The sequence below is a fragment of the Niveispirillum sp. FG156 genome (assembly GCF_057809555.1).
Genome location: NZ_JBMDKE010000016.1, coordinates 1 through 112358 on the forward strand (window position 1 = coordinate 1; position 112358 = coordinate 112358).

General features: G+C 65.1%; 107 protein-coding genes and 1 tRNA gene. 45 read left to right on the forward strand and 63 right to left on the reverse strand.

Going from position 1 to position 112358, the window contains the following annotated elements:
* Nucleotides 1-74 precede the first annotated feature (74 nt).
* Nucleotides 75-1139 carry a Glu/Leu/Phe/Val family dehydrogenase gene (locus ACODSP_RS11650; RefSeq protein ID WP_488965764.1) on the reverse strand — a complete coding sequence of 355 codons (1065 nt, stop codon included), beginning with the start codon at nucleotides 1137-1139 and terminating at the stop codon, nucleotides 75-77.
* A gap of 297 nt (nucleotides 1140-1436) precedes the next feature.
* Here ACODSP_RS11650 and ACODSP_RS11655 point away from each other — a divergent pair, with 297 nt between their 5' ends.
* Complete coding sequence (locus ACODSP_RS11655) at nucleotides 1437-1775, forward strand: hypothetical protein (RefSeq protein WP_488965765.1); 339 nt, start codon at nucleotides 1437-1439, stop codon at nucleotides 1773-1775.
* Nucleotides 1776-1902: 127 nt separating this feature from the next.
* On the opposite strand, the gene ACODSP_RS11660 is transcribed toward ACODSP_RS11655, so the two are convergent.
* From ACODSP_RS11660 to ACODSP_RS11675, 4 genes are all read right to left on the reverse strand, one after another.
* Nucleotides 1903-2259 (reverse strand): helix-turn-helix domain-containing protein, encoded by a 357-nt coding sequence (locus tag ACODSP_RS11660; protein ID WP_054168839.1) that lies wholly within the window; start codon nucleotides 2257-2259, stop codon nucleotides 1903-1905.
* Between the two features lie 15 nt (nucleotides 2260-2274).
* Nucleotides 2275-2520: a hypothetical protein gene (locus ACODSP_RS11665; RefSeq protein WP_488965766.1), complete on the reverse strand. Its 246-nt coding sequence runs from the start codon at nucleotides 2518-2520 to the stop codon at nucleotides 2275-2277.
* A gap of 411 nt (nucleotides 2521-2931) precedes the next feature.
* Nucleotides 2932-5130, reverse strand: coding sequence for a winged helix-turn-helix domain-containing protein (locus ACODSP_RS11670; protein ID WP_488965767.1), 2199 nt, complete (start codon nucleotides 5128-5130; stop codon nucleotides 2932-2934).
* Nucleotides 5131-5369: 239 nt separating this feature from the next.
* On the reverse strand, nucleotides 5370-8378 hold the full coding sequence (locus ACODSP_RS11675) for a TonB-dependent receptor domain-containing protein (protein WP_488965768.1): 3009 nt from the start codon (nucleotides 8376-8378) through the stop codon (nucleotides 5370-5372).
* A 372-nt stretch (nucleotides 8379-8750) separates the two neighbouring features.
* On the opposite strand from ACODSP_RS11675, the gene ACODSP_RS11680 reads away from it, so the two are divergent.
* Nucleotides 8751-10877 (forward strand): TonB-dependent receptor, encoded by a 2127-nt coding sequence (locus tag ACODSP_RS11680; RefSeq protein ID WP_488965769.1) that lies wholly within the window; start codon nucleotides 8751-8753, stop codon nucleotides 10875-10877.
* Nucleotides 10877-11944: a PepSY-associated TM helix domain-containing protein gene (locus ACODSP_RS11685; protein WP_488965770.1), complete on the forward strand. Its 1068-nt coding sequence runs from the start codon at nucleotides 10877-10879 to the stop codon at nucleotides 11942-11944. Before ACODSP_RS11680 ends, ACODSP_RS11685 begins: the two co-directional genes overlap by 1 nt.
* Nucleotides 11945-11951: 7 nt before the next feature.
* Here ACODSP_RS11685 and ACODSP_RS11690 read toward each other — a convergent pair whose 3' ends face one another.
* The 8 genes from ACODSP_RS11690 to ACODSP_RS11725 form a co-directional block, all read right to left on the reverse strand.
* On the reverse strand, nucleotides 11952-12662 hold the full coding sequence (locus ACODSP_RS11690; protein WP_488965771.1) for a heavy metal-binding domain-containing protein: 711 nt from the start codon (nucleotides 12660-12662) through the stop codon (nucleotides 11952-11954).
* Nucleotides 12659-12991: a YbjQ family protein gene (locus ACODSP_RS11695; protein WP_488965772.1), complete on the reverse strand. Its 333-nt coding sequence runs from the start codon at nucleotides 12989-12991 to the stop codon at nucleotides 12659-12661. Before ACODSP_RS11695 ends, ACODSP_RS11690 begins: the two co-directional genes overlap by 4 nt.
* 129 nt (nucleotides 12992-13120) lie before the next feature.
* Complete coding sequence (locus tag ACODSP_RS11700) at nucleotides 13121-14092, reverse strand: cache domain-containing protein (RefSeq protein WP_488965773.1); 972 nt, start codon at nucleotides 14090-14092, stop codon at nucleotides 13121-13123.
* A gap of 18 nt (nucleotides 14093-14110) precedes the next feature.
* The gene (locus ACODSP_RS11705; protein ID WP_488965774.1) at nucleotides 14111-14908 is read right to left on the reverse strand and encodes a hypothetical protein; all 798 of its coding nucleotides are present in this window, start codon (nucleotides 14906-14908) and stop codon (nucleotides 14111-14113) included.
* A 3-nt stretch (nucleotides 14909-14911) separates the two neighbouring features.
* Nucleotides 14912-15865 (reverse strand): response regulator, encoded by a 954-nt coding sequence (locus ACODSP_RS11710; protein WP_488965775.1) that lies wholly within the window; start codon nucleotides 15863-15865, stop codon nucleotides 14912-14914.
* Nucleotide 15866: 1 nt separating this feature from the next.
* The gene (locus ACODSP_RS11715) at nucleotides 15867-17426 is read right to left on the reverse strand and encodes a hypothetical protein (protein ID WP_488965776.1); all 1560 of its coding nucleotides are present in this window, start codon (nucleotides 17424-17426) and stop codon (nucleotides 15867-15869) included.
* On the reverse strand, nucleotides 17423-19336 hold the full coding sequence (locus ACODSP_RS11720; RefSeq protein WP_488965777.1) for a glycosyltransferase family 2 protein: 1914 nt from the start codon (nucleotides 19334-19336) through the stop codon (nucleotides 17423-17425). The genes ACODSP_RS11715 and ACODSP_RS11720 overlap by 4 nt, the downstream gene beginning before the upstream one ends.
* Before the next feature lie 6 nt (nucleotides 19337-19342).
* Nucleotides 19343-21340 (reverse strand): cellulose biosynthesis cyclic di-GMP-binding regulatory protein BcsB, encoded by a 1998-nt coding sequence (locus tag ACODSP_RS11725; RefSeq protein WP_488965778.1) that lies wholly within the window; start codon nucleotides 21338-21340, stop codon nucleotides 19343-19345.
* Between the two features lie 74 nt (nucleotides 21341-21414).
* Here ACODSP_RS11725 and ACODSP_RS11730 point away from each other — a divergent pair, with 74 nt between their 5' ends.
* Nucleotides 21415-22416, forward strand: coding sequence for a glycoside hydrolase family 113 (locus tag ACODSP_RS11730; RefSeq protein ID WP_488965779.1), 1002 nt, complete (start codon nucleotides 21415-21417; stop codon nucleotides 22414-22416).
* 172 nt (nucleotides 22417-22588) lie between these two features.
* Here the strand turns inward: ACODSP_RS11730 and ACODSP_RS11735 are convergent, their stop codons facing one another.
* The 8 genes from ACODSP_RS11735 to ACODSP_RS11770 form a co-directional block, all read right to left on the reverse strand.
* On the reverse strand, nucleotides 22589-24007 hold the full coding sequence (locus tag ACODSP_RS11735) for a mannose-1-phosphate guanylyltransferase/mannose-6-phosphate isomerase (protein WP_488965780.1): 1419 nt from the start codon (nucleotides 24005-24007) through the stop codon (nucleotides 22589-22591).
* A 340-nt stretch (nucleotides 24008-24347) separates the two neighbouring features.
* A complete protein-coding gene (locus tag ACODSP_RS11740) occupies nucleotides 24348-25922 on the reverse strand; it encodes a hypothetical protein (RefSeq protein WP_488965781.1) in 1575 nt (524 codons plus the stop codon).
* Entirely contained in the window at nucleotides 25919-26641 is a 723-nt protein-coding gene (locus ACODSP_RS11745) for a response regulator (RefSeq protein WP_102113090.1), read from the reverse strand. The genes ACODSP_RS11740 and ACODSP_RS11745 overlap by 4 nt, the downstream gene beginning before the upstream one ends.
* A gap of 169 nt (nucleotides 26642-26810) precedes the next feature.
* Complete coding sequence (locus tag ACODSP_RS11750) at nucleotides 26811-27707, reverse strand: SDR family oxidoreductase (RefSeq protein ID WP_488965782.1); 897 nt, start codon at nucleotides 27705-27707, stop codon at nucleotides 26811-26813.
* The gene (locus tag ACODSP_RS11755) at nucleotides 27704-29074 is read right to left on the reverse strand and encodes a spinster family MFS transporter (protein ID WP_488965783.1); all 1371 of its coding nucleotides are present in this window, start codon (nucleotides 29072-29074) and stop codon (nucleotides 27704-27706) included. The genes ACODSP_RS11750 and ACODSP_RS11755 overlap by 4 nt, the downstream gene beginning before the upstream one ends.
* Entirely contained in the window at nucleotides 29074-29643 is a 570-nt protein-coding gene (locus tag ACODSP_RS11760) for a nuclear transport factor 2 family protein (RefSeq protein WP_488965784.1), read from the reverse strand. Before ACODSP_RS11760 ends, ACODSP_RS11755 begins: the two co-directional genes overlap by 1 nt.
* A 182-nt stretch (nucleotides 29644-29825) precedes the next feature.
* Nucleotides 29826-32120 carry a TonB-dependent receptor gene (locus ACODSP_RS11765; protein WP_488965785.1) on the reverse strand — a complete coding sequence of 765 codons (2295 nt, stop codon included), beginning with the start codon at nucleotides 32118-32120 and terminating at the stop codon, nucleotides 29826-29828.
* A gap of 442 nt (nucleotides 32121-32562) precedes the next feature.
* Nucleotides 32563-32638: transfer RNA gene (locus ACODSP_RS11770), tRNA-Ile, on the reverse strand.
* Nucleotides 32639-32827: 189 nt separating this feature from the next.
* Here ACODSP_RS11770 and ACODSP_RS11775 point away from each other — a divergent pair.
* Nucleotides 32828-33463, forward strand: a complete 636-nt coding sequence (locus tag ACODSP_RS11775) for a 2-hydroxychromene-2-carboxylate isomerase (protein WP_488965786.1) — start codon at nucleotides 32828-32830, stop codon at nucleotides 33461-33463.
* 14 nt (nucleotides 33464-33477) lie between these two features.
* Here ACODSP_RS11775 and ACODSP_RS11780 read toward each other — a convergent pair whose 3' ends face one another.
* Together ACODSP_RS11780 and ACODSP_RS11785 are read right to left on the reverse strand one after the other, a co-directional pair.
* Complete coding sequence (locus tag ACODSP_RS11780) at nucleotides 33478-34011, reverse strand: hypothetical protein (protein ID WP_488965787.1); 534 nt, start codon at nucleotides 34009-34011, stop codon at nucleotides 33478-33480.
* Between the two features lie 8 nt (nucleotides 34012-34019).
* Nucleotides 34020-34583 (reverse strand): hypothetical protein, encoded by a 564-nt coding sequence (locus ACODSP_RS11785; RefSeq protein ID WP_488965788.1) that lies wholly within the window; start codon nucleotides 34581-34583, stop codon nucleotides 34020-34022.
* Between the two features lie 296 nt (nucleotides 34584-34879).
* Between ACODSP_RS11785 and thrC the strand changes: the two genes are divergently transcribed.
* Genes thrC through ACODSP_RS11800 form a run of 3 tightly spaced genes read left to right on the forward strand, consistent with a single transcriptional unit; the run spans nucleotide 34880 to nucleotide 38259 of the window.
* Nucleotides 34880-36289, forward strand: coding sequence for a threonine synthase (gene thrC / locus ACODSP_RS11790; RefSeq protein ID WP_488965789.1), 1410 nt, complete (start codon nucleotides 34880-34882; stop codon nucleotides 36287-36289).
* Between the two features lie 17 nt (nucleotides 36290-36306).
* Entirely contained in the window at nucleotides 36307-37590 is a 1284-nt protein-coding gene (locus tag ACODSP_RS11795) for a M16 family metallopeptidase (protein ID WP_488965790.1), read from the forward strand.
* A gap of 60 nt (nucleotides 37591-37650) precedes the next feature.
* Entirely contained in the window at nucleotides 37651-38259 is a 609-nt protein-coding gene (locus tag ACODSP_RS11800; protein WP_488965791.1) for a GNAT family N-acetyltransferase, read from the forward strand.
* Nucleotides 38260-38384: 125 nt separating this feature from the next.
* Here ACODSP_RS11800 and ACODSP_RS11805 read toward each other — a convergent pair whose 3' ends face one another.
* The 5 genes from ACODSP_RS11805 to ACODSP_RS11825 all read right to left on the reverse strand — a co-directional run bounded on the left by ACODSP_RS11805 (nucleotide 38385) and on the right by ACODSP_RS11825 (nucleotide 42733).
* A complete protein-coding gene (locus ACODSP_RS11805; protein WP_488965792.1) occupies nucleotides 38385-38657 on the reverse strand; it encodes a transposase in 273 nt (90 codons plus the stop codon).
* A 123-nt stretch (nucleotides 38658-38780) separates the two neighbouring features.
* Nucleotides 38781-39959, reverse strand: a complete 1179-nt coding sequence (gene nagA, locus ACODSP_RS11810) for an N-acetylglucosamine-6-phosphate deacetylase (protein WP_488965793.1) — start codon at nucleotides 39957-39959, stop codon at nucleotides 38781-38783.
* Nucleotides 39959-40999 carry an SIS domain-containing protein gene (locus ACODSP_RS11815; protein WP_488965794.1) on the reverse strand — a complete coding sequence of 347 codons (1041 nt, stop codon included), beginning with the start codon at nucleotides 40997-40999 and terminating at the stop codon, nucleotides 39959-39961. The genes nagA and ACODSP_RS11815 overlap by 1 nt, the downstream gene beginning before the upstream one ends.
* 94 nt (nucleotides 41000-41093) lie before the next feature.
* On the reverse strand, nucleotides 41094-41861 hold the full coding sequence (locus tag ACODSP_RS11820; RefSeq protein ID WP_488965795.1) for a GntR family transcriptional regulator: 768 nt from the start codon (nucleotides 41859-41861) through the stop codon (nucleotides 41094-41096).
* A complete protein-coding gene (locus tag ACODSP_RS11825) occupies nucleotides 41858-42733 on the reverse strand; it encodes a glucosamine kinase nucleotide-binding domain-containing protein (RefSeq protein WP_488965796.1) in 876 nt (291 codons plus the stop codon). Before ACODSP_RS11825 ends, ACODSP_RS11820 begins: the two co-directional genes overlap by 4 nt.
* 144 nt (nucleotides 42734-42877) lie before the next feature.
* Between ACODSP_RS11825 and ACODSP_RS11830 the strand changes: the two genes are divergently transcribed.
* Entirely contained in the window at nucleotides 42878-43756 is an 879-nt protein-coding gene (locus ACODSP_RS11830) for an N-acetylmuramic acid 6-phosphate etherase (RefSeq protein WP_488965797.1), read from the forward strand.
* Between the two features lie 143 nt (nucleotides 43757-43899).
* On the forward strand, nucleotides 43900-44382 hold the full coding sequence (locus tag ACODSP_RS11835) for a GNAT family N-acetyltransferase (protein WP_488965798.1): 483 nt from the start codon (nucleotides 43900-43902) through the stop codon (nucleotides 44380-44382).
* Between the two features lie 66 nt (nucleotides 44383-44448).
* Here the strand turns inward: ACODSP_RS11835 and ACODSP_RS11840 are convergent, their stop codons facing one another.
* Nucleotides 44449-45315: a uracil-DNA glycosylase gene (locus tag ACODSP_RS11840; protein ID WP_488965799.1), complete on the reverse strand. Its 867-nt coding sequence runs from the start codon at nucleotides 45313-45315 to the stop codon at nucleotides 44449-44451.
* A gap of 157 nt (nucleotides 45316-45472) precedes the next feature.
* On the opposite strand from ACODSP_RS11840, the gene ACODSP_RS11845 reads away from it, so the two are divergent.
* On the forward strand, nucleotides 45473-47134 hold the full coding sequence (locus ACODSP_RS11845) for an electron transfer flavoprotein-ubiquinone oxidoreductase (RefSeq protein WP_488965800.1): 1662 nt from the start codon (nucleotides 45473-45475) through the stop codon (nucleotides 47132-47134).
* 91 nt (nucleotides 47135-47225) lie between these two features.
* On the opposite strand, the gene ACODSP_RS11850 is transcribed toward ACODSP_RS11845, so the two are convergent.
* The 6 genes from ACODSP_RS11850 to lspA all read right to left on the reverse strand — a co-directional run bounded on the left by ACODSP_RS11850 (nucleotide 47226) and on the right by lspA (nucleotide 52730).
* The gene (locus ACODSP_RS11850) at nucleotides 47226-48419 is read right to left on the reverse strand and encodes a molybdopterin molybdotransferase MoeA (protein WP_488965801.1); all 1194 of its coding nucleotides are present in this window, start codon (nucleotides 48417-48419) and stop codon (nucleotides 47226-47228) included.
* Nucleotides 48420-48444: 25 nt separating this feature from the next.
* Complete coding sequence (gene mobB / locus ACODSP_RS11855) at nucleotides 48445-48966, reverse strand: molybdopterin-guanine dinucleotide biosynthesis protein B (RefSeq protein ID WP_488965802.1); 522 nt, start codon at nucleotides 48964-48966, stop codon at nucleotides 48445-48447.
* 109 nt (nucleotides 48967-49075) lie between these two features.
* Nucleotides 49076-50623 (reverse strand): 2-polyprenylphenol 6-hydroxylase, encoded by a 1548-nt coding sequence (gene ubiB, locus ACODSP_RS11860; protein WP_488965803.1) that lies wholly within the window; start codon nucleotides 50621-50623, stop codon nucleotides 49076-49078.
* Between the two features lie 2 nt (nucleotides 50624-50625).
* On the reverse strand, nucleotides 50626-51429 hold the full coding sequence (locus ACODSP_RS11865) for a class I SAM-dependent methyltransferase (protein WP_488965804.1): 804 nt from the start codon (nucleotides 51427-51429) through the stop codon (nucleotides 50626-50628).
* A gap of 145 nt (nucleotides 51430-51574) precedes the next feature.
* Nucleotides 51575-52078 (reverse strand): DUF3035 domain-containing protein, encoded by a 504-nt coding sequence (locus ACODSP_RS11870; protein WP_488965805.1) that lies wholly within the window; start codon nucleotides 52076-52078, stop codon nucleotides 51575-51577.
* A 73-nt stretch (nucleotides 52079-52151) separates the two neighbouring features.
* Complete coding sequence (gene lspA, locus ACODSP_RS11875; RefSeq protein ID WP_488965806.1) at nucleotides 52152-52730, reverse strand: signal peptidase II; 579 nt, start codon at nucleotides 52728-52730, stop codon at nucleotides 52152-52154.
* A 203-nt stretch (nucleotides 52731-52933) separates the two neighbouring features.
* On the opposite strand from lspA, the gene efp reads away from it, so the two are divergent.
* Together efp and ACODSP_RS11885 are read left to right on the forward strand one after the other, a co-directional pair.
* On the forward strand, nucleotides 52934-53500 hold the full coding sequence (gene efp / locus ACODSP_RS11880) for an elongation factor P (protein WP_488965807.1): 567 nt from the start codon (nucleotides 52934-52936) through the stop codon (nucleotides 53498-53500).
* A 202-nt stretch (nucleotides 53501-53702) separates the two neighbouring features.
* The gene (locus tag ACODSP_RS11885) at nucleotides 53703-54533 is read left to right on the forward strand and encodes an inositol monophosphatase family protein (RefSeq protein WP_488965808.1); all 831 of its coding nucleotides are present in this window, start codon (nucleotides 53703-53705) and stop codon (nucleotides 54531-54533) included.
* A 65-nt stretch (nucleotides 54534-54598) separates the two neighbouring features.
* Here ACODSP_RS11885 and glcF read toward each other — a convergent pair whose 3' ends face one another.
* The 4 genes from glcF to ACODSP_RS11905 form a co-directional block, all read right to left on the reverse strand.
* Nucleotides 54599-55900, reverse strand: a complete 1302-nt coding sequence (gene glcF, locus ACODSP_RS11890) for a glycolate oxidase subunit GlcF (protein ID WP_488965809.1) — start codon at nucleotides 55898-55900, stop codon at nucleotides 54599-54601.
* Nucleotides 55900-57078, reverse strand: coding sequence for an FAD-binding protein (locus ACODSP_RS11895; protein ID WP_488965810.1), 1179 nt, complete (start codon nucleotides 57076-57078; stop codon nucleotides 55900-55902). Before ACODSP_RS11895 ends, glcF begins: the two co-directional genes overlap by 1 nt.
* Before the next feature lie 67 nt (nucleotides 57079-57145).
* On the reverse strand, nucleotides 57146-61504 hold the full coding sequence (locus tag ACODSP_RS11900) for a translocation/assembly module TamB domain-containing protein (protein ID WP_488965811.1): 4359 nt from the start codon (nucleotides 61502-61504) through the stop codon (nucleotides 57146-57148).
* A gap of 10 nt (nucleotides 61505-61514) precedes the next feature.
* Complete coding sequence (locus tag ACODSP_RS11905) at nucleotides 61515-63293, reverse strand: autotransporter assembly complex protein TamA (protein ID WP_488965812.1); 1779 nt, start codon at nucleotides 63291-63293, stop codon at nucleotides 61515-61517.
* 389 nt (nucleotides 63294-63682) lie between these two features.
* On the opposite strand from ACODSP_RS11905, the gene typA reads away from it, so the two are divergent.
* The 4 genes from typA to ACODSP_RS11925 all read left to right on the forward strand — a co-directional run bounded on the left by typA (nucleotide 63683) and on the right by ACODSP_RS11925 (nucleotide 68018).
* Nucleotides 63683-65509 (forward strand): translational GTPase TypA, encoded by a 1827-nt coding sequence (gene typA / locus ACODSP_RS11910; RefSeq protein ID WP_488965813.1) that lies wholly within the window; start codon nucleotides 63683-63685, stop codon nucleotides 65507-65509.
* A gap of 137 nt (nucleotides 65510-65646) precedes the next feature.
* Nucleotides 65647-65814 (forward strand): hypothetical protein, encoded by a 168-nt coding sequence (locus ACODSP_RS11915; protein WP_488965814.1) that lies wholly within the window; start codon nucleotides 65647-65649, stop codon nucleotides 65812-65814.
* A 156-nt stretch (nucleotides 65815-65970) separates the two neighbouring features.
* Nucleotides 65971-67251, forward strand: a complete 1281-nt coding sequence (locus ACODSP_RS11920) for a hypothetical protein (protein WP_488965815.1) — start codon at nucleotides 65971-65973, stop codon at nucleotides 67249-67251.
* Complete coding sequence (locus ACODSP_RS11925; RefSeq protein ID WP_488965816.1) at nucleotides 67248-68018, forward strand: hypothetical protein; 771 nt, start codon at nucleotides 67248-67250, stop codon at nucleotides 68016-68018. The genes ACODSP_RS11920 and ACODSP_RS11925 overlap by 4 nt, the downstream gene beginning before the upstream one ends.
* 171 nt (nucleotides 68019-68189) lie before the next feature.
* Here ACODSP_RS11925 and ACODSP_RS11930 read toward each other — a convergent pair whose 3' ends face one another.
* From ACODSP_RS11930 to fdxA, 4 genes are all read right to left on the reverse strand, one after another.
* Nucleotides 68190-69077, reverse strand: a complete 888-nt coding sequence (locus ACODSP_RS11930) for an RNA polymerase factor sigma-32 (protein ID WP_488965817.1) — start codon at nucleotides 69075-69077, stop codon at nucleotides 68190-68192.
* 97 nt (nucleotides 69078-69174) lie between these two features.
* Nucleotides 69175-69993 (reverse strand): metallophosphoesterase family protein, encoded by an 819-nt coding sequence (locus tag ACODSP_RS11935; RefSeq protein WP_054168791.1) that lies wholly within the window; start codon nucleotides 69991-69993, stop codon nucleotides 69175-69177.
* A 147-nt stretch (nucleotides 69994-70140) separates the two neighbouring features.
* On the reverse strand, nucleotides 70141-70641 hold the full coding sequence (locus ACODSP_RS11940; RefSeq protein ID WP_054168790.1) for a CarD family transcriptional regulator: 501 nt from the start codon (nucleotides 70639-70641) through the stop codon (nucleotides 70141-70143).
* A gap of 388 nt (nucleotides 70642-71029) precedes the next feature.
* Nucleotides 71030-71362, reverse strand: a complete 333-nt coding sequence (gene fdxA / locus ACODSP_RS11945) for a ferredoxin FdxA (RefSeq protein WP_054168789.1) — start codon at nucleotides 71360-71362, stop codon at nucleotides 71030-71032.
* A gap of 156 nt (nucleotides 71363-71518) precedes the next feature.
* Here fdxA and ACODSP_RS11950 point away from each other — a divergent pair, with 156 nt between their 5' ends.
* From ACODSP_RS11950 to ACODSP_RS11965, 4 genes are all read left to right on the forward strand, one after another.
* Nucleotides 71519-72127: a DUF938 domain-containing protein gene (locus ACODSP_RS11950; RefSeq protein ID WP_488965818.1), complete on the forward strand. Its 609-nt coding sequence runs from the start codon at nucleotides 71519-71521 to the stop codon at nucleotides 72125-72127.
* Between the two features lie 330 nt (nucleotides 72128-72457).
* On the forward strand, nucleotides 72458-73225 hold the full coding sequence (modA, locus tag ACODSP_RS11955; RefSeq protein WP_488965819.1) for a molybdate ABC transporter substrate-binding protein: 768 nt from the start codon (nucleotides 72458-72460) through the stop codon (nucleotides 73223-73225).
* Nucleotides 73225-73923: a molybdate ABC transporter permease subunit gene (gene modB / locus ACODSP_RS11960; protein WP_488965820.1), complete on the forward strand. Its 699-nt coding sequence runs from the start codon at nucleotides 73225-73227 to the stop codon at nucleotides 73921-73923. Before modA ends, modB begins: the two co-directional genes overlap by 1 nt.
* A complete protein-coding gene (locus tag ACODSP_RS11965; RefSeq protein ID WP_488965821.1) occupies nucleotides 73916-74560 on the forward strand; it encodes an ATP-binding cassette domain-containing protein in 645 nt (214 codons plus the stop codon). The genes modB and ACODSP_RS11965 overlap by 8 nt, the downstream gene beginning before the upstream one ends.
* On the opposite strand, the gene deoC is transcribed toward ACODSP_RS11965, so the two are convergent.
* Both deoC and cdd read right to left on the reverse strand, forming a co-directional pair.
* A complete protein-coding gene (deoC, locus tag ACODSP_RS11970; protein WP_488965822.1) occupies nucleotides 74554-75333 on the reverse strand; it encodes a deoxyribose-phosphate aldolase in 780 nt (259 codons plus the stop codon). The two genes, ACODSP_RS11965 and deoC, sit on opposite strands and share 7 nt — an antisense overlap.
* A gap of 1 nt (nucleotide 75334) precedes the next feature.
* A complete protein-coding gene (gene cdd, locus ACODSP_RS11975) occupies nucleotides 75335-75748 on the reverse strand; it encodes a cytidine deaminase (protein ID WP_488965823.1) in 414 nt (137 codons plus the stop codon).
* A gap of 173 nt (nucleotides 75749-75921) precedes the next feature.
* Here cdd and ACODSP_RS11980 point away from each other — a divergent pair, with 173 nt between their 5' ends.
* A complete protein-coding gene (locus ACODSP_RS11980) occupies nucleotides 75922-77085 on the forward strand; it encodes an iron-containing alcohol dehydrogenase (RefSeq protein WP_488965824.1) in 1164 nt (387 codons plus the stop codon).
* A 177-nt stretch (nucleotides 77086-77262) separates the two neighbouring features.
* Here the strand turns inward: ACODSP_RS11980 and ACODSP_RS11985 are convergent, their stop codons facing one another.
* Together ACODSP_RS11985 and ACODSP_RS11990 are read right to left on the reverse strand one after the other, a co-directional pair.
* Complete coding sequence (locus tag ACODSP_RS11985) at nucleotides 77263-77832, reverse strand: L,D-transpeptidase family protein (protein WP_488965825.1); 570 nt, start codon at nucleotides 77830-77832, stop codon at nucleotides 77263-77265.
* 8 nt (nucleotides 77833-77840) lie between these two features.
* Nucleotides 77841-79172, reverse strand: a complete 1332-nt coding sequence (locus ACODSP_RS11990; RefSeq protein ID WP_488965826.1) for a penicillin-binding protein activator — start codon at nucleotides 79170-79172, stop codon at nucleotides 77841-77843.
* A 31-nt stretch (nucleotides 79173-79203) separates the two neighbouring features.
* Between ACODSP_RS11990 and rsmI the strand changes: the two genes are divergently transcribed.
* Both rsmI and ACODSP_RS12000 read left to right on the forward strand, forming a co-directional pair.
* Nucleotides 79204-80163 (forward strand): 16S rRNA (cytidine(1402)-2'-O)-methyltransferase, encoded by a 960-nt coding sequence (rsmI, locus tag ACODSP_RS11995; protein ID WP_488965827.1) that lies wholly within the window; start codon nucleotides 79204-79206, stop codon nucleotides 80161-80163.
* Nucleotides 80147-80530, forward strand: a complete 384-nt coding sequence (locus tag ACODSP_RS12000) for a YraN family protein (RefSeq protein WP_054168783.1) — start codon at nucleotides 80147-80149, stop codon at nucleotides 80528-80530. Before rsmI ends, ACODSP_RS12000 begins: the two co-directional genes overlap by 17 nt.
* A gap of 1 nt (nucleotide 80531) precedes the next feature.
* On the opposite strand, the gene ACODSP_RS12005 is transcribed toward ACODSP_RS12000, so the two are convergent.
* A complete protein-coding gene (locus tag ACODSP_RS12005) occupies nucleotides 80532-81854 on the reverse strand; it encodes an RsmB/NOP family class I SAM-dependent RNA methyltransferase (RefSeq protein ID WP_488965828.1) in 1323 nt (440 codons plus the stop codon).
* Between the two features lie 136 nt (nucleotides 81855-81990).
* Between ACODSP_RS12005 and msrA the strand changes: the two genes are divergently transcribed.
* The 5 genes from msrA (at nucleotide 81991) to ACODSP_RS12030 (ending at nucleotide 84576) form a co-directional block, all read left to right on the forward strand.
* On the forward strand, nucleotides 81991-82500 hold the full coding sequence (gene msrA, locus ACODSP_RS12010; RefSeq protein ID WP_488965829.1) for a peptide-methionine (S)-S-oxide reductase MsrA: 510 nt from the start codon (nucleotides 81991-81993) through the stop codon (nucleotides 82498-82500).
* A 74-nt stretch (nucleotides 82501-82574) separates the two neighbouring features.
* Nucleotides 82575-82853, forward strand: coding sequence for a YciI family protein (locus ACODSP_RS12015; RefSeq protein WP_488965830.1), 279 nt, complete (start codon nucleotides 82575-82577; stop codon nucleotides 82851-82853).
* A gap of 125 nt (nucleotides 82854-82978) precedes the next feature.
* Nucleotides 82979-83392 carry an EVE domain-containing protein gene (locus ACODSP_RS12020; RefSeq protein WP_488965831.1) on the forward strand — a complete coding sequence of 138 codons (414 nt, stop codon included), beginning with the start codon at nucleotides 82979-82981 and terminating at the stop codon, nucleotides 83390-83392.
* A gap of 10 nt (nucleotides 83393-83402) precedes the next feature.
* Nucleotides 83403-84224, forward strand: a complete 822-nt coding sequence (locus ACODSP_RS12025; RefSeq protein ID WP_488965832.1) for a class I SAM-dependent methyltransferase — start codon at nucleotides 83403-83405, stop codon at nucleotides 84222-84224.
* Nucleotides 84225-84228: 4 nt separating this feature from the next.
* Nucleotides 84229-84576, forward strand: a complete 348-nt coding sequence (locus tag ACODSP_RS12030) for a Rieske (2Fe-2S) protein (protein ID WP_488965833.1) — start codon at nucleotides 84229-84231, stop codon at nucleotides 84574-84576.
* Between the two features lie 6 nt (nucleotides 84577-84582).
* On the opposite strand, the gene ACODSP_RS12035 is transcribed toward ACODSP_RS12030, so the two are convergent.
* Nucleotides 84583-84804, reverse strand: coding sequence for a hypothetical protein (locus tag ACODSP_RS12035; RefSeq protein WP_488965834.1), 222 nt, complete (start codon nucleotides 84802-84804; stop codon nucleotides 84583-84585).
* Nucleotides 84805-85084: 280 nt separating this feature from the next.
* Here ACODSP_RS12035 and acs point away from each other — a divergent pair, with 280 nt between their 5' ends.
* Nucleotides 85085-87025, forward strand: a complete 1941-nt coding sequence (acs, locus tag ACODSP_RS12040; RefSeq protein ID WP_488965835.1) for an acetate--CoA ligase — start codon at nucleotides 85085-85087, stop codon at nucleotides 87023-87025.
* 306 nt (nucleotides 87026-87331) lie between these two features.
* Here acs and ACODSP_RS12045 read toward each other — a convergent pair whose 3' ends face one another.
* Nucleotides 87332-88606, reverse strand: coding sequence for a pentapeptide repeat-containing protein (locus ACODSP_RS12045; protein WP_488965836.1), 1275 nt, complete (start codon nucleotides 88604-88606; stop codon nucleotides 87332-87334).
* A gap of 6 nt (nucleotides 88607-88612) precedes the next feature.
* Nucleotides 88613-89608: a protein phosphatase CheZ gene (locus tag ACODSP_RS12050; protein ID WP_488965837.1), complete on the reverse strand. Its 996-nt coding sequence runs from the start codon at nucleotides 89606-89608 to the stop codon at nucleotides 88613-88615.
* A 267-nt stretch (nucleotides 89609-89875) separates the two neighbouring features.
* On the opposite strand from ACODSP_RS12050, the gene ACODSP_RS12055 reads away from it, so the two are divergent.
* Both ACODSP_RS12055 and ACODSP_RS12060 read left to right on the forward strand, forming a co-directional pair.
* Nucleotides 89876-90760, forward strand: coding sequence for a ribose-phosphate diphosphokinase (locus ACODSP_RS12055; protein ID WP_488965838.1), 885 nt, complete (start codon nucleotides 89876-89878; stop codon nucleotides 90758-90760).
* A 12-nt stretch (nucleotides 90761-90772) separates the two neighbouring features.
* Nucleotides 90773-91930, forward strand: coding sequence for a serine hydrolase domain-containing protein (locus tag ACODSP_RS12060; RefSeq protein WP_488965839.1), 1158 nt, complete (start codon nucleotides 90773-90775; stop codon nucleotides 91928-91930).
* Here the strand turns inward: ACODSP_RS12060 and htpX are convergent, their stop codons facing one another.
* Nucleotides 91931-92890 carry a zinc metalloprotease HtpX gene (gene htpX, locus ACODSP_RS12065; protein ID WP_488965840.1) on the reverse strand — a complete coding sequence of 320 codons (960 nt, stop codon included), beginning with the start codon at nucleotides 92888-92890 and terminating at the stop codon, nucleotides 91931-91933.
* Nucleotides 92891-93038: 148 nt separating this feature from the next.
* On the opposite strand from htpX, the gene ACODSP_RS12070 reads away from it, so the two are divergent.
* The 8 genes from ACODSP_RS12070 (at nucleotide 93039) to ACODSP_RS12105 (ending at nucleotide 100234) form a co-directional block, all read left to right on the forward strand.
* Complete coding sequence (locus tag ACODSP_RS12070; RefSeq protein WP_488965841.1) at nucleotides 93039-93200, forward strand: succinate dehydrogenase assembly factor 4; 162 nt, start codon at nucleotides 93039-93041, stop codon at nucleotides 93198-93200.
* A 155-nt stretch (nucleotides 93201-93355) separates the two neighbouring features.
* Nucleotides 93356-93832, forward strand: a complete 477-nt coding sequence (locus tag ACODSP_RS12075) for a thermonuclease family protein (RefSeq protein WP_488965842.1) — start codon at nucleotides 93356-93358, stop codon at nucleotides 93830-93832.
* Nucleotides 93833-94181: 349 nt separating this feature from the next.
* Complete coding sequence (gene rpsM, locus ACODSP_RS12080; RefSeq protein ID WP_488965843.1) at nucleotides 94182-94550, forward strand: 30S ribosomal protein S13; 369 nt, start codon at nucleotides 94182-94184, stop codon at nucleotides 94548-94550.
* Between the two features lie 18 nt (nucleotides 94551-94568).
* Complete coding sequence (rpsK, locus tag ACODSP_RS12085; protein ID WP_488965844.1) at nucleotides 94569-94967, forward strand: 30S ribosomal protein S11; 399 nt, start codon at nucleotides 94569-94571, stop codon at nucleotides 94965-94967.
* A gap of 132 nt (nucleotides 94968-95099) precedes the next feature.
* On the forward strand, nucleotides 95100-96116 hold the full coding sequence (locus tag ACODSP_RS12090) for a DNA-directed RNA polymerase subunit alpha (RefSeq protein ID WP_054168334.1): 1017 nt from the start codon (nucleotides 95100-95102) through the stop codon (nucleotides 96114-96116).
* Nucleotides 96117-96269: 153 nt separating this feature from the next.
* On the forward strand, nucleotides 96270-96698 hold the full coding sequence (gene rplQ / locus ACODSP_RS12095; protein ID WP_488965845.1) for a 50S ribosomal protein L17: 429 nt from the start codon (nucleotides 96270-96272) through the stop codon (nucleotides 96696-96698).
* 400 nt (nucleotides 96699-97098) lie between these two features.
* Entirely contained in the window at nucleotides 97099-99240 is a 2142-nt protein-coding gene (gene fusA, locus ACODSP_RS12100; RefSeq protein WP_488965846.1) for an elongation factor G, read from the forward strand.
* Between the two features lie 94 nt (nucleotides 99241-99334).
* Nucleotides 99335-100234: a DMT family transporter gene (locus ACODSP_RS12105; RefSeq protein ID WP_488965847.1), complete on the forward strand. Its 900-nt coding sequence runs from the start codon at nucleotides 99335-99337 to the stop codon at nucleotides 100232-100234.
* 3 nt (nucleotides 100235-100237) lie between these two features.
* Here ACODSP_RS12105 and ACODSP_RS12110 read toward each other — a convergent pair whose 3' ends face one another.
* Together ACODSP_RS12110 and ACODSP_RS12115 are read right to left on the reverse strand one after the other, a co-directional pair.
* Nucleotides 100238-100552 (reverse strand): type II toxin-antitoxin system RelE/ParE family toxin, encoded by a 315-nt coding sequence (locus ACODSP_RS12110; RefSeq protein WP_488965848.1) that lies wholly within the window; start codon nucleotides 100550-100552, stop codon nucleotides 100238-100240.
* On the reverse strand, nucleotides 100527-100739 hold the full coding sequence (locus tag ACODSP_RS12115) for a hypothetical protein (protein WP_488965849.1): 213 nt from the start codon (nucleotides 100737-100739) through the stop codon (nucleotides 100527-100529). The genes ACODSP_RS12110 and ACODSP_RS12115 overlap by 26 nt, the downstream gene beginning before the upstream one ends.
* A 127-nt stretch (nucleotides 100740-100866) precedes the next feature.
* On the opposite strand from ACODSP_RS12115, the gene ACODSP_RS12120 reads away from it, so the two are divergent.
* The 4 genes from ACODSP_RS12120 (at nucleotide 100867) to ACODSP_RS12135 (ending at nucleotide 106002) form a co-directional block, all read left to right on the forward strand.
* Entirely contained in the window at nucleotides 100867-101130 is a 264-nt protein-coding gene (locus tag ACODSP_RS12120) for a DUF2312 domain-containing protein (protein WP_054168339.1), read from the forward strand.
* A 159-nt stretch (nucleotides 101131-101289) separates the two neighbouring features.
* Nucleotides 101290-102744: a TrkH family potassium uptake protein gene (locus ACODSP_RS12125; protein ID WP_488965850.1), complete on the forward strand. Its 1455-nt coding sequence runs from the start codon at nucleotides 101290-101292 to the stop codon at nucleotides 102742-102744.
* A 98-nt stretch (nucleotides 102745-102842) separates the two neighbouring features.
* Complete coding sequence (locus ACODSP_RS12130) at nucleotides 102843-104636, forward strand: acyl-CoA dehydrogenase family protein (RefSeq protein WP_488965851.1); 1794 nt, start codon at nucleotides 102843-102845, stop codon at nucleotides 104634-104636.
* Nucleotides 104637-104976: 340 nt separating this feature from the next.
* Nucleotides 104977-106002 carry a Rieske 2Fe-2S domain-containing protein gene (locus tag ACODSP_RS12135; protein WP_488965852.1) on the forward strand — a complete coding sequence of 342 codons (1026 nt, stop codon included), beginning with the start codon at nucleotides 104977-104979 and terminating at the stop codon, nucleotides 106000-106002.
* Between the two features lie 182 nt (nucleotides 106003-106184).
* Here ACODSP_RS12135 and ACODSP_RS12140 read toward each other — a convergent pair whose 3' ends face one another.
* From ACODSP_RS12140 to ACODSP_RS12150, 3 genes are all read right to left on the reverse strand, one after another.
* Nucleotides 106185-106829 carry an adenylate kinase gene (locus ACODSP_RS12140; protein ID WP_488965853.1) on the reverse strand — a complete coding sequence of 215 codons (645 nt, stop codon included), beginning with the start codon at nucleotides 106827-106829 and terminating at the stop codon, nucleotides 106185-106187.
* Nucleotides 106826-108169, reverse strand: coding sequence for a preprotein translocase subunit SecY (gene secY, locus ACODSP_RS12145; RefSeq protein WP_488965854.1), 1344 nt, complete (start codon nucleotides 108167-108169; stop codon nucleotides 106826-106828). The genes ACODSP_RS12140 and secY overlap by 4 nt, the downstream gene beginning before the upstream one ends.
* 279 nt (nucleotides 108170-108448) lie before the next feature.
* The gene (locus ACODSP_RS12150; RefSeq protein WP_488965855.1) at nucleotides 108449-108826 is read right to left on the reverse strand and encodes a VOC family protein; all 378 of its coding nucleotides are present in this window, start codon (nucleotides 108824-108826) and stop codon (nucleotides 108449-108451) included.
* A gap of 60 nt (nucleotides 108827-108886) precedes the next feature.
* On the opposite strand from ACODSP_RS12150, the gene ACODSP_RS12155 reads away from it, so the two are divergent.
* Nucleotides 108887-109324, forward strand: coding sequence for a MarR family winged helix-turn-helix transcriptional regulator (locus ACODSP_RS12155; RefSeq protein WP_488965856.1), 438 nt, complete (start codon nucleotides 108887-108889; stop codon nucleotides 109322-109324).
* Nucleotides 109325-109707: 383 nt separating this feature from the next.
* Here the strand turns inward: ACODSP_RS12155 and rplO are convergent, their stop codons facing one another.
* Genes rplO through rpsH form a run of 6 tightly spaced genes read right to left on the reverse strand, consistent with a single transcriptional unit; the run spans nucleotide 109708 to nucleotide 112353 of the window.
* Nucleotides 109708-110178 (reverse strand): 50S ribosomal protein L15, encoded by a 471-nt coding sequence (gene rplO / locus ACODSP_RS12160; protein WP_488965857.1) that lies wholly within the window; start codon nucleotides 110176-110178, stop codon nucleotides 109708-109710.
* A 35-nt stretch (nucleotides 110179-110213) separates the two neighbouring features.
* Nucleotides 110214-110405 (reverse strand): 50S ribosomal protein L30, encoded by a 192-nt coding sequence (gene rpmD / locus ACODSP_RS12165; RefSeq protein WP_416573406.1) that lies wholly within the window; start codon nucleotides 110403-110405, stop codon nucleotides 110214-110216.
* The gene (rpsE, locus tag ACODSP_RS12170; RefSeq protein WP_054168349.1) at nucleotides 110406-111023 is read right to left on the reverse strand and encodes a 30S ribosomal protein S5; all 618 of its coding nucleotides are present in this window, start codon (nucleotides 111021-111023) and stop codon (nucleotides 110406-110408) included.
* Nucleotides 111024-111033: 10 nt separating this feature from the next.
* Nucleotides 111034-111396 carry a 50S ribosomal protein L18 gene (rplR, locus tag ACODSP_RS12175; RefSeq protein ID WP_488965858.1) on the reverse strand — a complete coding sequence of 121 codons (363 nt, stop codon included), beginning with the start codon at nucleotides 111394-111396 and terminating at the stop codon, nucleotides 111034-111036.
* 11 nt (nucleotides 111397-111407) lie between these two features.
* Nucleotides 111408-111941 carry a 50S ribosomal protein L6 gene (gene rplF / locus ACODSP_RS12180; protein WP_054168351.1) on the reverse strand — a complete coding sequence of 178 codons (534 nt, stop codon included), beginning with the start codon at nucleotides 111939-111941 and terminating at the stop codon, nucleotides 111408-111410.
* Between the two features lie 13 nt (nucleotides 111942-111954).
* Nucleotides 111955-112353: a 30S ribosomal protein S8 gene (gene rpsH, locus ACODSP_RS12185; protein ID WP_054168352.1), complete on the reverse strand. Its 399-nt coding sequence runs from the start codon at nucleotides 112351-112353 to the stop codon at nucleotides 111955-111957.
* Nucleotides 112354-112358 lie beyond the last annotated feature (5 nt).

Here is a 112358-nt window from a genome sequence, read left to right on the forward strand (position 1 = left end):
AAGGTGGGAGAGGGAGGGGCCCGAACGCGCCAGCGTTTGGGAGGGTGAGGGCAACCCGCTCAAAGGTAAAAACCTTACGCCGCCTGCTTGCGCCCACCCTTGCCGGCGGCCAGGATTTCGCGGGCCATTTCGTCGGCAACCGCACTGGTCGGGCGATTCTCCCGGTCGGCGCGGCGGAAAATCTCCGTCAGCGTCACGGGAATACGCTCCACCTGACGCAGCACGGAATCGCGGTCATAATCCTGCGTCACTTCGGCGGAGACATTGATGATGCCACCGCCATTGATCACATAATCCGGCGCGTACAGGATGCCGGCGGCGCGCAGCGCCTCGCCCATCGGGTCGGTTTCCAGCTGGTTGTTGGCGCCGCCGGCCACGATCTTCGCCTTCAGTTCGGGCAGGCTGCGCGGATTGATGACGGCACCCAGGGCACAGGGCGCGTAGACATCGGTATCGGCGGCATGGATGCGGTCGGGTGCCACGGCAATGGCCCCGAACTTGTCCACGGCGCGCTGCACGGCATCGGCATGGATGTCGGTGACCGTCAGGATGGCGCCGTCATCGGCCAGACGCTGGCACAGATGGCCGCCGACATTGCCCAGGCCCTGCACCGCGACGCGCACACCCTTCAGGCTATCGGTGGCCAGCCTGTGCTTCACGGCGGCCTTGATGCCCATATAGACGCCATAGGCGGTGAAGGGCGACGGGTCGCCCGACGCGTCATGCCCCTTGGACAGGCCCGCGACATGGCGCGTGGTCTGGCCCATGGTCATGACGTCGGCGACACTGATGCCCACATCCTCCGCCGCGATATACTTGCCACCCAGGCTGTCGATGACCCGGCCAAAGGCGCGGAACAGCTCGTCCGTCTTGTCCTTGCGGCTGTCGCCGATGATCACGGACTTGCCACCGCCCAGCGGCAGACCGGCCATGGCATTCTTGTAGCTCATGCCCCGCGACAGGCGCAGCGCATCGCGCATCGCCTCGGTATCGTTGGCATAGGGCCACATGCGGCAGCCGCCGCAGGCAGGCCCCAGGGCCGTGGAATGGACCGCGATGATGGCGGCCAGACCACTGGCCTCATCGCGACCGAACAGAACCAGTTCGTGATTATCGAAATCGGGGAAATCGAACAGCATGGGGCGGGGCCTCCGGGCCGATGGATCGCTGCTGCCGCCTTTCTTGCGGGCGGCTTTGACGGTCAAAGTCTAGGCATGGCAGCGCACCCAGGTCGATTTCGTTGTTGGGCGACGGATTGCACGAAACGGACGCGGCGGCGGCCTTTCGGAAAACTTCCTGTCGCATGGCGAAAGGCAGCCTTGCCGGTGCCGGCTGGAAACTGTGCCAATGGATAGCTTGCCCGAAATCACGGACCGCGCGACGGTGGTGAACCGGGTGCAGACACGCCCCGCGAAGGTCGGCAACAGGGGCCGCGCATGGGCGAGATCATCCAATTCCCGGTTCAGGTACGATCCCTGGCCACCACAGCCATGCTGGCCAACCAACTGGTCGCCGCAACGGCGGAGCTGCCGGAACTTGTCTCGGCGGTGGACCGGATGGGGCGGTCGGCGGAAAGCCTGTGCCGTGCCTTGCAGGGCGGCCTGACGGCGATGAATGTCGCCTTTGGTCGTGCCCTGGTGGTGAATGAGGCGCATCAGCGCCTGCAGATGGCGGTGCAGAAGGCCATGGAACTGGCCGATACCGACCCGGAGGCAGCGGCGGGCCGGCTGGCCGAACTGCGCGCCGATTATGCCCTGCTCACCGCCATGCGGTAATATCACCGGTCAAAATTGTTGACCGGTGATATGGCGGCGACGACCGCCGCGCGGCTCGTGCCGCGTAAGCCCACGCCCAAGCCCACGGATATGGGCGCCGGCGATTAAAGGGCATAAAGTATAACATTCAGGCGGCCACAATGGGGCGCGCCGCTTCGATCTGGCTGTTTAGCAGGTCACGGATGGCGCGGCCACGCGGCGTCAGCTGCACCACGCGCAGACGGGCATCCTGGGTCCAGGCCCGGCGTTCGACCAGCGCACCGGCGGCATCGCCCCGCCCCTCTTCCACATCGCGCGACAGCTCATCGATGGCCCGGCTGATGGCGCAGGGCGCCTCCCCCATCAGATAGGAGAGTTCTGCCTGGCTGATGCCTTCATTCTCGCAGATGGTCAGCAGGGCAGCCGCCGTGCGCAGCGACATGCGCGGATTGATCTTCAACAGGGCCTGCGTGATGGCCAGCGCCGTGCTGGGATAACGTTGCATGACACAATCCCCCTATCAGGCGACGCTGGCATAGGGACGCAGACGGCCCGTGCGGGTAACCGGCGGACGCGGTGCGGTCCCGGAATTGGCGGCGGTGCGGTTGCGCAGTTCGCGCAGGTCCAGCGTGCTTTCCGGATAATGGCGCTGCACCTCTTCCAGCAGCTCGATCAGCCGCTTCTGATGCTCACCCGCCTCGACGAAGTTTTCAGTATGGAATTCGATATTGATGCATGCCTTAAGGCGGAGTTTTCCGTCCTTCATCTTTTCCCCCAACTGATCTGTGCCGTTCCTTGCCCGGTTGTTCAGGCATCCGTGACGGCGACAGGGGAAAGATTGCCGGACTGCATCGAACTGACCATGATGGAAAGATGATCATTGGCTGATTGAAAGCCGATCATCGCCTGACGAGAGCCCGCGACTTATCCTAAATCACTGATTTAGATGACATAATCTGACGTCAATCACACCATCTTTGACACATGATGGAAAGATGATGGGCGCATTTGCGGAATGATCGCGGCGGTGAGATGGATGATGGGGCACGCCTCCCCCCCTTCTCCGGCACATGGGCAACATCCCCCATCCTGGCCTGTCCTTCGGAAAATCTAAGGGAAATCCGATGCCGTTGCGGCAACCCGTGAAAGATTCGGCGCTGACCGCGTCAGCGGAAAATCACTCGGGCCTGACGGGGTTCAACAGGACCAGATCGGATTCCTGACCCACGAACTGCATCATCATCACCGACCCATTGGCACAATCGGCGGTGATCTGGCCCCGGCCTTCGGTGCGGGCCACCATGCCCAGGCGGCGTTCCGCCCCCGTCTTGCGGTCCACGGCAACCACCTCTGCCGAGGGCAGGTTGACGCGGGCGGCATAGATCGTGTCGGGACAGACCACGACATTGCGCCGGCGCAGCGTGACGGGCAGGTCCAGCGTTCCGCCACCCTCCCCCTTCAGCGCGGTCCAGGTCAGCTTGGTACCGCCGCTATTGCCGACCAGCAGCATGGAACCGTCGGTCGACATGTCGATATAGTCGCGGTTCTCATCGATCTTCACGGGTGCCGCACCCGCCGGATCGATCAGCCAGATATCCCAGGTCGTATCGCCCCGGATAGGAATGCGGATACGGCCATCTTGCATCCAGACGGGCGCGTTCTTGGCATGCCCGTCATGGGTCAGCCGCACCGTCGCCTCGTCAGAGATGGTGACGCGGTACAGGTCGCTGACCATCGCCACCTCTGCCACGAACAACAGGGCGCGGCCATCGGGGGACCAGCGCAGGCCATTCATGTTGGCGCCCGGCAGATTGGTCAGGGGCCGGGGCGGACGGTCATCCTCGGCCAGCCAGATCTGCGGCTCACCGGTGCGGTCGGACACGAAGGCCAGCGCGCGCCCATCGGGCGACAGTTGCGGCTCATATTCGTTGGCACCGGACCCCTGCAGGGTGCGCTCATGCGCGTCGGCGGTGAATTCCATGATGTCGGCATGGCCACGGTAGATCTCCATGGCCATGTTGCCGCGCTGGCTGGCCACGGCCAGACGGCCCAACTGGCCGATGCCGGGCATTACCTGCTGCCAGCGCGCGGTCTGCAGATCGACATACCACAGGCCGCGCCGCTGCCGACTGGCATTGGTCATGTAAAGGCCGCGTCCATCCACGGACCAGGCAAAGTTCACGGACGTGCTGTCCAGGGCCAGCCGGTGCAGTTCCTTGCCGCTGCGCGTGTCCACCACCATGATCGACAGCTTGCCGTCGGGCCAGGCGCGGGCAAAGGCCAGTTTGCGGCCATCGGGGGAATAGGCGGGGATCCAGTCATCGGCATTGCCACCCGGCGGCACCGGCAGCAGGCTGGCCTGCCCCCCCTCCAGCGGCATCATCATCAGGCGCGACATCTTCACGGTGGCATCGGGCACGCCCGTGAAGATGATGGCCTGCCCATCGGGCCGCCAGGCCAGATTGGGCAGCTGATCGCCGACACAGTCACCGATGCGGCGTTCCTTACCCACCGGCACCGCGATGACATAGATGGCGCAGTTCCAGTCGCGGTCGCTGCGCAGAAAGGCGATGGCATCCCCACGGGGCGACCAGACGGGCATCCGGTCATGATCGGCCGTATTGGTCAACGACACCGACCGGCCATTGGGCCCGGTGCCCCGCAGGATGATGTCGAAATCGTCAAAGGAATTGCGGGCGGCATAGGCCGCCATCTCCCCGTCGGGCGACAAGGCGGGGAACAGGTCCATCCCCGGTTCCAGGGTCAGCGGCAGCACGTCGAAGACGGGGATGGCCAGCGATGGCTCCACCCGATCCGCCCGCCAATAGGCCACACCCAACACGATCACGGCCAGCGACAGCAGCGCCACCGCAACAAACAGCGCCAGACGCAGGCGCCGTGCCTCTGCCGTGGCCGGCACCGCACCCGCCGGCAGGACCGTGGCGGCGGGGCTGGCATCCGTATCGGCATTGGAAACAGGTACTTCCTGCCCGTCCGGGGCCGGGGTCGCTGGGGGTGCGGCCTCTGCCTCCGCCCCTTCATCCACGAACAGGGCGTATCCGAATTTCGGGATCGTTTCCACGCGCAGACGGGTGCTGCCGACATCGCGCAGCGCGCGGCGCAGCTGGAAGATGCAGCGGTTCAGGCTGTCTTCGGCGACGAACACCCCGCCCCAGCAATGATGCAGCAGCGTGTCGCGGGAAACCGACTGTCCCTGATGGCGAACCAGCAGCACCAGCACCTGCATGATGCGCGGCTCCACCCGGCGCTGACGGTCGCCCATGGCGATCCGGTTCAGCGACGGGCTGATCGTCACATCACCCACGACCAGATCCTGGTCGGGATTGATGTCGAACCCGGATGCCAGATGGTTCATTACCGCTACCCACACTCCGCAGGCCGTGGCCGTCCTGCCGGACAGCCTTGTTAATTAAGTTTCACCGTGACTTTCAATCATTTCAGCCACCCCGCAGGCCGCGTTGCAATAATGATATCCGAAATGACGGCAACCCGGCCAGTCCCGCATGGGACCGGTCGGGTTGCGCGCCCGGGGTATGTCATTCCTGGCCGGTCGGAGCGGCACCGGTCACCCGGCACCGCCCCGTCCATCCGGGATCAGAAGCGCACGTTCACACCAACCGAGAACACGCGGCCCAGCGGATCATACATGCTGGGGAAGGTGTTGCCCGAATTGGCAGAGGTGGCACCTGCTTCGTTGCCGACCACCGGCGGGTCCTTTTCGAACAGGTTGGTCACGCCGGCGCTGAGGCGCACCTGCTCGAACAGCTGATACGAACCCTGGAGGTCGATATAGTTGTAAGCCTTGATCTTCTCGAACTTGTCGAAGGTCGTGGGCTTCTGAGCTTCTTCGATCTCCACCCCACCCAGGTGGCGCCAGGTGTAACCGACCGTAAAGTCACCGATGTTCCAGCTCATGCGCTGAACCCAGCGGATTTCCGGCAGCGGGCTGCCGACACCGCCCGCACCCACCGCGCCGGGGCAGCTGGTGCCGAAGCGGCCCACGCAATCCAGAACGGGGGTCTGATCGGAGGATTGGGATTCCTGCGTCAGATAGTAGTTGGCATTCAGGGCGAAGATCAGGGTGCCCATATCGCCGCCGACGCCCAGATCCTCCAGGTCGACATTGAAGTTGACGCCCAGTTCCAGACCTTCGGCCTTCAGGTAGTTCAGGTTGGTCGTGAAGGCCTGCAGACCCGCACCCGGCAGGGTCAGCGTGCCGCCGACGCGGATGACCTTGGCGCACTGGCTGGCGTCACCGGCGACATAGCAACCGTCCAGGATTTCCTGCGGTGCGAAGGCGCCGATCACGTCCTTGATCTTGATGTTGTAATAGTCCAGCGAGATGAAGGTGTTCTTGATCGCACCCAGATCCGGGGTCAGGACGATACCCAGCGTGCTGGTATCGGCCACTTCCGGGGTCGGCAGGCGGGCCAGATCGGTACCGGCAAACACGTTCACCTGACCGGCGGCGATATCCACGACATTACCGACCTGGGCGGCGGTCATGCCGGTGGAAATGCAGCGGGCGCGCAGGGTGGCGTCCGTCAGGGCCGCCGCATTGCCGACCGAGCAGGGATCGACATTGGCGTTCTGCAGGGCCGCAATCTGCGGTGCGGCCAGTTCACCCACGTTCGGGGCGCGGGCCGCGCGCTGCTGCGAGCCACGGAAACGGACGCTGTCGATCGGGGTCCAGTTCAGGCCCAGCTTCCAGGTCTTGTTGACGCCCGTCGGATCATAGTCAGCGTAACGATAGGCCGCTTCCAGGTCCAGCGACTCGAAGCCCGGCTTGTCGGAGACCAGCGGCACCAGCACTTCGCCGAAGACTTCCTGTACGTCGAAACCGCCGGAGATCGGGCGCAGGTTACCGCCCGCACCACCCAGGCACGAGGCCGGGGCCAGCTTCCAGCATTCGTCAGGCGTGCGGGAGCCCGTTTCCTTGCGGTATTCGGCACCGAAGCTGATGGCGACGCTGTCATTGGCCCAGGGGCTGACCAGACCTTCGATCGGGCCGCTCACGGAACCGGTGACGATGGTCTGGGCGTAATGCTGCTTGTCGATGGCCGACGCGGAGGCATAGGCCGCCATTTCCGGGGTGATGGAGCCAAAGCCACCGAACAGGTTGATCGGCACGCAGCCGGCCTGGCCGCCACGGCAGGCCGTGGTGCTGACGGCGTTCAGCGCGTTGCCGACATTGGTGATGTTGGTATAGCCCTGGCTCAGGTTGGTGCGGCTGCTTTCGCCATGCTGCACCGACACGTCATAGGTCCAGCCTTCCATGATGTCGCCGCGCAGACCCGTCAGGAACTGGAAGGCGTTGTTGTCATAGGAGGTGGAGCGGGGCCCCAGTTCCACGGTGCGGCGGCTGATGGACAGACGGATATCGTCGGCCTGATCGACCACGCCGTTATTGTTGACGTCCACCCAGTTCGGGAAGGCGCCCGCCGTCATCACAGTACCGGCGGTGCGGCCGGCATTGGCGGCGTTGATGATGGTCTGGCGGGCGGCACCCGTCAGATACGGGTTGTTCAGCGGCACAAAGAAGGTGGTACCGAAAATGCCCGACGGGGCGACCTGCTGGGTGTTCTTCGTGCTGGAATACGAGAAGCGGCCATAGGCCTCGACATGCTCGTTGATCTCGTAATGGCCGGACGCGAAGCCGCCGAAGCGTTCCAGCGGGGTCTGGTAATAGTTATAGGGATTGAAGTTGAAGACCGAGCAGTTGGCGCCGATGGAGCCATCATCGCGGAACTGACCCAGGGCCGGGCCGCCGGCGATGGTGACGCGCGACGGCAGCGTGGTCGGCGAACCGCCAGCCGCCACGGAGTTCGGACCACCGCAACCCGCCGGGGCCGGATCGGGCACGCGGCCATCCAGGAAGTTCTGGTAATTGGCACCCGACGCCGTGGCGATACCCAGCTGGCCCAGCGGGCGGGAACCCAGCTGCACGCCCTTGCGCTGCGAGTAGTTGATGCCCAGCACGACATTGCCACGGCCATCGGCCAGGTTGGAACCGACAGTCACGTCGGCGGAATGGATGTGGCCATCCCCCTCGCCCGTGACGGAATAGTCGTAATTGGCATCAACGCCTTCAAAATCATCCTTCATGATGAAGTTGATGGCGCCGGACATGGCGTCCGAACCATACACGGCGGACGCGCCGCCGGTGACGATGTCCACACGCTCGATCAGGGCCGTCGGGATGGTGGAGACGTCGACCAGACCGTTGAAATTGTACGGCGTGACGCGCTTGCCATCCATCATGATCAGGTTGCGCTGGGCACCCAGGCCGCGCAGATCGACGGTGGAGGCGCCGGCGGTGCCATTATTGGTGTTCTGGCCGTCGCCGGGAACCGTGACGGGCAGCATGCGGAAGATCTTCTCGACTTCCGGCTGCTGAAGCGCGTCGATCTCGGCAGCGCCGACCGAATAGACCGGGCTGGTGGAGGTATCATTGGGACGCGCAATGCGCGAACCGGTCACAACGATCTCTTCGATCGCATCCTGCGCCAGGGCGGTGCCCATCGGCGCCAGCACCGCGGCCAGGGCGGCGCCCAGCAGCAGGCGGGAGCGGACCGAGCCGCGCACATTATCAGAAAGTGTCATGGTTGCTGTGTCCCCTTGTTCCAACAGGCCGCGCCTCTGTTCGGCAAGCTTGCGGGCGCGCGCTCAGTCAATGTGCCCCAAGGCACCGGTGGAACACTCGTATAGGGCCAATTTTACTGCAATAGCGAATTGTAACAGTGTTTATTCATTATTAACTTCTGTGGCATTTGCGACATGAAGATTTTAGTTACGAGAATTAATATTTATTTGTTTGCCATTTTTATTTGATTTCATGTTTGCAATAAAATCCCCCCTGTCGACCGCCAGCACCCCGCAGCATCAAACCCGCCTTGCATCAATAGCATTGATAATGAGTTGCATTTGTATGTGTGGCATCCTAGGGTCCCGGCGTTTTGAAAAGGAGAGGTTTCGATGCGCAAGTCCTTGTCGTTCCTGATGATCAGCAGCAGCCTGATCGCCCTGCCCGCCGCCGCACAGCAGGCAGCGACGGCACAGGACGATATTGACGCCATCGTCGTCACGGCGGCGCGCACCAAGCTGCCGGCCAGCGCCCTGCCCCTGACCGTGGATGTCATCGGCAGCGCCGATCTGGCACAGCAGGCGGCCATCAGCGGGTCGGTCGTGGATGCCGTTGCCACCCTGATCCCGTCCTTCTCCCCCACCCGTCAGAAGCTGTCGGGGGCCGGGGAAACGCTGCGCGGCCGGTCGCCGCTTTACGCCATCAACGGCATCCCGCAATCCACGCCCCTGCGTGACGGGTCGCGCGACGGCTTCACCATCGATCCGTTCTTCGTGGACCGGGTGGAGGTGATTTTCGGCTCCAACGCGTTGCAGGGCATCGGTGGCACCGGCGGCATCGTCAATCAGGTGACGGTGAGCGCGCCCAAGGCCGATGGCAATAGCGGTCGCGTCCTGATCCAGGGCACCGCCAATGACGGGTTCGAAGGTGATAGTTTCGGCGGCAAGGTGGCGGCCCTGCTGAGCCACCGCGACGGGCGGTTTGATGCCACCGTGGGTGCGGCCTATGAAACGCGCGGCGCCTTCTATGACGCCAACGACCGCCGCATCGGCGTGGACAGCACCCAGGGCGAAACCCAGGACAGCGCCAGCACCAATGTCTTCGCCCGCTTCGGGTATGAGGTGTGGGAGGGCGCGCGCCTGGACCTGATCGCCAGCCGTTTCGAACTGAAGGGCGATGGCGACTATGTGGCCGTCACCGGCAACCGCGCCCGTAAGCTGCCGGGCACGTCGGTCAAGGGCAATCCGCCGGGCACGCCGGCGGCCAACCGCACCGAAAGCGTGGCCCTGTCCCTGACCGATGATGATCTGGCGGGCGGCACCCTGACCAGCCAGATCTTCTTCAACCGGTCGCGCGACACGTTCGGCGGCGATCCGCTGCCCATCGCCACCTTCCAGGATGTCCGCCTGGCCCCCAACGGCACCCTGTTCGACCAGTCGCAGAACCGGTCGCGCAAGACGGGCGGCAAGATCGCCTATGAACGCGCCATGCCGGGATTTGAGGATCTGACGGGCACCGTCGGCTTTGACGCCATCCGGGACACGACCGAACAGCGCCTGATCGCCACGGGCCGCAAATGGGTGCCGCCCACGGATTTCCGCAGCCTGGCCCCCTTTGCGCAGCTCAATCTGGCGCTGCTGGATGAGAAGCTGCGGCTGGCCGGCGGTGTGCGGTCGGAAAATGCCCGCATCACCATCGATGATTACACGACGCTCGCCTCGTACGGTTCCCGCTTCGTTTCGGGCGGCAGCCCGAGCTTCAGCGATACGCTGTGGAATGGCGGCGTGATCGTGGAGCCGGTGGACGGCCTGCGCGCCTACGCCTCCTATGCCGAGGGCTATACCGCGCCCGACGTGGGCCGTATCACGCGCGCCATTACCCAGGTGGGCATCGATCTGGACAATTACCTGAACATCAATCCCATCGTCTCCAACAACAAGGAGATCGGGATTGAGGGCGACTATGGTCCGTTCAAGGGCGGCGCCACCTATTTCTGGTCCAGTTCGAAGGAAGGGCAGCTTCTGGTCCTGCTGAACGGTGTGTATGAGGTGCAGCGCCAGCGGGTGGAGATCGAGGGGCTGGAACTGAACCTGTCCTATGAGACGCCCCTGCCCGGCCTGACACTGTCGGGCGGCTATGCCCATCTGAAGGGCTATGCCGACAGCAACAATGACGGCAAGGTCGATGTCCGCCTGGACGGCGCCAATATCTCGCCCGATCGCCTGAACCTGGCCGCCACATACGCGCAGGATAAGATCACAGCACGGGTGCAGACGCAGACCTATCTGTCGGGCGATGTCGGCAGCGGCAATGTCTTTGCCAGCTTCAAGGGCTATACCGTGGTCGACAGCTCCATCCGCTATGAACTGCCCATCGGCGGGGTGACCCTGTCGGTGCAGAACCTGCTGGACCGGCAGTTCATAGACTATAACAGCCAGACCCAGCGCCTGGCCGACAACCAGCGTTACTATGCGGGCCGTGGCCGTACCCTGACCGTCGGCTGGGATTACAGCTTCTGATGAAGACGCTCGATCTTCTCCACCGCTGGGCCGGCGGCATCCTGGGTCTGGTCCTGGCCATGATGGGCCTGACCGGTGCCCTGCTGGTGCACAAGGATGCCTGGGTCATGGCACCCGGTGCCGGCGACGCGCTGGTGCGGGATGCCGGGCCGGTCGCGGCGGCGGTGGGGAAGATTTTCGCCGACCCGGCCCGCCCGGAAAGCATCATCTTCGCCAGCGACAGTTTCGGCCTGCACCGGCTGCGCACGGCCAAGGGGGCCGGTGCCTATACCGATCAGGCCGGCACGGTCGTGGCGTCCTGGGATAGCATCTGGGATCGCCCGGAACTGTGGCTGTTCGACCTGCACCATTATCTGCTGGCCGGTGAGGTGGGGGAGACATTCTTGGGCATCGTGGCGCTGGTCGGGCTGTTCTTCGTGATCTCCGGCTTCATCCTGTGGTGGAAGCTGCGCCGGACGTTCCAGTTCAAGCTCTGGCCCGCGCGCATGTCGCGGCCCGCCATCATCCGCCATCACCGGGATATCGGCGTGGTTCTGGCCCCGCTGCTGTTCGTGTCCTGCCTGACGGGCGCCATGCTGACCCTGCGTCCCGTGGCCGATTTCGTGTTGAGCCCGCTGGGCTCTGCCAAGGAATGGCGGGCCGCGACGGCGGCACCCAAGGGGGCGGGCGGCCCGCTGGCCGAAAACCCCGACTGGCACGCCATGCTGTCGGTGGCACAGGCACGCTTTCCGGGGGCGGAATTCCGGATTCTGGCCCTGCCGCGCCGGCCCGGCGACCTGATCAGCTTGCGCCTGAAACAGCAGGATGAATGGCTGCCCAATGGCCGCACCCTGATCTGGTTCGACCCCGCCGATGGAAGGGTTGTGGACATGCGCGACGCCCTGTCCATGCCGGCGGGACAGCAGGCCTTTCAAAAGGTCTATCCGCTGCATGCGGCCAAGGTCGGCGGCCTTGCCTACCGTCTGCTGATGACCCTGTCGGGTCTGGGCATGGCGGTCCTGGGCACGCTGGCCGTCTGGACCTTCTGGTTCAAGCGGCCCAAGAAACAGGCGGCACAGGCCCGCTGACCCTTCCTCATTTGATGTGGAAGATCCAGCGTTTCCAGAAATTTCCGAAATAACTGTTGAACAGGTAATCCAGCTCCGTGGTGGCCGCCGCAGCCAGGATCAGGACGACCAGCGCAATGATAATCTCCCGCCGGTGCCGTGGCGGCTCCGCGCCCACGGCTTCCGTGACAAGCGGTGCGGGTGCCGGCGCACTGCCCAGCAGGGCCGTGCCGGTGGCCAGCAGGGCAAAGCGGCCCCGGTCCAGCCCGATCTGACAGAACTCCACCCCCGCCAGCACACCGGCCCCCAGGCCGCGCGCCTGTTCACGCAGGCGCAGCAGGGCCAGACGCCGCGTGCGCTGCATATCCCGCTGCCGGGTAATGACCCGCCCGCCGATGATCCGCCGGATCAGCAGCGTCATCCGGCCCAGCGGGGCCGGCGCCATGACGATGGCGGCCTGCACCAGTTGCGGCACGCCGGTCAGGCCCGCCGGCGGCTTGCCCGTGAAGACCCGGACGCTGGCCGTGGCCGCCTCCATCGCGGCCAGTTCACGGTCGTGACGGCGTTCCAGCCAGGCCCCCAGCAGCAGGATGCCGGCATTGAACAGCAGCGCCCCCACCACACCGACCAGCCAGCCGCTGATGCCCAGATATTCCCAGTCGCCCATATTCTCCAGGATTTCCAGCCATTCAAAGCCGGGGGGCAGATCGGGAGGAAGATCGGCTTTCGGCCCGCTCACGATGCGGCCTGTTCCGCCACGATCTCAACGGCGGTGCCATAGGCCAGCACCTCCGCCGCCCCGCTGCCGATATTGGCGGTGCCATAGCGGATGGAGATGATGGCGTTGGCACCCAATTCCTCCGCCGCTGCACGCATGCGGGACGTCGCCTCCTCCCGCGCCTCGTTCAGAAGCTCGGTATAGCCGCGCAGTTCGCCGCCCACGATTTCCTTCAGCCCGGCCATGATATCCCGGCCCACATGCTTGGACCGTACCGTGCTGCCCTGCACCAGCCCCAGATGCCGCACGACACGGTATCCGGCTGGGTTTTCCAGCGTTGACAGGATCATCGGCTCCCCCCCTTGGCGTCATCCCCATGGGTAGGATGGCAGGGGCCGGGTGGTGCGGCAAGGCCGGGCCGGATGTGTGCAACAGGAATTGGCCCCATCCCCCCACAGAATGCGACAGGGCGGCGTTGGTTACCGGTTCGATGCCCGTGGGGGGTGGGTGATACGGTTGGCCACCAGCCAGCCGACAGCCCCGAACAGCGGGGCCAGACCCAAACCCGACCAGAAAATGAGATACCGGATACGGTCCGCCGGCGCATAGGCAATGTCCACCGGCTGCCGGACCAGCACGGTCCAGGCCAGCCCCTTGACCACGCGCTGACGCTGATCGGCAGCGAAACCGGTCATGTAATCCTTGCCGTCGGGCCAGCGTTCGACGCGCCAGCCGACCATGCCTTCCCGCGCCCGCCGGGTGCTTTCCAGCGGCAGCATGCTGCCCAGCAGGTCACGCGGGCCCAGCAGCACGCGGTTATCGGCGGCGACCAGAATGGTCTCCAGGCCCGAACGGCCCTGCATCGGCGACAGGGGATCGGTCACCAGCCGGCGGGCCCAGTCCCAGCTGTAATGCACGGCCACAACGCCGCGCACAGAACCATCCTGTCCCTTGATAGGGGCGGACACATCGACAAAGCGCAGGGGCTCCCCCGTGACATTGGGCAGCAGCTTGGCCAGCAGCACCGCCTCATGCACGTCCCCCATGAAGGTGCCCGTGATCCCTTGCACATAGACGGGGCGCTGGGCGATGGATTGGCCGACCAGGATGCCGCGCGTGCCGGCCACAACCTTGCCATCCTTGTCGGTGATCCCGGCCCAGGCCAGTGCCGGGTCCTGATCGCCCATCTGATCCACGATGCGCTGCGCCACGGCGGGGTCGCTCAGCGCCTCCACCTGGGTCAGCACCTGTGTCAGGGCGGCGCGGGCCTGCATGTCGCCATTCAGCCGGGAGGATAACCCCTCTGCGACAGCCGCCAGCGAGGTGCCGACCTCCTGGTTCAGGACACGTTCGGCTTCCCAACCGGACAGGCTGCCATGAACCAGCGCCAGCAGCGCCACGATGGCGCCTGTGGTCGCCCCCATCAGATTACGCAGGCTGAGGATCACCATCCAGCCGTCCCCCTTCGGTTACCGCCCGCCGAAATTCCACCACAGGGCCAGCAATGCCATACGCTCCCCACCGGCATTGCGGCCACCAATGGCCTTAGACAGCCCGAATTGCAGACTGACATCATCTGTCAATTTGCGCACCGCTGACAATTGCAGCTTATAGCGGCGGACATCGCCATAGCCGGCGCCCGGCGTACCCACACTGACGGCATTGAAACTCTGCGCCAGCAGCAGCCAGTCAGCATCGGGCCGCACCCCCGCCGTCAGGTCCAGGCGCAGCTCATCTGCCGCCGGCCCGCCACGGGTACGGTACGCGACCTGCGCGTCAAAGAACCCGTTCGTAAAGCCGTGACCGTACAAGGCCCGCATCTCCGCATCGACCTTGCCCGACCCCAGCGGCGGCTGATCCCCCTTGTCATAGCCAAGCGGCACCCGGATCAGCGGTGCCAGCGCGACGATGTCAGCACCGTCCTGCCAGATGGTGCGGCGGACGGCGAATTCCGCATCGGCCAGACCCGATCCCTTGTCACTGCCACCGGCGGCATTGTCGGCCTTCAGCCGCTGCCAGGAGGGCTGGAAGCTGACCGTGGTATCGCTGCCCACACCCCAGGAGATGAGCGGTGCCACCTCCAGCTTGCGGAATTTCGGGTCGGTGCCGCCGACGCGACCATCAAAGCCGCTGTCGGATTCCGAGTAGGTGGCACCGGCAATCACCTCCATGGTTCCCGCCGCCTGCGGCCAGGCCCCGGCAAAGGCGGGCGTGGCGGACAAAAGCAGCGGCAGGGACAAAAGGGTCAGGCATTTGCGCACAAACATGGGTCAATTGTCCTCCGGCGGCAGGCTGGCGCCGTCGACGATGCGGGCCCCGCCATGGGCGCGGGCCTGGTCCAGGGCGCGGCGCGCCACGCTGGCCGCCTCCACCCCCGTGGCGAACCCGGCAGACAGGCTGACATGCGGGCCGGCATTGGAACGGGGGTGCGGGATGCGGGCACGGGCCACCATATCCAGCAGCCGTTCGGCAATGTCCCGCGCCGCCGCCGCATCATTATTCTCAAACAGCACCGCCAGCCGCCCGTCGCCGGCCATGGTCAGCACATCGCCGATACGCCCCGGCAGGCCCGCCGCCAGTTCCATGACGCGGCGGGTCAATGCGGCTGCCGGGTCTGCGCCATCCACCTCTTCCAGGCGGCCGAAATCATCGATGGCGGCGTAAAGGACGGCGCCGGGATGGCGGCGCTGCGCCCGTTCGGCCAGCATCTGTCCGCATTGCGTGGGTCCGGGCCAGCCCAGGCCCGTCACCGCGCGCGGATCGGCTGCCGGCGTATGACGACGATCCGCCGTCAGTTCCGCCAACTCACCTTCGCGTGCACGGCGGCGGCGTGCCTCCGTGCGCCAGCGCAGGGCCGACTGCACGCGGGCGCGCAGGGCCACCAGCGTCGCCGGCTTCACGACATAATCAAAGGCACCGGCGATGAAGGCCTGGTTCAAGGTTTCCTCATCCTCCAGCGAAGAGACCATGATCACGGGCACATCGGCCAGACGGGGATTTTCCTTGATCAGGCAGGTGGCCGTGATCCCGTCCATGACGGGCAGCATGATATCCATCAGCACGATATCGATGGGGCATTCCTCCCCCTCGGTGCGTTCGACATCCAGCGCCGCCAGCGCTTCCTCCGCGCTGCCCGCCTTGATAATGGGGCCATAGCCGCAGGCGGTCAGCTGGGCCGACAGCAATTCGCGGACTTCTTCCAGATCCTCAACAATCAGGATCATGTCATTCACCCCTTTTCCCGCTGTCGGCCGGCAGACGCCAGACGCGCCAGTCCCCCCGGTCATATATCAGAACCGCCCCGTTGCCCGCATCATGCCACAGATCGGGCAGGGCCTGGGCGATCCGGTCACGGGTGCCGGCGGGACTGACCGGGTCGCGCAGGGCGACATAGGATGTGCGCAGTTGCCGGACGATCAGATCGGCCTTCAGCCGGTCATTGCTGGGCAGGACCAGACCCGCCGCACGGCCCCGGCCCGGCACCACGGCGCCTGCCGTCAAGCCATCGATGGCGACATCATCCAGGTCGCGCAGGAACCGGCCCAGCGCCAACTCGCCCCGCGTATCCCCCTCCACCTGACCCGCACCCAGCACGGCCTGACGCCAGCCGGCGGTGTCGGCATCGCCCACCTGACCTTGCGCCCACCATCCGGCCAGCAGCCCCGCCGCCGCCAGCAGCGGCATCAGGCCGGCACGCAGCCGGTTGCGCCCCGTCACCGCCGCTGCCAGCACCGATACCGGCGCCAGATAGGCCAGCAACCGTCCCGGATCACCCAGGAACCAGGTGGCAGAGGTCAAGACCAGGGCCGTCAGCAGCATGCCGGTCAGCAGCAGCAGCACGCGTCGTGCCCCACTGTCGCCCAGCAACATGCCCACCGGCAGCAGTGGCGCATTGGCCAGGATCAGGGCGGCCCCCACCAGGACCGCCATGCCCATGGTCCCGCCCGGTCCCATCAGCCAGGAACTGTCCCCCACATGCGCCGCCGACCCATGGATGGCCGCATCCACCCCCGCCGCGAAGGCCAGGGGGGAGCCACCGAACACCCAGTTGGCATAGAACAGGGCCATGGAGGCGAACATCAGTGGGAACATCACCACCAGCAAGCTGCCCGACGCCGATGTCGCCACCATGCGCGCCGGCAGCATCAGGGCGATGAAGGGCACGGCGGCCAGCACGATATAGGCACCCGCCGCATCGGCCAGCGCCAGACAGGCCAGCGACACGCCCAGCGCGATCATGGCATTCACCTCTCCCCGCCGCGCCAGCCGTAGAGAGGAGGAGACGGCGATGGTAAAGGCCAGCACGCCCAGCGGTGCCGCCCCGCCCGCCGCCACGGTCAGCGCCAGGGACGGCGCGCAGGCCAGCAGCCCCACCGTCACCAGCGACGGCACGACCCGGTGCCCACCCGCCACCAGTATGCGCACCCACAGGGAAGCCGCGATGGACAGCATCAGGACATTGACGACCAGCGGTGCCGGCACGCCACCCAGGCCAGGGATCATGGCGACGCCCATGTCGAAGCCCAGCGGCAGCACGGGATAGGCCGTCCCCGTCAGATCGCGGAAGGCCCCGACATCGGCGGTGGCCAGCAGGGCACGGGTCCAGCGGTCGGCCATAGCCGGACCCAGCCAGCCTTCCTGCATCGGCCAGGACGCCACAAACCCGATCAGCGGCAACAGCAGGGCCAGCGATACCGGGAACAGCCAGCGCGGAACCGACCGCGCCCCACGCTTGTCCAGTTGCGGTGTCACATAGGGGCGGCTGGCGTGGGCAAGGGCACTCATGATGACTGCCCCATGCTGGCCAACGCCTTGGCCACTTCCTGCTTGGTGGTCTGCGACAGGCCGTGCTGCGTCTTCTCCCAATAGAACGGGTTCTTCACCAGCTGCCATAGCGCCTTATAGGCGGCCACCGACATCAGCGCCCAATATCCGATGACCGTCAGGCCCCAGGGCGCCAGATTGGTCCAGCCGCGCTTTACCGGTGCGATGATGGAGATGTAGGTGAATAGCCCATTGCCGGCCAGCAGGTTGAACAGCGACAGATACAGCAGGGCCGTGGGGAACAGCGGGTCCAGCCAGGTGCCGCCGATCAGCAGCCAGATCAGATAGAAGCCCCAGAAGATGGGGTTCAGCAGGCCCGACAGCATGGTGCCGCCGATAAAGAACTGAAACCCCCAGAAACCGCCCGCCCCCACCGACCGGTACAGGTGGATCGGGTCGCGCATATGCACCAGATAGGTCTGCATATAGCCCTTGATCCAGCGTGACCGCTGCCGCACCCAATTGGGGATGGAGACATTCGCCTCCTCGAACGTGGTCGAGTTCACGACACCGACACGATAGCCCTTCTGCGTCAGGCGCACGCCCAGGTCGGCATCCTCCGTCACGTTGAACGGGTCCCAGGCATGGAGCTTGGTCAGCACATCCATGCGGAAATGGTTCGACGTGCCGCCCAGCGGGATGGGAATGTTCAGCCGTTCCAGCCCGCCCAGCATGAAATCGAACCAGAGCGAGTAATCCAGCGTGAACATCCGCGTCAGCCAATTCTCATTGGCATTGAAATAGTTCAGGCGGCACTGGATGCAGGCGGTATTGGGCGAGGCCTTGCGGAAGGCGACGACAACCTTTTTCAGCTGATCCGGCTCCGGCTGATCCTCGGCATCGAAGATCACCAGATATTCGCCACGGGCAAAGCGCAGGGCATAGTTACAGGCCTTGGGCTTGGTCTGCGGCTTGGTGGGCGGCACGCGGATGATCTCGAAAATACCTTCCAGGCCCAGCGACTTGGCGGCATTGATCGTCTCATGGTCACCGGCTTCCAGCACCAGCTTGATATCCAGCTTGGCGATCGGATAATCCAGCCGCCGCAGCGCCGCCGCCAGGATGGGCAGCACCTCCGGCTCCTTATACATCGGCACCAGGACGGTGAAGGTGGGCAGGTCGTCATCATGCAGGGCCGCGACCTCCGCATCCGTCACCTTGCGGTCCACCTGATTGGCATCTGACCCGAACCAGACCAGAATGGTCTTCAGGAAGAAATTGCCCAGATAGAACAAGGCCATGACGACATTGGCCGTGATCAGCGTGCCGATGGGGGCAAAGGCCAGACCCAGCAGGAAGACCGACAGCAAGCCATAGAGGAATAGGGTCTGGCCCGGCGTCACGACCGTGCGCGCCGAACTGGTCGGGTCCATGTCGGCCAGGGCGTGGACAGCCAGATGGTTGAACTCATCCTCGAACAGGCGCTGCAATGTCCAGACGATGTCGAATTTCGACGTCACCACCATCCGGGTTTTGGGACCATAGGTCTGGCGCGCGAACAGCATGGCCTTCGGCCCCGGATCGGCGGTCGCGACCGTGACAATGTCGCCTTCCTTCTTCCAGGGCAGCAGCAGCAGGCGGCTATACTCATCCACCCGGCCCTTGTCCGCCAGCCCGTCCTCCGGCCGTTCGGCCATCATGTCGATGAAGGGCAGGCGGAAACGATCGGCCAGCGTGCGGTAGAACTCGCGTGCTTTCACCATGCCCTGGGAAATGACGACATCACCGAACGGCACCTTCCATTGCCGTTGCAGTTCCAGCGCCCGTTCCACCTGCGCCACGGTCATCAACCCCTTGGCCAGCAAAAGCTCGCCAATGGGCGGGACAATGTCGCCGCCGGTGGGGGCGGCAGGGGGTGGAATGGGGGCCATACCAGATCAAGCCTTCGGCGCGCGGTTGCGATACCAGCGGCGAAGCGCACCGACGCCGACCAGGGTCAACAGACCCCAGGCACCCAGCACCAGCACGATGCGGAACCGGTCCAGCCAGTCGGCCCAGCCGGCATCATCGGCCACCACCACACGCACGGCGCGGTCACGCACCGTGTCAAAGGCCATCAGCACGCCGGTATCATCGGCAAAGGCGACATTGCCCTTGTCAAAGGCCAGACGCGGCATCAGGGGCGAAATACGGCCATCACTGGTCGCCAGCGACAGGCCCGGCGTACCGTCCAGGGCGGCCAACTGCGCCGTCATCAGGCCATGGGTGCCCGTGACATCCAGCAGGGTCTGACCCGACCGGTCCTTGACCGTCACCGCCCCGCCATCCAGGCGGACGGGCAGGTCGGGCTTGCCCGGCAGGCTGGCGCCCGGCAGCTGAATGAACGGCGTGGCGGGCTTGGCCTTGCCATCGCCCACAATCACCGACAGCGGCGCCTGGGCCGGCACCAGATCAGCCACGATACGGGCGGCAAGGTTGACCGCCGCCACATCCTTCAACTGATCCGGCGTTACCACCAGGGTCGCCCCCTTGGCCATGGACGGCGACAGGGCGTAGAAATCGGCGGGCTTGGTGCTGTCGGGCGTCAGGGTGACGCGGCTGCCGGGCAGGATCTGCGCCGGGCTGGCCAGCGGTGCCTCCCGGCAATCCCCGCCCGACGCCTGCCGCTGCAACACGATGCGGATGGCGTTCGACCGGCCCAGAAGGCCGTCGGGCAGCGGCACCGAAATGCGCTGCACCTTGCCGCCATCGGGCAAGGAAACGCTGCGCAACAGGGTGTTGTTGACGAAGACATGCAGCAGCTGCGGCTTGTCGCCCATGGTGCTGCCGGGCGCCAGCTCGATCTCCAGCGCCGCCGGGCGCTGTCCCTGCGGCACCTGGGCATAATCCAGGCGCAGCGGCCATTCGGCCCGATCCACCAGTTCCTGCACGCCCTGGCCCAGACCCAGCGCGGCAAAGGGAATGCCGTCATTGCCGATCAGGCTGGCCGGAAGCGGCTTTGCGGTGCGGATGGCATTGGCGGTCATATCGGCCAGCGGCGACCAGCCATCGGTCAGAACCCGCACCTTCTCCCCGTCAATCCCATCCAGCAGGGCCAGCGCCGCCCCCTCGGCCATGGGCAGCAGGGCGATGTCGGAACCAGCCCCGCCATCGCGCAGGTTCCACAGCTTGTCCTTGCCCGGCAGGGCGCGGATGGCGGCCCCCAGCGCCTCCACCTCTGCCTTGGTCGCAATCACGATGCTGCCGGTCGTCGCGGGCGGTGCGGAAAGGGTGGAGATGGCATCCGGGGTCGGCAGCCGGTCAAAGGTGACGATGCGGCCCTGCCGTTGCAGGTCACCCGCCAGCTTCACCGCCGCCTGGAACTGCGTCACCGTCAGGTCGCCCGCCGGCAGCAGCAGATGCACGCGCGGCCCCAGCGCCGACCAGGCGGCCCGGACGCTGTCGATCTTTGCCGGGTCGATGCTGTAGGTCACGGCACTATCGGGCGACAGGGTGACGAAGCCACCGGGCAACCGCTGATCAACACAGCGATTATCGGTCCATTGCGCGCCCCAGATGATGCTGGCCTTGGCGAATCCCTGCCGGATATCAGGCCGCGACAGGAACATGGACAGGGCGTAATCCTTGTAAGTCTGGTTCAACCCGCCGGTCCAACGCGGGTTGTCATCAACCTGCACCTGCACCGATGCCCGCTGCCCCTCGGCCAGCGTCCCGATCAGCTTGGCTTCCAGCTTCAGATTGTCGGTCGGAACCCAGGCCGGCAGCGGGAAGAAAATATCCTGCCGGGCGGAGATGCCGGACAGGGTGACCCCGTCCGGATAGCCCAGGTCGCGCAGCGTGACGCTGCGGCTCCCCGGCTTGGCCGGATCGGCGGCCAGGGCCGGGGCGACCAGGGCGGTTGCAGTGAACAAGGCGGCGATCAGGGCGTGGCGCATGGGGCTTACCATTGACAGGGGGCCGTGGCCGGTGCCCGATGGCGGCCGGCGATGAAGGGGCGGAGGGTTAAGGATTGCGGCGGGAACGACACGCTTCGCGGCGCGGCATTCTGAAACTGGGGGCGGGACTGGCGGGGCTGGGCCTGCTGCCGGTGGCGTGTACGGGTGCCGGCGCGCCGCCCTGGCGGGGTGTGAACCTGATCGCGACGCCCGACGCGCCGCTGGGTTCCCCTGCCTGCGAACGCTCCCTGCGGCATCTGCGCGGTCTGGGCGGCAATGCCGCTTCCCTGATCCCGTTCCTGTGGCAGTCGGCCCCCACCGATCCGAAGATCGTGCTGGGCGACGCCGTCAGCCTGGATCAACTGCGCGCCGGCATAAGGCAGGCACGCGGCCTGCGTTTGAGGGTCCTGGTAAAGCCCCATGTCTGGGTGCCGCAGACCTGGGCCGGAGCCATTGAATTCAGTGACGCTGCCGATCAGGCGGAATGGCTGCGCCGCTACCGCGCCATCCTGCTCGATCTTGCCGGTCTGGCACAGGAGGAAGGGGCCGATGCGCTGGCCCTGGGGACCGAACTGCGCGGCGTCAGCGGCGATCCCGCCTGGGCGGGCATCATTGCCGATGTGCGGGGCCGGTTCCGGGGTACCGTGACCTATGTCGCGCATTGGGATGGGGAGTTGGACCGCCTGCCCTTCCGTACCCTGCTGGACATCCCGTCCATCAGCCTCTACCCGCCGCTGGGCGATGATGATGCCGGTCTGGCGGGCCGCATCGATACCCTGGCGGCAAACCTCGCCAAACAAGGCCCGCTCTGGATCGGCGAATTGGGCCTGCGCAGCGCCGCTGGCGGACAGGCCAAACCCTGGGAAAGCCCGGAAGAACGCGACGCCCATCCCGATGCCGATGTGCAGGCCCGCGTGCTGGATCACTGGCTGACCGCCCTTGCCCGCCACGGGCTGCGCGATGTCCTGCTCTGGCGCTGGTTCAGCGATCCCGACGCCGGCGGCCCGCAGGACACCGACTTCACCTTGCAGGGCAAGCCGGCCGAAGCGGTGATGAAGCGGCACTTCGGGGGCTGATGCCGCCGCTCTCCCCACCGTCCTCCCGCTCTCAACAGTCATCCCCGCGAAAGCGGGGACCCAGCGTAAGCGGCGTCTGCCGCGACATGACTCATATCGGCGCTGACCGCGCCTTACGCTGGGTCCCCGCTTGCGCGGGGATGACGGTGGGTTTGGCGGACAGGGCATCCTGTCACGCCCGCCCATACGTATCCTCCAGGCGCACGATATCATCCTCGCCCAGATACGAACCCGACTGCACCTCGATCAGGTTCAGCGGCACCTTGCCGGGATTTTCCAGCCGGTGAACGGCGCCCAGCGGCAGGTAGATGGACTCGTTCTCCCGGACCAGGATCTCTTCCCCGTCGCGGGTGACCAGGGCGGTTCCATTGACCACGATCCAATGTTCGGCGCGGTGGAAATGCTTCTGCAAGGACAGCTTGTGGCCCGGCTTGACGGTGATGCGCTTGACCTGGAACCGGTCGCCGGCATGCACGGACTGGTAATAGCCCCAGGGGCGATAGACGCGGGGGCGGCTTTCGGCCTCCTTGCGTTTATCGGCCTTCAGCTTCTGCACCACGCCCTTCACATCCTGCACCGCATCCTTGTGCGCGACCAGGATGGCGTCGGACGTTGCGACCACCACCACATCCGACAGGCCCAGGACCGCCGTCAGCACCCCATCGGTGCGAACGTAGGACCCCTGGCAATTGCGCAGGATGACATCGCCACGCGTGGCATTGCCGTCCCCATCCTTTTCCACCACCTCATGCAGCGCCGACCAGGACCCGACATCAGACCAGCCGATGGAACAGGGCACGGCAGCGGCGCGTTCGGTGCGGGCAAAGATGGCATCGTCAATGCTGACCGACGGGGCGGATTTGAAGGCATCGGCGGCCAGACGCACGAAATCCAGATCGCTGGCCCGGCCCGCGACCGACGCCGCCACCGCCGACAGCAAGGCTGGCTCAAACCGCGTCAGTTCCTCCAGCATGGCCGATGCCGCGAACAGGAACATGCCGCTGTTCCAGGAACAGCCCTCGCGCAGCAACTCTTCCGCCTTGGGCAGGGCCGGTTTCTCAACGAAACGGTCCACCTTGAAGGCACCGTCGATTCCGTCCAGCGCCGCACCGGGCCGGATCCAGCCGAACCCCGTCTCCGGCGTTTCCGCCTTGATGCCGAAGGTCACCAGATGACCCTGCGCCGCCGCCTTGGCCGCAACGCCAACTGCCGCCGCCCAGGCCGCCCCATCCCGGATCACATGATCGGCGGGCAGGACCAGCAGCAGCGCATCCGGGTCAATCTCCCGCGCCAGAAGCGTGGCCGCCGCAATGGCGGGTGCCGTGTTGCGCGCGGCGGGTTCCAGAACCAGGGCGCGCGGGGTGACGCCCATATCGCGGAACTGCTCGGCCAGCACGAAACGATGCGCCTCCGCCCCCACCAGGATCGGCGTGCCCAGACCGGCGGCCAGACAGCGTTCCACCGTCTGCTGCAACAGGCTGCGGCTACCGGCCAGCGGCAGGAACTGCTTGGGATATTGTTCACGCGACAGCGGCCACAACCGCGTACCGCTGCCACCGGACAGGATGACGGGAATGATCGTCTGGGACATGCGGGGAAACCTTGGTCGATGGGGGGAAGCGGCGGGAAAGGAGAAGAAACCCGAGCCTTTCGGATAGGCACTAACCTTTTGAACAGGAAGGAATAAAATGAACTCTTCGTATATCGCCATCTCTACGGGATTGAACCGTCAAGGACCACCGCAGGATGCGTATCCAGAAGAATAGGTAAAATTCAAACTATTCGGAAATAGCGCAATTTCGATAGGCGGAAACCCTGCCGAAAGACGTAGGTCAGGTCGGGGGGCAAGCCTCGCCCTGACAGAGAAGGCTTTCAATCCAATGCTGTCAGGGCTCGCCTCTGGCTCGACCTGACCTACGCCGGGTTGAAACCTACAGCCCCGCCGCCAGCGCCAGCTCGTCAAGCGCCACCAGCCCCGTATCCCGCCAATGCCGTGTACGGCGCAGTTCGTCACGCACCAGCACCATCAGGGCAGCGGCCAGATCGCGCTCGCCATCGCGCAGGGGGTCCTCGTGCCGCAACCGGTCGCTGACGGTGCGGACCAGGCCCTTGTCCAGCAGGGTGATCCAACCTTCTGCCCCGCCGCCCAGCGGTTTGGAGATTTGCAACATACGCACCGCCTGACCCAGCCGATCCGACGGGGACAGGGCCCGTGGGTCGGACAGGGCCGATTGGAAACCGGCCTTGGCGAGTTCCAGAACCTGTTCCTTGAAATTGCTGTGGCCCGTGCCCCAATGCATGACGCGGCCAATGACCGTGCGCCAGCGCACACACAGGCCCAGCGCCCATTCCAGCGCATCCTGATCGGGCAAGGCCCGTTCCACCGCGCGCCCCGCCGCGATACAGCGGTCGATCAGGGCGGGGTAGAGGGTGCGCTCCACCGCCTTCACCATCTGGTCCATGTAATCGCGCGCCGGGGCGCCGAGGCGCGGATCGTCCAATATCTCGAACTCTTCATAGATGCTGAGGATGGCGTCCAGATGGCCCAACTCCTCCCCCAGCACCAGCCGGCGCAGGGTGGTGGCGGCCAGCGGCCCCTTGATGGGCTGTCCGGCCCCGGCCAGCATCCCCGCCTCCTTGCCGATCCGGGCGCAGATGCGGGCGAAATGGCTGTCCATCGCCTCCAGGATGCGGGCCTGCACCGTGGGGGAGCCATCCAGCAGGAACGGCACGACGGAGCGATAGGCGCGTCGCCGGTGCAGCAGCGACAGCGGCACCAGATAGGCCGCCATGCGCGCCTCCGGCGTGGTCAGCGACTGGATCGGGTGCAGGGCGAAGCTACCGGCCAGTTCCACCATGGTTTCCGCCGACCCGCTGTCGGCCAGCACCGCCTGCGCGATGGGCCGCAGGGAGGCGCCATGGACCAGGGCGCCGCGCAGGGTGATCAGGTCTTCGGTGGTCAGGGAACGCGGCGCGAAATCGGCCCCCATCCGGCGCAGCTCCGTGGCCCGCCAATTGTTCAGCGCCGCCAGCACCTTGTGCAGCCGGGCCGCATCACCGGTCAGCCATTCCAGCACCCCTCTACGGGCCTGTTCCTGCAATCCCTGGATTTCCGGCAGGGACAGCACCAGATCCAGGGGCCGTTCGGCCACAAGCGTCGGCAGTTTCGCCTCGATCTCCGCCGCCAGCTTGGCCAGCGGACCCGCCGCCGCCTGGGTCCAGACGGCACCGATATCGACCGTATGCAGCACCCCGATGCCGGAATGGCCGGGGCGCAGCATTTCCATGTCCGCCGTGATGAACGGCTCGAACAGCTGCGTGAATAGGCGGCGTCCATGCTGCTGGCGCGATGCGTTGATCCGCTCCACCAGGGCGCGGCGGACAACGGCGATCTTGGCATTCGCCTCCCCCGCCCCGGCCAGCTCGCCATAGAGCAGGCGGGCCGCACCGGTGGGCAGGCGGGAAACCAGGGCCGCGACGGTCTTGCCGATATCATCCGGGCTCATGCCGCACCCACGGGGCAAAGGGTCACGCGCACTTCCGGCCAGGGCATGTCACAGGCGATCTCCTCGGCCAGCTGCAACAGGCCGCCGCCATTCTCCTCCCCCGCCACCAGCAAGGAGAAGCCGCCCTCCCCCGCCCGGCAGACCCATTTGTCGGCCCGCTCATGCACGGATGAAAAAGCCTCGATCAGCTTTTCCCGGATCTCGTCGGCCCCATGCTGGCCCAGTTCCAGCTTCAGTTCCGGCCAGTCGGCGATGGAAACATCCAGCCGCACGCCGGACACGAAAATCCCGTCCAGCGCCTGCCGGCAATCCACCGATTTCAGCCGCGCCCCCGCCGGCGGGCGCAGGGTGGTGCGCAGCCGGGCGGCCAATGCCACGGGCTGCACCGGCTTCACAATGTAATCGGCGGCGCCGGCGGCAAAGGCGGCGGCCAGGCTTTCGCTTTCCTCCAGCGCCGAAATCACGATCAGGGGGATCGGCGCCAGACGCGGATTGGCCTTGATCCGGGCAGCAGCGCTGATCCCGTCCATGCCGGGCAGCATGATATCCATCAGGATGGCGCGCACATCGGGTGCGGGCCCGTCTATCCTGTCAATCTCCAACGCCTGCAACGCTTCCTCGGCACTTCCAACGGTCTGGCTGGGTCCCAGGTTGGAATGGGCGATGATGGCCGACAGGATGATGCGCTGTTCCTCGCTATCCTCGACAATCAGGATCATCACCACCCCTCCCCACCGGTGCCGGCACTCTATGCCGGCCTGGACGCCGCTGCCTAGCTATCCAGATTAACATGGGAGAGGGTCGTAGGTCAGGTCGAGCGGAGCGAGCCCTGACAGGAATGGATTGAAAGCCTTATCTGTCAGGGCTCGGGCGTCGCCTCGACCTGACCTACAGCCAGTCCTGCCGCAAGGCCCAATCCTCCAGCCGCGTCAACGTTACCGGCAAATCGGCCAGGATCGGCGCCATATCCACGGAGAAGGGCTTCTCTTCCCCGAAATTGTACCATTCATAGATGCGGCGCAGTTCGCCGGTCAGGCGGTCCCGGTCAAGGGTGGTCACATCCTTGAACACGCCGGCCATGGCCTCGCAGAAATCCGGAATCGGGCGCGGGTCGAACCGCAGGGACCGGCCCAGCACAGCACCCAGCCGCCGGGCCAGATCCGGCCCCCGGATAGCCTCTGCCCCGCCGACATTAAAGGCGCGGCCCGACAAAAACGGTCGGTCCAATGCGGCGATCATCAGGTCCGACACATCATCCTGACAGATCCAGCAGACATCCAGTTCCGGATGATGCGGATAGAAGATGCGCCCTTCCTCCAGGATGTGCTGCCGTGCCCAGGCGCGTAGCAGATTATCCAGATAGATCACAGGCTGGATGGAGACGGTCGGCACGCCGCTGTCGCGCAGCCTTTCGCGCATTTCCCAGCGGGCATCATGGGCGGCAAAGCCCCGCTTCTCATCCTTGATGATCATGGAGCTGTTGAAGACCGCCATGCGCAGCCCCTGCCGCGCTGCGGTCTTGCCAATGGCCTCCACGGCGCGGATCAGGGGGTCGGCGGCCTGGAACGATGTGGACGGCATGGTCACGAACAGCGCGTCCACCCCGTCCAGGGCGCGTGCCAGACTGTCGGGGTCGCGGTAATCCGCCGCCACGCTGTCCACGCCGGCAACACCCAGTTTCGACGGATCGCGCGCGACGGCAACGGGCGTGTGGCCGGCGGCGATCAGGCGGCGCAACTGCGCCTCGCCCTGATCCCCCGTGGCACCGAAGACAAGAACTTTCACGACACTTTCTCCCCTTCGGCCAGGGCCGCGCGAAACGCGCCCAGGCCGCGTAGCATCAGGATCGACGCGCCGATGCTGGAAACCGAACAGACCAGGGCCAGCGACCAGCCCACCATGCCCGGATCACCAAACAACCGGTCGGTGATCAGCGCGATGAAGGTGGGGGCCAGACCCAGGCCCACGATGGAAACCGTGAAAACATAGAGGGAGGAAACAACCCCGCGCATGCGGTTGGGCGTCACCATCTGAATGGAAGATGCCGCCATGGCCATGGGCAGCGTATAGAAGAAGGTCACCCCCACCGCCGCCGCCAGCGCCAGCTCATAGGTCGGGCAGAAGGGCAGCAACACCGCGAACGGCACCACACCCAGCGTGGTCAGGGCCGGCGTGCGGAAGGCCGCATCGACATAGCCGCGCCCGGCCAGGAACTTCGCCACATAAGGCCCGCACCACACGCCCAGGGAGCCTGCAATCAGCACCGACGCCCCATATTCCAGCCCGACCGAGGCCATGGACACCCCGTAATGCCGGATCAGGAAGCTGGGGATCCAGGCCGGAAAGGCATAAAGGGCGATGACATGCAGCGACATGCCGCCATAAAAGGCGCCATAAAACGCGCGCCGGTCGGCCAGGAAACGCCAGATCTGGGCCAGCGTGAACCGCTCCTGCTCTGCCTGCCCCGCCACCTTGGCCCGCACCGGTTCCCGCACCGTCAGCATCAGGGCCGCCAGCAGCATCCCCGGCCCGCCCACCACGATGAAGGCCAGATGCCACGGCGCCAGCAGGCCAAAGGGACCGGCATCCACCGGCCCGACATGGCCCAGCTGCTGTATGACCAGCCCGCCAAAGATCAGCGCCAATCCGCCGCCCAGATACGGCCCCATGAGAAAGATGCTCATGGCGCGGGGCAGCTTGTCCTTGCTGAAATAATCGGACAGCAGCGACCATGCCGCCGGCATCAGACAGGCCTCCGCCCCGCCCACCCCCATCCGCGCGCCGAACAGCTGCCAATAGGTCTGGGACAGGCCGCAGAAGATGGTGAAGACCGACCAGATGGTGACCCCGGTCCAGATGATGGTGCGGCGGTTGCCAATATCCGTCCACCGCCCGAACAACGGCCCCATCAGCACATAGGCCACCGTAAAGGACAGGCCCTGCAACAGGCTGATCTGCGTGTCCGACAGGGTGAATTGGCCCTTGATCGGCTCCACCAGCAGATTGAGGATCTGCCGGTCCACGAAGGCCACCGCATAGGCGACCGTCAGCAGGATCGTGACATACCAGGCGTAACGCCCGTCACGCGGCACGTGCCGGGCGGCGCTCTTGGTTTCGGGCGTTTCGATGCCGGACATCAGGCTGTGGGTCATCAGTCGGCATTCCCCCCCTGCTGGTGGTACAGCCGCCAGGTCGGCAGCGCCTCCGGAAAATCGGCCGGGCGGCGGTCGCCATAGGCGCGCTGGCGCAGCGGATCGCCCAGCGCCTCGGCATATTCCGTCACGGGCAGATAATAGAAGAAGGTCAGCAGCCGGTCGGCGAAACGCCATTTGCCATCGGCACCGCGCCGATACTCATCCTGATAGCGCAGGGCTGTCAGCATGGCCTGACCATTGCGCCAGACCTCGGCATGCGAGGTGACGATGCCCGTGGCCCGGTCCGGGTCGGCATCGTCAAAGGCGATGATCTTATCATGGGTGAAATGGTTGCACGGACCCAGGGCCGCGAACCGCCCGCGATACTGCTCGATCACCGCCGCCCGGCCCCGCGCATCCAGCACCCCATCCTTGGACCGGAAGGCGCCATCCTCAGTGAACAGGTCGGCCAGCCCATCCAGATCACGGTCATCGACCGTCAGACCGTACCGGGCCACCAGATCATTGATCTCGGCCCGCGCCTCCAGCCGTGCGATGCGCTGTTCCAGGGTCAGGGTCGTTGCCATGGGTGTTTCCTCTCATGTCGCCCCTCCCCCTTGAGGGGGAGGGAGGGGCCCGCCCGCGTTCTGCGCGAGTGGGAGGGTGAGGGGGACCAAGCTTTGCACCGCCGTTCCCTCACCCTCCCATCGCTTCACAGCGATGGGCCCCTCCCTCTCCCACGTTCGTGGGCGAGGGGCGCTGTTTGCCCTCAGAACTTCGCCGACAGTTCCACGCCATAGGTGCGGGGTGTGCCGCCCCAGACGGCGCGGTGCGTGCCGCCGTCAAAGCCGAAATCATAATATTCAGCATCGTTCAGGTTACGCCCGAACAGGGACACGGTGTAGCTGTCATTGAGGGAGTAGCTGACCGACGCATCCCAGAGACCATAGGATTTCAGCGCCAGGGACGGGCTGTTCAGCGTATCGATGAACTGATCATCCACCCAGGTATAGGAGGTGCGGAAGCGCAGCGAGGACGTGTCCGAGACCGGCACCTCATAGCTGGCCGACACGGCATATTGCCATTTCGGCACGCGCTCGAACTTCAGATCCTTGGCGATGGGACCGTCGATGGCCGGCTCATACACGCCGTTCCGGTTCGTATCGATATTGGCGAAGCTGTCATAGCCGGCATTGGTGTAGCCCAGCGAGGCATCCAGCGTCAGGGCATCGGTGACCAGGAAGGAGCCTTCCAGTTCCAGACCCCAGATCGTGGCCGAGGCCGCGTTGCGCGGCACCTGCGTCACTGTCGGCAGGCCATTGACGATGACGGTATCGGACACGGTGCGCTGGATATTGGTGTAGTCCGACAGGAAGGCGGCACTGTTCAGGCGCAGGCGCCTTCCCATCAGCTCACTCTTCATACCGGCTTCATATGACGACACCGTCTCCTGATCCACCGGCCCCAGAACGGCGGCATTGGTGGCGCGGGCATTGAAGGAGCCGGAGCGGAAGCCCTTGGTCCAGGACGCATAGAGCAGCACATCATCATCGACCTTGTAGTCCAGGCCAACCTTGGGCGAGAAGCTGTTCCACTTATCATCGCCGTTCAGACGCGCAACAGGACAGGCGTTGAAATTCAGGCTGGTATAGAGGGCGGCGTTGAAGGGACAAAGTTCGATCTCCTTCTTCTCCACCGTATAGCGGCCACCCAGGATCAGCGACAGCTGATCGGTGAACTTCACCGATCCCTGGCCGAAGACGGCATAGGAGCTGTCATCAGTCTTGGCGATACCGACCGTGCGGGAAATGACAGGCGCCGTCGCCGGGCCGCTGGCATAGGCCGCGCGGCGCTCGGCAATGTACATTTCCTGCGTGAAGTAATAGAGGCCCGCCGTGAATTCGACCGTGTCGGAGAAGTTGGACGCATAGCGCAGCTCGCCCGAATATTGATGCTGACGCTCCCGATTGTCCGGGAATTCGAACACCACATAGGGTGAGCCGTCAAAATCGGTGGAGGAGTTGAACTTCACCTCACGATAGCCGGTGACCAGCGAGACGATGCCATGGCCCAGGTCCAGGCTGGCATCAATGATGCCATGGCCTGCCGTCGTGTCGACATAGCCCTGGTCATTATGGTTGATGTCATATTTGTCCGTGGGCGGGGTATAGCCGAACACGCGCTGCACCGTGGCCGGCGAAGCCACCAGTTGCCCATTGACCAGTAGCATGCGCGGGTTGATCCGGCTGTCCCGGTTCTGCGACGCCGATGACCCGCCCTTATCCCGGTAATATTCACCGATCAGATCGACGGTCAGCACCTCATTGGGCGTCCAGCGGAAGGTCGGACGGATGATGGAGGTGTCGACATCGGGCTTGGTCCGGCCCGTGGTCAGGTTCTTGAAATAGCCGTCGCGGCTTTTCGACATGGCGGCGATCTTGCCGGCCAGCTCACCCTCGATAATAGGGAACTGCACCGCCGCCGACACGTCCATGCGGTCATAATTGCCATAGGTGACCTTGATATCGGCACCCAGTTCCCCGGTCGGACGGGTGGACATCACGGAAACGGCACCACCCGTCACATTCTTGCCGAACAGCGTACCCTGCGGCCCGCGCAGCACCTCGACAGAGGCGATGTCGAACGTGTCCTGCATGGAGGCGGGGCCGAAGCCGATATAGATGCCGTCGACGAAGGTGCCGACGGCGGGATCGACGGTGCGGATCGTATTGGACGACCCGATGCCGCGAATGAAGAAGTTGGAGAAACCGCCGAAGGTGCCCGACTGGTTCAGCTGGATGTTCGGCGCCATGCGGCCCACATCCACCAGATCGGTGGCAAAGCTTTTCTCGATGGCATTGGCGTCGAAGGCGGTGATGGCGACCGACACGGCCTGCACATCCACGGCACCCGCCCGCTTCTGGCTGACCACCACGATCTCATCCAGCATGGGGCCGGTATCCGCCTTCTTCTCCTGCGCGCCCGCCGGCAGCACACCCGAAAGCAGCGCCAAGCTTACAGCCAGCAAGGATGGACGCCACGACAATTGCGCACGCATAGACATCTCGAACCTCCCCTTGAAGAGCCGTTAAGGCCGGCCCTGTCCTGTGCGGCACCCGGTCTCGAAACATCGGGGGCGGAAGTGAAATTATCCGCGAAACCCCTGATCCATCCGGCGCCATCGCTTGTTGTGTATAAATTCTATACGTTCTGTGTATGCATGACGGCAAGACCAAATCGTCTGGTCGGGCAATTTTTTTGTAACAAGCGTTGGAAAATCGGTGTGGGCGCGGGGATCCGGTGCGCGGGTGGTGAACCGAGAGGGCATTATCCTCAATGTATCGCCCAAAAGTGCCAAGACCCCGCAGCAAGCCGCTTCCCGCGATACGGGTATAACCAATACCGCTCTGTATACAAAAAAGCATGCAGAGCCATATCAAGCATGCGGCAATAGGGCAGAAAGCAAAAAGGCCGCCGGCATCAAAATGCCGACGGCCTTTCAGATCTGGTGGGCCCGGAGGGACTTGAACCCCCAACCAGACCGTTATGAGCGGCCGGCTCTAACCATTGAGCTACAGGCCCCCACCATGCGCGGGGGCGCACAATGCCCCAAAGGGGCCGGCCCTGGCAATACGGGATTTTCGAGCCGGCAATTCCCCTTTTCCGGTCAAAGCTATGGTAGCGGCCCGCATCCCCCTTGCAAGGGCGGCCCGAGGCTGGCAAGGCTTTGCGCCACGTACCCGTCCCGCCAGCCCAGGAATGAAGGCCGCCATGCCCGGTCCCGTCACCGTCGATTTCTATTTCTCGCCCGCTAGCCCCTATGCCTATCTGGCCGGGACGCAGATGATGAAGCTACAGATCGAAACGGGCTGCCGGGTGGACTGGTATCCCGTGTCGGCCCGCGCCATCATCAAATCCGCCGGCTATGACATGGAACAGGCGGTGCCGCATTCCGGGCAGTTCCGGCCCGATTATCGTCGCACCGATCTGGCGCGCTTCGCAAAGCTCTATGGCGTGCCGCTGCGCGATTATAAGGATGTGGTGATGCCCAACCCGCCGCGTCTGGCGCTGGCCTGTGTCGCCGCCCGCCGCTTCGATGCGGGGCAGGTGTTCGCCCGCGCCCTGATGAAGGCCATCTTTGTGGATGGGGTCAGCCCGGCTGATGATGCGCTGTGCATCAAGATCGCCAATGATACGGCAGGCATCGAACCGCATCTGTTCCAGCCCATGCTGGACGATCCGGAAACGGCCCGTATCCAGGGCAGCTATGTCGTGGCCGCCGTGGCCGCCGGCTGTTTCGGGGTGCCCAGCTTTGTCGTCAATGGCACCGAGATGGTGTTCGGCAATGACCGCCTGCCCCTGCTGAAGCAGGCCGTGCTGGAGGCGAAGGCAGCGCCCGGCGTTTGAGGGAACGATACTGGTTACACCATCGCCGCATCGCCATTGCGGTTGGCAACCGGCGGCGGGGCGGGGAACACGGCGATGATGGAATAGCCCTGTTCGGACCCGTACCGCTTTTCCACCTTGGCGCGGGCGGCATGTTCGTCGGGCGCCCAGACACGGAAACGGCGCTGCCCCTGCCAGGGCGGCCCGTGACGGCCAAAGCCGACCATCGGCGCCTCCACCGTCACATGCCAGCCGGCATCGGCGGGCCCGCGCTTTTCATCCAGGACGAAGGTGCGGTTGGCCGGGTGGGCCAGTCGCAGCAGCTCGCCTTCCACCTGGCTGATTTCCTCAATCAGGTGATCCACGGTACGCTGCTGGTTGCGCACCTCCCGGCCAAGCGTCAGGCTTTCGCGCCCCGCCACGCGCAACCGTTCCACCTGCTGCTGCTTCTTGTTAACCAGTTGCGTGACGCGGCGGCGTGTATCGCGGACGCGGCGCATGGATTGTTCCAGGGCCATGGCAAAGGCCACCGCCACGATCATCACCACCAGCATGATGGGACCGGTCATGGCACCCCTCAGCCCGCCGCAGCGGCATCCGCCGTAGGCACAGCACTTTCCAGCGTGATGTTCAGCAGGGAAAAACCCAGCGGCATGGGGAAGATGCGGCCCGCATCGCGCTTGGCATCAGACAGATTGTCGGCCCAGATCTCGATCACCTGCGGATTGGCCCATTCCATGTCCAGGGTCGGGTGACGCTTGCGGTCGGTCAGGGCCTGCTGCACCTGCCGGTTCACCATCCAGGCCCGGAACTTCAACAGGGTCTGCCCCTCCGGTCCGACGATACGCACGGGCGCATTCGCCTCCCGCCGTGCATCGACCAGGGCCTTTTCCTGAAGGAAGCGGCGGCGGCGCAATTCGGCCAGTTCGGATTGAAGCTGGGTCAGACGCGCCTTGCGGTCGCTGCGGCGCAGATCGAACTTCGCCTCCAGCAGGGACCGGCGCGGCAAGATTTCCTCAATCCGCTTCAGGTCATGACCGGACTGCAGGGAGCTTTCGGCATAGCGGCCCATAAGATAGGTGAAGAGATAGGCGCCCAGGCCCATCACCATCCCCATCATCAAGGCCTGCGTCCACCCCATCGCCCCCGCACTCCCCTTTGTCTGCGCAATAAATATGCAACCGTTGGGTTCAGACTCTATCAAGCATTTAAGATAAACGTTCGCGGTCTCGAAGGAAACCGTTGATCCGATACCACCTAAGCGCAGGGCCGCGACAAGATGAATAGGGTGTGCATACCGCTTTTGGTGGTGCCACACGCGGTCGGGGCAGGCATGAGCCAATGACACAACGCGACCGGCCCCGTCCCCTTGCGGCCCGTGGCCACCCTGGCTAGGGTACGCGCCTTGAAGTTATGCCGCATCGGGTCGAGGTAAAGGTGTCCTATATCAGCACGCGCGGCCAGGCGCCCGCCCTGGCGTTCGACGATGTCCTGCTGGCGGGTCTGGCCCGTGACGGCGGTCTTTACGTCCCGGCGGCGTGGCCGAAACTGACCCCGGATGATCTGCGCCGTTTCCGTGGCCTGTCCTATGCGGAACTGGCGGTTGAGGTCATGCTGCCCTTCCTGGGCGGCACCATCGACCGGGCGGATTTCACGCGCCTAGTGAATGCCGCCTATGGCACGTTTCAGCATAAGGCCGTGGTGCCCCTGACCCAGATCGACGCCAATGCCTGGATGATGGAGCTGTTCCACGGCCCCACCCTGGCCTTCAAGGATGTGGCGTTGCAGCTGCTGGGGCAGTTGTTCGACCATCTGCTGGCCAAGAAGGACAGCCGCGTCACCATCGTGGGCGCCACCAGCGGTGATACCGGTTCGGCGGCGATTGAGGCCTGCCGGGACCGCGAGCGCGTCGATATCGTCATCCTGCACCCGCATAACCGCACCTCGGAGGTGCAGCGTCGGCAGATGACGACGGTCCTGTCGTCCAACGTCCATAACGTCGCCCTGACCGGCACGTTTGACGATTGCCAGGACGCCGTGAAGGCCATGTTCAACGATCAGCCCTTCCGCGATGCGTTGAACCTGTCGGCGGTGAATTCCATCAACTGGGCCCGCATCATGGCCCAGATCGTCTATTATGTGGCAGCCGCCGTCGCCATGGGCGCGCCCGACCGTGAAGTGGCCTTTGCCGTGCCCACGGGCAATTTCGGCAATGTCTATGCCGCCTATGCCGCGCGCCAGATGGGCGTGCCGGTGGCAAAGCTGATCGTCGGCACCAATGAGAATGACATCCTGGCCCGCTTCTTTGCCTCGGGCGAGATGAAGGCCGATGGTGTCGTTCCCACCCTGTCGCCGTCGATGGATATCCAGGTTTCCAGCAATTTCGAACGCCTTCTGTTCGACCTGATGGACCGCGACGGTGCCGCCGTGGCGCAGTGCATGGCCGGTTTCCGCGAAACGGGCCGGTTTGAGGTCAGCCAGGGGCAGTTGGCGCGCGTGCGCGAACTGTTCGCCGGTTACCGCTGCGACACCGAACAGACGCTGGACGTGATGCGCGACGCCTATGCCGGTTCCGGCTATCTGGTCGATCCGCACAGTGCAGTGGGCGTGGCCGCCGCGCGTCATGCCGGTCTGGACAAGTCCATTCCCGTCATCGTCATGGGCACGGCGCATCCCGCCAAGTTCCCCGATGCCGTGGAAAAGGCGACCGGCGTGCGCCCGCCCTTGCCCCGCCATCTGGCCGACCTGTACGAACGGCCCGAACGACTGGATATCCTTCCCAACGATATCCAGATATTGAAGGACTATGTGCGTGCCCGCGCCCGGGTCGCAAAGCAGCAAGCCTGAAACGGAACAGAGATTACGTGAGCAACAGCTTCCCCGCCGCCCCCGGCACCCGCGTCACCACCCTTCCCAACGGCCTGCGTGTCGCCACCGATGCCATGCCCCATGTCGAGACCGTATCGGTCGGCATCTGGTTCGGCGTCGGCAGCCGGCATGAACCGCTGGCCGCCAACGGGGTGGCGCATCTGGTTGAACATATGCTGTTCAAGGGCACGCCGACGCGCGACGCCTTCGCCATTTCGGCGGAGATCGAGAATGTCGGCGGCCACCTGAACGCCTATACCAGCCGCGAACAGACCTGTTACTACGCCAAGGTCCTGAAGGAGGATCTGGGTCTGGCGCTGGGCATTCTGGCCGACATGGTGCAGAATCCGCTGTTCGATGAAGGCGAACTGGCCAAGGAACGCCAGGTCATCTTGCAGGAAATCGGTCAGGCGGAGGATACGCCCGACGACATCGTCTATGACCATTTCCTGGCCACCGCTTTCCCGAAACAGCGGCTTGGCCGCCCGGTCCTGGGCACCTCGGACGTGGTGGAAAGTCTGCCGCGCGCCGCCATGGTCGATTATGTAACGGGCCGCTACGTGCCCGCCAACATGGTCGTGGCCGCCGCCGGCAACATCACCCATGAACAGGTCGTGGAACTGGCCGCCCGCCTGTTCACCTATGCCGGTGCGGGGGAGGCGACGGGGGCCGAACAGGCCCTCTATCACGGGGGCGAGTTCCGGGAGGATCGCGACCTGGAACAGGTGCATGTGCTGCTGGGCTTTGACGGGGTGTCGAACAACAGCCCCGACCTGTATGCCGCCATGCTCATGTCCACCCTGCTGGGCGGCGGCATGTCCTCCCGCCTGTTCCAGGAAGTGCGCGAAAAGCGGGGGCTGGTCTATTCGGTCCACAGCTTCAACTGGTCCATGGCCGATAGCGGCGTGTTCGGCATCTATGCCGGCACCGGCCCCGACAGCACCGCCGAACTGATCCCCGTGATCTGTGAGGAGGTGCGCAAACTGGCGGGCACCCTGACGACAGAGGAACTGGTCCGCGCCAAGGCGCAGCTGAAGGCCAGTCAGCTGATGGGCCTGGAAAGCACCACCAACCGTGCCGAACAGCTGGGCTCGCAATTGCTGACCTATGGCCGCGTCATCCCGCCCGCCGAAACGGTCGCAAAGCTGGATGCCGTCGATCTGGCCGCCGTCGCCGCCTGTGCGGAACGGATATTTGGCAGCAAGCCGACCCTGACGGCGCTGGGGCCCCTGGACGGTCTGGAAAGCCTGGACAGCGTGACAAGCCGTCTGGCGGCCTGACGCGATCACGCTTAAACTATCGACAAACAAGAAACCGCGAACCGGGGGGCCAGGAACAGGATGATCCGTTTGATCCCTGATGGTCTGTTAAGCCCCCCGCCCTTGCGCGTTGACGGCCCCAATGTCTTCATCCGTCCGGCACAGCCACGCGACTGGAAACAATGGGCCGAGATCCGGGAGGCCAGCCGGGAGTTCCTGGTGCCCTGGGAACCGACCTGGCCGCCCGACGCCCTGACCCAGACGGCGTTCAACCGCCGCCTGCGCCGTCAGGCCGCCGAATGGCGCGATGATGAGACGTACAGCTTCCTTACTTTTGAACAGCGGACCGAACAGGTGGTGGGCGGCATCGGCCTGACCAATGTCCGGCGCGGCGTGGCACAGATGGGGTCCATGGGCTATTGGGTGGGCCGCCCCTTTGCCCGGCGCGGCTACACGTCGGAGGCGGCCCGCCTGATGCTGTCCTTCGCCTTCGGACAGTTAGGCCTGCACCGGGTGGAGGCGGCATGCCTGCCGTCCAACCAGGCCAGCAGCGGCGTGCTGGAAAAAGTCGGCTTCACCAAGGAAGGCTATGCGCGGGCCTATCTGCGCATCAACGACAAATGGGCCGACCACGTGCTCTACGCCATCCTGCGCGACGACTGGGCGGCGGGGTTGCACGAGCGGGGGTGACGGGGCCCTCCCTACCGTTGCTCCGCGGATTACGCTTCGCTAATCCGCGCTACGATACGGGCGGCACTTCCGTAGCGCGGATTAGCGAAGCGTAATCCGCGGAAACCCCGCCCCCATCATCATCCCTACGCCGCCACCGCCGTGTCCGACCGATACCCGGCGCGCAGCAGATCGGCTAACCGGCGACGCAGCTCGGCATTCTCCCGCTCCAACTGTTCCAGGCGGCGGACCATAGCCGGCTTCTCACCCGCCTGATCCTGGCGCCAGCGGTAATAGGTGACGCGGGTCACGCCCAGTTCGCGGGCGATATCCACGATCTTGTAGCCTTCATTCAGCAGCGCATCAGCCAAGGCCAGCTTCTGCTCCACCTCTTGGGCGGTATAACGACGCTTCAACATGCCCCTACTCCCTGATTGGTGGTTCTGTCCTCAATCACTGTCGCATGCGCTGCGCTTATGCGACCTACGGTCGGCCTCGTAGGTCGCATAAGGTCCATCAAGGACCGCATGCGACACCCTTCCTCACTCTGCGTCCTTGGCATCCCGCCATTGCCCGGCCACCCAAGTGCCGGTAACCGTCAAAGCACTGTCCAGCAGCACGATATCCGCCTGCCATCCCGCCTGGATGCGGCCCAGGCGGTGATCCAGATGCAGGAAGCGCGCGGGATAGAGCGAGGCCATGCGCAGCGCCTCTTCCACATCCACCCCCATCAAGCGGATGGCATTGCGCACCGCCTGCGCCATATCGATATCAGCCCCGGCCAGCGTGCCATCATCGGTGACCAGACGCCCGTCGCGGCGATGGATGGTCTGTCCATACAGCTGGAAACTCGTCGCGTCCGTGCCCGTCGGCGGCATGGCGTCGGTGACCAGCATCAAGCCCCCCGGCCCCTTTGCCGCCAGCGCCAGACGCAGCATGGCCGGATGCACATGCACCCCGTCGGCGATGATGCCGCAGACCGTATCGCGCGCCGCCAGCGCCGCCCCGGCAATACCCGGTTCACGGTTGGCCAGCGGCGGCATGGCGTTGAACAGATGGGTGAAACCGGTCAGGCCGGCATCCACCGCCGCCATGGTTTGGGCAAAGCTGGCCGCCGAATGCGCACCCGCCACGATCACGCCCGCCGCGACCAGCCGCGCGATCTCCGCCGGGGCCACCCGGTCCGGGGCCAGCGACAGCAGCACGCGGGCATCATGCGCGCCGAACCGGTCCGGCAGCCCTTCCAGGAAATCCAGATCGCTTTCGCTGGCCGGGCGCACATGGTCCAGATTATGGACACCGCGCCGTTCCGGGGTCAGGAACGGGCCTTCCAGATGCACGCCGATGACACCGGCCCCGGTGACACCGCTGGCCGATGCCGCCGCCAGTGCCGCTGCCTGCATCCCCTCCACCGCATCGGTGATGAAGGTGGGCAGCAGGGACGTGGTGCCGAACCGGCGATGGGCGCGCGCAATCGCCAACGCCGCCTCACGCGTCGGCATGTCGTTGAACAGCACCCCGCCGCCACCATTCACCTGGGTATCGATGAAACCGGGCGCCAGCAGCATGTCAGACGACAGCCGCCGCACCGCCACACCGGCAGGGGCCGTGGAACCCGGCGGCAGTACCGCCGCCACCCGTTCCCCCTGGATCAGGAGATCGGCATCAATGGTTCGTGTGCCGGTAAAGACCCGCGCGCCGGTCAGCAGGGTGCCTGTCATCACACCGTCTCCGTCACCTTGCGCAGGTTGGCCGGCACATCGGGGTTCAGGCCCCGGCGCTGCGACACCGTATGGATGGCCATGTAGAAACTCTGCACCGCCGCCAGCGGGGCCAGTTCCGGGGCCAACGCCGGCACCGACGGCAGCGGGATCACGCCCTTCACGCTATCATCGCTGCTGAATACCGGTGCCCCCAGCTCCACACAGCGGGCGATGGCCGCGCGCGTCGCCTCTGCCGTTGCATCATTCTGGTTGATGGCCAGCACGGGGAAGTCAGGGCCGACCAGGGCCAGCGGGCCATGGATCACCTCCGCCGCGCTGAACGCCTCGGCATGAAGACGGCAGGTCTCCTTGCATTTCAGGGCCATTTCCATGATGGCGCCCGTGCCCACGCCACGCCCGATAATATACAGGCCGGTCTTGTCCGTCAGGGACAGCAGGGCCGGCGTCCAGTCCAGTTCCGCCGCCGCCGCCAGGGCCGCCGGGGCCTGGCCTGCCGTCTGGCGCAGGCCGTCATCATTCTTCCATTCCGCCACCATGGACAGAAAGGCAAAGCAGGCCGTCAGATAGGATTTGGTGGCGGCAACGCTGATCTCCGGCCCCGCGCACAGCGGGATGAACAGGTCGGCAGCCTCTGCCAGGGGCGATGTCTCGTCATTCACGAAGGCCACGACATAGGCCCCGCCCTTTTTCGCCGCCGCCGCCAGACGCAGCAGGTCGGGGCTGCGCCCGCTCTGCGATACGGCCACGAACAAGGCGCCATCAACCTTCAGATCGGTATTGTACAGCGACACGACCGACGGCCCGACCGACGCGACCGGCAGGCCCAGATGGGTTTCGATCAGATACTTGCCATAGGTGGCGGCATGGTCGGAACTGCCGCGCGCGCAGGTCACCACCAGCGACGGGTTCAGTTCCCGCAACTTGGCGCCCAGAACGCTGAACAGGGGGCCGCAGCGTTCGATCTGACGCTGGATGGCGGCGGCACTTTCCGCCGCTTCCACGGCCATCTTGGTGCTGGTGCTGTCGGGCTTGGTCATGGGATGGGTCTTTCGTAGGTCGGGGTGAATGGAATGAACCCCGACAAGCGACGGTGCGGTGGAATGTCGGGGTTCGCCAGCGGCTCACCCCGACCTACGGTGTTGGCGGAGCGGTCAGGTTCAGCTCCACGATGAAGTCGTAGGCATCGCCCCGGTACTGGCTGCGCACGAATTCCAGCGGGCGGCCATTTTCCAGGAAGCTGCGGCGTTCGATGAACAGGGCCGGCGTGCCTTCCGGCACATGCAGGATGCCGGCCTGATCGGGATTCAGCAGGCCTGCGGACAGCCGTTGCAAGGCGCGGTGCGGCGGATATCCCAATCCGCGCAGCACATCGTACAGCGATCCCGTAACCTGCATCGGGTCGGGCAGAATGCGGGCCGGCACCACCGACAGCTCAATGGCCATCGGCGCCTCATCGGCCAGACGCAGACGCCACAGCCGGCTGACCTTCTCCCCCAGCGCCAGACCCAGCACCATCGCCTCTTCCGGGCTGGCCGGGGCAACCGTACGCGACAGCCAGCGCGACGACGGCTCTAGCCCGCGTGAGCGCATATCCTCGGAAAAGCCGGTTAGGGCCGACAAAGGCTGTTCCACATGCGGGGCCTTGGCCACGAAGGTGCCGGCGCGCGGGCGCTGATGCAGCAGCCCCTCATCGACCAGCGCCTGCACCGCCTTGCGCACCGTCACGCGCGATACCGCGAACCCTTCGGCCAGATCGCGCTCGGCGGGCAGCGCATCTTCCACCGCCAGGGTCCCGTCGCTGATCAACCGTTTCAGATGCCGGGCCAGTTGCATGTAAAGCGGCAGGGGGCTGTCGGCGGACAAGGCCGCCCCATCGAACAGGGGTTCGGTCACGCTCATGCCGACACCGCCTGCATGGCCAGCAGCACGCCGCCCGCCATGGCATCGCCCTTGGGTTCCGTCAGCACATCCCGCACCCACGGCGCCATCCAGTCCAGCAGCACCGGCCCCAGCCCACCCATCAGGCAGATGGCGGGCGCACCCAGTTCCAGCAGCCGGCGGATATGCATGACCAGATAATCCGCCTGTTCGCACACCAGCCGTTCGGCCACCACATCACCCTTGCGCGCATGATCCAGCACCAGCGGCGCCAGGGTGCCATAATCGCCGGGCCGGGCCGGGCCGACCCAGGCGACGACTGATGGCGGGTCCCCGCCCAGCGCCACCATCACGGCCCGCGTCAAATCTGTCTGCGGCCCCATGCCATCATGGCCCAGAAGGGCGGCCTTCACCGCTTCGCGCCCCATCGACGCGCCGGAGCCCAGGTCCGACACCTCAAACCCCCAGCCGCCAATACCCCGGCCCACGCCGTTCACAATGATCTGCGCCGCACTGCCCGTCCCGGAAATCAGGATGCCGCCATCGGCCCCGGCATGGGCACCCAGGCAGGCGGTATAGGCATCGGTATCGGACCGGATGCCGGCAAAGGTCACGGGCGCGCTGCCCGCCACCCGCTGCTGATCGGCCTCATTGGTGATGCCGGCCAGACCCAGGCCGATATAGGTGTTGGACAGAACCTCCCGCCCCAACCCCGCCTGCACCAATGCTCCATCCGCCGCCTCCATGATGGCATTCCAGGCGACATCCAGGCCCAGGCGGATATTGGCGGCCCCGCCCACACCCTCGCCCAGCGTGCGCCCGCCCGCATCGGCCAGCCGCGCCCGGCAGCGCGTGCCGCCACCATCGATGCCAAGGAACAGGGGAGAGGTCATGAAGGCGTCTCTTGGTCTCTATCCAATCACTGATAGGTACGATACCAGATAAATACCAGATGGCAATATCCCAAGCCTGACTTGGCGATCAAAAAATCATCTGGTATGGTCATGAAGACAGTTTAACAAGACCAGAGACAGGATATGTCCGCGACGGAGAAGGTGGGCCAACGCTTCCAGGGGCTGGATCAATGGTCCACGCCCGACATTCTGGAGGCGTTATGGGGCGGGCAGGCGCGGGCCGTGTCGGCCTGTCTTTCCACCCTGCCGGCGCTGGGCCGGGCCGTGGATGAGGCGGCGGGACGAATCGGCACCACGGGCCGCCTGATCTATGTCGGTGCCGGGTCATCGGCGGTGCTGGCCGCCCTGGATGGCTTGGAACTGCCCGGCACCTTCAGCTTCCCCCTAACGCGGGTGGAACTGGTCCTGGCCGGGATCGGTGATCTACGTCAGGGGTTCGATGGGGCGGTGGAGGATGCGGGCGATGCTGGTGCGACCCGCATCCACGCCCTGTCCCCCGGCCCTTCGGATATCGTCATCGGCCTATCGGCCAGCGGGCGCAGCGCCTTTACCGTCGGCGCCCTGGATGTGGCGCGGGCGGCAGGCGCGCTGACCATCGCCATCGCCAGCAACGAAGGCTCCCCCCTGCTGCTGGCCGCCGAACATCCGCTGTTTGTCGATAGCGGGGAGGAGGTGATCGCCGGCTCCACCCGGCTGGCGGCGGGCACGGCGCAGAAACTGCTGCTGAACCTGTTCTCTACGGCCCTGATGGTGCGCCTTGGCGGGGTGTACGGAAACCTGATGGTCAACCTTCAGGTCAATAATGTGAAGCTACAGGCCCGCGCGCTGGACATCCTGCGCCAGATCACGGGTGCGGATAGCGATATGGCGGCAAAGGCCCTTGCCGATTGCGGCGGCGCACTTAAACCGGCGGCCCTCGTCCTGCTGCGCGGCCTGTCGCCCGATGCGGCGCGCGCGGCCCTGTCGGCGGCGGGCGACAATCTGCGCAAGGCGTTGGGGTGACACCTACTATACCCGCCTTCCCGGCGAAGGCCGGGACCCAGGGGCCACGCGCCCGACCGTGAAGCCTGTGGCCCTGAGCCCTGACCTTAAAGTCGGTGGCCACTGTCCTGGCATCCCCTCTCCCCAGATCAGGAACCTGCCCCATGGACCTGCTCGTCAAACTCTACGCCCTGCCCCCCGGTCCCGATCCGCTGCCGCCCGGCATCACGCTGCGCCGTGCCCTGGCACCGGAGGCACCCGCCATTCTGTCCTGGATCGCGGCCCGGTTTGGGGAAGGGTGGCGGGCGGAGGCCAGCGTGGCCCTGTCCGCCTGCCCCACCCGAATCCATATTGCCCATGATGATACCGGCACCCTGTTGGGCTTTGCCTGCCACGACGTGACCGCGCGCGGCCTTTTCGGCCCCACGGGCGTGGATGAAAAGGCGCGGGGGCTGGGCCTGGGCAAGGCGCTGCTGCTGGCCAGCCTTCGCGCCATGGCCGCCGATGGTTACGCCTATGCCGTCATCGGCGGGGCGGGACCGGTGGAATTCTATCAAAAGGCCGTGGGCGCCATCCCCATCGCCGGCTCCGAACCCGGCCTTTACCAAGGCATGCTCAAAAACCCGCGGATTACGGCTGACGCCTAATCCGCGCTACCCACCGCGTCGTGAAACGTAGCGCGGATTAGCGAAGCGTAATCCGCGGACACCCCCTCACCCGTCTAACCTGACCCTCAACGCCAGCAAATCCTTCCACGCCTCTCGCTTGGCATCGGGATTGCGCAGCAGATAGGCCGGGTGCAGCATCGGCATCGCCGCCACCGATTTTTTCAGCCCGGCACTGCCATAATCGAACCAGCGACCACGCAGCCGCGTGATCCCCTCTGTCCGGTTCAACATCGCCTTGGCCGAAATCCCGCCCGCGAAGATCAGGATATCGGGCGCCATCAACTCGATATGCCGCACCATGAAGGGCATGCAGGCGGCAATCTCGCTGTCGGTCGGGCTGCGGTTGCCGGGCGGGCGCCAGGGCAGCATGTTGGTGATATAGACGGCCCTGGCGGGATCATCGGCATGCCGGTCCAGGCCGATGGCCGCCAGCATGCGGTCCAGCAACTGCCCCGCCGGCCCGACAAAGGGCAGGCCCTGCCTGTCCTCATTCTCGCCCGGCGCCTCCCCGATCAGCATGATGCGCGCCTGCCGGCTGCCCATACCGAACACCAGATTGGTGGCCGTCTTCTTCAAGGCGCAGCCGTCAAAGGCAGCCAGCGCTTCCTTCAATTCATCCAGGTTGTGCGCCGCCGACGCCGCCAGACGGGCCGACTGCCCGGCCTCCGCCGCGCCCAACGGGCCAGGATCAGCGGGGCGCGCCACGGGCGGCGGCACATTTTGTCGCGGGGCCGGTTGGGGCGCCGCGGCCCCCGCTGCGGGCCGTGCCGGGGCGGGTGACGCTACGGCACTTTGGGTGCGCGCACGCGGTGACAGGGCCGACCAATCGGTCGGCTCCTCCCCGATCACCTCATCAACCCCGCAATCCAGCAGGAACCGCAGGGCGGAGACGGATTCGACAACGCCAATCATGGTTTGACCCTACCACCGGCCTATGCTGTCTTAACAGCGTCGTAGAGGATCGGCCCCGCTGGACGGGCCGGCAGCGGCGCCGCGACTGGATTATACGGGCCTGCAAAAAAGGCACGAACGGTCGAAAGGCGCGCTGAAAACAAGCGGTGGGATGGGTATGGAACGCGAATCGATGGAATATGATGTCGTGATCGTTGGCGCAGGCCCCTCGGGCCTGTCAGCGGCGATCCGGCTGAAGCAGCTGGCGGCGGAAAAGGGCCAGGAGGTCAGCGTCTGCGTGCTGGAAAAGGGCTCGGAAGTGGGTGCCCACATCCTGTCGGGCAATGTCATCGACCCGCGCGCCCTGAACGAGCTGATCCCCGACTGGAAGGAAAAGGGCGCGCCGCTGAACACGCCCGTCACCGACGACCGGTTCTATATCCTGTCGGACAAGGGCGGCATTCGCGTGCCCAACTTCCTGTTGCCGCCCCTGATGCACAATGACGGCAACTACGCCATCAGCCTGGGCAATCTCTGCCGCTGGCTGGCCGGGCAGGCCGAAGAACTGGGCGTGGAGATCTATCCCGGCTTCGCCGCCGCCGAGGTTTTGTTCCATGAGGATGGCAGCGTGAAGGGTGTCGCCACGGGCGACATGGGCATCGGCAAGGATGGGGAGCCGACGCATAACTTCACCCCCGGCATGGAACTGCATGGCAAGTACACCTTCTTTGCCGAAGGGGTGCGCGGCAACCTGTCCAAGCAGTTGATGGAAAAGTACGACCTGCGGTCGGACTGCGACGTGCAGAAATACGGCATCGGCATCAAGGAACTATGGCAGATCGACCCCGAAAAGCACCAACAGGGCCTGGTCATCCATACCCAGGGCTGGCCGCTGGACAGCAGCACGGCGGGCGGCTCCTGGATGTACCATCTGGAAGACAACCAGGTTTCCATCGGTTTTGTCGTGAACCTGGATTACGCCAACCCGCATCTGTCGCCGTTTGAGGAATTCCAGCGCTTCAAGCAGCACCCGTTCGTGCGCAAGTATCTGGAGGGTGGCAAGCGCCTGTCCTATGGCGCCCGCGCCATCAATGAGGGCGGGTTGCAGTCGGTGCCGAAGCTGACCTTCCCCGGCGGCGCCCTGATCGGCTGCTCCGCCGGCTTCGTCAACGTGCCCCGCATCAAGGGCACCCACAATGCCATGAAGACCGGCATGCTGGCGGCCGAGGCCGCGTTCGACAAGCTGGCCGGTGGCATCGGCAATGGCGACACCCTGTCCGCCTACGAGGCGTCGTGGAAGGATAGCTGGGTGCATGAGGACCTGTTTAAGGTCCGCAACGTCAAGCCGGGCCTGAAGGCAGGATTGCTGCTGGGCAATATCCATGGCGGCATTCAGATGTGGGCGCATGATCTGGGCCTGGGCAAATTCCTGCCCTACACCCTGCACCACACGAAGGCCGACCATGAAAGCCTGACCCCGGCCAACATGGCCAAGAAGATCAAATACCCCAAGCCCGATGGCGTGATCAGCTTCGACCGCCTGTCCTCGGTGTTCATCTCCAACACCAATCATGAGGAAAACCAGCCGGCGCACCTGAAGCTGAAGGACCCGTCGATCCCCATCGAGCATAACCTGCCCAATTACGACGAACCGGCCCAGCGCTACTGCCCCGCCGGGGTGTATGAGGTGATGCGCGACGATAATGGCCAGCATCCGCGTTTCGTGATCAACGCGCAGAACTGCGTCCATTGCAAAACCTGCGACATCAAGGACCCGCTCCAGAACATCACCTGGACCGTGCCGGAGGGCGGCGGGGGGCCGAACTATCCGAATATGTGAAACACGTAGGTCAGGTCGAGCCGAAGGCGAGCCCTGACAGCATCGGATTGAAAACCTTTTCTGTCAGGGCGGGGCTTCGCCCCGACCTGACCTACGCCAACCCCAGCATCCCCAACGGCAGCACCCGTACCGGGTCCCCCGGACGCACCACCGTCACGTCCTCCCCCAACTCCACCAGCGCATCCGCGCGGGTCAGGTGGCCCAGCATGGCGGCCCCTTCCGCCGGGTCGGCATGGGCCACGCCGTCCGGCCCGATGCTGACCCGCAAATATTCCCGCCGCCCCGCCTTCTTGGCATGCGCAAACCCGGCGGGTGCGGTCAGCAGTGGCAGGGGCGTGGGCACCGCCCCCGACAGACGGTCGATCAAGGGCCGGACCAGGACCAGAAAACTGACCAGCATGGCCACGGGATTGCCGGGCAGGCCCGCGAAGGCCGCGCCCCCGACATGGCCCAGCGCCAACGGCTTGCCGGGTTTCAGGGCCAGCTTCCACAGGTCCAGCGCGCCCAGCGCCGTCACCGCCGCCTTCACATGATCGGCATCCCCCGCCGACACCCCGCCAGAGGTGAGGATCAGGTCATGATCCGGTGCCGCCGCCGTCAGCGCCGCCCGGATCACGCCTTCATCATCGCCCAAAATGCCCAGGTCCGTAACGGCACATCCCATCTGCGATAGCAGCGCCGACAGCAGAGGCCGGTTGGCATCGTAAATGCCGCCAGGGGCCAGCGTCCGGCCCGGTGCCGTCACCTCGTCCCCCGTGGAAAACAGCGCCACGCGCAGGGGCCGGCGCACGGTCAGAACCTCCTGCCCCAGTGCCGCCGCCAGCCCGATATCGACCGCGCGCAACCGCCGCCCTGCCGGCAAGGCCACCTGCCCCGCCGCCACATCCTCCCCCCGCCGCCGCACATTGCTGCCGGGGGAAAGGCCGGCGGGTAGGTGGACAAAATCGCCCTCCACCCGCACCTCTTCCTGCATGACGACGGTATCCAGCCCGTCCGGCATCACGGCACCGGTGAAGATACGCAGGGCCGCGCCCGGCCCCGGCGCCGCCACCGGGGCCGACCCGGCATAAAGCGTACCCGCCACCGGCAACCGGCGGCCCAGATCGGCAGCCCGCAGCGCATAGCCATCCATGGCGGCATTATCGAAGGGCGGCAGGTCCAGCGTACTGATCACATCCGCCGCCAGCACCCTGCCCAACGCGGCGGCCAGCGGCACCTGTTCCGCTTCCGCAACGGCATTGAACCGCACCGCGATCAGGTCCAGCGCCTGCGCTACCGTCAGCACCCTTGGGCCCCTATCGAAACAATCCTTACCCGCCATACCCCACCCCGATGGTGCGCAGGATCAGGTCGGCCACCGCCTCCACATCCCCCAAATCCAGCACGGGCAAGGGGCAGCCGGGCAAGGTCACATCGCTGGCCACCGCCACGATGCGCGGATCATCGGGCCAAAGCGGCGGCTTGCCATTGGACGGGCGATGCACCTCCAGCTTGGGGTGCGCATCACGCTTGAACCCCTCTACCAGGATGACATCGACGGGCGACAGCTTGGCGACCAGTTCGCCCAGGGTCGGCGCCGGCCCGCCCCGGTTTTCGTGCATCAAGGCCCAGCGGTTGGCCGATGCCACCAGCACCTCCTGCGCGCCCGCCATGCGGTGGACGTAACTGTCCTTACCCGGCTGGTCGATGTCGAAGGCATGGTGGGCATGCTTGATGGTGGCCACCGTCAGACCCCGCGTCGACAGTGCCGGGATCAGCCGCGCCATCAGCGTGGTCTTGCCACTGCCGCTCCACCCGGCCAGTCCGAACAGGTTAGGGGGAAGCCCCATCATCCACACCCCCGATTTACCAACGCGAAAAGTGTAGCGTGGATTAGGCGAAGCCGTAATCCGCGGAGCGACGGTGCCGGCAATCCCGCGGATTACGCTTCGCTAATCCGCGCTACGTCAACGCCACGCCCAGCGCCACCGCCGCCAGCAGCAGCGCCGCCCAGCCCAGCCGCCGCCAGCGCCGGCCTTCCCGTTCGCGCACCGCCGCCAGGGCCAGCACCGACTCGGGATGCAGGCGCAGCCCCCCACCCTCGGCCAGCATATTGGCGGTGCGTTCCAGGTCGCGAACCAGGGTCGGCAACCGCCGCGCGATGCCGGCAACATTGGACAGAAGGTCGGCGACGCGCGCCTCCGGTCCCCGGTTCTCAATCATCCAGTGTTCGATCAGGGGCCGCGACAGGTCCCACATATTCACATGCGGGTTCAGGACCCGGCCCATCCCCTCCGCCGTCAGCATGCTCTTTTGCAGCAGCAGCAATTGCGGCTGCGTCTCCATCTGGAACTTCTCGGTCACCGCGAAAAGCTGGGCCAGCAGCCGGCCCACGGAAATGTCGGACAAAGGCCGACCATGCAGCGGTTCGCCGATGGACCGCACTGCCTGCTTGAACAGTTCCTGATCCTGCGTCGCCGGCACGAAACCGGCATCGAAATGCACCTTGGCGACCAGATCATAATCGCGGTTCAAAAACCCGATCAGCATGTCGGCCAGGTACAGGCGCGTCTGCCGGTCGATACGGCCCATGATGCCGAAATCCACGGCAACCAGCCGGCCCTGCGACGTCACGAACATATTGCCGGGATGCATGTCGGCATGGAAAAAGCCGTCGCGGAACACCTGATTGAAAAACGCGTCTGCGGCATGGGCCAGCAACTGATCGGTCTGCAAACCGGATGCCCGGATTTCCTCCACCTTGTCGATGGAAAAGCCGATGATGCGTTCCTGCGTCATCACTCGGCGTGCCGTGCGGTCCCAATCGATGCTGGGCACGCCGAACGTGGAATCGCCCGTGAAATTGTCGGCCAGCTCCGACGCCGCCGCCGCCTCCATCCGCAGGTCCATTTCCAGGGCCACAGTGCGGGCAAAGGTCTCCACCACGGCCACGGGCTTCAGCCGTTTCAGCTTGGGCTGCACCCGCACGGCCCAATCGGCCAGCCAGAGCAGCAGGTCGATATCCTGCTGAAACGCCTGTTCAATGCCGGGGCGCAGGACCTTGACGGCGACCAGCCGCCCGTCGGGCGTCTCGGCGAAATGCACCTGCGCGATGCTGGCCGCCGCCACCGCCTGATCATCGAACCGGGCATAAAGCACCGATATGGGCCGTTCCAGCTCCGCCTCGATGATGGCGCGGGCGGCATCACCGGAAAAGGCAGGCAGGCGGTCGCGCAGTTCGGCCAGATCATTGGCCACATCCTCGCCCACCAGATCGGCGCGGATGGACAGGACCTGACCCAGCTTGATGAAGCTGGGGCCCAGCACCTGCAACGCCGCCGCCAGCCGCTGACCGGGCCGCCCCGGCGCCTTGTTGCGGTTGCCCAGCGACAGGATGAAGGCAAGGAACGGGGCGCTGTCCCGGAACAGATCGACCGGCAGGGCGCCATGGCGGCCCAGCGTGCGGCCAATGCTGACCATGCGGCCCAGATTGCGGATGGCGCGCAGCATCCTCAGACGCGCCAGCTGGAATGGATACAGGCGATCCCGCCCGACAGGTTGCGCGCCCGTGCCCCGGTAAAGCCCGCCGCCTCAATCCGGCGGCACAGCGCCTGCTGTTCGGGGAAGCGGCGGATGCTTTCCACCAGATACTGATAGCTGTCTTTGTCGCCCGCCACCATCTGGCCCAGGCGCGGCAGCAGGTGGAAGGAATAGCCGTCATAGATGTCCCGCAGGACGGGGATCACGACATGGCTGAATTCCAGACAGAAGAAGCGCCCGCCGGGCTTCAGCACGCGCCGCGCCTCGGCCAGGGCCTTGTCGATGCGCGTCACATTGCGCAGGCCGAAGGCGATTGTATAGGCATCCATGGACCGCGACGGGAACGGCAGATCCTCGGCATTGCCGACGGTCCAGTCGATGCCCGACAGCATGCCGCCATCCAGGCCCCGGTCGCGCCCCACCCGCACCATTGATTCGGTGAGGTCGCAAACAGTGACATTGGCGCCCGGCGCCTTCTTTTTCAGGCGAAAGGCGATATCGCCGGTCCCGCCGGCCACGTCCAGCAGCGCCTCGCCATCACGCGGGCGGACCAGATCGACAAACGCATCCTTCCACAGCCGATGCACACCCATCGACATCAGATCGTTCATCAGATCGTATTTGCCGGCCACGCTGCCGAACACGCCCTGGACCAGGGATGCCTTTTCGGTCGGGTCGATTTCCCGATAACCGAAGAAACGCCCTTCCTCCCCGGCTGGGGGCCTGGGGGGCGTGCCTGGGGCGGCGGCGGGGCGGGTCGTGTTCGCGTCGGTCATGGCCGGAACATAGGCCGGACAGCGCCCCTTGGGAAGCGGGCGCAATGCCGCGCATCGACATGTTTGGGTTGCCTGAACCCATAAATCACAATGCCCCGCCGGTTGGGCGGGGCATTGGTTCAATCAACCGTGACGGCGACGAAACTTACTTACCGGTCTCACGCGTCGTGGACAGCGCGCCACCGGGCGGGGGCAACACTTCCGGGTTCTGGTCATCCTTCCAGAACATCAGCTTGTCGAGGAAGGTCGGGCTGCCGACCACCACGCCCGGATTCTCCCGGTCGACGATGGCGCGGATATCGGGGCTGGCGCCGTCTGCACCGGCCTGGGCCAGCAGGGCGCCTTCGCCGCTGGTCTGCTTCGGGCTGGTACGCGGATCGACCAGGGCGGCAGAGCCGGCGCCGCTGGCGCCGAACACGCTGGACTGCGAACGGGTGTCGCGTTCCATTTCCTGCGGGCGCGGGCTGCCCGGCTGCGGCGGACGCAGGGAGAAGTCGGGCGGCACCTCCAGCGGGGCGCGCGACACGACCATGAATTCATCCGGCGCGTCATGCCCGCCAAACAGGCCACAGCCCGACAGCAGGCCGCCTATCATCAGGACGGTGATGGCCGGAACGGCCGCCTTGCGCACTTGCTTCAACACAACCATGGTCCGATCCGTACCCTTTGAACGAGGAGCAGAGTCTAACAGAGGCCGACCCGCGCGATTGCCGGTTCGCACTCTAGCGCCGCTCGTCGCCGGAGAACAGCCCGTCAATCAACAACAGGCCCACCCCAACCACGATGCAGCAATCCGCCACGTTGAATGCCGGCCAGTGCCAGCCCGCGACGTGAAAGTCAAGGAAATCGGCGACGGCCCCAAACCGGAACCGGTCGATGACATTGCCAATGGCGCCGCCAATGACCATGCCGGTGGCCAGCGCCACCAGACCCCGGTCGTTGCGGCGGTTCCACCAGAGCAGCGCGCCACAGATGCCGACGGCCAGCAGGCTGAGCGCGAAGGGCATCAGATCATGCTGGCTGTAGAACATCGAGAAGCTGACGCCGAAGTTCCAGGCCACCACCATATTGAAGAAGCCCGTCACCTCGATGAAGGGGGAATTGACGGCACATTCCGGCCCCGCCGGCCCCGACAGACAGGGCAGCAGGCTGGTCAGCACCCATTGTTTGCTGATCTGGTCCAGGATCAGCGCCACAAGCGCCACGATGCCCGTGACCAGCCGCAGCCTGCGCACCTTGTCCCGATCCAACGCCGCTCCCGCGATCCCGTCACCCGCAACCATCATCCATCCGTGCAGCACGTCATCTTTCCCGCTGCCTTATACCCTAAACACGGCGGAAAGGCGGCAAATGGTCGGGGGATGTGTTAAAATTCCGCCCTGCGGCCCTTGCACGGCCCGCCGGTTGCCTATGCGGCGGGCGGGGACACTGGCCATTTGCCTGTTGGGGGGCAACCTGTTAGGTTCCGCGCCGCTCGATTCCTATAAAGTTTGAGAAGCCTGTCATGAAGGTCAATGCGAACACCATGCGCAAGGGTCATATCCTTGAGCATAACGGCCGTCTCTATGTGATCACTGGCACCCAGATTGTGCAGCCCGGCAAGGGCGGCGCCTTCATCCAGTTGGAAATGAAGGACGTCAAGTCCGGCAACAAGAATATCGAGCGCTTCCGCACCGGCGAAGCCGTGGAACGCGCCCGTCTGGACGATCACGAGATGACGTTCCTGTTCGCTGAAGATGACAATTTCACCTTCATGGACAAGGAAACCTTCGAACAGGTGACCATCTCCGGCGAGGTCATCGGCGACGGCAAGATCTTCCTGGCCGACGGCATGGAAGTCGTGGTGCAGTCTTTCGAAGGCGACCCGCTGTCGGTCGAACTGCCGCAGTCCGTGGTCCTGACGATCACCGAGGCTGACCCGGTGGTGAAGGGCCAGACGGCCTCTTCCTCCTACAAGCCCGCCGTTCTGGAAAATGGTGCCCGCGTCCTGGTTCCGCCGCATATCGAGGCTGGTACCAAGATCGTCGTGAACATCGAAACCGGCGAGTATATGGAACGCTTTAAGGACTGATTTGCGCCCTCAGGCGCCGGGCGGGCGCATCCGCGCCCTTGGCTTACGCGACCACGCGGTCGCGGGCCGGCAGTCGCCGGCCTGGGCTTTGCCCTCAGTCTTCAGCATCCAACGCCCGCGCGGGTTTCAACGCGCGGGCGTTTCGCTTTTAATAGGCGGGAATTGATCCCGCAGTTTCTTCGTCATTGTGGAGTGTTCGACCATGGCAGCCCGTTCGGCCATCCTGAACGTCATGACCCGTGCGGCCGAGAAGGCCGGCAAGGCCATCCTGCGCGATTTCGGCGAGGTCGAGCACTTGCAGGTCTCCCGCAAGGGTCCGTCCGACTTCGTGTCCGCCGCCGACCAGAAGGCCGAGCGTATCGTGCGCGAAGAACTTCAGAAGGCGCGGCCCGATTTCGGCCTGCTGCTGGAAGAAACCGGTGAGATCAAGGGCAAGGACACGGCCCACCGCTTCATCGTCGATCCCCTGGACGGCACCACCAACTTCCTGCACGGCCTGCCGCACTGGGCCATCTCCATCGCGCTGGAGCGTGAGGGCGAGATCATCGCCGGCGTCGTCTATGAACCCGTGCATGACGAGATGTTCTGGGCCGAAAAGGGCGCGGGCGCCTTCCTGAACCATACCCGCCTGCGCGTTTCCTCGCGCCGTCAGCTGGCCGACAGCCTGATCGCCACCGGCATCCCCTTCCGCGGCCATGGCAATGCGCCCGTGTTTTTGCAGCAGTTGGAAGCCCTGATGGGGCAGGTGGCGGGCATCCGCCGCTGGGGTGCGGCCTCGCTGGACCTCGCCTACACCGCCGCCGGTCGCTTTGACGGTTTCTTCGAAGCCGACCTGAAGCCCTGGGACATGGCCGCCGGCCTGCTGCTGGTCACCGAAGCCGGTGGCTTCGTCAGCGAGATCGGCCCCGGCAAGTCCCCGCTGGCCAGCGGCTCCATCCTGGCCGCCAATGCCAACCTGCATTCCCACCTGGCCGTCGTCCTGCGCAACGCCGGCAAGCCCAAGACGGCCCCGGCGGAAAAGCCGAAGGCGTAAATGAGCCGTAGGTCAGGTCGAGCTGGAGGCGAGCCCTGACAGATATGGGTTGAAAGCCTTTTCTGTCAGGGCGGGGCGTCAGCCCCGACCTGACCTACCGGCACCGGCCCGCCCGTGGCCCAATCCAGCAGCTGAACCGTATGCAGGATCGGCAGGGCCGTACCCGTCCCGATCTGCGTCATGCAGCCTATATTGCCGGCGGCGATCACGTCGGGCCGCGTCCCCTCGATCGCCGCCACCTTCGCATCGCGCAACTGACCCGACAGCTCTGGCTGCAACAGATTGTAGGTGCCCGCCGACCCGCAGCAGAGATGCCCATCCGGCACCTCCAGCACTGTGAACCCGGCCTGACGCAGCAGGTCGCGCGGTGGGTCCTTCACCTTCTGCCCATGCTGTAGCGAACAGGCCGCGTGATAGGCCACGCGCAGGGGCCGGGGCGCCTTCGCTTCTGCCGGCAAGCCCAGCAGCACCACCACCTCCGTCACATCCCGCGCCAGCGCCGATACCGCCGCCGCCGGTCCCGCCAGCACGGGATCATCGCGGAACATATAGCCGTAGTCCTTAACGGTGGTACCACAGCCGCTGGCCGTCACGATGATGGCGTCCAGGCCATTGCCCTCCACCTCCGCCATCCAGGCGCGGATATTGGCCGCCGCGAACCCGTGCCCGTTGCGCCCCATATGGTGGGTCAGGGCACCGCAGCAGCCCACCCCCTTGGCCACCACCACTTCCGCCCCCAACCGGGTCAACAGGCGGATGGCCGCGTCATTGATATCGGGGTTCAGCGCGGGCTGCACACAGCCGGGCAGCAGCGCCACCCGCATGCGCCTTGACCCCTGCGCGGGGAACACGCCCGGCCCTTCCTGCGCCCCTTTCGGATGCACCTTCTCCGGCGCCATATCCAGCATGCCCCGCAGGTCGGGCGGCAGCAGGGCGCGGAACGGTCGGGCCAGTTTCGCCAGCCCCATGGCCGCCCGGAACCGCCCCGCATGCGGCAGCATCCGCGCCAGCGCCGCCCGCGTCAGCCGCACCTTCACCGGGCGCTTGCCCGTACGCTCAATATGGGCGCGGGCATGATCGACCAGATGCATGTAATGCACGCCCGACGGGCAGGTGGTCATACAGGACAGGCACGACAGGCAGCGGTCGATATGATGGGTTTCCACCGGCCCGGCATCCCGACCGCTTTCCAGCATATCCTTGATCAGATAGATGCGGCCGCGCGGGCTGTCGCGCTCATCCCCCGTCAGGCGGTATGTGGGACAGGTGGCCGTGCAGAACCCGCAATGGACACAGGTCCGCAGGATCTTCTCCGCTTCCGCCGTACCGCTGTCGGCCAGTTGCGCCAGGGTGAAGTGGGTCTGCATCACACCCCCATCAGGCCGGGATTGAGGATGCCTGCCGGGTCAAACTGCGCCTTCACCCGCGCCGTCAGGGCGGCCAGCGGGCCGGGCAGCGGCTGAAACACCGGCACCAGCGCCTTCACCGCATCGGGTGCCCGCATCAAGGTCGCATGCCCGTCGGCACCTAACGCGCCGCGCACGACACCCGCCCCCGCATCCGCCATCCCGCCCGGCAGCCCGACCCAGATCAGGCCCCCACCCCAATCCAGCCAGCCCAGCGCACGCGGGATCGCGGCCCGGATGGCGGACAGCACCCCCATCCCCGCCATGGGCGGCACCGACAGGCGCCAGACATCCAGGTCGGGCCGTTCGGCCAGCGGCATCGCATCGCGCAGACACGCCCACAGCGCCGCCGATTCGTCCCCCTCCAGCACCGCCATGGCCGCCCGCCCCTCCAGCAACCGTTCAAGTGCTGCCAGCCGTTCCGCCACCGATACCGAAACCCCATCCAGCCGCAGCAGCACGCAGGGTGTGCGGTCGGGCAGCAACCCGTCCAGCGGCAGGTAGGATGGCGTGAAGGCTGCCGCCCCCACCTCTGCCGCCGAACCCAGCGCATCGGCCAGGACGCGGCTGGCCTCCGCGCCGTCGATCCCCGCCAGGACCAGCGTCTTGGACAAGAGCGGGGCCGGCAGCACCTTGACCACGATCTCCGTCATCAGGCCCAGCGTGCCATGCGCCCCGGTCAGCAGCTTGGGCAGATCAAAGCCCGTGACATTCTTCACCACCTTGCCGCCCGACCGGAAAACCCGCCCGTCGCCGGCAATGGCATTCATGCCCAGAACATGGTCGCGCACGGCCCCGGCCTTCACCCGCCCCGGCCCCGACAGGCCCGTGGCCACCACCCCACCCAGCGTATCCGTGCCGGCGGGACGGCCATAAAGCGGCCCCAGGTCCGGCGGCTCAAACGCCAGGGCTTGCCCCTTGGCCGACAGCAGGGCTCGCAGTTCCACCATCGTCACCCCCGGTTCGGCCACCAGGATCAGTTCCGCCGGCTCATACGACACCACCTGCGACAGCGACGACAGCGACAGGACCGTGCCCGCGACCGCGTGGCCCAGGCCCGGCTTGCTGCCGCCGCCGGTCAGGCGTAAGGACTGGCCGGCGCGCACCGCGTCGATGAAGGGAGAAAGCCTGTCGGCCATGGGTGTCCGCCACCTTGATGAAATTCGGCGGCATTCTGGGGGTGCGGCGGGCCGCCTGTCACCCCCTTCAATAATCCCATTGGAACTGCACGCCGACCTTGCTTTCGGTCCCGACCTCGCCGCGCGCCTTGATATGGTCGGTGATGCCATATTCCACGGTCGCCTTGCTCTGCCCGGTGCCCAGCTCCTGCTCCACCCCGACATAGATATTGTCGCCGATATAGCGACCGGCGGCCACGGTGCCGGCCCCCGTGCCATCCTCGCTGCCCCGGAATTCCAGCCGGTCCACGCCGAGCGAGCGTTTCACATTGTCGACAAAGCCAGGGCCCCCGCCGAACAGGCCCGACAATTGCGCCGCCGACTGCGCCAGCTGCACCGCCTCCAGCGCCGACAACTGCCCCGCCCCACGGTTGAACAGCAGCCGGGCCAGCACTTCGTCTTCGGGATAGGGCGGCTGCGACGACAGTTTCACCGTCGGTTTCGACGGACGGCCCGTGACGGCCACGATGGCCGTCAGATCACCGCGCTGCGTGCGCGCCTCCACATCCAGCGAGGGGTCGAAGGTGCCATCGCCCAGGAAACTGACATTGGCCCGCGACAGGGTGAAGGTCTGGCCCAGCAGCCCCATCTCACCCTTGACCAGCGACACGTTGCCCGACAAAAGCGGCAGATCCGCCGTCCCGCGCAGTTTCAACGACGCTTTCAGTTCCGCATCCAGCCCCCGGCCCGCGACATAGATCTGGTTGGGTGCCTCCACATCGATATTCAGGCCGATGATCAGGGCGGGCGGCGGCGTTCCCTCCGCCTTGGCATTGGCGCTGCTGACGGCACCGGGCGGGGCGATGCGGCGGGGATGGTTGATCTCCACCACCTTCACCTCCACCACCGTGGGCGGCAGCTTGTCGGGAATGCGGATATGGGCGTTGGCCACATCCACCCGGCCCGCGATCATCATCTGCGTCGGCTTGCCGGTGACGGTGATATCGGCGCCGGCCACCGCCTGCACCATGTCGATCCCGGCCAGCTTGGCCTTTTTCGCGGTCAGGCGCAGGTCGATCTGCCGGTCGCCGCGTTCGGGGCGCAAACCGACACTGCCGGCCAGGGTGACGGTGCCGCCGCCCGGCGTCTTGCCCTCAAACCGGTCGATCACCAGCCCTTCGGGGTCACCCTTCAACACCGCCTCGATATCGGTGATCTGCGTGCCCCAGCGCTGGTTCTCGTACCGGGCATTGTTCAGCGTGACACTGCCCGTCAGCTGCCGGTCGGCCAGGGTGCCGCCCAGGGTCAGGTCCAGCACCATCTGCCCACCCAGCCGGTCACCCGTCGTCGCCAGCAGGTCGTTCAGCCGGCGCAGCGCCACATTGCCCTCCAGCCGGCCGCTGACCGGTTTGTCGGTGGGCATGGCGATGCTGGTCGCCGATCCGCGCATTTCCAGCGGCAGGTCGGCCCGCGCCGACAGGCCGACACCCGAGCCTGCGCTGTCGATTCTGGCATTAACCGCCACACGCCCCTTCTGCCAATCAGCAGTCAGGGTGGCCCCCAGCGGCGAAGGCCCTTTCAGGACCTGCGGCGCCAGCGCGAATTCCGACAGTTTCAGCGACATCACGCCCTTGGGATCGGCCACGGTGCCCGACAGGCTGGCCGTGCCATCCAGATGGCCATAGAGCGTCAGGGTCGGGTCGATCAGGCGCACCCAGTTGAGCGGCAGCTTGGTCAGCGACACCCGCCCGCCCAGCGCCTTGGGCGACAGGTCCGCCGTCACCTCCACCCGCGCATCACCGGCCAGAACCACCAGACCCTGCACGCCCACCACGCCCTCGCCAAAGGACAGGGTGGCGGGATTGGCCAGCCGGAATTCCGTATCGCCATAGGCCCCCGAAAGGGTGCCCAGCCCCACCCGCGTGATCGCGTCTTTGGCCCCCGTCGCCAATTGCCCCGCGATGGACAGGCGCACCGGCGCCGACCCGCGCTTGCCCGACAGGTCGAAGGACAGTGCCGTGGCCGACAGCGGCCCCCGCGCCGACCCCGTGATCTTGTCCAGGTCCAGGGTCCCGGCATCGACGCCGGTAACGGTAAAGCCCGCATCGACGCCGGGCACCTTCTCCGTCCCGTACAGGCGCGCCGACAGGGCGATGGAAGCCACCTTCTGCCCGTGCCAGCGCCGCCAGATTTCCTTGAAATCGGCCTTCACATCCGCGAACTGCCGGCCCTTTTCATGGCTGAGCGCGATAGTGACGCTGCCATTGCCCCAGACCTCGTCCCCCGCGATGAAGGCCAGGATGCCCAGGTCGGGCACGGTACCGGTCAGCCGACCTGCCGCCAGCCCCGTGCCGGTATCCAGCGACAGATCGCCATTGAACCGGTTCAGGCCGATCACCGCCTCGATCCCGGCCAGCGACAGGGTGGAACCCGTCTGTGACAACTCGCTGCCCAGGGCGATGCGCTGCCCGTTCAGGCTGCTGGTCACGTCAATCCGGCCCTTCGCCGCCTTGGGCAGGCCCGACAGCCGCGCATCCAGGCGCGTATCGTTCAGCTGCAACCCATCCATGGTCAGCCCGTCCGCCACCATTTCCAGCGTCATCGTGTCGGGACCGGGGCTTTTCAGCCGGGCCGTGACACCGCCCGCCACAGCCACGCCCAGCGCCGGCGACAGAGGCGACAGGTCCGCCACCTCCACCACCGCGTCGGCGTTGATGCCCTTGGGACCGTACCGCCCCTCCCCACCGACCTTCAGCTGCGGGTTGGTCAACGACAGGCGGCGCAGCGCCATCTCCTCCCCCGCCACCTCCAGATCGGCGAAAATCTCCGTCCGGCCCGACAGAAGCGGGTCCAGGGCCGCGATGCCCGCCGCCAGTTCCTTGCCCTCGCCCTGCATGACCAGCGCCGTCTGTCCGCCCGCGCGGCGCAGTTTGCCCTCCACGGCCAGCGATCCGGACAGTTTGCGCCCCGCCACCCCGGACAGCGGCGCTAAGTCCTTGGCCGACAGGGTCAGGGCCAGTTCACCATCCCGGCCCCAGCCGGTCAGCGATCCGCTGGCCGTGGCCGACAGGGCGGTGCCGATGAACCCGGCCTTGGCAATGTCGATCCCGCCCTTGGCGCGGGTCACGGTCAATTCGGCGGCCAGATCGGATGTGCCCCCCGTCAGGGCCGACAGCGGCCCCGACGCCCCGTCCAGATGCAGGGCGGCGATGATCGCCGTCCTGTCCATCCCCTTGGCCGACAGTTTCACGCCCAGGCTGTTCAGCGTCAGGTCGGGCAGGACGGGGGCGTCCAGCACCATGTCGGTGGCCAGTTCCGGTGCGTCGGGCGTGCCGGTCAGGGTCACGCTGCCGCGCGCCGCCTTCATCCGCACCGGCCCCATCATGGGCGACAGCAGGGCCGCATCCGGTACCTCCACCCAGGCGCCGACATTGATGGCGCGGGTCTTGATGTCAAAGGCGCCGCCCCCCGACAGCTTGCCGATCGCCGTCTGGATGCCGACACCGTCCAGCGCCAGCTTCACACCCGGATCGATCAGGCCACCGGCCCCGATGCGCAGGTCCGGCCCGACCAGGGGGCGGATATCGGGCGGCAGCAGGGCCTGCACATTGCCCGACAGGTCCAGGCCGAAGGTCAGCTTGTTGCCCGACGGCCTGATCCTGAATTCCGCCCTGGCATCGGCGGCATCGCCGGCCTTGGCCGTGGCCGTCCCCGTCCAATCGGTCAGCGGCCCATCGCCCTTCAGGGTCAGGGTCACGGGCGGGCGGCCCGGAATGTCCAGCAATTCGGCAATCAGCCCGTTACCCTGTTCCAGCGCCTCCGCCGTCAGGGTCAGGCGGCGGCCGGGCCGGTAGTCGCCGGCAAGGGTCAATGTGCCGGGCCGGTCATCGATACGCTTCACATCCAGCGATCCCGCCCCGCCCAGTTCGCCCGCCGGCAACCGCCCCTGCCCGGCCAGGGTCAGCACCGCCGGATTGCCATCCAGCAGGTCCGGCCCCAGCGTCACCCGCTCCACCGCCAGCCGCGACAGGGTGACGGCAACGGGCAGGTGCGGCAGCCCGCCCTTGTCATTGGGATCATCCGGCTTGGGCAGCGGCGCACGCGCCACCGTCACGGCCTTTGCCGACAGATCGTCCACCGACAAGGTGCGGGAGAACAGGGCCCAGGGGTTCCAGGCCAGATGCGCGCCATCCACCGTCAGCCAGACGCCGTCGGCATCTTCCATGGTGATCCGTGCGGCGCGCAGGTCGAAGATCGACCCGTCCGCCCCCTCGACCGTCAGTTCCGGCACAGCCTCCCCGGCCTTGGACAGCACGAAATCACGGCCCGACGGGGTGGACAGCCAGATGCCCGCCGATACGGCGATCAGGACGACCAGACCGATCAGCCCCGCGACACCGGCGGCGACCCAGATCAGGATGGGGCGAAGGCGGTTGAAATCGCTCATCATCCCCTCCTTAAAACGCTTGGCCGATGGAGATGTAGAACTGGAACGCCTTGTCCCCGTCGCGCTTGTTCAGCGGCACCGCCACATCCAGGCGGATGGGGCCGATGACGGTGTGATAGCGTCCGCCGATACCGGCGGCATAGCGCAGGCCCTGGCCCAGCTTGGGATATTCGGTCGTATAGACATTGCCGGCATCGATAAAGGGGACCACGGCGATGTCTTCGGTCACCTTCACCCGCATCTCTGCGGACATTTCCAGCAGTGAGACACCGCCCAGCGGCTCTCCGTTCGTGTCGCGCGGCCCCACCTCCTGATAGCCATAGCCACGGATCGACCCGCCGCCGCCGGCAAAGAAGCGTTTATCAGCGGGCACATCCAGAAGCCCGCCGCCGATCACGGCGCCATAGACGCCGCGCAGCGCGCCCACGTACCAGCCATCATCCTTGAAATCGAAATAGGCGCTGCCGCCGACCCGCGCGACCGTGAAACTGTTGCTGTCCCCGAACGCCGCCAGATAGGGGGTGACGGCGCCTGACAGGCGGAAACCCTTGGTCGGGTTCAACAGATCGTTGGACCGGTCCCAGGTGATGGCGGCGGGAATACCGACCAGGGTGTTGCGCGTGGTCTGCAGGCTTTCCTCGATCTTGGACTGTTCCGCCGTCACGCCCAGGCTGGCCTTCAACCCCTTGCCCAGCTTGCGCTCCACCGCACCCGTCAAGACCAGCGCTTGCCGGCGATAGGCGTCGGGCCGTTCCGACAGCGCCTCCGCCGACAGGTTCAGCGACTGGCGGCGTGACAGGAAATCCGGCTGCTGATAGGTGCCGGCCAGACGGTAATCGAAATCGCTGGCGCTGGTTTCGCCGCGTCGGGAGATGCCGGCGACCGAAGCATCGACGCGCAGCTTCTCGGCATTGCCCATCAGGTTGCGGTCACCCCAATAGGCATTGGCCCCGAAGCCGTCCTCGGTCCCGTAATCGGCACCGAAACCGACATAGTTCATTTCCCGCTCGGCCAGATCGACCAGGACGGGCGCCTTCTGATCGCCCGTCGGCTGATCGGCCAGCCGCAGCCGGACCGACGAAAAGACGCCCAGATCGGCCAGGGCCTGGCGCCCCTCCTCCATGGTGGCGGGGTGATAGGCATCCCCTTCGCGCCAGGGCAGGCGGCGGCGGGCCGCGCGCTGCGACACCTCGTCCAGACCGTTGAAAGTGACATCGCCGAACGCCACTTTCGGTCCGGGATCAACGACATAGGTGACGTCCATGCCCTGCTTAGCATGGTCCACGATCAGCTTGCGATCCAGCAGGCGGGCATAGGCATAGCCCTTTTCCGCCAGGCGCGGCAGGATGCGGCCTTCGGCATCCACCACCGAAGGTGCCCGCGCATCCGATCCGATGGCCAGGCCCAACGCATCCGGGGCCGGCGCGCCATCGGGCAAGGGCTGTTCATCCGGGCCGGCAATGGCGACCGATGTCACCTTGTACCGTGCCCCCTCCTCCACCCGGATCAGGACCTTGGCGGGAACCACATCGACATCGATCTCTGCATCGACAATGGCGTCATAGAAACCTTCGGACCGCAGGGCGGCCCGGAACCGGTCCAGATCGGCATCGGCCCGACGGCCTAGGCCGATGGGCGAGGGCGGCGGGTCTTCCTTCAGGGCGACAAGGCTGGAGACTTCGTTCAGCAGTTTGACCAAGTGTGGATGATCATCCACGCCTTCGATCACCACCTCATATGTCGTCTCCTGGGCATGAATGGGCACCGCCGCCAAGGCAGCCGCCGCCATCAGCATCCATTTTTGCCATCTGCCTTGGGTCATTATCCTCCCCCGGTTGCCGCCATGGTGGCATGGGCCGGGGGCGGCTTTCCAGGGGTAAGGCACAGGCGCTTTGGTGTTAGGCCAACGGGCAGGCTCACTGCCTTCGCTTTTCACCAACCCCTTGATGGAACGTTAACCGCGATCCGACGAAACGCAGGGCAGCCCCACCTTCTGCACCCTACCGAAGACGGCCCGAAACGATTATATTGCGCCGCGAAACAGCCCGGCCACCCCCGCTCCCCGTTCATCTGAACGGCTGACAGGGTTGCCGGGCGTTTTTCATGCGCGAACCCCGATCCGGCGGACATAGTCATTGGGCGGCGCGCGACCAGCACCAGGCACGCAGGACCGTACCCATGCAATTGCGCAATATCGCCATCATCGCCCACGTCGATCATGGTAAGACCACCCTCGTCGACATGCTGCTGAAGCAGTCCGGCACTTTCCGTGAAAACCAGCAGGTCGCCGAGCGCGCCATGGACAGCAACGACCTGGAACGTGAGCGCGGCATCACGATCCTGGCCAAGTGCACGTCCGTTGTCTGGAACGACGTCCGCATCAACATCGTCGATACGCCGGGCCACGCCGATTTCGGCGGCGAGGTGGAGCGTATCCTGAACATGGTGGACGGCGTCTGCCTGCTGGTGGATAGCGCCGAAGGCCCGCTGCCGCAGACCAAGTTCGTGCTGGGCAAGGCCCTGAAGCTGGGCATGCGCCCGATGGTGATCGTGAACAAGATCGACCGTCAGGACGCGCGGCCCGACGAAGTGCATAACGAGATTTTCGACCTGTTCGCCTCGTTGGACGCCACCGACGAGCAGCTGGACTTCCCGACCCTGTTCGCGTCCGGCCGCAACGGCTGGGCCGTCACCGACCTGAATGACGAGCGCAAGGATCTCACCCCGCTGTTCGAGCTGGTGGTCAACCACGTCCCGGCCCCGAAGGTCGGCAGCGTCGATGAACCGTTCACCATGCTGGCCACCACGCTAGAAGCCAACCCGTATCTGGGCCGCATCCTGACGGGCCGCATCCAGTCCGGTCGCGTCAAGACCAACATGGCCATCAAGGCCCTGTCCCGCGACGGCAAGCTGATCGAGCAGGGCCGCGCGTCGAAGGTTCTGGCCTTCCGTGGTCTGGAGCGCGTGCCGGTCGAAGAGGCGCAGGCCGGTGACATCGTCGCCATCGCCGGTCTGGTGAAGACCACCGTCGCCGACAGCATCGTCGATATGAGCGTCGAGAACGCCCTGCCGGCGCAGCCGATCGACCCGCCGACCCTGGCCATGACCTTCTCGGTCAATGACAGCCCGCTCGCCGGTCGTGAAGGTGACAAGGTCACCAGCCGCATGATCCGCGACCGTCTGATGCGTGAAGCCGAAGGCAATGTCGCCCTGCGCATCCGCGAGACCGAGAGCGCCGACGCGTTCGAGGTGGCGGGCCGTGGCGAGTTGCAGCTGGGCATCCTGATCGAAACCATGCGCCGCGAAGGCTTCGAGCTGTCGATCAGCCGTCCGCGCGTGGTCATGAAGACCGACGCCGCCACCGGTCAGCGTCTGGAGCCGATCGAGGAAGTCGTCGTCGACGTGGACGAGGATTTCTCCGGCGTCGTCGTGCAGAAGATCGCCGAGCGCAAGGGCGAGATGCTGGAAATGCGTCCGTCGGGCGCTGGCAAGGTCCGTCTGGTGTTCCACGTCCCCTCGCGTGGCCTGATCGGCTATCAGGGCGAGTTCCTGACCGACACCCGTGGTACCGGCGTCATCAACCGCCTGTTCCATGATTACGCTCCGTACAAGGGCCCGATCCCCGGTCGTCGCAACGGCGTGCTGATCTCCAACGCCGAGGGCGAGGCCGTGGCCTATGCCCTGTGGAACCTGGAAGATCGCGGCCCGATGATGATCGAGCCCGGCTGGAAGGTCTATGAGGGCATGATCGTGGGTGAGCATACCCGCGAGAACGACCTGGAAGTGAATGTTCAGAAGGGCAAGAAGCTCACGAACATCCGCACCACCAGCAAGGACGAAGCCGTCACCCTGACGCCGCCCATCCGCATGGCCCTGGAAAAGGCTCTGGCTTATATCCAGGACGACGAGCTGGTGGAAGTGACGCCGAAGTCCATCCGCCTGCGCAAGAAGCTGCTGGACCCGAACGAACGCAAGCGCGCCGAGCGTCAGGCCGAAGCCGGCTGATCGCTGGTTCTGGTTTGAAAAGACGACAAGGGGAGGCCTGGAAACAGGCCTCCCCTTTTTGTTTTAGGGGTGGGCAGGTGACGCAGACCGGCACCAGTGATATTCTATGAACGCCGACGGGATATTGGAGTTCAGAAATGACCAAGACCCAGTTTGAAACCATCAAGGACGCGCTGGCGGAATATACCCGCAAGGCGACCACATCGGCACAGCAGGCCCGTAAGACCTTGGTTCGCGAAGGCATCTATGACCGCGACGGCAAATTAAACGCCAATTACCGCGAAGAGCAGACGACAGCCTCCTGACGGCCCCCAAAATCCGTCCAAATCATGGCGGAAGGCCTCCCGGATACCGGCTTAAATGGCCCCTTCCGGCCCGGCCCCGTCCTTGCCGCCCCATAATCGACATGAAATGCTCTTTTCCTCAAAGGGGCACCACGCCTCAACCTTCGGGGGAGCGGGATGGCGAACCGGGTGAAGCAGATGGCCGACATGCATATCGGTCGGCATCTGAGCTATAGCGACAGCGAGCGGCGGGCGGATGAGACGCGCGGGGCCCGCGACGGGGAGAAGGGCTTCCCGCCGCTGGATGCGCCGCAGAACCCCGTGCAGGATCAGGTGCTGGCCCAGGTCACCGCCGATTTCGCCGCCTATGAGAAGGCGCGCCTGACCTATCTGTCGGAACTGGACATCGCCGAGCAGCAGAAGCTGAAGGAACGGGACGAGGGTCTGGTCAATCGCCGCCGCACCCTGCAGGATGAAAAACAGCGCGCCCTGAACGACCTGTCACACAAGGTCGGGCCCGACAGCCCCGCATTCCGCGACCTGACCGAACGCAAGTCGGAAGCCGTCGCCACCGTCGCCCGGTTGCAGGCGGAACTGGCCCGGCCCCTGCGTGTCTCCATGGTCTGGGCCTATCCGTTCCTGATGCTGCTGGTCTGTCTGGCCGAGGTGCCGGTCAACCGCATGGCGTTCGAATTCTTCTTTCAGGAAACGCCACTTCTCTCCCTGTTCATCTCGCTGATCATCGGCGGAGTGCTGGCCCTGTTCGCGCATTTCATCGGCCTGTGGTTGAAACAGGCGAACCAGCATGAACGGATGCAGGCGCGGCTTTCCTATTACGCCGGTGCCGCCGTTCTGGCCGGCCTGTCGGGCACGCTGGTCTATTTCATCGCGGCGGTGCGCGAACATTTCCTGCGCCTGCTGGAGGCGGACACCAACAGCTCCTTCGCCGATCTGCTGCGCCAGGGCGACCTGACCAGCACGGCGGCGCAGGTGACCGGCACCGAACTGGGTTCCGCCGGCTGGACCCTGCTGGTCATCAATCTAGTGATCCTGACGGTCGGCGTCGTTGCATCCTTCGTGCGGCATGATCCGCACCCGGATTATGAACGCCTGACCCGCAAGGCCGAAAAGGCCCGCAAGCGCGTGACCCGCCGGGAAACCGACTATAACAAGCAGCGCATGCAGGCAAGCCGCAAGTATGACGACATGATCGCAGCATTGAACCGGCAGATCGAACAGTTGGAAAAGGACATCGCCACCATCCAGGCCGACCGCAAATCCGCCGGCGCCGATTATGAACAGAGCCTGCGCCAGCTGGGCATGAACAGCCATAACCGGCTGATCAATTACCGCATCGGCAATCTGCGCGCCCGCAGCGACGGCACGCCTGCCTGCCTGCGCGAAATCCCATCCGCCTTGCAGATCAGTGCGCAATTGCTGCGGGCGGTGCGGGGATGAGGCTGGGGCGGCTCCTGCTTATCCTGGCGCTGCTGGCCGGTCTGGCGCCCGCCGCCCCGGCCGCGCGGCAGGATTACTGCAAGCAGGGCACGGGCACCGTCGCCCTGCTGGTGGATCGCACCACCCAGTATGACCAGCAGGATATCGACATCCTGATCGCGGGTCTTGACCGGTTCGTAGGCGAGTTGAAGCCCGGTGACCGGCTGGTGGTCCATACCATCACCGACGATTATGCGGCGTCTGCCCGCAAGTTTGAGGAATGCGTGCCCGGCTGCCCCGAAGGCGGCGGCCTGACCGACTGGATCATGGCCACCTGCAAGCCGACCGTCGCCAAGGCGGAAAACCGAGAGTTCAAACGCCGGCTGGCCCAGGTGCTGATCGGCATGCTGAAAGAGAAGCAGGCCTATCCACGCTCTGAAATCCTGCGCACCATCGGCAATGTCGCCGAAACCTGGAAACCGCGCGGCCTGAACCGGATGATCGTCTTCTCCGACCTTCTGGAACATTCCGACGTACTGCCCTACACGGCCCTGTCGGAGGGGCAGCCCGCAAAGAACCTGCGCACCGTCACCGATCAACGGCTTCTGGCGCCGCTGTCACAGGTGCAAGTCGACATGTTCGGCTTTGGCCGGGGCCATGACCCCGGCCGCAAGTCCCTGCCCCGCCCCGTGGAGAACCGGGTGCGGGATTTCTGGACCGCCTACCTGAAGGCCAGCGGCGCCAGCAGCATCCGCATCGGCCTCTGGTATGGGGGGCACGGAGAATAGGAATTGTGACCGGTGGGCTTGTCATTGCGGTTATGTAGCGCGGATTAGGCGTCAGCCGTAATCCGCGGGACCCCGTCTCCAGCGTCGCTCCGCGGATTACGCTGACGCTAATCCGCGCTACGATCACGCCGTGAGCTATGATTTCAAGCCGCCGGCTGGTCTAACCACCCCTCACGCCTCCATAAACAGATCGCGGCCATCGGCCACGCGCTTCATCATGCTGGCGCGCAGCTTGTTCATGGCGCGGCTTTCCAGCTGGCGGACGCGTTCCTTGGACACGCCAAGCGCACGGCCCAGTTCTTCCAGCGTCGCCCCTTCGTCGCGCAGGCGGCGTTCGGCGATGATCTGACGTTCGCGCGGCGACAGTTCGCCCAGCGCTTCGGCCAGCCACTTTGACCGCATGCGCCCGTCGCGCATACCGATCACCACATCCTCGGGGTTGGGGCGGCTGTCGGGCAGGATGTCCTGCCATTCCGCTTCGCCATCCATGACCATGGTGGCATTCAACGACTGGTCACAGGCGGCCAGCCGCATCTCCATCGTCTCTACCTCCCGCGCGTCGATATCCAGTTCGCGGGCAATCTGCTGGCGCGCATCGGTGGACAAATGGTCGGACGACGGATTGTCGGCGATCTTGGCGCGCAGGCGGCGCAGGTTGAAAAACAGCGATTTCTGCGCCGCCGTGGTGCCGGTACGCACGATGGACCAGTTGCGCAGGATATGGTCCTGCATGGCCGACCGGATCCACCAAGCCGCATAAGTGGAAAAACGCACGTCGCGCTGTGGTTCGAACCGGCCTGCCGCCTGCATCAGGCCGACATTGCCTTCCTGCACCAGATCGCCCATGGGAATGCCATAGTGGCGGAAACGCGTGGCGGTGGAGATCACGAGACGGGTATAGGAACGCACCAGCTCATGCAGCGCCTTCTCGTCCCCCTTTTCCCGCCAGCGGCGGGCCAGATCCAACTCGTGATCACGGGCCAGCAGCGGTTCTTTCATCGAGGCGCGGATGAAAGCCAGGTTGGCACGCTGGGTTTCAGGATCGTCGATGGACGCCATCGGTCACTCTCCGTCGCTGGATCAGGGGGGCATCTGCCCTTGCATGATCCTTGTTACGGAGGCGAAGGACGGTTGGATCAACCGTGCTGAAAATTTTTCAGGCTTCGGCCAGTTCCAGCATCTGCCCGTCGGGGGCAAAGCAGGCGCAGATCAGGCGGCCACCGAAACCGGCCCCGCCATCCAGGCTGGCCGTGAAATCGGTGACGGTCGGGCCCGGCCCATGGGTCGGGTCATAACCGCGCACGACACGGCGGAAACCATTATAGGGTTCCACAATGCGGGCAAAGGAACTGCCGCCCCACCAGAAGATGTCGGCCTGCATATGCAGCGGCTTGGCCGGGTCCAGCCCGGCATTGACGAACAGCAGCTCCGTCGGTGCCCCGTCCGGCGCACTGGTATAGGCGCAGCGGCGCACCGCACTCAGCAGATTGTCATGGCCGGGTGCAGCCCGCATGGCGGCGCGCAGTTCTCCGGTCCAGCGGGCCAGGGTCACGGCCCCTTCCTTGGCCGACACCAGCCCATACTGGGCATTGCCGCCATAGGCCGCGAGCGTGGTGTCCAGCCCCTGCCCGATCATCCATTGCAGAACGGCGGCAGGATCGGGCGCGAACTGAAGCTGCAACAGCTTCTGCCACATCTCCTCCTGCCCGCCACGAAGATAGACGATGTCGGTCGCCACCACGCCACGCCGCGCCATGATCTCGCGCCGGAAGGACAGCAACTCCTCAATCGTCTCGCGTACGGCCACGCCCCGGCCGATCATGTTGCCCAGATAGACCAGACGGTCACCGGGCAGGAAGCGCTTGCCGACATCATCATGCAGGGCCGCCAGACGCGCCGCCTCGCCATGGATGGCACCCACCGCCCACACGCGGCGTGGCCGACCCAGCAAGGCATATTTGCGATCATCCGACATGAGGTCCCGGCAGGTTTTTCTTGGCACCGCCAGTGTAGGGCGTGCGGCGGCGCAAAAAAAGGGGCGTTCAACAAGTGAACGCCCCTTTCATACTAAATATCCCGATTTTTTAACAGCGGGATGCTTGATCTTGTGGGTGTACCCCGATCAAGCCGCCTTGCTCAGCACGGCTTCCAGCTTTTCAGTGGCCTTGCGCTCGTCGATCTTCTCGACGACGGCCAGCTCACGAGCCAGACGCTCCAATGCTGCATGATAAATCTGACGCTCGCTGTAGGACTGGTCGGACTGGTCCTCACCGCGATACAGGTCGCGCACGACCTCCGCGATGGAAACAGGGTCGCCGGAATTGATCTTCGCTTCATATTCCTGGGCGCGGCGGCTCCACATGATGCGCTTGATCTTGCTGGGGCCCTGCAGGGTCTCCATGGCGGCCTTGATCCGGTCCTTGGTGGACAGGCGGCGCAGGCCGGAAGCCTTGGCCTTCGCCACCGGAACCTTCAACGTCATCCGTTCCTTTTCGAACTGGATGGCGTACAGCGTCACGCTCATGTCGGCGATGCTGTGAGTCTCGATCCCGATGATCTGTCCCACGCCGTGGGCCGGATACACAACGTGATCCCCGGTGGTGAAATCTAGGCTTTCGGACATGTCGGTTGCTCTCTTCTTCCGCGCGGGGCGGCGCGCCACGGGAACAAAAATGATAGGGGCCCCGACCGCACAGGCAGCGGGACCTCTCCTGACGAAACACTACGATGGCGAAAGCGGTCGGCACATCAAGCCACGATCACGGGCGCCGTGCCGATCCTCGCTCGACTGAATATAGTCGATGTTACGTCCACATGACAGAGGCGGAACGCGTTGTTCGCCATAAGTTCCGCGCAGAGCGCGTTATGTCGGTCATGCGCCCATCGCATGGGCATTAGCGGACTTCTTAACCACCGGTCAATGATTTTTGCCGGTGGCCACTTCTGGGGCCTCATCAAACTGCCGAGGGCGGTGGATGCCGCCGCCCGGCGCCTGAGGGAACAATAAATCCTTACTTCCCCGGCTTGGGGCTGAAATGCTTCTCGAACTTGTCGGGCACACCCTTCCACGCGTCGGCGTCGGGCAGCGGGTCCTTGCGGCGGTTGATGACGGGCCACTGCCCGGCATATTCGCGGTTCATGGCCAGCCACTGTTCGGCGCGCGGGTCAGTGTCGGGCAGGATGGCCTCGGCGGGGCATTCCGGCTCGCACACGCCGCAATCGATGCATTCATCGGGATGGATGACCAGCGTGTTCTCACCCTCGTAGAAGCAGTCGACAGGACAGACTTCAACGCAGTCGGTGTATTTGCACTTGATGCAGGCCTCGGTAACGACGTAGGGCATCCCCGGAACTCCAAAAAGCGTGGCGCACGCAATCGATATAATCAGCGCCACAGGTAGACAATCCGACAGACGCGCGCAACTGCTTGCTTGGTCTGACCCGGCATGCAGGACGAAATGGGCTTGGCGCATCGGCCCCCGCCCCCTACCTTTGGCCCTATGATGATTGATGAAAAACGCCACGCCCCCGCCACGCTGCGCAACCGGCAACCGCTGCTGGATGCCCTGCGCCCGCATCTGCCGGAAACCGGCCTGCTGCTGGAAATCGCCAGCGGCAGCGGGGAACATGCGGTTTTCCTGGCCGAAAACCTGCCGGCCCTGACGTTACAGCCCAGCGACCCCGACGAGGACGCTCGCGCCAGCATCCGCGCTTGGGCGGGTGAGACCGGCCTGGCCAACCTGCGCCCACCATTGGCGCTCGACGCCGCCCGTCTCGATACCTGGCCCGATATCCGGCCCGACGCCATCTTGTGCGTGAACATGATCCATATCGCACCCTGGGATGCCGCCATCGGCCTGTTCACGGGTGCGGGCCGTCTGCTGCAACCGGGTGCGCCGCTCTGCCTTTACGGCCCTTATAAGCGGGGTGGGCAGCATACAGCCGACAGCAATGCCGCCTTCGATGCCGACCTGAAGGCCCGCAACCCGGCCTGGGGCGTGCGCGACCTGGAACGGGTGGCGGACCTTGCCGCCGCCAACGGCTTCACCGGGCCGGAGATCATCCAGATGCCCGCCAACAACCTGACCGTCATCTTCCACCGCACCTGACCGGGGACGGCAGAGGCGGCGGAATGGCTGACTTTCCGACCGTTCTCTGCTACACTCGGTTTCTCAACGCCCCTTCCCTGTCCGCCGCAATCCGACGCCATTGGCGTTCGGATCGGGTACGGCGTGAACCATGAAACACCCTCTTATTTTCTGTTACATCCGGTTGCACGGGCACCCGCATTCGGAGGGGCGAAGGCCCAAGCTCTGAAACACCCCTATGTTTTCTGTTGCATCTGGTTGCACGGGGTCAGGATCGCGCCAACAGCCTCGTTGTATTTCACCAGACATAACGATAATCTGCCGCCACCTTCTTTCAGGTCAGGATGCATCATGGCCCGTTTCCGTCTTTCCTCCTTTATCCTGGCCCTGTCGCTGGCCTTCGCACCGGCGGCCTGGGCAAAGGACACGACCGTCTATGCTGCGGCCAGCCTGAAGACGGCATTGGATGAGGCATTGGTGGCCTACAAGGCGCAGACGGGCAGCACCGCCACCGCCGCCTATGCCGCCAGTTCCGCCCTCGCCAAACAGATCGAGGCGGGGGCACCGGCGGATATCTTCATCTCCGCCGATCAGGAATGGATGGATTATCTGGTCAAGGCCGGGCTGGTACAGGCCGACAGCCGCTTCACCTTCCTGGGCAATCAGCTGGTGCTGGTCATGGAACGGTCGCAGGCAAGGCGCCTGACCATTGATGGCAATCTGGATATCGCCGCCCTGTTGAAGGGTCAGCGGCTGGCCGTGGGCGATGTCAATGCCGTGCCGGCAGGCCGCTATGCCAAGGCGGCACTGACCAAGCTGGGCTTGTGGGCCAAGGTGTCAGACAGGCTGGCACCTGCCGAAAATGTCCGCGCCGCCCTGGCGCTGGTGGCGCGGGGGGAGGCCGGGGCCGGCATCGTCTATGCCACCGACGCGCGGGTTGAACCCGGCGTGGCCATTGTCGGCGTCTTTCCCGCCGACAGCCATCCCCCGATTGAGTATCCTGTGGCTCTGCTGAAGGGGGCGGACAAGGCCGCCACCCAGCCGCTGCTGGACTTCCTGAAGACAGACGAAGGGCGGCGTCACTTCATCAATCAGGGCTTCACGGTGCTGACCAACTAATGGGGACCTTCACGGCGGAGGAAATGACGGCCATCTGGCTGTCGGTGCAGGTGGCCTGCTGGGCCACCGCCGTCAGCCTGGGGCCGGGCATCCTGGTCGCCTGGCTGCTGGCCCGCCGGTCCTTTCCGGGGCGTATCCTCTTGGATGCGCTGGTGCATCTGCCCCTGGTCCTGCCGCCGGTCGTCACAGGCTATCTGTTGCTGCTGCTGTTCGGGCGCAAGGGGCCGGTGGGGCAGGTGCTGGCCGAATTCGGGATCGTGCTGGCCTTCAACTGGACCGGGGCCGTGCTGGCCTGTTCGGTCATGGCCTTCCCCCTGCTGGTCCGCGCCATCCGCCTATCGATGGAGGCGGTGGATACACGGCTGGAGGATGCGGCGGCTGGCCTGGGCGCCCCGCCCTGGGCCGTGTTCCTGACCGTCACCCTGCCTCTGTCCCTGCCGGGCATCCTGTCGGGCGCCATCCTGTGCTTTGCCAAGGCGTTGGGGGAATTCGGGGCCACCATCACCTTCGTCGCGGCCATTCCCGGCGTGACCCAGACCCTGCCCGCCGCCATCTATGGCCTGACCCAGGTGCCGGGCGGCGACGCGGCGGCCCTGCGCCTGACCCTGGTCGCAGCATTGATCGCCGTCATCGCGGTAACGGCCAGCGAATTGCTGGCGCGCCGCGTGCGCCGGCGGGTGGAGGGGCGGGATGCTTGACCTGTCGCTGACCCACCGGATCGGCACCTTTACCCTGACCGCTGATCTCTCCATCGGCCCCGGCGTCACCGCCATCACCGGCCCGTCGGGGGCCGGCAAGACCACGCTTCTATCCCTGATCGCGGGCCTGTCGCGGCCCGCTGCGGGGCGGATCGTGCTGGATGGCAAGGTCCTGGTCGATACGGAAAGCCGTACCTGGCTGCCCCCCCACCGCCGCCATATCGGGCAGGTGTTTCAGGAGGCGCGCCTGTTCCCCCACCTCAATGTCCGCCATAATCTTCTCTATGGACGGCTGTTTGGTGGACGCAGGACGACGGGACCGACCCTGGATACTATCATCGACCTGCTGGATATCGCCCCCCTGCTGCACCGCCGCCCCCGCGACCTGTCGGGCGGCGAACGCCAACGCGTGGCCATCGGGCGGGCGCTGCTGTCCAACCCGGCGCTGCTGCTGCTGGATGAACCCCTTTCGGCCCTGGACCCCGCCCGCAAGGCCGAACTGCTGCCCTACCTGCAACGCCTGCGCGACGGCACCGGCCTGCCCATGCTCTACGTCACCCACCAGCGCGAAGAGGTGGCCGCCCTGGCCACCGCGTGGCTGCGGGTCGAGCAGGGGGTTGTGGCGATGGATCAATAACCCACCGTCACCCTCGTCTCTGGCCCATGGCCCAACACCCCCAGCAGCGCATCCAGCAGACCCGATGCGCCAAAGCGGAAGGTCGCGGGCGATGCCCAGCCCGGCCCACAGATCTCATCCGCCAGGGCCAGATACTGGGCCGCGGTCTCGACATCGCGGATGCCGCCCGACGCCTTGAAGCCCACGGGCCGCCCGGCCGCGCGGCAGGCAGACAGCATGATGCGGGCCGCCCCCGGCGTGGCGCCCGCCGGCACCTTGCCGGTGGAGGTTTTCAGAAAATCCGCCCCGGCGTCCACCGCCACCTGGGCGGCGCGTTCGATCAGGGCCGGCTTGGCCAGCGCCCCACTTTCAAGGATGACCTTCATGGTCGCAGACCCGCACGCCTCCCGGCAGGCGGCCAGATGGTCCGCCGCCCGCTGGTCCCCGCCCATGCCGGACATCACGGCGGCATAGGGCATGACCACGTCGATCTCGTCCGCCCCATCGGCCAGGGCGCGGGCGATCTGGTCCACCACCTTGTCCACCGGCAGCGACCCGCCGGGGAAATTGACCACCGTCGCCACCTTCACAGCGCTGCCGGCCAACGCTTGTTTCGCCTGCGGAATGAATGACGGCCAGAGGCAGACCGCCGCCACATTCCCCGCCGGCGTCACCGCCCTGGCACACAGGGCGGCGGTGCTGTCGGCGTCATCCGCGTCATTCAGGCTGGTCAGATCCAGCAATGGCAGGACACGAAGGGCAATATCAACAAGGGTCATTTCGGTACCGGACATATCAGAACCCCAGATTGTCGGGACCAAAGCTGAAGGGCAGCAACTCGCCCAGGGTGAAGCTGCGGCGATGGCCGCCGGCATCATAGACATGGATGGGCGTGTCGGGGCCGGCAAATTCCCGGATGCGCTGACGGCAACCGCCGCAGGGCGTACAGATCAGGCCGGACCCGGCCTCCCCGCCCACCACCACGATCTCGGCAATGCGGCGGTCACCGGCGGCCACCATCAGGCCGATGGCCGTGGCCTCCGCGCATTGGCCCTGCGGATAGGCGGCATTCTCGACATTGCAGCCGGCATGGATGCGCCCGCTTTCCGACCGGATGGCTGCGCCCACCTTGAACCCCGAATAGGGGGAGTGGGAATGGGCGCGGGTGGCAAGGGCGGCGGCGAACAGGTCGGGGGCGGGGCTGGTCATGGGAACCTTGAAAGATCGGATTGGTCAGGGGGCAGCATAGGCGCTCCCCCGTTCCGGTTCCATATATGAACAAACCGCATCACCCGATGTGCCATTCCCGGCACCAGGGACTTGGCAAGCCTGCCGGCAGGGCCGAACATGCCGGGCGGAAATCAGACAAGGCAGGGGAGAAAATGATGATCGCCACCATCCTGGTGCCACCCATCATGGAAATCGGCGGTGGGGCCGTGCAGCGGCTGACGGGGGTGCTGGCCCGGCTGGGCGTGCGCCGCCCCCTGCTGGTCACCGATCCCTTCATGCGCGACCATGGCCATGCCGACCGGCTGCTGGCCCCACTCCGGGACGCTGGCCTCAATCCCGGCCTGTTTGCCGATACCGTGCCCGACCCGACCACCGATGTAATCACCGCCGGTGCCACCCTCCTGCGCGATGGCGGCTATGACGGCATGATCGCGCTGGGCGGCGGGTCACCCATCGACACGGCCAAGGCCATGGCCGTGCTGGCTGCCAATGGCGGCCGCATGCGCGACTACAAGGTGCCGAACCCGATCCCCAAGCCCTGCATGCCCGTCATCGCCATCCCCACCACCGCCGGCACCGGGTCGGAGGTAACGCGCTTCACCGTCATCACCGACACCGAAACGGACGAGAAGATGCTGATCGCGGGGCCGGGTCTGGTGCCCGCAGCCGCCATCATCGATTATGAACTGACCCTGTCCTGTCCCCCGCGCCTGACCGCCGATACCGGCATTGACGCCCTGACCCATGCCATCGAGGCCTATGTCAGCGTGAAGGCCAGCCCCTTCACCGATGCCATGGCCATCGCCGCCATGGGCCGCATCGCGCCCTGGATCCGCACCGCCTGCGCCGATCCCGCCGATCGGGCCGCGCGGGAGAATATGATGCTGGGGGCGACGCTGGCCGGCATGGCCTTTTCCAACGCATCGGTCGCCCTGGTGCATGGGATGAGCCGGCCCATCGGTGCCTTCTTCCATGTGCCGCACGGCCTGTCCAACGCCATGCTGCTGCCCGCCGTCACGGCCTGGTCACTGCCAGGCGCCATCACCCGCTATGCCGACTGCGCCCGCGCTATTGGGGCGGCGGAACCGGGGCAGGATGACGCGGCGGCGGCGGGCGAACTGGTCGCGGCCCTGCGCCGCCTGAACGCCGACCTGCAGGTCCCCACCCCCAGACAGTACGGCATCGATCCCGCCCGCTGGGACAGCCTGCTGACCCTGATGGCCGAACAGGCGCTGGCGTCGGGCAGCCCCAACAACAATCCACGCGTGCCCAGCGTGGCCGAGATGGTGGCGCTCTATCGGGAAAGCTGGGACTGAGGGGGCCTCGCCCCTCACCCTCCCAAACGCTGGCGCGTTCAGGCCCCTCCCTCTCCCGCCAAACGGGCGAGGGGCGAAATCAAGCTCAACACCAAGTTTCGCCCCTCGCCCACGAAAGTGGGAGAGGGAGGGGCCCATTGGCGCCAGCCAATGGGAGGGTGAGGGAACAACCCCACCTTACAAGAAACAGTCCGGCCCCCGCCCACCCGCCGGGTCGCATGCCGCCATGGCCTGTGGCGACGGCGCGATGACCATGCGGTCACCCGGTTTGGCCGCCGCCAGAATGGGCAGCATGTCGCCCAACTGCACCGCCACACAGCCCGCCGTGGGGCCGTAGCCGGCGTCGGTCAGGTGGAAGAACACGGCACTGCCCATGCCCGGCACCGGCGGATCGTCATTGTGCCCCAGGATGACGATGATGTCGTAGACGAGGCTGTCCAGCCAAAGCTCCTCCCGGCTGGCCGCGAAGGGCAGCTTCACCGGGCGGTTATAGTCGGGAAGGGCGGGGTCATCGCACCAACCATCATCCCGGTTGATCACTGATAGGGGCAGCCCCGTCACGGGCGGGGCCAGCCGGTCGGCGCGGTACAGCACACGGCGCAGGGTGAAGGCCCCGACGGGCGTGCCGCCATCCCCTTCCCGCTTGTCCAGCCGGATGCCCGTCCGCCCCACGGCACAGCGTACGCTGGCGCCGTTCCAGGTCAGGACGTGCTGGCCATCAGCGGCCTTGGCGACATGGATATCCATAGGCACCCTCACGAGGTCGGGGCGGCGGGAACGAAGCTTTGCGGGGCGGGGTCGACCGGGGTGGTACCGGTGCGCGTCACCTCCATCACGGCCAGCCCGCGTTCCGCCGTGCCGGTCGGCAGCAGGCGGAAAATCCCCTCCGCCCCGGCAAAGCCATTGGCATTGGTCAGGGCCGGCACGGTAAAGCCCGCCCCACCCTTGGCCAGTACGGCAGACAGCGCCGTGGCGTCATAGGCCAGGGTGGCCAGCCGGTGCGGGCGATAACCGAAGGTCTGCTGGAACCGCGCCTCGAACGCGTCGCGCCCTTCCGGGGAGGGGGCCGCGAACCAGCCACCAACCAGCGCCGCCTCCCGGCCCAGCCCCGCCTCGTCCCACAGACCGGTGCCCAGCATGCGGACGGGACCTGGATCAATGTCGAAGAAGGGGAACAGGGCCGCCAGTTCGCGCAAGGTCTGCCCGCCTTCGGCAATCAAAACGGCATCGAACGGCAGCGGCCCGAACGTATCGGCATTCGACAGCCGGCGCAATGCTGCCAGCGACTCGGGATCGCCCAGCGCGGTCAGGCGCGCCCGTTCGGCACCCAATGCGGCCTGACGCTGATCGAAATCCGACAGGTTCTTGACCAGTTCGGTCAGGTTGGTGGCACCCGCCGTGTAGCGTTCGACCTTGGTCATCGTCCCACCCGCCTGCTCCACGGCATCGCGCAGCGACTGTACCGCCGCATCGCCATAGGGGGTGGACGGGGCCACCACGCCGAACCGCATCAGGCCGCGCGCGATCGACAGGCCGACCACACGCCGCACCTGTTCCTGCGGCTGGAAACCCAGCGTCCAGACACCGCCGCCCGCCACGTTCCAGTCGCTGGAAAAGGACAGGACAGGCGTGCCGGCCTGGGCCGCCACAGGCTTGACCGCTGCGGCTTCCGCGCCGAACAGGGGGCCCAGGATCACGCCGGCCCCTTCCTCGATCAAACCTTGCGCGGCAGTGGCGGCGATGCCGGGGCTGCCCTGTGTGTCACGGGGCAACAGGGTGAATTTATCGTCCCCCAGATCGAACAGCGCCATCTGTGCGGCGTCCAGCATGGACTGGCCCAGGGCGGCATTGGCACCCGTCAGGGGCAGCAGCAGGCCGACGCGGATCTTATCATCCTTAGGCGCCACCGGCTGTGCGGCCACGGGCGGCGGCAGGGCGGCGGGGGGCGGGGCCACCTGCGGCGGGGGTTGCGGGGTGGGGGCCGGGGCCGGTACGCTGCCAGGGCTGGCGCACCCCGCCAGCAGCCCGACGCAGGCCGCCAGCGTCACCAGCCACGACGCCCCGCGCCGATCTTCCATCCCACGCATTCGGAACCCCTTCCCTTTGACGTCACCCAGCATGGACGACCAACCCGACCAAGACGCCGACCTGGACGGGGAATTCCCCGAGGAAGGCGATGATGATGTGGTGGCGCAGCCTACCGGCAGCGGCGCCATCCGTAAACCTGGGGCGGGGCTTTACATCGTCGCCACCCCCATCGGCAATGCCGGTGACATCACCCTGCGCGCGCTCGACATCCTGCGCGGTGTCGATGCCATCGCGTGCGAGGATACGCGCGTCACCGGCAAATTGCTGCGCCGATACGGCATCCGCACCCGTATGCTGCCCTATCATGACCATAACGCGGCGAAGATGCGCCCGGTCCTGCTGGACCGTATCGCGCAAGGCCAAGCAATCGCCCTAGTGAGCGATGCCGGCACCCCGTTGGTCAGCGATCCGGGTTTCAAACTGGTGCGGGAGGCAAAGGACAGGGGCCTTGCCCTGACCCATCTACCCGGCGCCAATGCCGCCATCACGGCCCTGGTCCTGTCGGGCCTGCCCAGCGACCGGTTCCTGTTCGGCGGCTTCCTGCCCGCCAAATCGGCGGCCCGGCGGACGGAACTGGAGCTGTTCCGCACCCTGCCCGCCACCCTGATCTTCTATGAATCGGCCCAGCGTCTGGCCGAGATGCTGGCCGATGTCGCGGCCAGCCTGGGCAACCGCGAGGTGGCGGTGGCGCGGGAATTGACCAAGCTGTTCGAGGAGGTGCGGCGGGGTCCGGCATCCGACCTGTCCGCGCATTATACCGAGAAGGGGCCGCCCAAGGGTGAGGTGGTGGTGGTCATCGGCCCGCCCGCCGAAGGGGCCGCCGCCAGCGACGCCGCCGATATGGACAGCCTGCTGAAACAGGCGCTGTCCGGCGGGATGAGCGTGCGCGATGCCGCAGCCCATGTCGCCACCATCACGGGCCAGCCCAAGAAACAGGTCTATGCGCGGGCCCTGCAACTGGGGACGGGGGGCCATGGCGCGGTCCCGTGACCAGCTTGACCGCCGCCGCGCCGAACGGCTGGGCCGCATCGCCGAATGGCTGTGCTGCCTGGTCCTGTGGCTGAAGGGCTATCGTATCCTGGCCACCCGCCTGCGCCTGCCCATGGGCGAGATCGACATCATCGCCACCAAGCGCAACGTGCTGGCCGTAGTGGAGGTGAAGGCGCGGCGGAACATGGTCCTGGCCCTGTCCTCCCTGCCGCGCACCAGCTGGCGCCGGCGCTATGCCGCGATCAGCCAGTTCGTGGCCCACCGCCCGCATCTGGCCCATTACGCCATCCGCTTCGACCTGATGGCCGTCCTGCCCCGGCGTCTGCCCCGGCATGTGAAGGATGTGTGGCGGGCGGAGGGGCCGTAACTTACGAAACCCGCCGCAGCCGCGCCGCGAAGAACCCGTCCATGCCGCCGATCTCGGCCAGATGGCCCGGCGTGCAGCGGACATAGCCGTCAGCCGTGATCAGGTCCGAAAGTCCTCCTACCTCATCCGCCGTTACCGGCACCACCTGCATCTCCGGACGGCGGTAGAGCAGATTGGTGATCTGGTTCTCGCCCTCTTCGGCCTGAAGCGAACAGGTGCAATAGACCAGGGTGCCGCCCGGCTTCAACATGTCGACGGCACGATAGAGCAGGCGGGACTGGATACGCCCCAGCTTCTCCACATCCTCTTCCGACTTCAGGCGCGCCACATCCGGGTGGCGGCGGATGGTGCCGGTTGCCGAACAGGGAGCGTCCAGAAGGACGGCATCCGCCACGGCATCGGGCCGCCATTCGGTGGCATCCGCCACCACCGTCGTCACCTGTGCCGCCAAACCCAGACGGGTCATATTCTCCGACAGGCGCACCAGCCGCTTGTCGGACCGGTCCACGGCGATGACGCGGGCGCCGGCTTCCGCCAGCTGCGCCGTCTTGCCGCCGGGTGCGGCACACAGGTCGATGACGTCACGGCCCGTCAGGTCCCCGAACAGGCGGGCGGGGATGGCGGCGGCGGCATCCTGCACCCACCAGCCGCCCTCATCAAAGCCGGACAGTTCCGTCACCTGCCCCCCGGCGGCGCGGCGCAGGCTGCCCGTGGGCAGGACCGTCGCTTCCAGCCGTTCGGCCCAGGCAGCGGCATCACCCTTCACGGTGAGGTCCAGCGGCGCCTCGCCCAGATGCGTCTCCACAATGGCGCGGGTCAGGGCGGTGCCATAGGTCTTGCGCCAGGACAGCCACAGCCAGTCGGGCGTGTTCAGGCGCCCGGCATCCTGTTCGGCCAGGATGCTGACCCGTTCACGGTCCAGACGGCGCAGAACAGCATTGATCAGGCCCTTATAGGGATGCTGCTTGCGCGCCACGGCCAGTTCCACCGCCGTATCCACGGCGGCATGGGCCGGCGTGCCCAGGAACAGCAGCTGTGCCGCACCCAGACGCAGGATATCCTGCACCACGGCCTTCAGCTGTTGGCCCTGCTTGTTCAGGCTGCCCTGGATAGCGGCATCGATCTGGCCCAGACGGCGCAGGGTGGTGGCCACCAGCATCCGCACAAAGGCGCGGTCGCGCGGCTCCAGCGCGCGCAAGGGCCGGCTGGCGTCCCAGGCGTCATCGAACGGCACGCGCTTGGCCAGCACGTTGAACAAAAGGTCAAGGGCCGCCCCGCGCGTCGCAAGCGCGCTATCGGCCGGGCTGGTGGTCGTATCATTCATGGCGTGGGGATTTACCCCGCCCCGCCCCGCTTGTCGAACGCCGATGACGCAAAGGTGCCCGCCGCCCCATACTGGACTTAATCATCACGAGGCACCACATCTACGGGCCGAGCGTTAAGCTGAAAGGAATGACATCATGGCCATCGAACGCGCCATCCTGGCCGGCGGCTGCTTCTGGGGCATGCAGGACCTGATCCGCAAGGTGCCGGGCGTCGTCGCCACCCGTGTCGGCTATGCCGGCGGGGCGCTTGCCAACCCCACCTACAAGGATGTGAAGACGGGCCGCACCGGCCATGCCGAGGCCATCGAGATCAGTTTCGACAATGAGAAGCTGACCTATCGCCGCCTGCTGGAATTCTTCTTCCAGATCCATGACCCGACGACCAGCAACCGTCAGGGCAATGATATCGGCAGCCAGTACCGCTCCGCCATCTTCGTGGAGAACGCGGCCCAGGCCGAAACTGCCCGGCATGTGAAGGCAGAGGTGGATGCCAGCGGCCATTGGCCCGGCAAGGTGGTGACGGAGATTACCGATGCCGGCCCCTTCTGGGAGGCGGAGGATTTCCACCAGGATTATCTGGAACGCACGCCCAACGGCTATACCTGCCACTGGGTGCGCCCCGACTGGGTCCTGACGGGCCGGTGACGGCTCTGCCCTGGACGGGGCGCGCCGCTGCGGCTAAAGCATGGGGTGGACATCGTAACCGACAGGGTCACCCCATGCTGTTCGCCATTTCCTGCCTCGATCATCCGAATTCCCTGGACCTGCGCTTGGCCAACCGCCCGACGCATCTGGACTATCTGAATTCCTATCTGGCGCAGATCGTCATCGCCGGCCCCCTGCTGGACGATGCCGGGGAGAAGCCGGTAGGCAGCCTGCTGGTCATGGATTTCGCCGACAAGGCCAGTGCCGAGGCCTTCGCCGCCGGCGACCCCTATGCCAAGGCCGGGCTGTTCCAGTCGGTCAGCATCCGCCCCTATCGCAAGGTTCTGCCGTAAGCGTCCGTAGGTCAGGTCGAGGCGTTAGTCTCGCCCTGACAGAAAAGGCTTACATCCATTACTGTCAGGGCTCGCGCACAGCGCTCGACCTGACCTACTAAATTTTTCGCCGCGGGGAACACACTATGGCCTATTGGCTGGTGAAGTCCGAACCGTTCAAATATGCTTGGGACAAGTTCGTGGCCGATGGCCGCACCCATTGGGATGGTGTGCGCAATCATCAGGCGGCCCTGAACCTGAAGACCATGAAGGTCGGCGACCGGGCCTTCTTCTATCACTCCAATGAGGGGCTGGAGATTGTCGGCATCGCGGAGATCGTGCGCGAGGCCTATCCCGACCCGTCCGACCCCGCTGGCCGTTTCGTAATGGTCGATCTGAAACCTGTGATGCCAGTGAAGACCCCCGTCACCCTGAAGCAGATGAAGGGTGATCCGGCCCTGGCCGAGATGCAGCTGATCAAGCAATCGCGCCTATCCGTCTGCCCCGTCACCGATGATCAATGGGCCCATATCTGTGCCCTGGCCGGAATTACAGCGTGAGGGCAGGGTGATGGATGAGCAGAACTGGTTGGACGCCAACCGCACCAACTGGGACGAGCGCGTCGCCATCCACCTGAAGGACGATACCGGAGCCTACCGCATGGCGGATTTCCGCGCCGGGGCGGATACCCTGTACGCCATCGAATCGGCGGAGGTGGGAGATGTGGCGGGCAGGAGGCTGGTCCACCTGCAATGCCATTTCGGGCAGGATACCCTGACACTTGCCCGGCGGGGGGCCATCGCCACGGGGCTGGATTTCTCCCCCGCTGCCATCGCCGCCGCTCGCGCACTGTCGGCAGAGGTAGGGGTGGCCGCCACCTTCGTGGAGGGCAGCGTCTATGATGCCCCAACCCTGATCCGTGACCGGTTCGATATCGCCTATGTCACCTGGGGGGCCATAAACTGGCTGCCCGATATTGGTCGTTGGGCCGGGGTGGTGGCGGAAATGCTGGTGCCGGGCGGTCGCTTGTACCTGGCGGAATCCCACCCGGCCATCCTGCCTTTTGAAGAGGTGGACGGCATCATCCGGCCCCAATACGACTGGCACACACCTCGGGACCGACCGGTGGTGACGGATGACGCCACCACTTACACCGGATCAGCGGAGAAAATCCGCAGTACCCGGAACTATGAGTGGCTGCACCCGATCTCCGCCATCGTCACGGGGCTGATCGCTGCCGGCCTGCGGATCGACTTCCTGCACGAGCATGAGGAACTACCCTACCGGCTTTATCCCTGTATGGTGCCGTCCGGCCATACCGGCATGTACCGCCTGCCGGACGGGATGCCGCGCCTGCCCCTGTCATTCTCCCTCCAGGCGACGAAGGGCTAACCGGATGGAACAATCGACGGCACCGCACCCCCTCTGCCGGATGGAGGAGATCCCCGACGGCACGGCACGCGGCTTCGACTGGCCGAAGAGTGAGGTGAAGGTGAAAATCCTGGTGGCCCGCAAGGGCGACAGGGTCTTCGGCTACCGCAATGCCTGCCCGCATGTCGGCGTGCCCCTGGAAATGGACCAGGACGATTTCATGAGCATTGATGGTCGCTGGCTTCAGTGCAGCACGCACGGTGCCCAGTTCCGGGTGGAAGATGGCATGTGCATCATCGGCCCCTGCGCGGGCCGCCCGCTGCGGTCGGTGCCGTTGACCGTCACGGATGGCGTGGTGGCGGTGGGGGAATAGCCCCCGTCACCCCGCCTTGCGCATCACATCGCTGAAATCATCCGTCGCCGTGGCAATACGCCGCGACAGGCAGCGCGCGTCCGCCGCCGCGTCGGCAAAGCCCGACGCACCCGCCGGAAGGGACGATAGCAGCAGGTTCAGGGTCATCAGACTGGTGCGCAGGCCCAGCCGCGCCGGGTCATCGCCGGGGCCCTGACTGCCGCCCTCTTCGGGAATCACCCCACTCATCCCCTGTCCGCCCTGTTTCCATGCAGTGTTATGTAAATCATACCATGCTGTGCAACGGCCCGCACGCAGTATGGCGGCCCCACCATTTCCCCGGAAAAACCGTTGAATGCGTCGAAATGCGCACGCGACGAATGTACATGTTCCAAACGCGGGCGCCGATGCTTACATAAATTGCGTGAATGGACGGAACCCACAGGCGCGGTACACGCGGAAGCCGGGGTTTGGTTCAAGAGATAAGCGGGACCGGTAATCGCCCGCCAACCTTGGGAGAAACAACGCCATGAGCAGCCCAACCTTCTTTCCTGTCACGGAAGATGTGGCCGCAAGCGCCTGGATCGACGAAGCCAAGTACAAGGCGATGTACGAGCAGTCGGTCAAGGACCCGGAAGGTTTCTGGGGTGAGCATGGCAAGCGCATCGACTGGTTCACGCCCTACACACGCGTGAAGAACACCAGCTTCGAGGGCGATGTCTCCATCCGCTGGTTCGAGGATGGCACCACCAACGTCTCCCACAATTGCGTCGACCGGCATCTGGCCACGCGCGGCGATCAGACGGCCATCATCTGGGAAGGCGACAACCCGGCGGAATCGGCCCACATCACCTATCGCGAACTGCATGAGAAGGTCTGCCGTCTGGCCAATGTGTTGAAGGCGCAGGGCGTGAAGAAGGGTGACCGCGTCACCATCTATCTGCCCATGATCCCGGAAGCGGCCTATGCCATGCTGGCCTGTGCCCGCGTCGGTGCCATCCATTCCATCGTCTTCGGCGGCTTCTCCCCCGACAGCCTTTATGACCGCATCGTCGATTGCGACAGCAAGCTGGTCATCACCGCCGATGAAGGTCTGCGCGGTGGCCGCAAGGTGCCGTTGAAGGCCAATGTCGACAAGGCGCTGGAGAAGGCACCGGGCGTCACCTCGGTCATCGTGGTCAAGCGCACAGGCGGCGACATCGCCTGGAAGGACGGTCGCGACCACTGGTACCACGAGGAAACGGCCAAGGTTTCCGCCGACAACGCGGCGGAGGTGATGGGGGCCGAAGACCCGCTGTTCATCCTCTATACCTCCGGTTCGACCGGCAAGCCCAAGGGCGTGCTGCACACCACGGGCGGCTACCTCGTCTATGCCGCCATGACGCATCAATACGTGTTCGATTATCATGATGGCGACATCTACTGGTGCACCGCCGACGTGGGCTGGGTCACGGGCCACAGCTACATCGTCTATGGCCCGCTGGCCAATGGCGCCACGACCCTGATGTTCGAAGGCATCCCCAACTACCCGTCGGTCAGCCGTTTCTGGGAAGTGATCGACAAGCACAAGGTCAACATCTTCTACACGGCCCCCACCGCCATCCGCGCCCTGATGCGCGAAGGCGAAGGCCCGGTGAAGAAGACCAGCCGCGCCTCGCTGCGCCTGCTGGGTTCGGTGGGCGAGCCGATCAATCCAGAGGCCTGGCTGTGGTATCACGGCGTGGTCGGCGATGGCCGCTGCCCCATCGTCGATACCTGGTGGCAGACGGAAACTGGCGGCATCCTGATCACCCCGCTGCCGGGCGCCATCGGTCAGAAGCCGGGTTCGGCCACCCTGCCCTTCTTCGGTGTACAGCCGCAGGTCGTGGATAATGAAGGCACGATCCTGGAAGGGGCGACGGAGGGTAATCTCTGCATCGTGGATAGCTGGCCCGGTCAGATGCGTACGGTCTTCGGCGACCATGAACGCTTCATCCAGACCTATTTCAGCACCTTCAAGGGCAAGTATTTCACGGGCGATGGCTGCCGCCGTGATGAAGATGGCTATTACTGGATCACGGGCCGCGTCGATGACGTGATCAACGTGTCCGGCCACCGCCTGGGCACGGCGGAAATCGAAAGCGCCCTGGTCGCCCATCCCAAGGTGGCAGAGGCCGCCGTGGTCGGTTACCCGCACGACCTGAAAGGCCAGGGCATCTATGCCTATGTGACGCTCAACGCCGGAGAGGACCCGACGGAAGATTTGCGCAAGGAACTGGTCACCTGGGTGCGCAAGGAAATCGGCCCCATCGCCACACCGGACCTGATCCAGTGGGCACCCGGCCTGCCCAAGACAAGGTCGGGCAAGATCATGCGCCGCATCCTGCGCAAGATCGCCGCCAACGAACATGAAGCCCTGGGCGACACCAGCACGCTGGCCGACCCCAACGTCGTCCACGATCTGGTCAACAGCCGCATGAACCGCGGCTAAGGGTTGATGGCGGTTTGAGAAAAGCAGGCGGCGTGGGCAACCCCGCCGCCATTGCTGACTTTGGTCACCGTCTTTGTTACACTCTTCCCCTCAACACCATTCCTGCGCCCAGCCTCCGTCGATGCCTCTGGCATCGATGTCAGCGGGCGGTGAATGGTGAAACACCCCTTTATTTTCTGTTTCATCTGGTTGCATCTGGACGGAGTCGCCTGACACGCAGCTCCGAATTCAGCAGGTCGAAGACAAAAAAAGCCACCCCCAACCCATCACGGGTAGGGCCGCAAACAGAACGATCGCTGACTTACCTCACCCCAGATTGATCCCGCGCGCCGCTTCCAGCGTAGCGCCGGTCATGTCGGCACCGTCCAGGACGGTGGCGGACAGGTCGGCACCCGTGAAGTCGACCAGGGTCAAGTCGGCACCGCGCAGAATGGCGGCGGCCAGGCGGGCGCGGACCAGAGACGTGCGCAGCTCATGTCCGCGCGCGGTCTTCAGCTTGGACAGGTTGGCCTTTTCCATATTGGCGTCGATCAGGTTCGCGCGGTCCATGCAGGCACCGCGCAGATCGGCGAAGCTGAGATTGGTGGAGCGCAGGTCGGCGCCAGACAGCTGGGCCGCCTGCATCTGGGCACCGCGCAGGTCGGCGCCGCGCAGGTTGGCTCCCGTGGCCTTCATCAGGGTCAGGACGCGGCCCGCCATGTCGGTGCCCGACAGATCCAGACCGCTGATATCCAGCTGATGGCCGGCCTGCCCGCCGGTAGCCACCCATTGCGCATGGGCGCGCAGCATGGCGTCCAGCCGTTCGGGCGGCGGCGGGCTGTTGGGCACCTCCTCCGGCGGGGGGGGGGCCGGGGGCATGTCGGGCGATGGCCCGACGCCGCGCTGGGCCGCCTCCTCATCGGTGCGGATGGCGGCCTGCAGGGCCTGGGCCGAAACCTTGGCGCCTGACAGGTCGGCCCCGCGCAGGTCGGCATCGGCCAGGTCAACACCATCCATATTGGCGGATTTGAACTGGGCATCGCGCAGATCGACTCTGGCCAGCTGCGCACCGGCCATGGTGGCGCCGGAGAAATCCGCCTCCCGCGCGCAAGAACCGGTCAGGCGGGCCCGCGTCAGGTCGGCATTGATCATCACGGCGGATGAGATGTCGGCGGGCCCGATCTCAAGCCCCAGCACCTTGAAATCGGTACGCGTGCTGACGGCCATGTTGCCGTCGCGCAGATCGCATTCCACCATCTTGGCGCCGCGCAGGATGGCCCCGCGCAGGCTGGCGGCACGCAGGTCGGTCCGCATCAGTTGCGCGCCCGACAGATCGGCATTGGTCAGGTCACAACCGAACAGGTCGGCATAGTCCAGCTTGGCACCGACAAAGCTGGTGCCGCGCAGAATGGCGCCCGACAGGTTGGCATTGGTCAGATTGCGGGCATCGAAGGACATGCCCGACAGGTCGAAGAAGGGCAGACTCAGCTTCGCCCCGCCCTGCATGCCCGACAGATAGGCCAGATGCCGTTCGCACGCACGGTCCAGCTGCGCCTGGGACAGGCGCACACGGGGAGCGACATTGTTGCCGTCTGCGGACATGGCGGCTTACCCGAACAAGGCGTCGATGTCGGCCTGCGACACCGTGGCACCCGCCGCCGGCGGCGGCGGGGGTGGTGGGGGAGGCGGCGGCGGAGGCGGAGGGGGCGGTGGGGGGGGAGGCGGCGGCGGCGGCGGGGGCGCCATCTCTTCCTCTGACAGTCCCCAATCATCCATATTGTTCAGGTCGTCATTGGCATCGGCCTTGGCCGGCATGGCCGGGCCGTCCAAACTGTCGAACAGGGCGTCGATATTGGCCTGGCTTACGGCCTCCAGCGCCGGGCCGTGCAGCAGGTGCTTGTCGGGGCGGTCATCGTCGGGACGCAAGGCGATCAGGCCATCGGTACCCAGTTTCTTGGCGCCGACCTCCGTATCCTCCACGCCCCAGATTTCGATCATGGTGTTCACGCGCTGCTCGATATAGCGCAGCGTGTTGACGACCTTCGTCGTGCGCTGACCGGTAATGTCCTGGAAGGAACAGGCGGTCATGATCTCGATGGTCTGGGCATCGATATCATTGGTGATGTCGCTGGACGGCAGACGGGAAACCAGGGCCTGAATCCGCTCCGTCGCATTCAGAATGTCGGAGGTGGCGCGCTCGGTGGCGGTGACGATGGCGTCCAGCTCGTTGGTCGCGGCCATGATGCGGTTGGCGCCCGCATCCATGGGGCGCAGCTGCGCAATCTCCTGCCGCGTCTGTTCGATATAGTTGGAAAGCTGTTTCAGCTCTTCGCGCATGATGTGGATATGCGGACTCTGGTCGGCCACCGCCGCAGCGGCAGCGCCGCCGCCACCGCCGATCCCCTGCAGACGGCCCACCTGTTCGGTCATGCTGGAGAGCAGGGCGCGCCAGTCATCCTGGGCCACGATGCGTGTCTGCCGGTCGCGCTGACGCAGGAAGGCGCGACCACGGGCGGACGCCATCAGCGCCTCTTCCAGGGCAGCGAATTCCTTGTCGGAGAGTTCCAACGGATCCATGCCGCTGCTACCGCCAAGCCCCCACATCGGGCCACCCCTTTCAAACGACGCCAGAGCAAAGATGCCGCTAACGCAACGACCGAAGCAAGCCGCCTGTCAGCGGTCCCCGGAACAATTGCCGAAGTATGAACCGCGCTCCTGGATATTACAGTCGATAATTAAAAACGCCAAATTTCGCCATACTCATTTGCCATCCCCCGCTTCGGGCGTGCGTCGCGGGGGCGCTCCGGTGTATTTTGACCCCGCATGTCACAAGAGCGGCCGACCCAGCGGCCGGGTGGGGATGGAACAAGCATGGATATTCTGATCGGCTTTCCCGAAGGGGCGGCATTGGCCGGCAACCTTGCGGCGCGCACGGGCCTTCCCCTGCACCAGGTTTCGCTGCACCGATTCCCCGATGGTGAAAGCCTGGTCCGGCTGGAGGCCGCACCCGAACGCGCCGTCATCGTGCGGTCGCTGGATCAGCCCAACGCCAAGCTGGTGGAATTGCAGTTCCTGGCCGGCGCCCTGCGGGAACGAGGCACGAAGGAACTGACCCTGGTCGCCCCCTATCTGGCCTATATGCGCCAGGATATGGAGTTCCGGCCCGGCGAGGTGGTGAGCCAGCGCATCATGGGCCGCTGGCTGGGCGGGCTGTTCGACCGGATCGTCACCGTCGATCCGCATCTGCACCGCACCCATGATCTGGGCGAGGTATTTCCCGGTGGCCGTTCCGCCGCCCTCACCGCCGGCCCCCTGCTGGGTGCCTGGGCCAGGGCACAGGGTGCGGCGGACCAGGGCTGGGTCATCCTGGGTCCCGATGAAGAATCGGACCATCTGGTGGAAGGGGCCGCCAGCGCCGCCGGTGTGCAGGGCATTGTCGGCCTGAAGGTGCGGCGCGGCGACCATGACGTCTCCGTCGGCCTGCCGGAAGGCACCGACCTGACAGGCCGCACGATCCTGTTCGTGGATGACATTATCAGTTCCGGTGGCACCCTGATCGATGCCGCCAAGGTCGCCTATGCCCATGGGGCCACCCGCGTGCTGGCGGCCACGGTGCATGCCGTCTTCCCGATGGAGCGGTTGGAAGCCTTCAAGGCGGCAGGCATTGACACTGTCGTGTCCGCCGACGGCATCCCGCATCCGACCAACGCCATCGGCCTGTCGGACCTGATTGCCGATTGTCTGGCCGTTCTTTGAAGGGGTGACAGCATGGTGCGGCGGCTGCGGTGGCTTCTGGCGGGTATTGCGCTGACATTCGTGGCTGCCGGTGCGCGGGCGCAGACGGACCTGACACCTGTTTTCCAGCAGGCGCTGGAAAAGGCCGCGACCGCCCTGCCCGACAGTCCCGGCATCGCCGTCATCGTGCAGGCCCCCCGCCGGGGCATCGACTGGCGCGGTGCCGTCGGCAAGGCCGATCCGGCGGGCACGGCCCTGACGCCCGACCATCCGTTCCGCGTGGCCAGCATCACCAAGGCCTTTGTCGGGGCCGCCATCCTGCGGCTGGAGGAAGATGGCAGGCTGTCACTGGCGCAGCCCATCGCCCCACTGATCGCGCCGGAAACGGCGGCGTTGCTGCGCAGCGGCGGCTATGATCCCGACCGTATCACGGTGCGGCAATTGCTGGACCATACCAGCGGCCTACGCGATTTCTATGATGACCCCGCCTATGAAAAGGCCATGCTGTCACAGCCGCAGCGGCGTTGGAGCCGGGCCGAACAGATCGCCATCGCCATGAAGGTCGGCCCCGCCCACGGCGCGCCAGGGGAGCGGTTCCATTATGTGGATACCGGTTACTCCCTGCTGGGCGAGATCCTGGAACGGACCACGGGTCAGGGCATGGGACCGGCCCTGCGCCAACTGCTGCCCTATGAAAGGCTGGGGTTGCGCCACACCTGGCTGGAAAGCCTGGAGCCTGCACCGGCGGGGGTAAGGCCACGCGCCCATCAATATGCATCCGGTGTCGACATGACGGCGGCGGACCCATCCTATGATCTCTATGGCGGTGGCGGGCTTGTCTCCACGCTTGATGATGTCGGACGGCTGTTCCGGGGCATCCTGCGGGGCCAGGTCTTTCGGGACCCCGCCACCCTGGCCTCGGCCCTGACCCTGGTCACGGCACAATCGGGGGAGGGTTATATGATGCAGGCGCGCCCGGCCCTGTTCGCGCCAGAAAAGGTGGGGCCGCATTCCTGCCTGGGTCTGGGCGGCTATTACGGGGCGCTGGTGGTGCATTGCCCTTCCATCGACCTGACCATCGGTTTCAGCGCCAATACAGCCAATCCCGACAGTTTCGACGTGGCCAGCACCTTCATGGCGGCGATCGGGACGGCGTTGGGCACCACACCGTCCGCCGCCCCCGCCCCGTAATCAACCCCAGGGCAGACCACGCTTGCGCGCGCCACCGGCATCCGGAACGGTGCCGCCCCGGCGGGTGGGCGTGCTGGCCGGACGCTGCGGCGGGACGGAGCCGCCCATCACCATGCTGCGCAGGCGGCGCACACGCTCCGCCGTGCTGGGGTGGGTGGAAAACAGGCTGTCCACGCCCCGCCCATGCAGCGGGTTGATGATGAACATATGGGCAGTGGCGGGATTGTTCTCCGCCGCCTGATTGGTCACGCGGGCCGCCGTACCCTGGATACCCTCCAGCGCGTCGGCCAGCCAGTCGGGCCGGCCGCTGATCTCCGCCCCCATCCGGTCGGCCTCATACTCGCGGCTTCGGCTGATGGCCATCTGCACAAGCATGGCGGCCAGCGGCGCCAGGATGGAGACCAGGATCACGCCGACAAAGCCCAGCGGGTTGCTGCGATTCTCACCATCATTGGAATGGGAGCCGCCGAAGAACATGGCGAAATTGGCCAGCATGGACAGGGCACCGGCCAGCGTCGCCGTGATGGTCATGATCAGCGTGTCGCGGTTCTTGATATGCGCCAGCTCATGCGCCATCACACCCGCCACCTCCTCCGCCGACAGGCGGTTCAGCAGGCCGGTCGTGGCGGCAACCGCGGCATTTTCCGGGTTGCGGCCCGTGGCAAAGGCGTTGGGCTGGTCATTATCGATGATATAGACCTTGGGCATGGGCAGTTCCGCCCGCTGCGCCAGGCGCTGTACCATTGTGTAGAATTGCGGGGCCGTCGCGGCATCCACCTGGCGCGCGCCATACATACGCAGCACCATCTTGTCGGAATTCCAATAGGCAAAGGCGTTCATGGCCACGGCCACGCCCAGCGCGATGACCATGCCCGACTGCCCGCCCAGCATGAAGCCGACGGCCAGGAAAAGGCCCGTCAACCCAGCCAGCAGCATGGCGGTGCGGAAATAGCCGTTCATGTTCCTACCCCAAGGCTCCTTCGTGCCTGATCTGTTAAGCGGCCCAATCGGTCGCCTTCCCTGATATGGCCCCTGCCCTGTCCGCATCAAGGCTTGGCAGGGTAACGGTCACGCGCCATATCTGCGGCGGAAGATGATGGAGAGCGCCATGAGTGACGAGAGGAAGACCACCGAACAAGCCGCAGCAGACCAGCCCCCGGTCCGCAAGCCGCCCGTGACACAGCCACCCGGAGAGATCGGCGGCCCCGCCGGTCCGGAACCGACCCGCTTCGGCGACTGGGAATTCAAGGGGCGTTGCAGCGACTTCTAATCTCTCCGGTTGCATTCTCACCTACAAGTGGGCCCGCCTTGCGCTAATGATCCTAAGTGTATTCAACTTAGGACGAAGGTCTTAAATTCCTGTTCCGTTCTGGACGGCTTCAGCTTAGATTATGCGAAAGCCCCTTTAACGGATCACCGATACCCATGTTGCGCCCGCGCCCCCTGCTGCTATCGGCCCTGGCCGCTGCCCTGCTGATGCTGGGCACGGTGCCGTCGCTGGCGGTCAGCCGGGTCAGCGGCCCGCTGGCGGCACGCGTGACCGAAGTGGTGGACGGCGACACGCTGGGTGTGCGCGTTACCATCTGGCTGGACCAGGAAGTGATGGCCAGGGTCCGGCTCGACGGGATCGACACGCCGGAAAGCCGGTCTGACTGCGCCGATGAAAAACGCATGGCGCAGGAGGCACGGCAGAAGCTGGCAGCGCTGGTCGCACCCGCGACGGAAGGTAAAGGCGATGGAACCATCCGCCTTTACGATGTCGAGTATGACAAGTACGGCGGACGGGTGCGGGCACGCGTAACCCTTGCCGATGGCACTGATCTGGCCCAGGCCATGATCAAGGCCGGCCATGCCCGTCCCTACAAGGGCGGCAAGCGCCAGCCCTGGTGCGCGGGCACGTGATACCGACAGGCAGCCGCAGGGGTTCAGCCATGCGGCAAACCCTTGGCCCACTATGCGTCCAGCATATTGTTGCGGCTTGACTCCGATTTGCCCCTGCCTATACTCCCGGCCTCTGATCCCGACCAAATGGGATTGGACGCGCGCGACCATGCCCGCCCGTCAGCCTTGAAAGGCTGGGGGAGGATCATGTCGTGCGTATGCATTTGGAGGCCCTGGCATCCGCCGGGTTTCTTCGGATGAGATGTCCCGAAGCCGACCGGACGCCCCGCCACGGGTACCGGAGCCGGCAGGCGGGATGTGGACGAAGATCGTCCGGTCATCGTGGCCGGACATAACGAGGAGAAGACACGTGGCGCGTATCGCTGGCGTCAATATCCCCACGGCAAAGCGTGTGGTGATCGCCCTTCAGTACATTCATGGCATCGGCCCGAAGTTCGCTACTGACATCTGCTCCAAGGTCGGCATCCCGGCTGAGCGTCGTGTCAATCAGCTGACCGACGACGAAGTTCTGCGCATCCGCGAGACCATCGACGCCGACTATAAGGTCGAAGGCGACCTGCGTCGTGAAACCGCCATGAACATCAAGCGCTTGATGGACATGGTGGCTTATCGTGGTCTGCGTCACCGCAAGGGCCTGCCGGTCCGCGGCCAGCGCACGCACACCAATGCGCGCACCCGCAAGGGTCCGGCCAAGCCGATCGCCGGCAAGAAGAAGTAAGAGACGGAGTAAGACCAAATGGCCAAGCCCAATGCCAACGCCGCACGTCTTCGCCGTCGCGAGCGCAAGAACATCACCTCTGGCGTCGCTCATGTGAACGCCAGCTTCAACAACACCATGATCACCATCACCGACGCCCAGGGCAACACCATTGCCTGGTCCTCGTCGGGCACGATGGGCTTCAAGGGTTCGCGCAAGTCCACGCCCTACGCCGCCCAGATGGCTGCCGAGGACGCGGGCCGCAAGGCCCAGGAACATGGCATGAAGACGCTGGAAGTCGAAGTGAAGGGTCCGGGTTCGGGCCGTGAATCGGCTCTGCGCGCGCTGCAGTCGGTCGGTTTCCAGATCACGTCCATCCGCGACGTGACGCCGATCCCGCACAACGGCGTTCGCCCGCCGAAGAAGCGTCGCGTCTGATTTCTGTTAGTCATCGTCCCGGAACAGCATCCGTTCGGGAAAGGCGGCCACACGCCATCGTGGCAGCCCAGAATAGAATGGATATCCCTGTTCCGGGACGTTGTTTTGTCCCCGATGGCATGAGGCACAGCCGTGATCCAGAAGAACTGGCAGACTCTCGAAAAGCCGAACAAGTTGGAAATCACGCCGGGTAACGACCCGAAGCGTGAAGCCCTGATCGTTGCCGGCCCGCTTGAGCGTGGTTTCGCTCTGACGCTGGGCAATTCGCTGCGTCGCGTCCTGCTCTCCTCCCTGCAGGGTGCCGCTGTCACGTCGATCCATATCGACGGCGTGCTGCATGAATTCTCGTCGATCCCCGGTGTGCGCGAAGATGTGACGGACATCGTCCTGAACATCAAGGCCATGGCGCTGAAGATGGGTGCCGAAGGCCCCCGCCGCATGCGTCTGCGCGCCGAAGGCCCGTGCAACGTCGTTGCCGGCATGATCGATACCGGCGCCGATATCGAGGTGCTGGACCCCGATCACGTCATCTGCACGCTGGATGCCGGCGCGCGGCTGAACATGGAACTGACCGTTCATTCGGGCAAGGGCTACATCCCCGCCTCCATGAACCGTCCGGAAGATGCCCCGATCGGCCTGATCCCGGTTGACAGCATTTTCTCCCCCGTCCGCAAGGTCGCCTATAAGGTGGAAAACACCCGCGTCGGCCAGACCACGGACTATGACAAGCTGCTGCTGACCGTTGAGACCAACGGCGCCGTCACGCCGGAAGACGCGGTGGCCATCGCCGCCCGCATCCTGCAGGACCAGCTGCAGATGTTCATCAATTTCGAGGAGCCGCAGGCAGCCGTGGCCGAGTCGAAGGCGGACGAGATCCCCTTCAACAAGAACCTGCTGCGCAAGGTGGACGAGCTGGAACTGTCGGTTCGTTCGGCCAACTGCCTCAAGAACGACAACATCGTCTATATCGGCGATCTGGTGCAGAAGACCGAGGCGGAGATGCTCCGTACCCCGAACTTCGGCCGCAAGTCGCTGAACGAGATCAAGGAAGTGCTGGCCCAGATGGGTCTGCATCTCGGCATGGAAATCCCGAACTGGCCGCCCGAGAATATCGAGGACTTGGCCAAGCGTCTGGAAGAGCCGTACTGAGCTTGACCTTTCAGGCGGCGGTCCCTATGGTCCGCCGCCTTAATCCTGGGCATTCCGCCCAAACCTTGCCGTACTGGCCCGAAAGGGTACCGGCGCTTGCAAGGATCGTCATCGGTTCCGCCCAGCGGGGCCATGCTATGAAGGAGAGTACCCATGCGTCATGGAATGTCCGGGCGTAAGTTCAGCCGCACCACCTCCCACCGTCTGGCCATGTTCTCCAACATGGCGAACGCCCTGATCAAGCACGAGCAGATCAAGACGACCCTGCCGAAGGCCAAGGACCTGCGTCCGATCGTCGAAAAGCTGATCACGCTGGGCAAGAAGGGTGGCCTCGCCAACAAGCGTCTGGCCTATGCTGAACTGCGCGACAATGCCGTTGTGGACAAGCTGTTCACCGCCATTGCCGAGCGTTACAAGGACCGCAACGGTGGCTACACCCGCGTCCTGAAGGCCGGCTTCCGTTACGGCGACAACGCCCCGATGGCCATCATCGAGTTCGTTGACCGCGACACGGCCGCCAAGGGCCAGGATAGCGGCCCGGTGCTGGTGAAGGACGAGGACGGCGAAGAAGCCGCCGCCTGATTCAGACCGACCGTAAAAGGTTGAGAGAGACCCCGCTGGGATCGCTCCCGGCGGGGTTTTTCGTTTTGATCTGACGGATCGCCAGAGCAGGCGCGAGCGCCGCGAGAGGCCACTACGTGGCGGTGCTGGTGAGTATCCGGCAACATCGTGATGCCACGACAACACCATCGCCCACGCGCTTACCCGTCATGCCATATCCCCCCTTGGCATAAGGGCGCATCCGCGCTACATAGGCCGCCACCGGGGAACCGAGGCGTTTAGCGCTGACGGCACCCCGGTTTTTTTCGTGCGGGATGGGCGCTGCGGCATCGTGGTTCCTCCCGCCTCATCCACGCACTCGACCTCACCACGCCGGGTCGGTTGATCTTTTGACACGACGCTGGACGACGGAGCCCTTCTTATGCCCCGCACTACCCCGCTTTCTGATATCCGGAATATCGGCATCATCGCCCACGTCGATGCCGGCAAGACGACCACGACCGAGCGCATCCTGTATTATACGGGCCGCAAGCACACGATCATCGACGTTCATGATACCAAGGATCTGAAGACGTCGACGACGACCGACTATATGGAGCAGGAACAGAAGCGCGGCATCACGATTCAGTCGGCGGCCGTGTCCTGCTTCTGGAAGGACAAGAAGATCAACGTCATCGACACCCCGGGCCACGTGGATTTCACCATCGAGGTGAACCGCTCGCTCCGCGTGCTCGATGGTGCGGTCGTGGTGTTCGACGGCGTGGCCGGCGTTGAGCCGCAGACCGAGACGAACTGGCGCCTGGCGGACAACTACAAAGTTCCGCGCATGTGCTACATCAACAAGATGGACCGCTCGGGCGCGAATTTCCGCCGCACCGTGAAGATGGTCGTGGACCGCCTGGGTTCGCGTCCGGTCTGCCTGCAGATGCCGATCGGCTCGGAAGACGATTTCCATGGCCTGATCGACCTCGTCGAGATGAAGGCTTATGTCTGGTTCTCCGAGGAAAAGGACGCCAAGTGGGAAATCTGGGACGTTACAGATGATCTGGCCGACAAGCTGAAGATCACCAACGCCTATGATCGTGACCTGCTGTCCCAGTACAAGCAGTACCGTCAGGATCTGGTGGAAGCCGCCGTCGAGCAGGACGACGCGCTGATGGAAGCCTATCTGGAAGGCAACGAGCCGTCGGCCGACAAGCTGCGCGAGTGCATCCGCAAGGCCACGCTGAACGGTGGCTTTGTACCGGTCCTGTGCGGTTCGTCCTACAAGAACAAGGGCGTGCAGCAGCTGCTGGACGCTGTTGTCTGGTACCTGCCGGCCCCGACCGACGTGGAAGCCATCAAGACGGTGGATCCCGACGGTAACGCCAATGGCGAGCGCCTCTGCTCTGACGACGAGCCGTTCTCCGGCCTGGCATTCAAGGTGCTGAACGACAAGTACGGCTCGCTGACCTTCGTGCGCGTCTATTCGGGCGTCGTCGGCAAGGGCACGACCCTGTTCAACGCCACCCGCGGCAAGCGTGAGCGTATCGGCCGTATCGTGGAGATGTTCGCCAAGGACACTAACGATCTGGAAGAGTGCCGCGCCGGTGACATCGTCGCCTTCGTGTCGCTGACCGAGACCGATACCGGTGACACGCTGTGCGATCCGTCCGAGCCTGTGGTTCTGGAGCGCATGCGCTTCCCCGAGCCCGTGATCTCCGTCTCGATCGAGCCGAAGAACCGCGCTGACCAGGACAAGTTTGGCGCCGCCATCGGCAAGATGGTTCGTGCCGATCCGTCCCTGCGTCTGGAAACCGATCGTGAAACCGGTCAGACCCTGCTGCGCGGCATGGGCGAACTGCATCTGGAAGTGACTCTGGACCGTGTCCGCACCGAGTATGGTGTGGAAGGCGTCATGGGCCGTCCGCAGGTGGCCTATCGTGAGACGATCACCCGCAACGTCACCCACACCTATACCCACAAGAAGCAGACCGGCGGTTCGGGCCAGTTCGCCGAAGTGAAGATCATCTTCGAACCGCGCGAGCGTGGCGAAGGTTACCTGTTCGAAGACAAGGTGGTCGGCGGTACGGTGCCGCGCGAATACATCCCGTCGGTCGACAAGGGCATGCAGATGCAGAAGGAAGACGGTGTCATCGCCGGCTATCCGACTGTGGACTTCAAGGCTACCCTGGTGGACGGCAAGTACCATGACGTCGACTCGAACGCCCTGACGTTCGAAATCGCCGCCAAGGCCTGCTTCCGTGAAGCCATGAAGATGGCCGGTCCGGTCCTGCTGGAACCGATCATGAAGGTCGAGGTTGTGGTTCCGGAAGATTACCTGGGTGACGTGATCGGCGACGTGAACCGTCGCCGTGGCACGATCCTGGGTCAGATCGAGCGTGGCAACAACATCGCCGTCGAAGCCCATGTGCCGCTGTCCGACATGTTCGGTTACATCGGTCAGCTGCGTGGCATGACGTCGGGCCGTGGTTCCTACACCATGGAGTTCTCGCACTATGATCCGGTGCCGAAGAACGTTGCCGACGAGATCGTCGCCAAGCAGGGCAAGAACAGCAACTGATCCCAGGTAACAATCGGTTATCTGTTCAGTGCTTAAGGTCAGCGGCCGCTCCCCCATCCGGGGGGCGGCCGTTTGCCGTTTCAGGACATTTCCGATGAACATTCCCACCTCGCCCTCCGACAGCCCCTCTGCTCCCGATTGGGGCCGGGCCGCCCCCGCCCTGTTCGTCCTGCTGTGGAGCACGGGCTTCATCGGCGGCAAGCTGGGCCTGCCGCATGCGGAGCCGCTGACCTTCCTGCTCTGGCGGATGGCGCTGGTGGCCGTCATGCTGCTGGCCTTGTCTGCGTGGCAGAAGGCGCCCTGGCCCCATTCCTGGCGGACTGTGGGCCATATCGCCCTGGCGGGCCTGCTGGTGCATGGCGTCTATCTGGGTGGGGTGTTCGGCGCCCTGAAGCAGGGCATGCCCGCCGGCAGCGTCGCCCTGATCGTGGGTTTGCAGCCCCTGCTGACGGCGATGGTCGCGGGGCCTTTGCTGGGGGAACGCATCACAGGCCGGCAATGGCTGGGCTTTGCCCTGGGTCTGGCCGGCGTGACGGCGGTGGTATGGGAGAAGCTGTCGCTGAATATTGGCGGGCCGCTGGGCATCGGCTTGTCGGTGGCGGCCCTGCTGGGCATCTCCATCGGCACGCTCTATCAGAAACGCTATTGCGCCGACATGGACCTGCGAACGGGCACTACCATCCAGTACGCGGCAACGGGCACAGTGCTGGCCATCGCCACGCCGTTCCTGGAAACCATGCGGGTCGATTGGACGGTCGATTTCATCTTCGCCCTGGTCTGGCTCTGCCTGGTCCTGTCGGTGGGCGCCATCTTCCTGCTATTCGCGCTGATCCGACGGGGGGCAGCATCCAAGGTGGCCAGCCTATTCTACATGGTCCCACCCGTCACGGCCCTGATGGCCTGGGCGCTATTCGGGGAAAAGCTGGGGCCACTGGCCTTGGGTGGCATGGGCGTGACAGCCGCCGGCGTTGCCCTGGTGCTGCGCCGGGCGTGAAGGTCAGCGCAGCAGCTTCGGCAGGTCGCGGGCTTCATGCAGGATGCGGACGACCAGTCGCCGCTGCGGATCAAAAATGATGACGAAGGGCAGTTCATTCATGAACAACCACCGTCGGGAAGAAACGTCCAGCCGTACATGACCAATGGCGCTGCCGACCGCCACGGTCGCACAGCGACCGAACAACCGCGCCGCCGTGGCCCGCGCAGTGACCGTCCCCCATTTGAGCTGGCTTTCCTGCAATATCTCCCGCAGATCACGTATTGCCCGCGGCGACAGGTTATCAGGGAACTCAGCGGGCGGAACGCTTGACCGCATCACGCAACGCCCATTCCCGCTCCAGTTCCAGCATCATCTGGCCTACCTTCTCAGCCGGCACGGGTCCTTCCCGTTCCAACTCTTCCTCAGCCGCTTCCAGCGATGCGATCACCCGTTCCGCCTTGCGGCGGTCCTCCTCGCTCGCATAGCGGATGGGGGTCTCGTTGCCCTTGCCGTGCCCGTCCATGACGAACCTCCTGTGACGGGGTCCAGCCTATCACGCCGCCCCTATCCCACCAACCAGCTTGCTTCCCCGGCCCCGGCTGGATAAGGTCCCGGCACTTTCCAACATACTTGCCAAGGTAAGAGACACCATGTCTGACGCCGCAACCTCCAATGATGTCGGCGGAATCGCGGCCGACCGCCTGCGTTCCTTCATCGAGCGCATCGAGCGCCTGGAGGAAGAAAAGAAGGGCATCCAGGACGATATCAAGGACATCTATGCCGAAGCCAAGGGCACCGGCTTTGATACCAAGGTGATGCGTCAGATCATCCGCATCCGCCGGATGGAAAAGGAAGATCGTCAGGAAATGGACGCGCTTCTGGAACTGTACAAGGCCGCCCTGGGGATCGAGTGATCCCGGCGACCTGATCGTCCGTGACGGCCGGGGATTTCCCCGGCCGTTGCCTTTCCGGGCCGGCAAAGCGGGCTTGACTGCCATGCCGCCTTCAACAAGGGTGTGTCACGTGTTCCGCGCCAGATCGGCTGCGGTTTCCCGCCAAGCCGCCGGAGTGCCATGCTCTCCCTGGACGTCCGTCCCATCTTCTACGTGATCGGTGCGCTTCTGTCCGTCATCGCGGTTGCGATGGTGGCGCCGATGATTGCCGATCTGGCGGCGGGCCAGGATGATTGGCGGGTCTTTGCCGTCTCTTCGGGCCTGACCTTGTTCTTCGGCGTGCTGCTGATGCTGACGAATAGGGCTGACCGCATCGCCCTTTCCCTGCGCCAGACCTTCATTTTGACGACCTTTGCCTGGATTGTGGTGGGTGCCTTCGCAGCGTTGCCCTTCACCTTTGCCGAACAACGCCTGACCTATGCCAATGCCTATTTCGAGGCAATGTCGGGTCTGACCACGACGGGCGCCAGTACCTATGCCACCGTACAGACGCTGCCGCCCGGCCTGCTGCTGTGGCGGTCGCTGCTGGTGTGGCTGGGCGGGATCGGCATTGTCGGTATGGGCATCGTTATCCTGCCCTTCCTGCGCGTTGGCGGGATGCAGCTGTTCCGCAGCGAGTCATCGGACAAGTCGGACAAGGTAGTGCCCCGCGCTGCCGACATGGCGCTGGGCTTTGGCTGGGTCTATCTGGCGCTGACGATCGCCTGCATCATCATGCTGCGGTTGGCTGGCATGCCCATGTTCGATGCGATCAACCATTCGATGACGGCCCTCGGGACAGGAGGTTTTTCGACAAAAGACACCTCGGTCGGTTATTTCCAGAATGCCGGCGTGGAATGGACACTGGCCCTGTTCATGTTCCTGGGCAGCCTGCCCTTTGTTCGATTCATCTCCATGATCAAGGGCGATACCAAGGCGTTGTGGCATGACAGTCAGGTCCGCCACTACACAGCCTTCACCTTGATCGTGGCGGGCTTGCTGGCCCTTTATCTGATCGCCAGGGACCATATGGGCGTGATGGAGGCCATCCGCCATTCCCTGTTCAACTGCGTCTCCCTGATCACCACAACGGGCTTTGCCTCCACCGACTACCTGGCCTGGGGTCATGGGCCGGTGGCCTTGTTCTTCATCTTGACCCTGGTGGGGGGCTGCACCGGCTCCACCTCCGGTGGGATCAAGATGTTCCGGTTTGAAGTTCTGTGGCTGGCCCTGCGTATGCAGATAAACCGCCTGTTCAGCCCGAACCGGGTTATCCCGCTGACCTATAATGGCAAGCCCGTGGATAATGACGTCATCATCTCGGTGATGAGCTTCACCTTCCTCTATATTGCTCTGATCCTGATCTTCGCCGTCCTGCTGGGCCTGACGGGGCTCGATTATGTGACCGCGATTTCCGCCGCCGCCACGGCCCTGGGTAATGTCGGCCCGGGCCTCAGCACCATGATCGGGCCGGTAGGCAATTACGAGCCGCTGCATGATTTTGCAGTGTGGATCATGTCGCTGGCCATGCTGCTGGGCCGGCTGGAACTGTTCACGGTCTTCGTGCTGCTCAGCCCCTCCTTCTGGCGCCGCTGACGCAGCCTCTCGACAGGCACGCCACGACAATTTAAACATCTGTTTGAAGGCCGGAGCACGACTCGGGGGCCGCGAACAAATATCGGGAGGATGCGGGCATGAGCCGGATGGACCGTGGCGAGATCGATTTCATCCTGGATGGCTTGCTGGACCTGGACAGTCTGCTGTCCCGCCCCCGCTTCAGCCATTTGGACCGCGACGCCCTGTCCCAGGTTCTGGACACCGCCGCCGGTCTGGCGGATGAGAAGTTTGGGCCGCATTATCACGAGGCCGATCGCCAAGAACCGGACCGCGTGAACGGCAAGGTCGTGATGCTGCCCGCCGTGAAGGACGCCGTGGACGCCTTTGCCGAGGCCGGCTTCCTGGCCGCCCACCATGATGAGGAACTGGGCGGGCTGCAATTGCCCTGGTGCATCGTGCAGGCGGCCTTCAGCTTCTTCCAGACGGCCAACATTGCCACCGCCGCCTATCCGTTCCTGACCATCGGCGCCGGCAACCTGATCCGCAGCTTCGGTAGCGCGGCACAGCAGGCCAAGTTCCTGGCCCCCATGCTGACGGGGCGGTTCTTCGGCACCATGGCCCTGTCGGAGCCGCAGGCCGGCAGCAGCCTGGCCGATATCCGCACCAGCGCCACGCCCAATGAGGATGGCTCCTACGCTATCACCGGCACCAAGCAATGGATCAGCGCCGGTGAGCATGAACTGTCCGACAATATCGTCCATATGGTGCTGGCCAAGATCAAGGGTGCGCCGGCGGGCGTGAAGGGCATCAGCCTGTTCATCGTTCCCCGCATCCGCGTGAACGATGATGGTACGCTTGGCCCCGACAATGACGTGCGGCTGGTCAGCCTGCTGCACAAGATGGGCTATCGCGGCACCACCAGCACCATCCTGTCCTTTGGCGAGGAAGGGCGATGCCAGGGCTTCCTGGTGGGCCAGGCCCATCACGGCCTGTCCTACATGTTCCAGATGATGAACGAGGCGCGGATCGGTGTCGGGCTGGGGGCGGCGGCCCTTGGCTATGCCGGCTACCGCTATTCCGCGGAGTATGCCCGCACGCGGCCACAGGGCCGCCCGCTGGAGGCGCGCGACCCGACCAGCCCCATGGTGCCGATCATCGAGCATCCCGATGTCCGCCGCATGCTGTTGCAGCAGAAGGCGGCATCGGAAGGCGCCATCGCACTGTGCCTGCTCTGCGCCCGGCTGGTGGACGAAGAGAGGACAGCCCATGAGGAAGCCGGTCGCCGCCGCGCCAGCCTGCTGCTGGAGCTGCTGACCCCCATCGCCAAATCCTGGCCGTCAGAGCACTGCCTGGAGGCCAATAAATGGGCCATCCAAATCCTGGGCGGCTATGGCTACACCCGCGATTATCCCGTGGAACAGTATTACCGCGACAACCGCCTGAACCCCATCCATGAGGGTACCTACGGCATCCAGGCCAACGACCTGCTGGGCCGCAAAGTGTTCATGGATGGCGGGGCCGCGTTTGAAGCGCTGGCCTCCGAAATGGCGATCACGATTACCGCCGCAACTGCACGCCCCAGCCTTGCCGCCCACGCGGCGAGCCTGGGCGAAGCGTTGAGCCGGGTGGCCACCGTGACCGCGCATCTGGGCACGGTGCGGGCCGGCGGTCAGGTGGCGCTGTCACTGGCCAATGCCACCACCTATCTGGAGATGTTCGGGCACACCGTCATGGCCTGGATCTGGCTGCGCCAGGCCCTGGTGGCCGACGCCTGGCTGATGGAGGACAAGGGCGACGCCAGCCATCTGAGTGGCAAGCTGGCCGCCTGCCGCTGGTTCTTCGCCCATGAACTGCCCAAGACCACCACCCAGGCCGCCATCCTGACCAGCCTGGACCGCACCGTCCTGGATGTGGAGACGGCGTGGCTGTAGGAGGGTTGCCCCGGTCAATCGTAGCGCGGATTAGCCAAGCATAATCCGCGAAGCGACGGTGGAGACTGGGTTCCCGCGGATTACGGCTATCGCCTAATCCGCGCTACACGGGTCCCGTGCAACCAGATGAAACAGAAAACAAAGGGGTGTTGCATGGGGCACACCCTTGCCATTGCGAAGGCCGAGGGCCTTCGCTGCGTGCGGACACGGGAATGGCGTTGATGCGTCGCATTGTATCAGGGATCGCAGGGAAAGTTAGCGGTTCGGGGCTCTGTGCCGCCTGACCTGCGATCCCGGTCCTGCTATGGTGCGACGCCCGCCGCCGCCCATGTGATGCTTCATGACCAGCTTGTTCCTGACCGATATCTGGTATTTCGCCCTGCCTTCCGCCGCCTTGAAACGGGGAAAGATGCAAGCGAAGACGCTGCTGGGATTGCCCGTCCTGTTCGCCAGGGACAATGACGGCACTGCCTTCGCGCTGCGCGATATCTGTCCGCACCGGGGCATTCCCCTGTCCTGTGGCCGATTCGACGGGCGGGAGGTGGAGTGCCGCTATCATGGCTGGCGCTTTGATGGCGGTGGCGACTGTACGGCCATCCCTTCCCTGGTCCCGGGCCAGGATTTCGATATCAGCCGTATCAAGGTCCGCCGGTATCCGGTGGCAGAGGCGCAGGGCAATCTCTGGATCTGGATGGGCGATAGCGAACCGGAGGGTGAGCCGCCGCAGATGCCCGACATGGACGGAAGGGTGCCCAACCTGACCGAGGTGATGCATTTCCCCTGCCCTGTCGATCATGCCGTCATCGGCCTGATGGACCCGGCCCATGGGCCCTTCGTGCATCAAAGCTGGTTCTGGCGCTCCTCCCGCTCCATCCATGAAAAGGCGAAGGCCTTCGGTCCCGCCCCTTTCGGCTTTGCCATGAAGCGGCACCGGCCCTCCTCCAACTCCGCCGCCTATAAGTTGCTGGGGGGCGCACCGGAGACGGAGATCACCTTCCGGCTTCCCGGCGTGCGGACCGAACATATCGCCGCCGGTCGGCATCGCATCGTCAACCTGACCACCGTCACGCCGCTGGACGCCAACAATACCGAGGTCACCAACAGCTTCTACTGGACCCTGGGCTGGGCCGATCTGGCCAAGCCCATCCTGCGCCGCTTCGTGCGCCGTTTCCTGGGCCAAGACCGGGATGTGGTGGTGATGCAGCAGCAGGGGCTGGCCCATGACCCGACCCTGATGCTGATCAAGGATGCCGATACCCAGGCCCGCTGGTACCACCAGCTGAAGAACGAGTATCAACGCGCACGCGCCGAAGGACGGGACTTTGTGAACCCGGTGAAGGATACGGTTCTGCGCTGGAGAAGTTAGGGCTTTGCGATGCCCGTAGTGCGGATTAGGCGGCCGCCGCAATCCGCGGAAACCCGTTTTCCGGCGCCGCTCCGCGGATTACGCTTCGCTAATCCGCGCTACGATCCCTACGTGGGCATAAAAAAGGGGCGGTCACCGACATGGTGACCGCCCCTTTTCATTCTCTCAACCGGCCCGATGGATCAGCCGATGATGGCTTCCAGCTGACGGGTGACCTCATCGATCTCCGCCATGCCATCCACCTGCTTCAGCACGCCGCGAGAGGCGTAGTAGGGCAGGATGGGGGCCGTATCACGCTCATAGGCCGCCAGACGCTTGCCGAAGGTTTCAGCATTGTCGTCGGCACGGCGCGTGAACTCCGTCGAGCCGCAATTGTCGCAAGTACCCGCAACCGTCGTCGGCTTGAAATTGTCGTGATAGCCGGTACCGCACTTGGCGCAGGTGAAGCGGCCCGTGACACGGGTGACCAGGGCAGCCCCGTCCACCTTCATCTCGATCACATGATCCAGCCTCAACCCCTTATCGGCCAGCATGCTGTCCAGTGCGGCGGCCTGCGGCACGGTACGGGGGAAACCGTCCAGGATGAAGCCCTTGGCACAGTCCGGCTGATCGATCCGTTCGGAGATCATGGCGATCATGACCTCGTCCGGTACCAACTGCCCCGCCTTCATGATGGCATCGGCGCGCTGGCCCAGTTCCGACCCGCTGCGCACCGCAGCACGCAGCATGTCACCCGTCGAAAGCTGTACGGTACCGTACTTCTTCTCCAGGCGCTGGGACTGCGTCCCCTTACCGGCCCCCGGCGGACCCAACAATATCAGGTTCATCCACGTCTCCCACGCAGCTTGGCCTTCTTGATCAGTCCTTCATACTGATGCGCCAGCAGGTGGGAGTGGATCTGCGCCACGGTATCCATGGTCACCGTGACCATGATCAGCAGGCTGGTACCACCGAAATAGAAGGCGGCCCCATATTCCGCCATCATGATTTCCGGCAGCAAGCAGACCACCGTGATGTAGGCGGCCCCCACCACCGTCAAACGGGTCAGCACGAAGTCCAGATAATCGGCCGTGTTCTTGCCGGGCCGGATGCCCGGAATGAACCCGCCATACTTCTTCAGATTCTCGGCCGTTTCGGTCGGGTTGAAGACGATGGCGGTATAGAAGAAACAGAAGAAAACGATCAGCGCGGTGTACAGCACCATGTAGAGCGGCGTGCCATGCGCGACGAAGCGGGTGATCATGGCCAGCCATTCCGGCCCACCCGCCGACGAGAAGCCGACCGCCGTCAGCGGCAGCAGCAGCAGCGACGAGGCGAAGATGGGCGGGATGACGCCGGCGGTGTTCAGCTTCAGCGGCAGGTGCGAAGCCTCCCCGCCATACATCTTGTTGCCCATCTGGCGCTTGGGGTACTGCACGATCAGGCGACGCTGAGCGCGTTCAAAGAACACGATGCCCGTGATCACGATGACCGCCAGAACCAGCAGACCCAGGATGAACCAGGTGCTCATGGCACCGGTGCGGCCCAGTTCCAGGATCTTCACGAAGGCGCCCGGCAGGGCCGCGACGATACCGGCAAAGATGATCAGCGAGATGCCGTTGCCGACGCCGCGCGACGTGATCTGCTCACCCAGCCACATCAGGAACATGGTGCCGCCGACCATGGTTATGACGGTCGACAGGCGGAAGAACCAGCCCGGATCGATCACCACGCCGCCGCCTGCCTGGTTCATGCCCTCCAGACCCAGAGACAGGCCATAGGACTGCACCAGGGCCAGAGCCACCGTCAGGTAGCGCGTATACTGGTTCAGACGCTTGCGGCCCGACTCGCCTTCCTTCTTCAGCGTCTCCAGCGACGGGGCCACAGCCGTCATCAGCTGAATGATAATCGACGCCGAAATGTAGGGCATGATGTTGAGCGCGAAGATGGACATGCGCTCAACGGCACCACCGGCGAACATGTTGAACATGCCCAGGATGCCGCCCGACTGATTGGCGAAGAAGCTGGCGAAGGCACCGGAATCGATACCCGGCAGAGGAATGTAGGTACCCAGGCGGTAGACGATCAACGCCCCCAGGGTAAACCAAATCCGCTTCTTCAGTTCCGTGGCCTTCGAAAAGGCACCGAAATTGATGTTGGCGGCAAGCTGTTCAGCGGCGGATGCCATAAAAGGCCTCTTGGCAAGTCACTGGTCCGGCCGAAACGGAGGGCCGGCCACTCTCACGCGTATCAACAGGACATAGGGGCATGTGGTCAACATGAAAAACACCAGCACCAGTATGCCATGTGCATCTGGCAGGTGTCCGTTACACCACAGGACCCGGCATCCGGGCTGTCAACCGCCGTTATTCTTTCCGAGCATAGGGGTAAGGCCATCGCGCGGCAGGGTCAATGCCACCAATGTAGGGGCTGCGGCATCTTGTGCCGATCCTGTGCGGGGCGGATTTCAGGCCGCCGCCGTCTCGCTTATCAGGCCCACCATGTTCCCCTCGCTGTCGCGGCAGATGGCAAGATGGATATCCTTGCCGCCAACTCGCGCGATGAGGTGGGCCGGCTGTACAACGGGCGCGCCGGCGGCCTCCAGCGCCGCCAGTGCCACGGCTGCGTCGGGCACGTTGTAGTAAAGGATCGGCCCGGCAACCTGCTCCTGCCCTTCCTGCGGCCCCAACATCAGGCGGGTCTGACCGCACTGAAAGAAGGCCAGCGACGGTGGCGCGTCGAACAGATGCGTAAGGCCCAGTACATCCCGGTAAAAGGCACGGGCGCGGTCCAGGTTTTGTACCGGAATGGCGACCTGCACGATATGCGAGGGGTTCAAGCCCATGGATCACCTTCCCGGCAGATGGTAATGTTTAGCTGAAGATAATTATTAGCAAAGCTAACAATGTCCGTAAAGCATGCCCATGATCAACCGGACAACGTCGCCGAGCGGCTGCATGCCACATCCATCCGGTTGCTGCGCCTGTTGCGGCGGGAAGATGATGATAGCGGTCTGACGGCACCACGCCTGTCGGCGCTGTCGGTACTGGTCTTCGGGGGGCCCCGGTCCCTAAGTGAGCTGGCGGCGGCGGAACAGGTGCGCCCGCCCACCATGAGCCGGATCGTCGATGCGCTGGCGGCGGCGGCGCTGGTCAGTCGTGATCCCGACCCGACCGACCGGCGCGGGGTTCGCATCACCGCAACGGAGGCCGGGCGCGTCCTGCTACTGGCCGGACGGGCCCGCCGGGTTACCGCGCTGGAGGCGCGACTGGCGCCATTAACGGTGGAAGAGCGGCAGGCATTGCAGCGTGCCGTAGAGATTCTGGAAGGCGTTCTGCGCTGACGCGCCATCCATGGGTACCAAACGCAAAGACGCCCGGCTCAATCAAGCCGGGCGCCCTTCGCAGCCATATCTCAAGAATTCCCGCCACATTTGAAATCTGGAACACCAAACATGCTGGGCACTCCAAATGCCCCGGCTGTAATGCGCCGGTGCGGATGGTGACCAGGCAGTGCCTAGCGGCGTTTGCCGCCTTTGCCGCCCCTGTTCGTCTCCATCGGTGCCACGTCCTGATAACAACATAAGCAACTTGCTAACGTCAAGTCGTTTATCATGACGATGTCAGATGTCACATGCCGGCTTGCCTGGGGGGCCGAAACGCAACGAGGCCCCGGATTGCTCCGGGGCCTCGTCACATACTTTACCAACGGCGTTGGTGAAACCGATCAGGCCTCGACGGCCGGCAGGTTCACCTTGCCACCAGCAGCCTCGACCGCAGCGACGGCACCGGCGGAAGCGCCAGCCACGTCGAAGGTCACGGCGGCCTTGATGGCGCCCTTGTTCAGCAGACGCACGCCATCGGCGGAGACACGCACCAGGCCGGCCTTGACCAGCGCTTCGGCGTTCACCGTCTCGGCAACGTTCAGACGACCGTCATCGATGGCCTTCTGCACAGCGCCCACGTTGACCACGGAATAATCCTTGGCGAACGGAACGTTGGAGAAGCCACGCTTCGGCAGACGGCGATGCAGGGGCATCTGGCCGCCTTCGAAGCCCTTGATCGAGACGCCCGTACGGGACTTCTGACCCTTGACGCCACGGCCACCGGTCTTGCCCTTACCGGACCCGATACCGCGACCGATGCGCATGCGAAGCTTGCGTGCGCCCGGGTTTTCACTGATTTCGTTGAGCTTCATGGTCTTGATCCTTCAGGCCGTATCGGGGAAACCTCTTACGAGGCCTCCTCGACGCGCACGAGGTGCCGAACCTTGTTGATCATCCCACGGACAGAAGGGGTATCTTCCAGCTCGCGGGTACGGTTCAGCTTGTTGAGACCCAGACCGATCAGGGTCGCACGCTGGTCGCCCTGGCGGCCAATCGGGCTCCCCGTCTGGGTCACGATGACGGTGTTCTTGTCAGCCATTTACGCGGCCTCCTTCTCGCCTTCGCGCTTGCCCAGGATATCGGACACGCGACGACCACGACGGGCAGCCACCGAACGCGGGCTGACGCACTGCGTCAGAGCGTCGAAGGTCGCCTTGATCATGTTGTGCGGGTTGGAAGTGCCGACCGACTTGGTCACCACGTCCGCCACGCCCAGGGCTTCGAAGATGGCGCGCATCGGGCCACCCGCGATGATGCCGGTACCCGGAGGAGCGGCACGCAGCACGACCTTGCCGGCACCGAAGTGACCGAACACGTCATGATGCAGCGTGCGACCCTCGCGCAGCGGCACGCGGATCATCGAGCGCTTGGCCTGCTCAGTGGCCTTGCGGATGGCCTCCGGCACTTCGCGGGCCTTGCCCGAACCGACGCCGACGCGACCCTTCGCGTCGCCGACAACCACGATGGCAGCGAAGCCGAAGCGACGGCCACCCTTGACCACCTTGGCGACGCGGTTAATCCCGACGAGCTTTTCGACGAGATCATCGCCTTCGCGTTCCTCACGACGATCACGGTTGTCGCGATCGCGGCGCTCGCCACGATCGCGGCCACGCCGCTCATTCTCGCCGCCGGCCGCGCTGTTCTCATTACGAGCCATGCTAACCCCCTTAGAACTGCAGGCCGGCTTCGCGGGCGGCGTCGGCCAAAGCCTTCACACGCCCGTGATACAGGTACTGACCACGATCGAAGTAAACGGTGGTGACGCCTGCGGCGACAGCGCGTTCGGCAATCAGCTTGCCGACGGACTTTGCCGCCTCGGTGTCCGCCCCGGTCTTCAGGCCTTCGCGCACATCCTTCTCCAGGGTCGACGCAGAGACCAGCGTGCGGCCGGCCTCGTCGTCGATGATCTGGGCATAGATATGCTGGCTCGACCGGAAGACCGAGAGACGAGCGCGCCCGCTGCCGACCTTGCGGAGCCGGGCGCGCACCCGCGCCTTGCGGCGCTGGTTGAGATCTTTTTGCTTGCTCATCGTCGTCCGCCTTACTTCTTCTTGCCTTCTTTGCGGATGATCGTCTCGTTATCGTACTTGACGCCCTTGCCCTTGTAGGGCTCAGGCGGACGATAGGAGCGGATCTCCGCAGCGATCTGACCAACTTGCTGCTTGTCAGCACCGCTGATCGAGATGGACGTCGGCTTGTCGCACTTCATCGTGATACCCGCGGGAATGGGGTAGCGGATGTCGTGCGAGAAACCCAGGTTCAGCACCAGCTCCGAACCAGCGACAGCGGCCTTGTAGCCGACGCCGGTGATTTCGAGATTGCGGGTGAAACCCTTGTCCACACCGGTCACCAGGTTGGCAACGTTGGTACGGGCGGTGGCCCAGTTCTGGCGAGCGCGGACCGTTTCGGTCCGCGGCAGGACGACAACATTGCCGCCCTCCAGCTTGGCCTCGATTTCGTCGATCAAGTTCAAGCTGAGCTGACCCAGCTTGCCCTTGGCGGTGACAGTCTGACCGGTGACCTGGACGGTAACGCCGGCCGGCACCGGCACCGGATGCTTTCCGATACGGGACATGTGGCCGTGCTCCTTAGAACACCTTGCAGAGGACTTCGCCGCCGACATTGGCAGCGCGGGCCTCTACATCAGACATGACGCCGCGAGGCGTCGACAGGATCGAGATACCGAGGCCATTATAGACCCGCGGCAGATCGGCGATCTTCGAATAGATGCGGCGACCCGGCTTGGAAACGCGATGCACTTCCTTGATAACCGGCTCGCCTTCGAAGTACTTCAGTTCGATGCGCAGAGACTGCACACCGGGACGGTCTTCCTCCACGGCATAACCGCGGATGTAACCTTCACGCTTCAGGACTTCCAGCACATTGGTGCGGAGCTTCGACGCGGGGCTCGTCACGACCGACATACGGGCTTTCTGACCGTTACGAATACGGGTCAGCATATCGCCCAGGGGATCGCTCAGGCTCATTACCC

Bases quoted from the DNA above. Each gene is read 5' to 3' on its own strand.
- ACODSP_RS11835 (WP_488965798.1), top strand. From the start codon at position 43,900: ATGGACCTGCTCGTCAAACTCTACGCCCTGCCCCCCGGTCCCGATCCG.
- rpmD (WP_416573406.1), bottom strand. From the start codon at position 110,405: ATGGCTGACAAGAACACCGTCATCGTGACCCAGACGGGGAGCCCGATT.
- glcF (WP_488965809.1), bottom strand. From the start codon at position 55,900: ATGCAGACCCACTTCACCCTGGCGCAACTGGCCGACAGCGGTACGGCG.
- ACODSP_RS12140 (WP_488965853.1), bottom strand. From the start codon at position 106,829: ATGAACCTGATATTGTTGGGTCCGCCGGGGGCCGGTAAGGGGACGCAG.
- ACODSP_RS12045 (WP_488965836.1), bottom strand. From the start codon at position 88,606: ATGTCCGCAGACGGCAACAATGTCGCTCCCCGTGTGCGCCTGTCCCAG.
- ACODSP_RS12020 (WP_488965831.1), top strand. From the start codon at position 82,979: ATGGCCTATTGGCTGGTGAAGTCCGAACCGTTCAAATATGCTTGGGAC.
- htpX (WP_488965840.1), bottom strand. From the start codon at position 92,890: ATGAACGGCTATTTCCGCACCGCCATGCTGCTGGCTGGGTTGACGGGC.
- ACODSP_RS11865 (WP_488965804.1), bottom strand. From the start codon at position 51,429: ATGACCGACGCGAACACGACCCGCCCCGCCGCCGCCCCAGGCACGCCC.
- ACODSP_RS11845 (WP_488965800.1), top strand. From the start codon at position 45,473: ATGGAACGCGAATCGATGGAATATGATGTCGTGATCGTTGGCGCAGGC.
- ACODSP_RS11655 (WP_488965765.1), top strand. From the start codon at position 1,437: ATGGGCGAGATCATCCAATTCCCGGTTCAGGTACGATCCCTGGCCACC.
- fdxA (WP_054168789.1), bottom strand. From the start codon at position 71,362: ATGCCCTACGTCGTTACCGAGGCCTGCATCAAGTGCAAATACACCGAC.
- rpsH (WP_054168352.1), bottom strand. From the start codon at position 112,353: ATGAGCCTGAGCGATCCCCTGGGCGATATGCTGACCCGTATTCGTAAC.
- ACODSP_RS11915 (WP_488965814.1), top strand. From the start codon at position 65,647: ATGACCAAGACCCAGTTTGAAACCATCAAGGACGCGCTGGCGGAATAT.
- ACODSP_RS12115 (WP_488965849.1), bottom strand. From the start codon at position 100,739: ATGGACGGGCACGGCAAGGGCAACGAGACCCCCATCCGCTATGCGAGC.
- deoC (WP_488965822.1), bottom strand. From the start codon at position 75,333: ATGTCCGGTACCGAAATGACCCTTGTTGATATTGCCCTTCGTGTCCTG.
- ACODSP_RS11870 (WP_488965805.1), bottom strand. From the start codon at position 52,078: ATGGTTGTGTTGAAGCAAGTGCGCAAGGCGGCCGTTCCGGCCATCACC.
- ACODSP_RS11965 (WP_488965821.1), top strand. From the start codon at position 73,916: ATGCTTGACCTGTCGCTGACCCACCGGATCGGCACCTTTACCCTGACC.
- ACODSP_RS11745 (WP_102113090.1), bottom strand. From the start codon at position 26,641: ATGATCCTGATTGTCGAGGATAGCGAGGAACAGCGCATCATCCTGTCG.
- ACODSP_RS11665 (WP_488965766.1), bottom strand. From the start codon at position 2,520: ATGAAGGACGGAAAACTCCGCCTTAAGGCATGCATCAATATCGAATTC.
- ACODSP_RS11705 (WP_488965774.1), bottom strand. From the start codon at position 14,908: ATGTTTGTGCGCAAATGCCTGACCCTTTTGTCCCTGCCGCTGCTTTTG.
- cdd (WP_488965823.1), bottom strand. From the start codon at position 75,748: ATGACCAGCCCCGCCCCCGACCTGTTCGCCGCCGCCCTTGCCACCCGC.
- ACODSP_RS11775 (WP_488965786.1), top strand. From the start codon at position 32,828: ATGCCCGGTCCCGTCACCGTCGATTTCTATTTCTCGCCCGCTAGCCCC.
- ACODSP_RS11990 (WP_488965826.1), bottom strand. From the start codon at position 79,172: ATGCGTGGGATGGAAGATCGGCGCGGGGCGTCGTGGCTGGTGACGCTG.
- ACODSP_RS12150 (WP_488965855.1), bottom strand. From the start codon at position 108,826: ATGGGCTTGAACCCCTCGCATATCGTGCAGGTCGCCATTCCGGTACAA.
- ACODSP_RS11660 (WP_054168839.1), bottom strand. From the start codon at position 2,259: ATGCAACGTTATCCCAGCACGGCGCTGGCCATCACGCAGGCCCTGTTG.
- ACODSP_RS11780 (WP_488965787.1), bottom strand. From the start codon at position 34,011: ATGACCGGTCCCATCATGCTGGTGGTGATGATCGTGGCGGTGGCCTTT.
- rsmI (WP_488965827.1), top strand. From the start codon at position 79,204: ATGGACGACCAACCCGACCAAGACGCCGACCTGGACGGGGAATTCCCC.
- ACODSP_RS11715 (WP_488965776.1), bottom strand. From the start codon at position 17,426: ATGAGTGCCCTTGCCCACGCCAGCCGCCCCTATGTGACACCGCAACTG.
- ACODSP_RS11900 (WP_488965811.1), bottom strand. From the start codon at position 61,504: ATGAGCGATTTCAACCGCCTTCGCCCCATCCTGATCTGGGTCGCCGCC.
- ACODSP_RS11825 (WP_488965796.1), bottom strand. From the start codon at position 42,733: ATGACCTCTCCCCTGTTCCTTGGCATCGATGGTGGCGGCACGCGCTGC.
- rpsE (WP_054168349.1), bottom strand. From the start codon at position 111,023: ATGGCTCGTAATGAGAACAGCGCGGCCGGCGGCGAGAATGAGCGGCGT.
- ACODSP_RS11765 (WP_488965785.1), bottom strand. From the start codon at position 32,120: ATGTCTATGCGTGCGCAATTGTCGTGGCGTCCATCCTTGCTGGCTGTA.
- ACODSP_RS12125 (WP_488965850.1), top strand. From the start codon at position 101,290: ATGCTCTCCCTGGACGTCCGTCCCATCTTCTACGTGATCGGTGCGCTT.
- efp (WP_488965807.1), top strand. From the start codon at position 52,934: ATGAAGGTCAATGCGAACACCATGCGCAAGGGTCATATCCTTGAGCAT.
- ACODSP_RS11735 (WP_488965780.1), bottom strand. From the start codon at position 24,007: ATGTCCCAGACGATCATTCCCGTCATCCTGTCCGGTGGCAGCGGTACG.
- ACODSP_RS11925 (WP_488965816.1), top strand. From the start codon at position 67,248: ATGAGGCTGGGGCGGCTCCTGCTTATCCTGGCGCTGCTGGCCGGTCTG.
- ACODSP_RS11815 (WP_488965794.1), bottom strand. From the start codon at position 40,999: ATGACCAAGCCCGACAGCACCAGCACCAAGATGGCCGTGGAAGCGGCG.
- ACODSP_RS12105 (WP_488965847.1), top strand. From the start codon at position 99,335: ATGAACATTCCCACCTCGCCCTCCGACAGCCCCTCTGCTCCCGATTGG.
- ACODSP_RS11935 (WP_054168791.1), bottom strand. From the start codon at position 69,993: ATGTCGGATGATCGCAAATATGCCTTGCTGGGTCGGCCACGCCGCGTG.
- ACODSP_RS11760 (WP_488965784.1), bottom strand. From the start codon at position 29,643: ATGGCAACGACCCTGACCCTGGAACAGCGCATCGCACGGCTGGAGGCG.
- ACODSP_RS12135 (WP_488965852.1), top strand. From the start codon at position 104,977: ATGACCAGCTTGTTCCTGACCGATATCTGGTATTTCGCCCTGCCTTCC.
- rplR (WP_488965858.1), bottom strand. From the start codon at position 111,396: ATGAGCAAGCAAAAAGATCTCAACCAGCGCCGCAAGGCGCGGGTGCGC.
- ACODSP_RS12120 (WP_054168339.1), top strand. From the start codon at position 100,867: ATGTCTGACGCCGCAACCTCCAATGATGTCGGCGGAATCGCGGCCGAC.
- ACODSP_RS11695 (WP_488965772.1), bottom strand. From the start codon at position 12,991: ATGATCCTGTCAACGCTGGAAAACCCAGCCGGATACCGTGTCGTGCGG.
- rpsK (WP_488965844.1), top strand. From the start codon at position 94,569: ATGGCCAAGCCCAATGCCAACGCCGCACGTCTTCGCCGTCGCGAGCGC.
- fusA (WP_488965846.1), top strand. From the start codon at position 97,099: ATGCCCCGCACTACCCCGCTTTCTGATATCCGGAATATCGGCATCATC.
- ACODSP_RS11785 (WP_488965788.1), bottom strand. From the start codon at position 34,583: ATGGGGTGGACGCAGGCCTTGATGATGGGGATGGTGATGGGCCTGGGC.
- acs (WP_488965835.1), top strand. From the start codon at position 85,085: ATGAGCAGCCCAACCTTCTTTCCTGTCACGGAAGATGTGGCCGCAAGC.
- ACODSP_RS11830 (WP_488965797.1), top strand. From the start codon at position 42,878: ATGTCCGCGACGGAGAAGGTGGGCCAACGCTTCCAGGGGCTGGATCAA.
- ACODSP_RS11805 (WP_488965792.1), bottom strand. From the start codon at position 38,657: ATGTTGAAGCGTCGTTATACCGCCCAAGAGGTGGAGCAGAAGCTGGCC.
- ACODSP_RS12000 (WP_054168783.1), top strand. From the start codon at position 80,147: ATGGCGCGGTCCCGTGACCAGCTTGACCGCCGCCGCGCCGAACGGCTG.
- ACODSP_RS11800 (WP_488965791.1), top strand. From the start codon at position 37,651: ATGATCCGTTTGATCCCTGATGGTCTGTTAAGCCCCCCGCCCTTGCGC.
- ACODSP_RS12060 (WP_488965839.1), top strand. From the start codon at position 90,773: ATGGTGCGGCGGCTGCGGTGGCTTCTGGCGGGTATTGCGCTGACATTC.
- ubiB (WP_488965803.1), bottom strand. From the start codon at position 50,623: ATGCTGCGCGCCATCCGCAATCTGGGCCGCATGGTCAGCATTGGCCGC.
- ACODSP_RS12015 (WP_488965830.1), top strand. From the start codon at position 82,575: ATGCTGTTCGCCATTTCCTGCCTCGATCATCCGAATTCCCTGGACCTG.
- ACODSP_RS11650 (WP_488965764.1), bottom strand. From the start codon at position 1,139: ATGCTGTTCGATTTCCCCGATTTCGATAATCACGAACTGGTTCTGTTC.
- mobB (WP_488965802.1), bottom strand. From the start codon at position 48,966: ATGATGGGGCTTCCCCCTAACCTGTTCGGACTGGCCGGGTGGAGCGGC.
- ACODSP_RS11940 (WP_054168790.1), bottom strand. From the start codon at position 70,641: ATGTCCGAAAGCCTAGATTTCACCACCGGGGATCACGTTGTGTATCCG.
- ACODSP_RS11725 (WP_488965778.1), bottom strand. From the start codon at position 21,340: ATGCGCCACGCCCTGATCGCCGCCTTGTTCACTGCAACCGCCCTGGTC.
- secY (WP_488965854.1), bottom strand. From the start codon at position 108,169: ATGGCATCCGCCGCTGAACAGCTTGCCGCCAACATCAATTTCGGTGCC.
- ACODSP_RS12130 (WP_488965851.1), top strand. From the start codon at position 102,843: ATGAGCCGGATGGACCGTGGCGAGATCGATTTCATCCTGGATGGCTTG.
- ACODSP_RS11950 (WP_488965818.1), top strand. From the start codon at position 71,519: ATGATGATTGATGAAAAACGCCACGCCCCCGCCACGCTGCGCAACCGG.
- ACODSP_RS12155 (WP_488965856.1), top strand. From the start codon at position 108,887: ATGTCCGTAAAGCATGCCCATGATCAACCGGACAACGTCGCCGAGCGG.
- modB (WP_488965820.1), top strand. From the start codon at position 73,225: ATGGGGACCTTCACGGCGGAGGAAATGACGGCCATCTGGCTGTCGGTG.
- ACODSP_RS12005 (WP_488965828.1), bottom strand. From the start codon at position 81,854: ATGAATGATACGACCACCAGCCCGGCCGATAGCGCGCTTGCGACGCGC.
- ACODSP_RS11920 (WP_488965815.1), top strand. From the start codon at position 65,971: ATGGCGAACCGGGTGAAGCAGATGGCCGACATGCATATCGGTCGGCAT.
- ACODSP_RS11740 (WP_488965781.1), bottom strand. From the start codon at position 25,922: ATGAGCCCGGATGATATCGGCAAGACCGTCGCGGCCCTGGTTTCCCGC.
- modA (WP_488965819.1), top strand. From the start codon at position 72,458: ATGGCCCGTTTCCGTCTTTCCTCCTTTATCCTGGCCCTGTCGCTGGCC.
- ACODSP_RS11985 (WP_488965825.1), bottom strand. From the start codon at position 77,832: ATGGATATCCATGTCGCCAAGGCCGCTGATGGCCAGCACGTCCTGACC.
- ACODSP_RS11670 (WP_488965767.1), bottom strand. From the start codon at position 5,130: ATGAACCATCTGGCATCCGGGTTCGACATCAATCCCGACCAGGATCTG.
- ACODSP_RS11700 (WP_488965773.1), bottom strand. From the start codon at position 14,092: ATGGTGATCCTCAGCCTGCGTAATCTGATGGGGGCGACCACAGGCGCC.
- ACODSP_RS11675 (WP_488965768.1), bottom strand. From the start codon at position 8,378: ATGACACTTTCTGATAATGTGCGCGGCTCGGTCCGCTCCCGCCTGCTG.
- typA (WP_488965813.1), top strand. From the start codon at position 63,683: ATGCAATTGCGCAATATCGCCATCATCGCCCACGTCGATCATGGTAAG.
- ACODSP_RS11905 (WP_488965812.1), bottom strand. From the start codon at position 63,293: ATGGCGGCGGCTGCCTTGGCGGCGGTGCCCATTCATGCCCAGGAGACG.
- ACODSP_RS12030 (WP_488965833.1), top strand. From the start codon at position 84,229: ATGGAACAATCGACGGCACCGCACCCCCTCTGCCGGATGGAGGAGATC.
- ACODSP_RS11755 (WP_488965783.1), bottom strand. From the start codon at position 29,074: ATGACCCACAGCCTGATGTCCGGCATCGAAACGCCCGAAACCAAGAGC.
- ACODSP_RS12055 (WP_488965838.1), top strand. From the start codon at position 89,876: ATGGATATTCTGATCGGCTTTCCCGAAGGGGCGGCATTGGCCGGCAAC.
- rplO (WP_488965857.1), bottom strand. From the start codon at position 110,178: ATGAAGCTCAACGAAATCAGTGAAAACCCGGGCGCACGCAAGCTTCGC.
- rplQ (WP_488965845.1), top strand. From the start codon at position 96,270: ATGCGTCATGGAATGTCCGGGCGTAAGTTCAGCCGCACCACCTCCCAC.
- ACODSP_RS12050 (WP_488965837.1), bottom strand. From the start codon at position 89,608: ATGTGGGGGCTTGGCGGTAGCAGCGGCATGGATCCGTTGGAACTCTCC.
- ACODSP_RS11685 (WP_488965770.1), top strand. From the start codon at position 10,877: ATGAAGACGCTCGATCTTCTCCACCGCTGGGCCGGCGGCATCCTGGGT.
- ACODSP_RS11895 (WP_488965810.1), bottom strand. From the start codon at position 57,078: ATGGCCGACAGGCTTTCTCCCTTCATCGACGCGGTGCGCGCCGGCCAG.
- ACODSP_RS11840 (WP_488965799.1), bottom strand. From the start codon at position 45,315: ATGATTGGCGTTGTCGAATCCGTCTCCGCCCTGCGGTTCCTGCTGGAT.
- ACODSP_RS12075 (WP_488965842.1), top strand. From the start codon at position 93,356: ATGTTGCGCCCGCGCCCCCTGCTGCTATCGGCCCTGGCCGCTGCCCTG.
- nagA (WP_488965793.1), bottom strand. From the start codon at position 39,959: ATGACAGGCACCCTGCTGACCGGCGCGCGGGTCTTTACCGGCACACGA.
- msrA (WP_488965829.1), top strand. From the start codon at position 81,991: ATGGCCATCGAACGCGCCATCCTGGCCGGCGGCTGCTTCTGGGGCATG.
- ACODSP_RS12025 (WP_488965832.1), top strand. From the start codon at position 83,403: ATGGATGAGCAGAACTGGTTGGACGCCAACCGCACCAACTGGGACGAG.
- ACODSP_RS11980 (WP_488965824.1), top strand. From the start codon at position 75,922: ATGATGATCGCCACCATCCTGGTGCCACCCATCATGGAAATCGGCGGT.
- ACODSP_RS11710 (WP_488965775.1), bottom strand. From the start codon at position 15,865: ATGATCCTGATTGTTGAGGATCTGGAAGAAGTCCGCGAATTGCTGTCG.
- ACODSP_RS11885 (WP_488965808.1), top strand. From the start codon at position 53,703: ATGGCAGCCCGTTCGGCCATCCTGAACGTCATGACCCGTGCGGCCGAG.
- ACODSP_RS12035 (WP_488965834.1), bottom strand. From the start codon at position 84,804: ATGAGTGGGGTGATTCCCGAAGAGGGCGGCAGTCAGGGCCCCGGCGAT.
- rplF (WP_054168351.1), bottom strand. From the start codon at position 111,941: ATGTCCCGTATCGGAAAGCATCCGGTGCCGGTGCCGGCCGGCGTTACC.
- ACODSP_RS12110 (WP_488965848.1), bottom strand. From the start codon at position 100,552: ATGCGGTCAAGCGTTCCGCCCGCTGAGTTCCCTGATAACCTGTCGCCG.
- ACODSP_RS11930 (WP_488965817.1), bottom strand. From the start codon at position 69,077: ATGGCGTCCATCGACGATCCTGAAACCCAGCGTGCCAACCTGGCTTTC.
- ACODSP_RS12070 (WP_488965841.1), top strand. From the start codon at position 93,039: ATGAGTGACGAGAGGAAGACCACCGAACAAGCCGCAGCAGACCAGCCC.
- ACODSP_RS11680 (WP_488965769.1), top strand. From the start codon at position 8,751: ATGCGCAAGTCCTTGTCGTTCCTGATGATCAGCAGCAGCCTGATCGCC.
- ACODSP_RS11720 (WP_488965777.1), bottom strand. From the start codon at position 19,336: ATGGCCCCCATTCCACCCCCTGCCGCCCCCACCGGCGGCGACATTGTC.
- ACODSP_RS11820 (WP_488965795.1), bottom strand. From the start codon at position 41,861: ATGAGCGTGACCGAACCCCTGTTCGATGGGGCGGCCTTGTCCGCCGAC.